Origin of the sequence: Proteus hauseri (assembly GCF_040139125.1) — a bacterium.
GTDB lineage: Bacteria > Pseudomonadota > Gammaproteobacteria > Enterobacterales > Enterobacteriaceae > Proteus > Proteus hauseri_B.
This window is the reverse complement of record NZ_JBEEUB010000002.1, coordinates 403,701-519,043: the sequence shown is the minus strand read 5'-3', so window position 1 is coordinate 519,043 and position 115,343 is coordinate 403,701. Positions and strand designations below refer to the sequence as shown.

At 37.7% G+C, this 115,343-nt stretch carries 101 protein-coding genes, 1 tRNA gene and 1 pseudogene (2 of these 103 cut by a window edge); 55 read left to right on the top strand and 48 right to left on the bottom strand.

Features of this window, described 5'->3' with window-relative positions; translation table 11 throughout:
* The 6 genes from ABN099_RS05330 to ABN099_RS05305 form a co-directional block, all read left to right on the top strand.
* Positions 1-60, top strand: the 3' end of a protein-coding gene (locus ABN099_RS05330) for a nucleoside permease (RefSeq protein WP_349462640.1). 1,176 nt of this gene lie to the left of the window's left edge; the window shows 60 of its 1,236 coding nt (coding positions 1,177-1,236); the start codon falls outside the window, past its left edge; the stop codon is at positions 58-60.
* Between the two features lie 251 nt (positions 61-311).
* Complete coding sequence (locus tag ABN099_RS05325) at positions 312-1,922, top strand: M10 family metallopeptidase C-terminal domain-containing protein (protein WP_349462639.1); 1,611 nt, start codon at positions 312-314, stop codon at positions 1,920-1,922.
* Positions 1,923-2,286: 364 nt separating this feature from the next.
* Positions 2,287-3,708, top strand: a complete 1,422-nt coding sequence (locus tag ABN099_RS05320; RefSeq protein WP_349462638.1) for a serralysin family metalloprotease — start codon at positions 2,287-2,289, stop codon at positions 3,706-3,708.
* Positions 3,709-3,889: 181 nt separating this feature from the next.
* Positions 3,890-5,629 (top strand): type I secretion system permease/ATPase, encoded by a 1,740-nt coding sequence (locus tag ABN099_RS05315; protein ID WP_349462637.1) that lies wholly within the window; start codon positions 3,890-3,892, stop codon positions 5,627-5,629.
* A gap of 17 nt (positions 5,630-5,646) precedes the next feature.
* The gene (locus tag ABN099_RS05310) at positions 5,647-6,972 is read left to right on the top strand and encodes an HlyD family type I secretion periplasmic adaptor subunit (RefSeq protein WP_349462636.1); all 1,326 of its coding nucleotides are present in this window, start codon (positions 5,647-5,649) and stop codon (positions 6,970-6,972) included.
* Positions 6,972-8,327, top strand: coding sequence for a TolC family outer membrane protein (locus tag ABN099_RS05305; protein WP_349462635.1), 1,356 nt, complete (start codon positions 6,972-6,974; stop codon positions 8,325-8,327). The genes ABN099_RS05310 and ABN099_RS05305 overlap by 1 nt, the downstream gene beginning before the upstream one ends.
* Positions 8,328-8,805: 478 nt before the next feature.
* Here the strand turns inward: ABN099_RS05305 and arnT are convergent, their stop codons facing one another.
* Together arnT and ABN099_RS05295 are read right to left on the bottom strand one after the other, a co-directional pair.
* Positions 8,806-10,452, bottom strand: a complete 1,647-nt coding sequence (gene arnT / locus ABN099_RS05300) for a lipid IV(A) 4-amino-4-deoxy-L-arabinosyltransferase (protein WP_349462634.1) — start codon at positions 10,450-10,452, stop codon at positions 8,806-8,808.
* Positions 10,453-10,801: 349 nt separating this feature from the next.
* Positions 10,802-11,140, bottom strand: a complete 339-nt coding sequence (locus tag ABN099_RS05295) for a carboxymuconolactone decarboxylase family protein (RefSeq protein ID WP_349462633.1) — start codon at positions 11,138-11,140, stop codon at positions 10,802-10,804.
* Between the two features lie 105 nt (positions 11,141-11,245).
* Between ABN099_RS05295 and ABN099_RS05290 the strand changes: the two genes are divergently transcribed.
* On the top strand, positions 11,246-11,620 hold the full coding sequence (locus ABN099_RS05290) for a DUF1992 domain-containing protein (RefSeq protein WP_349462632.1): 375 nt from the start codon (positions 11,246-11,248) through the stop codon (positions 11,618-11,620).
* 80 nt (positions 11,621-11,700) lie between these two features.
* Here ABN099_RS05290 and ABN099_RS05285 read toward each other — a convergent pair whose 3' ends face one another.
* The 10 genes from ABN099_RS05285 to ABN099_RS05240 form a co-directional block, all read right to left on the bottom strand.
* Entirely contained in the window at positions 11,701-13,275 is a 1,575-nt protein-coding gene (locus ABN099_RS05285) for an AbgT family transporter (RefSeq protein WP_349462631.1), read from the bottom strand.
* Positions 13,276-13,892: 617 nt separating this feature from the next.
* Complete coding sequence (locus ABN099_RS05280; protein ID WP_349462630.1) at positions 13,893-14,216, bottom strand: helix-turn-helix domain-containing protein; 324 nt, start codon at positions 14,214-14,216, stop codon at positions 13,893-13,895.
* Positions 14,217-14,236: 20 nt separating this feature from the next.
* Positions 14,237-15,064: an MrpH family fimbial adhesin gene (locus ABN099_RS05275; protein ID WP_349462629.1), complete on the bottom strand. Its 828-nt coding sequence runs from the start codon at positions 15,062-15,064 to the stop codon at positions 14,237-14,239.
* A 21-nt stretch (positions 15,065-15,085) separates the two neighbouring features.
* The gene (locus ABN099_RS05270) at positions 15,086-15,634 is read right to left on the bottom strand and encodes a fimbrial protein (protein WP_349462628.1); all 549 of its coding nucleotides are present in this window, start codon (positions 15,632-15,634) and stop codon (positions 15,086-15,088) included.
* A gap of 10 nt (positions 15,635-15,644) precedes the next feature.
* Entirely contained in the window at positions 15,645-16,115 is a 471-nt protein-coding gene (locus ABN099_RS05265) for a fimbrial protein (RefSeq protein WP_432807484.1), read from the bottom strand.
* A gap of 33 nt (positions 16,116-16,148) precedes the next feature.
* On the bottom strand, positions 16,149-16,697 hold the full coding sequence (locus ABN099_RS05260) for a fimbrial protein (RefSeq protein WP_349462626.1): 549 nt from the start codon (positions 16,695-16,697) through the stop codon (positions 16,149-16,151).
* 13 nt (positions 16,698-16,710) lie between these two features.
* Positions 16,711-17,469, bottom strand: a complete 759-nt coding sequence (locus ABN099_RS05255) for a fimbria/pilus periplasmic chaperone (RefSeq protein ID WP_349462625.1) — start codon at positions 17,467-17,469, stop codon at positions 16,711-16,713.
* 41 nt (positions 17,470-17,510) lie between these two features.
* A complete protein-coding gene (locus ABN099_RS05250; RefSeq protein WP_349462624.1) occupies positions 17,511-20,129 on the bottom strand; it encodes an outer membrane usher protein in 2,619 nt (872 codons plus the stop codon).
* 21 nt (positions 20,130-20,150) lie between these two features.
* Positions 20,151-20,696, bottom strand: a complete 546-nt coding sequence (locus tag ABN099_RS05245; RefSeq protein WP_349462725.1) for a fimbrial protein — start codon at positions 20,694-20,696, stop codon at positions 20,151-20,153.
* Between the two features lie 94 nt (positions 20,697-20,790).
* Positions 20,791-21,330: a fimbrial protein gene (locus ABN099_RS05240; RefSeq protein WP_349462623.1), complete on the bottom strand. Its 540-nt coding sequence runs from the start codon at positions 21,328-21,330 to the stop codon at positions 20,791-20,793.
* Positions 21,331-22,007: 677 nt separating this feature from the next.
* On the opposite strand from ABN099_RS05240, the gene mrpI reads away from it, so the two are divergent.
* Complete coding sequence (mrpI, locus tag ABN099_RS05235; protein WP_349462622.1) at positions 22,008-22,568, top strand: phase variation DNA invertase MrpI; 561 nt, start codon at positions 22,008-22,010, stop codon at positions 22,566-22,568.
* 435 nt (positions 22,569-23,003) lie between these two features.
* On the opposite strand, the gene ABN099_RS05230 is transcribed toward mrpI, so the two are convergent.
* Positions 23,004-24,227 carry an RtcB family protein gene (locus tag ABN099_RS05230; RefSeq protein ID WP_349462621.1) on the bottom strand — a complete coding sequence of 408 codons (1,224 nt, stop codon included), beginning with the start codon at positions 24,225-24,227 and terminating at the stop codon, positions 23,004-23,006.
* Entirely contained in the window at positions 24,224-25,363 is a 1,140-nt protein-coding gene (locus tag ABN099_RS05225) for a slipin family protein (RefSeq protein WP_349462724.1), read from the bottom strand. Before ABN099_RS05225 ends, ABN099_RS05230 begins: the two co-directional genes overlap by 4 nt.
* Before the next feature lie 539 nt (positions 25,364-25,902).
* On the opposite strand from ABN099_RS05225, the gene rtcR reads away from it, so the two are divergent.
* Both rtcR and rnz read left to right on the top strand, forming a co-directional pair.
* Positions 25,903-27,498: an RNA repair transcriptional activator RtcR gene (rtcR, locus tag ABN099_RS05220; protein WP_349462620.1), complete on the top strand. Its 1,596-nt coding sequence runs from the start codon at positions 25,903-25,905 to the stop codon at positions 27,496-27,498.
* A 9-nt stretch (positions 27,499-27,507) separates the two neighbouring features.
* Complete coding sequence (rnz, locus tag ABN099_RS05215) at positions 27,508-28,425, top strand: ribonuclease Z (RefSeq protein WP_349462619.1); 918 nt, start codon at positions 27,508-27,510, stop codon at positions 28,423-28,425.
* Between the two features lie 77 nt (positions 28,426-28,502).
* On the opposite strand, the gene ABN099_RS05210 is transcribed toward rnz, so the two are convergent.
* On the bottom strand, positions 28,503-29,183 hold the full coding sequence (locus ABN099_RS05210; RefSeq protein WP_349462618.1) for a DUF421 domain-containing protein: 681 nt from the start codon (positions 29,181-29,183) through the stop codon (positions 28,503-28,505).
* A 271-nt stretch (positions 29,184-29,454) separates the two neighbouring features.
* On the opposite strand from ABN099_RS05210, the gene ABN099_RS05205 reads away from it, so the two are divergent.
* Entirely contained in the window at positions 29,455-30,090 is a 636-nt protein-coding gene (locus tag ABN099_RS05205; RefSeq protein ID WP_349462617.1) for a hypothetical protein, read from the top strand.
* Between the two features lie 370 nt (positions 30,091-30,460).
* Positions 30,461-32,464: a BCCT family transporter gene (locus ABN099_RS05200; RefSeq protein ID WP_349462616.1), complete on the top strand. Its 2,004-nt coding sequence runs from the start codon at positions 30,461-30,463 to the stop codon at positions 32,462-32,464.
* 234 nt (positions 32,465-32,698) lie between these two features.
* Here the strand turns inward: ABN099_RS05200 and hpaR are convergent, their stop codons facing one another.
* Positions 32,699-33,136 carry a homoprotocatechuate degradation operon regulator HpaR gene (hpaR, locus tag ABN099_RS05195; RefSeq protein WP_349462615.1) on the bottom strand — a complete coding sequence of 146 codons (438 nt, stop codon included), beginning with the start codon at positions 33,134-33,136 and terminating at the stop codon, positions 32,699-32,701.
* Between the two features lie 582 nt (positions 33,137-33,718).
* On the opposite strand from hpaR, the gene hpaC reads away from it, so the two are divergent.
* The 3 genes from hpaC (at position 33,719) to ABN099_RS05180 (ending at position 36,898) form a co-directional block, all read left to right on the top strand.
* Complete coding sequence (hpaC, locus tag ABN099_RS05190) at positions 33,719-34,237, top strand: 4-hydroxyphenylacetate 3-monooxygenase, reductase component (RefSeq protein WP_349462614.1); 519 nt, start codon at positions 33,719-33,721, stop codon at positions 34,235-34,237.
* A 605-nt stretch (positions 34,238-34,842) separates the two neighbouring features.
* Positions 34,843-36,321, top strand: coding sequence for a dipeptide/tripeptide permease DtpB (dtpB, locus tag ABN099_RS05185; RefSeq protein ID WP_349462613.1), 1,479 nt, complete (start codon positions 34,843-34,845; stop codon positions 36,319-36,321).
* Between the two features lie 364 nt (positions 36,322-36,685).
* Positions 36,686-36,898: a TM2 domain-containing protein gene (locus ABN099_RS05180; protein ID WP_349462612.1), complete on the top strand. Its 213-nt coding sequence runs from the start codon at positions 36,686-36,688 to the stop codon at positions 36,896-36,898.
* 79 nt (positions 36,899-36,977) lie between these two features.
* Here the strand turns inward: ABN099_RS05180 and fbaA are convergent, their stop codons facing one another.
* The 9 genes from fbaA to dnaQ all read right to left on the bottom strand — a co-directional run bounded on the left by fbaA (position 36,978) and on the right by dnaQ (position 45,633).
* Positions 36,978-38,057 (bottom strand): class II fructose-bisphosphate aldolase, encoded by a 1,080-nt coding sequence (gene fbaA / locus ABN099_RS05175; protein WP_349462611.1) that lies wholly within the window; start codon positions 38,055-38,057, stop codon positions 36,978-36,980.
* Between the two features lie 66 nt (positions 38,058-38,123).
* Positions 38,124-39,287, bottom strand: a complete 1,164-nt coding sequence (pgk, locus tag ABN099_RS05170) for a phosphoglycerate kinase (protein WP_349462610.1) — start codon at positions 39,285-39,287, stop codon at positions 38,124-38,126.
* A gap of 117 nt (positions 39,288-39,404) precedes the next feature.
* Complete coding sequence (gene epd, locus ABN099_RS05165) at positions 39,405-40,424, bottom strand: erythrose-4-phosphate dehydrogenase (RefSeq protein ID WP_349462609.1); 1,020 nt, start codon at positions 40,422-40,424, stop codon at positions 39,405-39,407.
* A 258-nt stretch (positions 40,425-40,682) separates the two neighbouring features.
* Positions 40,683-42,677, bottom strand: coding sequence for a transketolase (gene tkt, locus ABN099_RS05160; RefSeq protein WP_349462608.1), 1,995 nt, complete (start codon positions 42,675-42,677; stop codon positions 40,683-40,685).
* Positions 42,678-43,256: 579 nt separating this feature from the next.
* Positions 43,257-43,712 carry a hypothetical protein gene (locus ABN099_RS05155; RefSeq protein WP_349462607.1) on the bottom strand — a complete coding sequence of 152 codons (456 nt, stop codon included), beginning with the start codon at positions 43,710-43,712 and terminating at the stop codon, positions 43,257-43,259.
* Positions 43,713-43,783: 71 nt separating this feature from the next.
* Positions 43,784-44,113 (bottom strand): hypothetical protein, encoded by a 330-nt coding sequence (locus tag ABN099_RS05150; RefSeq protein ID WP_349462606.1) that lies wholly within the window; start codon positions 44,111-44,113, stop codon positions 43,784-43,786.
* A gap of 3 nt (positions 44,114-44,116) precedes the next feature.
* Positions 44,117-44,503: an immunity 22 family protein gene (locus ABN099_RS05145; protein WP_349462605.1), complete on the bottom strand. Its 387-nt coding sequence runs from the start codon at positions 44,501-44,503 to the stop codon at positions 44,117-44,119.
* A 177-nt stretch (positions 44,504-44,680) separates the two neighbouring features.
* Positions 44,681-44,757, bottom strand: a tRNA-Asp gene (locus tag ABN099_RS05140).
* Positions 44,758-44,880: 123 nt separating this feature from the next.
* Positions 44,881-45,633 carry a DNA polymerase III subunit epsilon gene (gene dnaQ / locus ABN099_RS05135; protein WP_349462604.1) on the bottom strand — a complete coding sequence of 251 codons (753 nt, stop codon included), beginning with the start codon at positions 45,631-45,633 and terminating at the stop codon, positions 44,881-44,883.
* A 64-nt stretch (positions 45,634-45,697) separates the two neighbouring features.
* Between dnaQ and rnhA the strand changes: the two genes are divergently transcribed.
* Complete coding sequence (gene rnhA / locus ABN099_RS05130; protein WP_349462603.1) at positions 45,698-46,183, top strand: ribonuclease HI; 486 nt, start codon at positions 45,698-45,700, stop codon at positions 46,181-46,183.
* A gap of 17 nt (positions 46,184-46,200) precedes the next feature.
* On the opposite strand, the gene ABN099_RS05125 is transcribed toward rnhA, so the two are convergent.
* On the bottom strand, positions 46,201-46,914 hold the full coding sequence (locus tag ABN099_RS05125) for a class I SAM-dependent methyltransferase (RefSeq protein WP_349462602.1): 714 nt from the start codon (positions 46,912-46,914) through the stop codon (positions 46,201-46,203).
* Between the two features lie 37 nt (positions 46,915-46,951).
* Between ABN099_RS05125 and gloB the strand changes: the two genes are divergently transcribed.
* Together gloB and mltD are read left to right on the top strand one after the other, a co-directional pair.
* Positions 46,952-47,707, top strand: coding sequence for a hydroxyacylglutathione hydrolase (gene gloB / locus ABN099_RS05120; RefSeq protein WP_349462601.1), 756 nt, complete (start codon positions 46,952-46,954; stop codon positions 47,705-47,707).
* Between the two features lie 74 nt (positions 47,708-47,781).
* Complete coding sequence (mltD, locus tag ABN099_RS05115) at positions 47,782-49,113, top strand: murein transglycosylase D (RefSeq protein WP_349462600.1); 1,332 nt, start codon at positions 47,782-47,784, stop codon at positions 49,111-49,113.
* Positions 49,114-49,358: 245 nt separating this feature from the next.
* Here the strand turns inward: mltD and ABN099_RS05110 are convergent, their stop codons facing one another.
* The 7 genes from ABN099_RS05110 to dgt all read right to left on the bottom strand — a co-directional run bounded on the left by ABN099_RS05110 (position 49,359) and on the right by dgt (position 61,002).
* A complete protein-coding gene (locus tag ABN099_RS05110) occupies positions 49,359-50,741 on the bottom strand; it encodes an SLC13 family permease (RefSeq protein ID WP_349462599.1) in 1,383 nt (460 codons plus the stop codon).
* A gap of 331 nt (positions 50,742-51,072) precedes the next feature.
* On the bottom strand, positions 51,073-52,374 hold the full coding sequence (gene eno, locus ABN099_RS05105; protein WP_349462598.1) for a phosphopyruvate hydratase: 1,302 nt from the start codon (positions 52,372-52,374) through the stop codon (positions 51,073-51,075).
* 62 nt (positions 52,375-52,436) lie between these two features.
* On the bottom strand, positions 52,437-54,074 hold the full coding sequence (gene pyrG / locus ABN099_RS05100) for a glutamine hydrolyzing CTP synthase (protein ID WP_349462597.1): 1,638 nt from the start codon (positions 54,072-54,074) through the stop codon (positions 52,437-52,439).
* Between the two features lie 511 nt (positions 54,075-54,585).
* On the bottom strand, positions 54,586-55,371 hold the full coding sequence (gene mazG, locus ABN099_RS05095; RefSeq protein ID WP_349462723.1) for a nucleoside triphosphate pyrophosphohydrolase: 786 nt from the start codon (positions 55,369-55,371) through the stop codon (positions 54,586-54,588).
* A gap of 102 nt (positions 55,372-55,473) precedes the next feature.
* Entirely contained in the window at positions 55,474-57,711 is a 2,238-nt protein-coding gene (gene relA, locus ABN099_RS05090; protein WP_349462596.1) for a GTP diphosphokinase, read from the bottom strand.
* 55 nt (positions 57,712-57,766) lie between these two features.
* A complete protein-coding gene (gene rlmD / locus ABN099_RS05085) occupies positions 57,767-59,092 on the bottom strand; it encodes a 23S rRNA (uracil(1939)-C(5))-methyltransferase RlmD (protein ID WP_349462595.1) in 1,326 nt (441 codons plus the stop codon).
* A gap of 401 nt (positions 59,093-59,493) precedes the next feature.
* A complete protein-coding gene (dgt, locus tag ABN099_RS05080) occupies positions 59,494-61,002 on the bottom strand; it encodes a dGTPase (RefSeq protein WP_349462594.1) in 1,509 nt (502 codons plus the stop codon).
* A 116-nt stretch (positions 61,003-61,118) separates the two neighbouring features.
* Between dgt and mtnN the strand changes: the two genes are divergently transcribed.
* Positions 61,119-61,814 (top strand): 5'-methylthioadenosine/S-adenosylhomocysteine nucleosidase, encoded by a 696-nt coding sequence (gene mtnN / locus ABN099_RS05075; RefSeq protein ID WP_349462593.1) that lies wholly within the window; start codon positions 61,119-61,121, stop codon positions 61,812-61,814.
* A 113-nt stretch (positions 61,815-61,927) separates the two neighbouring features.
* The gene (btuF, locus tag ABN099_RS05070; protein ID WP_349462592.1) at positions 61,928-62,752 is read left to right on the top strand and encodes a vitamin B12 ABC transporter substrate-binding protein BtuF; all 825 of its coding nucleotides are present in this window, start codon (positions 61,928-61,930) and stop codon (positions 62,750-62,752) included.
* A 228-nt stretch (positions 62,753-62,980) separates the two neighbouring features.
* Here btuF and erpA read toward each other — a convergent pair whose 3' ends face one another.
* Positions 62,981-63,325, bottom strand: coding sequence for an iron-sulfur cluster insertion protein ErpA (gene erpA / locus ABN099_RS05065; protein ID WP_006534944.1), 345 nt, complete (start codon positions 63,323-63,325; stop codon positions 62,981-62,983).
* A 273-nt stretch (positions 63,326-63,598) separates the two neighbouring features.
* Here erpA and hemL point away from each other — a divergent pair, with 273 nt between their 5' ends.
* The 3 genes from hemL to ABN099_RS05050 all read left to right on the top strand — a co-directional run bounded on the left by hemL (position 63,599) and on the right by ABN099_RS05050 (position 65,878).
* Complete coding sequence (hemL, locus tag ABN099_RS05060; RefSeq protein WP_349462591.1) at positions 63,599-64,885, top strand: glutamate-1-semialdehyde 2,1-aminomutase; 1,287 nt, start codon at positions 63,599-63,601, stop codon at positions 64,883-64,885.
* 250 nt (positions 64,886-65,135) lie between these two features.
* A complete protein-coding gene (locus ABN099_RS05055) occupies positions 65,136-65,480 on the top strand; it encodes an XRE family transcriptional regulator (RefSeq protein WP_349462590.1) in 345 nt (114 codons plus the stop codon).
* Between the two features lie 32 nt (positions 65,481-65,512).
* On the top strand, positions 65,513-65,878 hold the full coding sequence (locus ABN099_RS05050; RefSeq protein WP_349462589.1) for a HipA N-terminal domain-containing protein: 366 nt from the start codon (positions 65,513-65,515) through the stop codon (positions 65,876-65,878).
* Positions 65,879-65,948: 70 nt separating this feature from the next.
* Here ABN099_RS05050 and mrcB read toward each other — a convergent pair.
* Positions 65,949-68,243 (bottom strand): annotated as a pseudogene (gene mrcB, locus ABN099_RS05045) (bifunctional glycosyl transferase/transpeptidase); the annotation flags it as partial.
* Between the two features lie 140 nt (positions 68,244-68,383).
* Positions 68,384-70,813 (bottom strand): ATP-dependent helicase HrpB, encoded by a 2,430-nt coding sequence (hrpB, locus tag ABN099_RS05040; RefSeq protein WP_349462722.1) that lies wholly within the window; start codon positions 70,811-70,813, stop codon positions 68,384-68,386.
* Positions 70,814-70,898: 85 nt separating this feature from the next.
* On the opposite strand from hrpB, the gene sfsA reads away from it, so the two are divergent.
* The 14 genes from sfsA (at position 70,899) to fbpC (ending at position 85,948) form a co-directional block, all read left to right on the top strand.
* Positions 70,899-71,609 carry a DNA/RNA nuclease SfsA gene (gene sfsA / locus ABN099_RS05035; protein ID WP_349462587.1) on the top strand — a complete coding sequence of 237 codons (711 nt, stop codon included), beginning with the start codon at positions 70,899-70,901 and terminating at the stop codon, positions 71,607-71,609.
* 207 nt (positions 71,610-71,816) lie between these two features.
* Complete coding sequence (gene dksA / locus ABN099_RS05030) at positions 71,817-72,272, top strand: RNA polymerase-binding protein DksA (protein ID WP_023580786.1); 456 nt, start codon at positions 71,817-71,819, stop codon at positions 72,270-72,272.
* A 57-nt stretch (positions 72,273-72,329) separates the two neighbouring features.
* Positions 72,330-73,244 (top strand): tRNA glutamyl-Q(34) synthetase GluQRS, encoded by a 915-nt coding sequence (gene gluQRS, locus ABN099_RS05025; protein ID WP_349462586.1) that lies wholly within the window; start codon positions 72,330-72,332, stop codon positions 73,242-73,244.
* A 91-nt stretch (positions 73,245-73,335) separates the two neighbouring features.
* Positions 73,336-74,895 (top strand): polynucleotide adenylyltransferase PcnB, encoded by a 1,560-nt coding sequence (gene pcnB / locus ABN099_RS05020; protein WP_432807483.1) that lies wholly within the window; start codon positions 73,336-73,338, stop codon positions 74,893-74,895.
* Positions 74,888-75,382, top strand: a complete 495-nt coding sequence (gene folK, locus ABN099_RS05015) for a 2-amino-4-hydroxy-6-hydroxymethyldihydropteridine diphosphokinase (RefSeq protein ID WP_349462584.1) — start codon at positions 74,888-74,890, stop codon at positions 75,380-75,382. Before pcnB ends, folK begins: the two co-directional genes overlap by 8 nt.
* Positions 75,383-75,760: 378 nt before the next feature.
* The gene (gene panB, locus ABN099_RS05010; protein WP_349462583.1) at positions 75,761-76,552 is read left to right on the top strand and encodes a 3-methyl-2-oxobutanoate hydroxymethyltransferase; all 792 of its coding nucleotides are present in this window, start codon (positions 75,761-75,763) and stop codon (positions 76,550-76,552) included.
* Between the two features lie 43 nt (positions 76,553-76,595).
* The gene (panC, locus tag ABN099_RS05005; RefSeq protein ID WP_349462582.1) at positions 76,596-77,447 is read left to right on the top strand and encodes a pantoate--beta-alanine ligase; all 852 of its coding nucleotides are present in this window, start codon (positions 76,596-76,598) and stop codon (positions 77,445-77,447) included.
* A gap of 42 nt (positions 77,448-77,489) precedes the next feature.
* Positions 77,490-77,870, top strand: coding sequence for an aspartate 1-decarboxylase (gene panD / locus ABN099_RS05000; RefSeq protein ID WP_349462581.1), 381 nt, complete (start codon positions 77,490-77,492; stop codon positions 77,868-77,870).
* A gap of 235 nt (positions 77,871-78,105) precedes the next feature.
* A complete protein-coding gene (locus ABN099_RS04995; protein WP_349462580.1) occupies positions 78,106-78,738 on the top strand; it encodes a response regulator transcription factor in 633 nt (210 codons plus the stop codon).
* A gap of 1 nt (position 78,739) precedes the next feature.
* Positions 78,740-80,287: an MASE1 domain-containing sensor histidine kinase gene (locus ABN099_RS04990; RefSeq protein WP_349462579.1), complete on the top strand. Its 1,548-nt coding sequence runs from the start codon at positions 78,740-78,742 to the stop codon at positions 80,285-80,287.
* Positions 80,288-80,354: 67 nt separating this feature from the next.
* Complete coding sequence (gene uhpC, locus ABN099_RS04985; RefSeq protein WP_349462721.1) at positions 80,355-81,707, top strand: MFS transporter family glucose-6-phosphate receptor UhpC; 1,353 nt, start codon at positions 80,355-80,357, stop codon at positions 81,705-81,707.
* A 2-nt stretch (positions 81,708-81,709) separates the two neighbouring features.
* Positions 81,710-82,741: an ABC transporter substrate-binding protein gene (locus tag ABN099_RS04980; protein ID WP_349462578.1), complete on the top strand. Its 1,032-nt coding sequence runs from the start codon at positions 81,710-81,712 to the stop codon at positions 82,739-82,741.
* A 72-nt stretch (positions 82,742-82,813) separates the two neighbouring features.
* Positions 82,814-84,892 (top strand): ABC transporter permease, encoded by a 2,079-nt coding sequence (locus ABN099_RS04975; protein WP_349462577.1) that lies wholly within the window; start codon positions 82,814-82,816, stop codon positions 84,890-84,892.
* Between the two features lie 15 nt (positions 84,893-84,907).
* Positions 84,908-85,948, top strand: coding sequence for a ferric ABC transporter ATP-binding protein (fbpC, locus tag ABN099_RS04970; RefSeq protein ID WP_349462576.1), 1,041 nt, complete (start codon positions 84,908-84,910; stop codon positions 85,946-85,948).
* Between the two features lie 270 nt (positions 85,949-86,218).
* On the opposite strand, the gene dsdA is transcribed toward fbpC, so the two are convergent.
* Both dsdA and dsdX read right to left on the bottom strand, forming a co-directional pair.
* Entirely contained in the window at positions 86,219-87,547 is a 1,329-nt protein-coding gene (gene dsdA, locus ABN099_RS04965) for a D-serine ammonia-lyase (protein ID WP_349462575.1), read from the bottom strand.
* Positions 87,548-87,559: 12 nt separating this feature from the next.
* Positions 87,560-88,897, bottom strand: a complete 1,338-nt coding sequence (dsdX, locus tag ABN099_RS04960) for a D-serine transporter DsdX (RefSeq protein WP_349462574.1) — start codon at positions 88,895-88,897, stop codon at positions 87,560-87,562.
* Between the two features lie 223 nt (positions 88,898-89,120).
* Between dsdX and dsdC the strand changes: the two genes are divergently transcribed.
* Both dsdC and ABN099_RS04950 read left to right on the top strand, forming a co-directional pair.
* Entirely contained in the window at positions 89,121-90,065 is a 945-nt protein-coding gene (gene dsdC / locus ABN099_RS04955) for a DNA-binding transcriptional regulator DsdC (protein ID WP_349462573.1), read from the top strand.
* 180 nt (positions 90,066-90,245) lie between these two features.
* A complete protein-coding gene (locus ABN099_RS04950; RefSeq protein WP_349462572.1) occupies positions 90,246-90,587 on the top strand; it encodes a hypothetical protein in 342 nt (113 codons plus the stop codon).
* Between the two features lie 74 nt (positions 90,588-90,661).
* On the opposite strand, the gene gss is transcribed toward ABN099_RS04950, so the two are convergent.
* Positions 90,662-92,539 carry a bifunctional glutathionylspermidine amidase/synthase gene (gss, locus tag ABN099_RS04945; RefSeq protein ID WP_349462571.1) on the bottom strand — a complete coding sequence of 626 codons (1,878 nt, stop codon included), beginning with the start codon at positions 92,537-92,539 and terminating at the stop codon, positions 90,662-90,664.
* Between the two features lie 599 nt (positions 92,540-93,138).
* Here gss and ABN099_RS04940 point away from each other — a divergent pair.
* The 6 genes from ABN099_RS04940 to efeB all read left to right on the top strand — a co-directional run bounded on the left by ABN099_RS04940 (position 93,139) and on the right by efeB (position 97,714).
* On the top strand, positions 93,139-93,426 hold the full coding sequence (locus tag ABN099_RS04940; RefSeq protein WP_349462570.1) for a helix-turn-helix domain-containing protein: 288 nt from the start codon (positions 93,139-93,141) through the stop codon (positions 93,424-93,426).
* Between the two features lie 319 nt (positions 93,427-93,745).
* Positions 93,746-94,303: an iron transporter gene (locus ABN099_RS04935; protein ID WP_349462569.1), complete on the top strand. Its 558-nt coding sequence runs from the start codon at positions 93,746-93,748 to the stop codon at positions 94,301-94,303.
* A gap of 68 nt (positions 94,304-94,371) precedes the next feature.
* Positions 94,372-94,719, top strand: coding sequence for a cupredoxin domain-containing protein (locus tag ABN099_RS04930; protein WP_349462568.1), 348 nt, complete (start codon positions 94,372-94,374; stop codon positions 94,717-94,719).
* A 2-nt stretch (positions 94,720-94,721) separates the two neighbouring features.
* Positions 94,722-95,558: an FTR1 family iron permease gene (locus ABN099_RS04925; RefSeq protein ID WP_349462567.1), complete on the top strand. Its 837-nt coding sequence runs from the start codon at positions 94,722-94,724 to the stop codon at positions 95,556-95,558.
* Positions 95,548-96,465: an EfeM/EfeO family lipoprotein gene (locus ABN099_RS04920; protein WP_349462566.1), complete on the top strand. Its 918-nt coding sequence runs from the start codon at positions 95,548-95,550 to the stop codon at positions 96,463-96,465. The genes ABN099_RS04925 and ABN099_RS04920 overlap by 11 nt, the downstream gene beginning before the upstream one ends.
* Positions 96,455-97,714 (top strand): iron uptake transporter deferrochelatase/peroxidase subunit, encoded by a 1,260-nt coding sequence (gene efeB, locus ABN099_RS04915; RefSeq protein WP_349462565.1) that lies wholly within the window; start codon positions 96,455-96,457, stop codon positions 97,712-97,714. The genes ABN099_RS04920 and efeB overlap by 11 nt, the downstream gene beginning before the upstream one ends.
* 70 nt (positions 97,715-97,784) lie before the next feature.
* Here efeB and ABN099_RS04910 read toward each other — a convergent pair whose 3' ends face one another.
* On the bottom strand, positions 97,785-98,474 hold the full coding sequence (locus ABN099_RS04910) for a helix-turn-helix domain-containing protein (RefSeq protein WP_349462564.1): 690 nt from the start codon (positions 98,472-98,474) through the stop codon (positions 97,785-97,787).
* A 229-nt stretch (positions 98,475-98,703) separates the two neighbouring features.
* Between ABN099_RS04910 and ABN099_RS04905 the strand changes: the two genes are divergently transcribed.
* The 5 genes from ABN099_RS04905 to htpX all read left to right on the top strand — a co-directional run bounded on the left by ABN099_RS04905 (position 98,704) and on the right by htpX (position 104,316).
* Positions 98,704-101,040 carry a molybdopterin-containing oxidoreductase family protein gene (locus ABN099_RS04905; RefSeq protein WP_349462563.1) on the top strand — a complete coding sequence of 779 codons (2,337 nt, stop codon included), beginning with the start codon at positions 98,704-98,706 and terminating at the stop codon, positions 101,038-101,040.
* Between the two features lie 2 nt (positions 101,041-101,042).
* Positions 101,043-101,594, top strand: a complete 552-nt coding sequence (locus tag ABN099_RS04900; RefSeq protein ID WP_349462562.1) for a 4Fe-4S dicluster domain-containing protein — start codon at positions 101,043-101,045, stop codon at positions 101,592-101,594.
* 3 nt (positions 101,595-101,597) lie between these two features.
* The gene (locus tag ABN099_RS04895) at positions 101,598-102,416 is read left to right on the top strand and encodes a dimethyl sulfoxide reductase anchor subunit family protein (RefSeq protein ID WP_349462561.1); all 819 of its coding nucleotides are present in this window, start codon (positions 101,598-101,600) and stop codon (positions 102,414-102,416) included.
* A gap of 299 nt (positions 102,417-102,715) precedes the next feature.
* Positions 102,716-103,276 carry a LemA family protein gene (locus tag ABN099_RS04890; RefSeq protein WP_349462560.1) on the top strand — a complete coding sequence of 187 codons (561 nt, stop codon included), beginning with the start codon at positions 102,716-102,718 and terminating at the stop codon, positions 103,274-103,276.
* Positions 103,277-103,353: 77 nt separating this feature from the next.
* Positions 103,354-104,316, top strand: a complete 963-nt coding sequence (htpX, locus tag ABN099_RS04885; RefSeq protein WP_349462559.1) for a zinc metalloprotease HtpX — start codon at positions 103,354-103,356, stop codon at positions 104,314-104,316.
* A gap of 91 nt (positions 104,317-104,407) precedes the next feature.
* Here the strand turns inward: htpX and ABN099_RS04880 are convergent, their stop codons facing one another.
* From ABN099_RS04880 to ABN099_RS04865, 4 genes are all read right to left on the bottom strand, one after another.
* Positions 104,408-104,590, bottom strand: a complete 183-nt coding sequence (locus ABN099_RS04880) for a DUF2526 family protein (protein ID WP_349462558.1) — start codon at positions 104,588-104,590, stop codon at positions 104,408-104,410.
* An 89-nt stretch (positions 104,591-104,679) separates the two neighbouring features.
* Entirely contained in the window at positions 104,680-105,912 is a 1,233-nt protein-coding gene (locus ABN099_RS04875) for an MFS transporter (protein ID WP_349462557.1), read from the bottom strand.
* A gap of 197 nt (positions 105,913-106,109) precedes the next feature.
* A complete protein-coding gene (locus ABN099_RS04870) occupies positions 106,110-106,880 on the bottom strand; it encodes an ABC transporter permease (protein ID WP_349462556.1) in 771 nt (256 codons plus the stop codon).
* On the bottom strand, positions 106,877-107,812 hold the full coding sequence (locus ABN099_RS04865; protein WP_349462555.1) for an ABC transporter ATP-binding protein: 936 nt from the start codon (positions 107,810-107,812) through the stop codon (positions 106,877-106,879). The genes ABN099_RS04870 and ABN099_RS04865 overlap by 4 nt, the downstream gene beginning before the upstream one ends.
* Positions 107,813-108,646: 834 nt before the next feature.
* Between ABN099_RS04865 and can the strand changes: the two genes are divergently transcribed.
* From can to ABN099_RS04850, 3 genes are all read left to right on the top strand, one after another.
* Positions 108,647-109,300: a carbonate dehydratase gene (gene can, locus ABN099_RS04860; protein ID WP_349462554.1), complete on the top strand. Its 654-nt coding sequence runs from the start codon at positions 108,647-108,649 to the stop codon at positions 109,298-109,300.
* A 186-nt stretch (positions 109,301-109,486) separates the two neighbouring features.
* On the top strand, positions 109,487-109,798 hold the full coding sequence (locus tag ABN099_RS04855; RefSeq protein ID WP_349462553.1) for a type II toxin-antitoxin system HigB family toxin: 312 nt from the start codon (positions 109,487-109,489) through the stop codon (positions 109,796-109,798).
* Positions 109,795-110,211 (top strand): helix-turn-helix domain-containing protein, encoded by a 417-nt coding sequence (locus tag ABN099_RS04850; protein WP_349462552.1) that lies wholly within the window; start codon positions 109,795-109,797, stop codon positions 110,209-110,211. The genes ABN099_RS04855 and ABN099_RS04850 overlap by 4 nt, the downstream gene beginning before the upstream one ends.
* Positions 110,212-110,298: 87 nt before the next feature.
* On the opposite strand, the gene hpt is transcribed toward ABN099_RS04850, so the two are convergent.
* Together hpt and cueO are read right to left on the bottom strand one after the other, a co-directional pair.
* Complete coding sequence (gene hpt / locus ABN099_RS04845; protein WP_349462551.1) at positions 110,299-110,841, bottom strand: hypoxanthine phosphoribosyltransferase; 543 nt, start codon at positions 110,839-110,841, stop codon at positions 110,299-110,301.
* Between the two features lie 159 nt (positions 110,842-111,000).
* Entirely contained in the window at positions 111,001-112,590 is a 1,590-nt protein-coding gene (gene cueO / locus ABN099_RS04840; RefSeq protein WP_349462550.1) for a multicopper oxidase CueO, read from the bottom strand.
* Between the two features lie 214 nt (positions 112,591-112,804).
* Between cueO and ABN099_RS04835 the strand changes: the two genes are divergently transcribed.
* Positions 112,805-113,155 (top strand): YacC family pilotin-like protein, encoded by a 351-nt coding sequence (locus ABN099_RS04835; RefSeq protein WP_349462549.1) that lies wholly within the window; start codon positions 112,805-112,807, stop codon positions 113,153-113,155.
* A 153-nt stretch (positions 113,156-113,308) separates the two neighbouring features.
* Here the strand turns inward: ABN099_RS04835 and ABN099_RS04830 are convergent, their stop codons facing one another.
* The gene (locus ABN099_RS04830; protein WP_349462548.1) at positions 113,309-114,358 is read right to left on the bottom strand and encodes an AbrB family transcriptional regulator; all 1,050 of its coding nucleotides are present in this window, start codon (positions 114,356-114,358) and stop codon (positions 113,309-113,311) included.
* 115 nt (positions 114,359-114,473) lie between these two features.
* On the opposite strand from ABN099_RS04830, the gene ABN099_RS04825 reads away from it, so the two are divergent.
* Positions 114,474-114,884 carry a GNAT family N-acetyltransferase gene (locus tag ABN099_RS04825; protein ID WP_349462547.1) on the top strand — a complete coding sequence of 137 codons (411 nt, stop codon included), beginning with the start codon at positions 114,474-114,476 and terminating at the stop codon, positions 114,882-114,884.
* On the opposite strand, the gene ABN099_RS04820 is transcribed toward ABN099_RS04825, so the two are convergent.
* Positions 114,885-115,343: the 3' portion of a hypothetical protein gene (locus tag ABN099_RS04820; RefSeq protein ID WP_349462546.1), read on the bottom strand. Its footprint extends 2,295 nt past the window's final position; the window shows 459 of its 2,754 coding nt (coding positions 2,296-2,754); its start codon lies beyond the right edge, outside the window — the gene reads right to left on this strand; it ends in the stop codon at positions 114,885-114,887.

The window sequence follows — 115,343 nt, the reverse complement described above, 5'->3', positions numbered from 1 at the left end:
ATACTAGCAATCATCTTTATATTTGCATTTAAAGAGAAAGAAAATAAATCCTATATATAATGACATGTAAAAATATATAAATTTATGTGGCAATAAGATTTAATCAAATTAATTTATAATGATAATAGACTAATCAAAGGTCTATTATCATTTTTTATATCTATAAAAATAAAAAATACCTGATTATATTCATTTTAAATTGATTAAGAAAAAAGCCAAAATATTTCTTTATTACTATGTTATTTTTTGCAAGATAAATATTTTTGTAACTATATAATATTAATTCAACTTTAAAAATGAGTTTATAAGATATGGATTTCTATAATAAATCATTTGGCTTTAAAGCAATTATTAATTTAACAAATAAATCTAACTTAATCACAAAGTGGAATAAAAATGATTCTAACGAAATATTTACAGAGGTCTCATTTAGCTTTCCAGATTGGAGTAATTTAAGAGGGGATAAATATAAAACACTCACTAGCTTAAATAACTCTCAGCAAGAGCTGGCAAAAAAAAATTTACAGCAATGGGCTGACATTGCAAATATTAAATTTATCGAAAAAAACAATGAATATGACACGGATATAAAATTTGGACTTTTCAACAATGTAAATGAGTTAATAAATAGCTCATATTATAAACTTGCTGGCATTGCCCAATTTCCAGGAAACGAAACAAATCCAAATAAAAAAATAGAGAAAGTAGAAGATTACAGCCAAAATGGGCAAATATGGATTAACATATCAGAAACAAACTTATTTAGATGGAGAAAAATATCAGAACTCACCGAGATCCAGAAAGTTAGAGTGGGTAATTTTAAAGAAAAATCTGATAATATATCGACTTACTTTGAAGAAAAGAATGGTTATATCAGTTTATATAAGAATAAAAATGGCACTGCTCATATTGAAAATAAACTATCTGCTCCTGAAAAAGGAACATTTAAAGAACATATTTATCGACATGAAATAGGACATTCCCTTGGACTAATACATACATTTAGTAATAATGTTCACGAACCTGATATTGAAGAAAATAGTCTTAAATACTCCATTATGTCATACCGATATCCAAAATCAGAAGATGCCGATTTTAATAATAATTACCCTATGAGCCCACTGTTAATAGATATATATATTATTCAACAATTTTATGGCGCAAATATGTTCACGAGAACAGATGATACGGTTTATGGATTTTACTCTAATAGCCAAAGAGAGCACTACAGTTTAAATTCCCCAGAAGATAATATTATCGCTTGTATTTGGGATGCTGGCGGGATTGATACTCTAGATTTTTCTCAATATAGAGATGATCAGAAATTAGACCTTAATCAAGGGAATTTTTCTGATGTAGGAGGATTACGAAGTAATGTATCCATTGCCTACGGGACTATCATTGAGAATGCGATAAGTGGAAGTGGCAATGATACGATTACTGGAAATGATATAGATAATTATCTTTATGGTAATGAGGGTAATGATATTCTCTTTGGTCATAAAGGCAGTGATACTCTTTATGGCGGAGAAGGTAGTGATGCGCTTTATGGTGATGAAGATAATGACTTTCTTTATGGTAACAGTGGTAACGATATACTTTGCGGTGGTAATGGCATTAATGAACTGACGGGAGGAGAAGGCAGAGATATATTTATATTTAGATTTTATAATGAAAGTAATAGCTATGACAAAATTAAAGACTTTAACAGGAATGATGATTTTATTGCATTTATTAATGAAAGTGGCGTTAATTTAAATATCAGAAATTTGATATCAACGAGAGAAGTGACTATTTCATTAAGTTATCAAGAAAAAGATAACACAACAAAACTAATATTAAGCAAACAAGAAGGATTAACTACACCCACCTTAAAAATAGATATTTTAGGTGAGCTAAGCTATGAAGATCTGTTTTTCTAATTATTATTAATAAATACCTTGTGAAAAAATAAAGTAAATAGACTATAACATAAACCAATTTAAAATAATCATGAGGATTCTATTTGACTTAAATGGCGATTAATCTAAATATATGTTTTTATATCATTAATAAATAATAACATAAAAAAAGATCTCTTACGTTAAGGTAACATTCAATGTTATTTACTTGATTAAACTATTAGTATTTAAAACACACTTTACTTCACAATTATTTAAAATCATATTTTTTACCTCTGGATTTAAATAGATAAATGTCTATCTTTATTAATTCTGATCCCATCAGAAATAAAGCTATTTTCAATATGAAAATAATCTAAGCAAAACTTGATATCCGGAGGATATTATGAGTTCTTCTTTATTAAAAAAAGCAGTTGGATTATCTAATATATCTGACTTATTAGACAAAAATGGAATTTTCTATAATTATTCTGCAAAAACATTACCATCTTTTGATTATGATACCGCAGGAAAACATATCGCCCGTGAAGATTCCACATGGAATGGTAAATATGTTATTGGTCAAAGTGCGGAAGTAACTTATTCATTTCCTACTTGGTCAGGTAAAAAGTTTAATGATTTTGGTGATAAAAATCCCTATCAATTTAATGCTGCTCAAAAAGAACATGCTAAATTATCTTTAGATGCATGGGCTGATGTTGCTAATATTAAATTTATTGAAGTGGGTCCTAATGTTAAATCAGACCTTTCCTTTGGAAACATTACTGACCCATATGGTAAATTCCAAGCCTATGCCACTTTACCTAATACTTATTCCTATGGGCGTGATGTTTCTGGTCAAGCATGGTTTAGTGATAGCTATTATGCCGGAAATACAACGCCTGAATTAGGTAATTATGGTCGCCTAACATTGATCCATGAAATTGGTCACACACTTGGTTTAATGCATCCTGGTGATTATAATGCGGGACAAAATGTTCCAGGATATCTGAAATCTGATTACGCTGAAGATAGCCGCCAATATACTGTTATGAGCTATTGGGAAGAGTATGAAACAGGTGCTCATTTCCAAGGTGCTTATGCCGGGGCGCCTTTACTTCATGATATTTCAGCCATCCAATATCTCTATGGTGCAAATACTGAAACCAGAACTGGTGATGATGTTTATGGTTTTAACTCAAATACAGGTATTGATTATTACACTGCAACTAATAGTAATGACAAATTAATATTCTCTGTTTGGGATAGCGGTGGCAATGATACCTTTGATTTCTCAGGGTTTCATCAGAATCAAATTATTGATTTACGTGATGGTCATTTCTCTGACATCGGTGGATTACAGAAAAACGTATCTATCGCAAAAGATGTAATAATAGAAAATGCCATTGGTGGTTCTGGTGATGATATTATCTATGGTAATGATGCAGATAATATTCTTATCGGTGGTGGCGGTAATGACATTCTTTATGGCGGAGCTGGACAAGATATTTTATGGGGCGGCACTGGCAGTAATACTTTTGTCTATAAAGAAGCATCTGACTCTTATTCATACTCACCAGATAAAATAATGGATTTTGAAACTGGTATAGATAAAATCGACTTATCCGAATTAATTGAAAATAGTTTTGGTCAGAAGTTTATTAATTTTGTTGATAAACTGACAGGTAGAGCTGGCGAAGCTACGGTTAACTATGATCAATCTACAAATTCTAGTGAACTTCTAATCAATATTTATAATGGATACAATCCTGAATTTAAAATTGATATTGTTGGTGTTGTAAATTACGAAACTGATTTTATTGTTTAATCAATAGCTAATAGGAGGAGATATCTCCTCCTATTTTTAATTAAAATTTATTGAAATTTTTCATGTCTCTCTTTACTAGAAAAACAAATAAAACATCTTATTAGAATAATAATAATTTATATTTAAGCATTATAAACATAGTGAGTGAATAGTAAAAAACGTAATAAATCAGGATAATGCCATGCCAAAAAACAAACATAATAATGAAATAACAAATCTCATAAAAGAGAGAAAAAAAGTCTTTCTTTCTATTGGAATATTTACTGCTTTAATCAATATACTGATGTTAGTTCCTTCGATTTATATGCTACAGGTTTATGACCGAGTCTTACCTTCAGGCAATGAGATGACATTATTAATGCTTTCACTAATTATGTTGGCTCTTTTTCTTTTTATGGGTGGACTAGAGTATTTAAGAAGCATTGTTGTTATTCGCATGAGTAATAAACTTGATTTATCACTTAATTCTCGTGTTTATACCGCCGCATATAAAGCAAAGCTTAATAAAATGCCTGATATTAATCCATCTTTAGCATTAAATGATTTAATAACAGTACGCCAATTTATAACCAGCCATGCCCTATTCGCCTTTTTTGATCTTCCATGGTTTCCTATTTATCTTTTAGTTATTGCTCTATTTAATCCTTGGCTAGGATTATTTGCATTATGTGGTGCTATCGTTTTATTTATTCTTGCCTTTGTTAATGAGTATCTATCTAAAATACCATTGAAAAAAGCGAATGAATTTGCTAACCAGTCCCAAATAGCACAAGGTCATCATTTTGAGCATACTCAACCCATTGAAGCAATGGGAATGCTAAATCAATTACGTAAGCAGTGGCAATCGTCTCATTTTCAGTATTTACAAGCACAAACACATGCTAGTGATAATGCGGCAGGAATTAACGCCATCACCAAAGTAACACGTATGGCATTACAATCGTTGATGTTAGGTTTAGGTGGATGGTTAGCTATCGATAATATTATTAGCCCCGGAATGATGATTGCAGGTTCAATATTATTAGGCAGAGCGCTTGCGCCTATCGAACAAGTTATTGGAGCATGGAAAAACTGGGATAGTAGTAAAGCAGCATATAACAGATTAACGTTATTATTAAATAACTATCCTGAAGAAAATAAGAAAATGTCATTACCCACTCCTATTGGTAAATTATCCGTTAATATTCATCAGGCACAATATCCACACAGCGAAAAAACATTATTAAATGATATTCATTTTTCACTTAATTCTGGCGATGTATTAGGTATTATTGGTCCAAGTGCCTCAGGAAAATCCTCTTTGGCAAAATTCATTGTCGGTATATGGCAAGTTAAAAAAGGGGCTGTTCGATTAGATAACGCAGATATATATCAATGGGATAAAAATGAAGTTGGACCATATATTGGCTATTTACCACAAGAAATAGCACTATTTCCGGGTACTATTGCTGAAAATATAGCACGTTTTTCGCAAGTTGATCCCCAAAAAGTTATTCAAGCAGCAACTATGGCTCATGTTCATGAAATGATCTTACGCTTTCCTCAAGGTTATGAAACTTTAATTGGAGCACATGGAGAAGGTCTTTCTGGTGGGCAACGCCAAAGAATTGCATTAGCAAGAGCCTTATATGGCAATCCTGCTCTTATTGTTTTAGATGAACCTAATTCAAATTTAGATGACATGGGAATTAAGGCATTAGTACATGCTATTCAAACACTAAAACAGAATAAAAAAACAGTCATTCTAATCACACATCAAAAGCAGTTGCTTTCTGTTACTAACAAACTTTTAGTTTTAGTTGATGGAAATACTAAATTATTTGGCTCTACCACTGCAGTAATTAACGAGTTAAATAAATCATCTGCAACACCGAATACTCAGACTCCGGTTGCAACACCTGTTGCAGGTAATAACGTATAATATCTTGGAAAATAATCATGACTAAAGATAAAAACACCATCGATTTATCAGAAAAAATATCAGATGATCCTAAACCTTATTTAATTATTGGGTGGTTAGTCATTTTATTTGGTCTCTCTATTTTTATTTTTTGGGCAGCTTTTGCCCCTCTTGATAAAGGCGTTGCCGCAACAGGTAACGTTTCCATTTCAGGAAATAAAAAGAGCGTTCAATCGCATACAGAAGGTGTTATTACTGAAATATTAGTCAATAATGGCGATAAAATTAATGCGGGGCAAATTCTTGTTAAGCTAAGCCCAATACAATCTGAAGCATTAGTTAAATCACTAGCAGAACAATATGATAATTTAGTTGTCACTCAACAAAGATTAAATGCAGAGCTAACTTCTGCTACAGAATTTATATTAGATCCTCATGAAAATTATTATTCTTCTGTTGATAATATAAAAAAAATAACGCTGTTACAGAATCAGTTACTTAATGAAAAACATACTGAGTTAAATAGTGAAATAAATGGCTACCATGCTGTTATTGATGGTATATCAAGCCGTTTAATTCATCTTAAAAAATCGATACTGAATAAAAAAGCACAAATTAATAGCTTACAATCGCAAATAAAAGACTTACAAATATTAGCTAACGAGGGCTATATACCGCGTCATCGTTATCAAGAAGTTGAACGTGAATTAGCTGAAAATGATCATCAATTAAATGAAACTTTAGGGCAAATAAGTACGTTAGAAAAGCAAAAATTAGAATATGAGCAACGCATATTACAACGTAATGCACGTTTTTTTCAGGAAACTCGCACTGAGCTTAATCAAGTTCAGTTACAACTTAGTGACACTGAAAAACAACTCATTATTGAGAAAGATAAACTGACTAAAATGCAAGTTATTGCCCCTATTTCTGGCACTATAATGGATTTATCTGTATTCACTCAAGGTGGAGTTGTCAGAACAGGGCAAACATTAATGGAAATTGTACCTAATGATCACCAATTAGTGATTGAAGCGCGTTTAGCGCCACATCTCATTGATAAAGTAACGCTTGGTCTTCCTGTTGATTTAATGTTCAGTGCTTTTAATCAAAATACGACTCCAAAAATTCCTGGTGAAGTTGCTTTAATTTCTGCTGATAGATTAATCGATGAAAGAACTTCTGAACCTTATTATCAAGTATTTGTTAATGTTACTGACACCTCTTTATTAACAGTGAATAAAAATATTTTAAAAGCAGGCATGCCTGTTGATGTTTTTATTAATACAGGTGATCGATCTTTATTAAATTATTTATTTAAGCCTGTATTGGATAGGATCCATACTTCATTGACGGAAGAATAATGATGCTAATAAAAAAACTCTCAGCCATCATATTTATTTGGATACTTTGCACTACAACAGTATTTGCAATTACACTTTCAGATCTCTATTTTTTAGCAGTTAAAAACGATCCAACTTTTAATGCAGCAATAAAAGAGCAAACCGCAGGAAAAGAGTTTGAAAATATTGGTTTATCTCAACTATTACCGAGTGTTCATGTTAATTATCAAAACTCACCAAGAAATTGGCAACGAAAAGTCTATCCAGTTACCCATTATCAAGGTGAAACGCAGAGAACTGAATATCAGAACTATCAAAGCCATTCTGTAAATATTATTGTAAGCCAACCACTATTTGATTATGCTGCATTTAGTGAATATAAATCATCAATTATTGAGACTCTATTATCTGATAGTCGCTATCAAGCAAAATTCTCAGAGCTAGTTATTCGATTAATAGATAACTATATACAACTTGCCTATGCACAAGATAAGTTACAATTAAACATTTCACAACAAGATATTTATAGTAAACAATTGGTTTCTAGCCAACGTTTATTCGAATTAGGTGAGGGAACAAAAACCGATATATCAGAAATTGAAACTCGTTTATATTTAACGCAATCACAATACACTGATATACTACTAGAATTAGAGAATGCAAAAAATAAATTGAGTTCAATGATTGGTGTACAACTTCCTTATGATAAACAGATAGCCCAACTCAGAAATAATGAATTTATTTTGCAGACGATCATTCCCAATAATTATGATGCATGGGAAAAAAATGCGATTCAAGATAACTTAAATATACAGACTTCTCGTTATGAAATGGCAATAGCAAAACAAGAAATTGAAAAACAGCGCGCTGAATTTTTTCCTACAGTGCAACTTTATGCCTCTTATTCAAATAGTGATTCAGACAGCAATAATACTGTAAATCAGCAATATCAGGCAGCAAATATTGGTTTCTATGTGAGCTTACCACTCTTTAATGGTGGAAAAACAACGGCATCAATGCGTCAATCTACCGCGTTATATCAAATGAGTGCATTTGAAAGAGATGCTGTTATTCAGACAATCATGCAAGAATTGCGTCATCAATATCAAATTTGTACTACTAGTAATATTAAGCTAAAAGCCTATGAGCAATCACTCTCTTCTGCTCAATTACAATTACAAGCAACACAACAGAGTTATCTTGGCGGGCAAAGAACTATGGTTGATGTATTGAATGCTGAAGAGTTACTTTACCGAGCCCAACAAGATTTAATAAAAGCTAAATATGATTATCTTCAAGCGTGGACATTATTACATCAATATACTAATAGATTAGATATTGAAAAAATAAAAATAATAGAGAGCTATTTTCAATAACACTAGCAGTAACGAATAAAAAGCATTTATATAATTAAGCCCTGTTAATGTAATATTAGCAAGGCTTAATTGAATCAATATTGATTACAATACTTTTTTAGCAAGCTCTTCATATCACTTCTTTTTACCGTACAGCATTAATACACGGTGAGTAAGAGCAATTGATGCCAGACCTATAAAACATTCAACTAAGAAAACTAGCATAAATCACCCCCATTCATAAGTACATTTTGTGTGGGCGGGGGTTCTGATAAAGTAAAGTGACTTGTCATATAGCGCTTAACTAACTCCGATTTAATGGACACAATTTAAACCTACCATTAAAAAGAAAAAGAGCAAAATAAATTTATTCACAAAACCTATTTTTTAATCGAGATCACATAAAAACAACACAAAAAATCAAATCTCTATCTTAAAAAATGCTGAAACTATTTTATATCACTCTTTATCATTGAAGTTAAAATACAATAACAATCAGCTAATTGAAGAAAATAAACGTTAAATCACCCTGTTTTTCAACCATTGGTTTGATTTTTAAGTTCTGCAATAATGACAATATCTCTTTTCTTTCAGGTCTCACCAAAACTATCGCTATCCCCTGGTATTGATTGTGTTCAATCAGCGAAATTAGCTGTGTAAGACTGTAATATTTATTTTTAACATCAGGGTAGTTTAATCCATAAGCCAACTCCCCTTTTGTTTCTGTTAAGCGAATATCTGTACGTTTTAGCATCCATGCAAGTGACGTTCCTATCCCCACTTCATCAGTCAATATATAGGGTTTATTTTTTAGTTGTTCAGTGTAGTGATTTAATACATTCTCTGGTGTACTTTTGCTTTCTACTTTATTAGGGATTGCAAAGCCTATAATTAAACTTAATCCAACCGAACAAAACATAGTTAGAAATTTATTTTTTGTAAAAAATGAGCTAATACCAACAATGCACCAAAATGAAAATCCCATAAATGCCAAAATGATTTTTACATTTTCGTCCGCTTGATACAGTGCCAGTTTATGAGAATAAAGTGAATAAATAAGAGCTAAGATACCAATTAATCCAAAACCAGTATTAATAAGTGCATTAATTTTATAAACCCTTTCATTATTACGAACGCTGAGTTCTTCCATATAGTGTGCAATTAATAGTGATAAAGGTACAAAACAAGGAAACATGTACGTCAGTAATTTTCCTTTAGATGCCGAAAAAAAACTAAAAAAGATAGCGAACCAAAAAAGAAAATAGATCGTTCCCTTTTTTAAAGAGAGTGCCGATTTTAAAGCGCCAAAGAGAAATCCTAACCACGGAATCAACCCAACGATAATGATAGGTAGATAAAACCACATTGGTTGCGATCTTGCTGAGTCTTTAGCGATAAAACGCTGAACATGTTCTACCCAGAAAAAGTAGTTCCAGTAGTCTGGTGCTTGTGTTGCAACAGAAAACACCCAAGGACCTGCAACAGCGACCATTGCTAACAGCGTAATAGGTGCATGATATAACGCTTCTTTAAAACGGGATTTGCTAATGGCTGTAACCAAGAAGACTAAAACGGGCAGAACAACAGCAATAAACCCTTTCGTTAAGAAACCCAAAGCACAGAAAACCCCCACAAAAATATAAGCTTTAATTCTCAACTTATTATTATTTGCAGATAATGCTAATAGGAAATAGTACATTGCGGCTGTAACAAAGAATGTAACGATAGGATCTAAAATATTGTAAGTGCCAATAGCAAAAACCAGAAAAGTTGAAAGAAACACCATCGATGCATTAAATGCAATATTACGGTTATTCCAAACAAGTATTGCAGCACGATAAATAAATAGACTCGTTAGTAAAGTCGAACTAACGACAACAATACGAACCGCAAAATGCCCATCACCAAAAATCCATTGAGCAATGCTATTTAACCAATAACCTAAAACAGGCTTTTCAAAATAGCGAATATCAAGTAAATAAGGTACAGACCAGTTTCCTGACACTAACATTTCTCGACTAACTTCAGCATAGCGTATTTCATCAGGTTGCCATAACAATCTAGATTCTAAGGGAATAAAATAAGTTAATAACACAAAAAGAAAAAGTAATAACCATTTGTATCTTTCTGTTACTTCAGCGTTCATAAATTTCCCAAGTTTAAAATAATGCTTAATCGCACCAATTAGAGAATTTATTTTATAAAAGATTCAATTATTATTTTTTAATTTATTCTTAATTGATAATTATTATCATTTTATATCTCAATAAAATAAAAAACAGCGATGAAAATTAAAAATAGCCAATAAATCATAGTGATTAGCATTTATTAAGAATAAATTAATGATTGCTTAAGTCAGTAGATTAACTTTATTATCGTTGTCGAAAAAAATATAAAATTTAAATAAGAAAAACTTTAGGTAATAATGAAACAAAAAAAGCCAAAGTAATAAGCTCCGGCTTTTATCATTAAAAAACTATTTTTATTAAAATTAATTATTTATTAAATTCTTTAAAAGCACCCATGGTGTTGGCAGCATACATAACTGAAGGACCACCTCCCATATAGATAGCAACACCTAGCGCTTCTGCTAGCTCTTGTTCTGTAGTCCCTAATTCAACTAATGTCTTAGTATGAAAACCAATACATCCATCACAACGATTTGCCACAGCAATAGAAATAGCAATCAACTCTTTAGTTTTAGCGTCAAGAGCACCTTCTTTTGAACCTGCTTTAGTCGTACTCATAAATGACTTCATTACTTCAGGGATATTCTGAGATAACGCCCCCATATTACCTGCGATATCTGCTACTATTTCTTGGTACTTGCTCATGATATTTTCCTTATATTATATTTTTTAATATAATATCAAATTATATAACTTGATCAAGTATAATTACGACTAAAAAAATTTCATATGAATTAGTAAGGATTTGAAATGTCGATTCTTGATGAATGGGCTGAACGCCATATTGAAAAAGCACTAAAAGAAGGCGAGCTTTCATCTTTAAAAGGAGAAGGTAAACCTTTAATACTTGATGATAATAGCCATGTTCCTGAAGCACTTAAAGCGAGTTATCATTTACTTAAAAATGCTGGATTTTTACCACCAGAGATGCAATATAGAAAAGAAGCATTATCTTTAGCTGAAATCTTAAGTTCATTATCTAAAACAGGTATTAAAGATGAACAGCTACAAAAACGTCTAAATTTACTTGAATTAAAGCTACAACAAGCGGGTATAGATACCCAATTTTTACATACGGATTATTCTACTCAGTTGGCTGAGAAATTAGCAAAACATCAAAAATAAAATAGCACTAAAATCATACAAGAATTTAAACGAATAAAGCCCATACATTGTTGTATGAGCTTGGATTACAACGAGATAATTTATCCTGCTGTTGGAGAGTAATAAATTGGAGAACCCGGACCAACAGGTAACTGAAATACGAAGACCCAAAAATAGAAAAGAAGTGACCAACCAATTAAGAAAATAATAGAGTATGGCAACATCATTGAGATCATTGTTCCTATACCTGTATCTTTCTTATATTTGGTAGCAACCGCTAATATCAATCCAAAGTAGCTCATCATCGGTGTAATAATATTTGTTACAGAATCTCCGATACGGTAAGCCGCTTGAATTGTCTCTGGTGCATAACCAGCAAGCATTAACATTGGTACAAAAATAGGTGCAGTTACAGCCCATTGCGCAGATGCTGAGCCAATCATTAAGTTAATAAAAGCACAAATTAGTATAAAGACGAAAAATAACACGCCACCATGCATATCAATGCTATTTAATAATGCCGCTCCTTTAACTGCAATCACTTGTCCAATATTGGTCCAACCAAAGAAAGCAACAAATTGTGCAGCAAAGAAAATAATAACCAAATAGAGCCCCAGCGTACTCATTGAGTTTGCCATGGCATCGACAATATCTTTATCTGTACGCATCGTTTTTGCCACCCAACCATACACAATGCCAGGGATAGCAAAAAATAGGAAAATAAAGACCACTATCGATTTTAAGAACGGAGAATTACCAATTAACCCTGTCTCTTGGTTTCTTAGCATGCCATTTTCGGGAATAACGGTTAGCGCTAAAATAGTAGCCATAACAGCGAAAGTTGCTGTTGCAGCCCATAGTGCTTTTCGTTCAAGTGCCGTTACTTGTGCCGCATTCTTTAAATCATTCTCTTCATCATCTAGACTATCACTGTTGTAAGGACCTAATTGTGGCTCTACAATTTTTTCAGTGATGATGTAGCCTAAGAAGGTAATCAAGAAAGTACTCACAAACATAAAGTACCAGTTTGCTTCAGCACCTACGATATAAGTTGGATCAATAATTCGCGCGGCTTGCTGAGTAATACCCGATAATAGCGGATCGATTGTTCCAAGTAATAAGTTGGCTGAGTAGCCACCAGATACCCCCGCAAACGCGGCTGCAAGCCCTGCTAATGGATGCCGACCTAACGAGTGGAAAATGATTGCTGATAGTGGGATTAACACCACATAGCCTAATTCAGCCGCAGTGTTAGACATAATACCAGCAAAAACAATTGCCAAGGTGGTCATTTTACGTGGCGCTTTCATAACGACTAAGCGCATTACCGCAGATAGCAACCCTGCTCGCTCTGCAATACCTACACCTAATAATGCCACCAGCACCGTACCTAAAGGTGCAAAACCAGTAAAGTTAGTAACAATGTTTGCCAAAATACGGCGAATGCCATCAGCATCTAATAGACTGATGATATGAATATAGCCATCTTCTGCTCGCCCTTTTGCACCTTCTGGACGCGGATCTTGAACAGTAACACCGAAGTATTCACCAATAGCTGAAGAGACAAGTAATATAGCAATTAAAATAATAAATAATATAACGGGATGTGGTAGTGCATTACCTAGCCATTCTACAGTACGTAGAAAGCGACTTCCTCCCTGCTTTTTTGTTTGCATAATTTATCCTTTTTATAAAAAAACAGAAAATGCACATTACACAACCAAATTTGTTTTTACTATCTGTAAATACCACAACTCTTTACGTTATTTTAACCAAACAAGATCAAAATAATAAATTTAATTATATTTTTATGCTTGTTTATCAAAACATTATAAATGAATATTTTAATTATAACCAACTTACATTAAAATTAATTTATAATATCTAAAATCGAAAAATGTGCATAAGTTAACATTTTTTAACATTTTATTGCCTTATTTTTAACCTATACCAGATTAAAACACTCTTTGAAAACCCAAGTAAGATTACTGAATACTCTGCAAAACCTGATAATCACAGATGAAATTACTATTTATGTGCAAAAAGTAAGAAATAAAAAAGTTATACAGGCATTTTTCATTACATGATCGCTTAAAAGGAGATGAAATATTTGAAGTTAATGGGGATAAAAAAGTGGCTGAATCAAGAAATGACCAAAGATAATAAAAGCTAAAATGTAATAAAAATAGAATAAAAAAAAGGCAAAGTCTCCTTTGCCCTACCAATAAGGTAATCAATCAAAAAAAGTATTTAATTCATATTAAAAGTTAGAGTTCGGTATTCATTGCATTTACTAGTATGAAAATATATCGGGTGTTGCATCTGCAATAACACGATTACATTTATCAAGACGCTTATTTTCTGAAGAAACCCTAGGAATAAAACAATCTTCAAAGAACCAATAAATTGGCGTATTTAAATGAACAGCTAAAGTGACCAAGTAGCTTAAATCAATTTTATTCATACCTCGTTCATAACGAGAGAATTGCTGTTGGCTAACACCTATTTTTTCAGCAATTTGCATACCGGTATAACCCAATTCTTTGCGCTTTTTCTGGATCCGTTTACCGACTAACGCATTAACATCAATATTATCTATAAAATCGTAATTCATCATAATATTCACCATTATCATGATTAAGGCATTGTTAAAATAATTGAACCCGAACCAGAAAAATGCCCTGGGGCTACACGACCATTTGTATGTAGAACTGATTTAACCTCTACAGGTATAGTGCCATTCTTAGGAACATTTATTACTGAGCCTGTTTCACCTGGGTAGCCATCAAGAAATAAATCGGCGTATAAGCTATTATCTGTTCGCAAAGGTACTCGCCCACTATCTGAGCCAGACGCAATAACCAGAACTTTCATTGCTAAATTACAAGTAATATTGATATTTTGAGCACGCGCTGCATTTTCTAAACTGACTTCATCAATATCACCATAATTAAGGTTTACTGCGCCTTCTGTTATTTTGCAGGCACCAACAGGTGGCGGTGCAATACCACATAATGATCCTGGTAATAAGCGACCATTAGGTGACCATCCCCCTTCGTTAGATTCATAAAATAATCCTACACACTCTTGGTTAGAGCTAAGGGGATCACCATCGTGTCGTGCCGTACCCTGAATGGGAAAACTTTCAGCGTTCATCACCGCTTCACGTACACCCGCTAAATAACGCTCTTTTTCAACACGAACAATACTTCTTACTGCCGAACCGGGAGAACCATTAGCATCATGCTTATGGTTGATTGTTATCCAACATTGGCTCCATCCATAACAAGGATTTGGCGTATTAGCAGGTTCAGGATCCCAGCGTTGAATAACATAGGTATAAGTTGCGTGAGCCGGTTCACCTTCAGAGTGCGTAATATAAGAAAAGATAGACGCCATTGCTGGCGCGGAAAATAGCAAGCCTATCGTGATAAATAGAGCCGGGAATCGTTTCAATATGAACATGTAAAACCTCAATTCTAATAATCAGTCATAATTCAAATGGAATGTCGCTATTGCACTAAACGGCCCTCGTTTAATCGCCTGATTGGCAATAGCATCTGGCTCTCCTTGAATAAAGGCATAGAAATGCAAAATAGTGTCACCCGAGTTCAATGAAAGTTTGTCTGTTTCTTTATTAACAGGCAGTGCATTGCCATTTTCAGATTCCAATCCAACAGCAATACCTGACGCTTGGCTTGCAGGGCTGATTGCTAAAAACCCTTGTCCTGCCATCGCCTGATTTTCATCACCTTTAAAGGTGATCCTGACATTTTTACCAATAGTGAGATCGCACTCTGATAAACGTATTTGAAATGGCTTACTCGGTGTTCTTTGATAGGCATAGAGGTTCTTATCAGGAATATTACCGAAATCGAGCTCTACCGTTTCATCCCCTGGTTTAATCGTGCAAGGTTCATCGACTAATATTCCGTGGAAATGCATATTGTCTTTCGCATTAAGCGCTGTCGCACTTAATCCAGCAAAAGTAGCTAACCCCAAAATAAAAGGAAGCGATACGCTTTTTATGTTCATTAATGCGCTCCTATTGGTACTCAGCTAACAACGTGGCAGACACCTCAAACGCACCTTCCGGCAGAGTACTACCCGGTCTTTTTACAGGTACAGCTTGAATTACAGGTGGATTTTCGGGTGATATCGCAATTCGTTTATTTAAAATAAACGGCTGTCCATTTTGCGTAAGATGAATACCCAAATCGGTAATATTGGTTTGTAATGCAGCTTCATCGAATTGAGTTTTAGGTCCAATAATCGATAGTCCTAAATCCCACCCTTTTACGTTGGGATCGCACACCAATTTATAATTCACCGCTTCGGTGTAATTAATGCCATCAACTTTATGGATCCCCACGTTATGACCAAAATAGACATCGATCATACCGTCATCACTGATAACACAAGGTGGTGGAACTAATAAGGTGCCAAATAATTTCATATTCGGATCATCTGCATTTGCAGCAAAAAAAGATCCACCGAGTAACGTAATCAGACATATTTTGGTTAATTTAATAAACACGGTGTTAGCTCCTTATTGGTATTCCACTCTAAGAGTGGCATTAGCGACAAAATCGCCTCCCACCAGTGTTTCTGCCTGATCTCGTACCGGAATTGCCTCTAACACAGGAAAATTAGGATAAGTAAAATCGACAGTTTTACCTAAGTTGAGTAATTTCCCTTGATAAAGAATACGAACACCTAATCCAGTGATATTGGTCAGCAAGGCATTATTATCAAACCCCGTTGCATTGCCGGTGATTGATACTTTCATGGCATTTGTTGGCATTTTTTCGCAAGTTGCACTGTATTGGATTGGCTTTTTATAACTCACCCCATCAATGCGCGTACTCATAACTTCACCAAAATCCACTTCAATCATCTTTCCACCGTTAATCACACACGGTGGTGGTGCAATAACATTTCCAGTAATATTGATATAGACAATGCCAGGAATAAGATCCTTTGCAGCCGCCCTTGCTGGCTGGCTCGCAACAGCAGTAGAACTCAGGCCACCAGTAAATGTTGCCAGAATAAAAATCAACACTGCTTTGCTTGTGTTAAACCGCTGTTCTATAAGCATAAAATAGACCTATTTAGTTTCCTGCTGATGTTTCTGTAACCTTACATTCATTGCCATTACAGCTAAATTTCAGTTGAGGGCGACCACCATAGTCATTGATGTAACTAAGCACGGGTGAAGCACCAAAAACAGCCGCATTTAAATTTAGTGTGCCAGTACTTTTTGGTGCGACCATAAGAGGCTGAAATCCATCAAGGCTTTTTCCTTTTAACGCAGTTAATCCATCAACCACAGTGACGTAATAAGGGGTCGGATTATTGACTTCATAACGATCGCCTTTTTTAGTTAAGGTGATTTTTTCCTGCCATGGATTCGTTAAATCTGTTTGGGTTGCGTAAATAGATGCTGGGCGATAAAACAGTTTAATGCGTGTTTGCAATGCAATTTGCAAAACATTGGGCTTATCACTACGAGGTGGAATTTCTCGTAAGTTAAAATAGAACACGCTTTCTCTATCTTGAGGAAGTTGAGCAATAGCCGGTAACGATTGTACTTTTACTTGGCTTTTATCTCCTGGTTCAATACGTTGAATCGGTGGCAGCACGATTAATGGGCTTTCAATACGTTCACCATTTTCGTTTTCCATCCAGCCTTGAGCCAAATAAGGTAATTCTTTATTTTGATTACTCACATTTAAGCTGACAGATTTATCTGCACCATTAAAAATAACGCGAGTTCTATCTAGTGCAATTGCGGCAATTGCCTGACTAGTAAATGCCATTCCAGCCAATAATGTGGTTGCTACAATCAATGAGCGCTTTGATAACATCATCTTTAATTACTCTTTTTGTCTGAAGTTGTTTTAATCTTGTGTTACTTATTCTCAATCGCCGTTAATTGGGGTTGAGATAATAATGGTTCTGCTTTTTTATCTACCGTGCCTGACGACGCGGTGCCATCACCGCAAGTAAGCAACAGCGATGTCATAAATTGCCCTTCAACTAAGGTAGGTATTATTATTTGACACTGTTCTTGACCATTCCAGCGAACAAGTAAGCGTTCATCTGTATTAATACCGCTGAGATAAACATTTCCACCGTCATTCACAATGCCTAACTCACGCCCTTTTTCCGTGGTAACCGAGGCACCAAATGGTGGGTAAGTTCCATCTTTTAGGCGAATAACTGCCATCGCTTTTTGACCAGTAACAACATCAAAGCGGCGATAACCTATCGAGCCTTCAGTAAGGGTTAATTGTTGAATTGAACGCAGTGCCTCAACGTTTTCTGGCAATTGTTCAAGATCGATACTGGCACTACTGCGATAGTAGTCATTGATATCGGGTAGTACTGCTTTACCAAAATAGTTACTGCGCGAAATAGCCCCAATGCTTTTAACGGGTACATCAGCAATACCATCAGTATCGACTAATAAACGCGTACTTCCGGTTCTATTGATGCGGTGTAAAGCGCCACCTTGAGGTGTTAACGTTGCACCACCTTGTAGCGACAAGGCTGCCGACGTGTGTTCGCCATCAATATAACTGGCACTTGCCGTAACTAATGCAGAATCGGCATAGTGTAAATAATAACCATCCGCTGACGCTTTACCGTTACTACTAATACCGGTGCCTAAACGATAACTATTATTTTCATCAAGACGGTCGTAATAACTGACGTTATGAGAATTACCGTGTCTATTAATTACCGTGTTATAGCTGATTGTTGCGCGATCGCTCCAAGGCATACTGACATTCATATATAAGCCGTTGTCATTTGTGCCGTTAAATTTGTTACGAAAAGCAGACATGCTGATATTGATATTTTTATAGCGACCAATATCCATGGTTTTTGCTAACGACAAGTTATAACTGTCGTTATTTGGCTTATTCCAATAAGTTTGATGACTATAGTTTAAGTATGCGCTAAGTCCCCATTCAGGAAACTGCTTACTAAACATAATGGTATACAGCTCTTTATTGTGATCTTCTGTACCATCGCGATAGCGGCGATCTAAGTACTGATTCATACTCATAAAGTCACGTTCAGAGAAGCGATAACCCGCGAACGTTACCTGTCCATTAATCGCTTCAAAACGTTTAGAGTAACTAAGTCGATATGAACCACCGTGATAATTTTTATCATCACTAGGAATTCTTGCCCATGAGTGTGTGGCATCAAAAGAGATAGCACCTAACGCCATAAGATCTCGACCAATACCAATAGCTGCCGAGTTATAGTCGCCAGAAACTAACGAACCACCATAAAGCGACCAACCGTTACTTATCCCCCATGAGAATTCACCCATACCAAAAACGGGACCTTCAGTATTATGATCAATATCAGACGGTTTACCGGCTGAGATCTTATATTGCACTCTGCCCGGGCGTGTTAAATACGGAATGCTCGCAGTATCCATTTGGAACTCTTGAACCGAGCCATCTTGCTCTTCAATACGAACATCAAGCTTACCGCTAACAGCATCGTTAATATCTTGAATACGAAAAGGACCCGGGGCTACTTGAGTTTCATAAATAACGCGACCTTGCTGGCTAATCGTTACTTTGGCATTCGTTTTAGCGACACCCGTTACTTCTGGCGCATAACCTCGTAAGTTAGGGGGTAACATATTGTCGTCAGTTGCCAAGTTAACCCCCGTGAAACGGAAGTTATCGAAAATATCAGAGCGAGAGAACGTCTCTCCCATAACCAAACGGGCACCCCATTCAGTTATTGCTCTATAAAGATAATATTGGCTCCATTTCCAATTATTCTCTGTGCTATCAGGAATACCTGTCGTATGGCGGTAACTTCCCTGCCAATCAGCACGAAAACGCCACACACCAAGGTTAGCGCCCATAGTTCCCATACCCGTAAGCTGTTGTTGTTGCTTACCTTGAGAAGGGTTAGTCACATTGGCGTTAACGTTATAGTCAAAAATAAGTCCAGAGATACCGTTATCCCAGCGAGAAGGTGGATCCCAATTCGGTGCTGAATATTCAAGATAAGCTTGTGGAATGGTAAGTAATAAGTTGCCACTACCCAAACTTGCACTGATGGTCATTCCTGGTAATGATGAAATATCAAGACAAGTGCCATCATCTTTGAATCTTACTTTTTCAGCCCATTCAGGATTTAAACCTAATTGATGGACTAAATCAGAAGGAAGGCAAGGTTCGCTGGCTTTAGGATCGTTTTCTGGCACGACATATTCGATGTTATAGATATCAGCCAGTTCATTGTTATTAACTCGAACAATAAATTCATATTTGCCCGGCATAATATAGCCAGCACGAGAGAAATCCGATAAATCAATATTTTGTTTGTCTTTAAGATCCAAAATATCGGCATTAAATTCAATGTCGCTATTTGCTAAAGCTGAACTTGAAATACCAGAAATAATTAAATAGATCAGTACAGCAACAGGCCGAATAGCATGTTGTTTTTTCTTTTTTTCCGTCCCTAAACAAACGGTTTTGAATGATTTAGCCATAAATAATCCAACCCGATCCATTTAATAATATTCCAGCTTAAAGCGCAGCGTCGTTTGGTAGTTTCCTGCTTTTGGTATGTCGTTATTTTTTACTATTCGCGCCTGATAAAGTAATGCCATTGATTTAGAATCTATACCCACTGCAGGTAAAGGCTGTCCTGGAATTGCTTGCCGACCATATCGGTCTGCTATCGCTAATGAAGCACCTTTCGCTTCACCGAAAAGTTGAAAATTGCCACTTTGAGAAGGTCCCTCAAAGGTTGCAATAAAACGAGGGTTATCTGCTTCTTTGCCTTTTTGCTCGACAAGTGTGCATTCGGTTAATCTGATAGAAAAATAATCAATGGGTCCACTTCCTTGAGTCACTAAAGTAGGAATAGACACCGTAGTAAGAGGGATCACTTGATAACGACTTCCTGCCGATATAGCACATGATGGTTCTAAAATGGTCCCCTGAAGATTAAGTGTCCCAAATCGCTGATGCATTTTCTTATCTTGTTTTACATCACTTGCTATCACTTGCTCAGTGAATAAACTGACGGCAAGACATAGCAACAGTGGTGTCATCTTGCGATTCATATTTTTCTCCGTAAGAAAAAATCGTTAAAAAATAGACACAGGAAATAAAGCTCTGTATATCCTTATACAGAGCTGCTTTTTCTTACTGATAAGTCAGTGCGAAAGTTGCGATAGCAGTGAAGTCACCTGGAACAGCTGCTTCTGCTGTAGAACCTTGTAAGTAAGCAGCGAAGTTCAGGTCGTTGTTACCATCACGTAAAGTTTGAGCAGCACTTGGTGTGCCTAATTTGATTTGTTGACCACCCGCATCGGTGATAACAACAGCAGCATTTTTAGCGATACCTTCAATGCCTAAAGAACCCGCTAAAATGTCAGCAGCTTCAGAACCAGTGAAAGTTGTTTGAACTGATTTATAAGTTTCAGTTGTACAGTTAGTTAAAGAAATTTTAAAATCACGAGAGTTACTACGACCACCATCTTTTAATGCAGAAGTAGCAACTTGTCCTAATGGTACAGTTTGATTTTCTGTATCAGGCGTAATTGAACATGGAGCGTCAATAATAGAACCAACAAATTTAACTGTACCATGACCTTGGTCTTTTACTGGATCAGCAGCGAAAGCAGAGCCAGCAGCAACAGATAAACCTAAACCTAGAACTAATGCTAATTTATTTAATTTCATCTTTTTGTTTCCTGAAATATAAAGGACGAAGACATTAAAAATAATAAATTTGTTAGAAATGAATTATTCCTAACAAGGTGACTCACTTATTGAGTTTTTTAATTTTGGTATACCTAAGCCCGTCCTAATCGAAATTAAATATCGTTAGAAACAAAACAAAATACACCAAATTGTTTTGTTAAAAATATTCCACTCGACCAGATTCATTTTTAGATAATCATTCTTTAAATTTCAGAAAAAGAGCATATAGCTCTAGGTGTAACTACTACACTTTGTGAAAAAAGTAAAAAAAATTATTTCAAGACTTTAAACAAAGTAACCAATAGTTTATGTATGTAAAAATAATGATATATATCAATATGTTAAATATATTAAGGATGTGGGGAATATTAAATTTGACTTAAGTGAGAAGCCAGAGAATAATAGTAAACAATTTGGTGTATTCTGTTTATTTCTCTAAATACGAGTAATCTTTCCTACATATCTTCTCTTCATAAGTCTAACCAGACACTCCTCTTTTCTAAAAACAAATAAACTTTCAATAAACTTGTTTAAAATTAGCAAGTAAAATGACAAGTATAAAAAAAACACAACACTTTATTGATGCATATTAATTGCTATAGTGATGCATCAAATGACTCTTACTCACTATTATCTCATTGAAAAGGTTACGAAAAATGAAGCAGCGCAAATTTCTTACTCGTTTTGAGATCAATTCAATTTTGAAGCAAGCCAAAGAAGGTAGGTATCCAGAAAGAGATTACTGCATGTTTTTAATGTGTTTTTTGCATGGTTTTCGTGTTAGTGAGTTGTGCCGATTAACCTTAAGTGATATTGATTTAGAAAGTAGAATTATCTATGTCAGGCGCTTAAAAGGTGGATTGTCGACAACTCAACCGATTATTGAAGAAGAGTATGAAGCGTTAGTTAACTGGTTGAAAAAAAGAGAAACCTGGAGAGAAGCAGACTCAGAATGGGTTTTTTTATCCCAAAAAACAGGCGCTATTTCTCGCCAGCAAGTCTATGGTTTACTTAGACGTTTAGGTAAAGAAGCTAATGTATCCGTCATTCCCCATCCCCACATGCTACGCCATGCCTGCGGCTATGCACTCGCTGATTTAGGTAGAGATACCCGTCTAATCCAAGACTATTTAGGTCACCGCAATATTTCACATACCGTTATCTATACTGCAAGTAATTCAAAACGTTTTTTTAATATCTGGGAAACAAGAACTTAACAACTGGAATTTGATTAATATATTCTTGAACAATTAATATAGAAAATATAATAGCCTGTTATTTTACAATAAGAATAAAGGTAATTTTGCAATAATTAAGTAAATTAGGAATTGTTTTATAAAAAAATAAATAGTGAGTATTCTAGGTATTAATAATTTATTAATGATAATTTCGGAATAAAGATATTAATTAATTAAGTGCTCTTTTTTGGATTATCATTATTAAATAGATTCAAATTGATATTAAGAGATTACTCATTAAAAACATTTACTATTTAATGTTTAAATTTCAACCAATCAAGAAGGGTATGTAAGGCAATAATTTACTAGTCATTTCACTTTTATCATTTGTTTCTTATGCACACGCTATCATATGACACTATCCCCTACGTTATCGTTTGGGGATAGTTATGAATCATCTATGTAATCAACAAACTACCCTTTCACACAGACCACTTGGCGTAATGTATGAACAATCTCGACTAATGATGACTGCGCCTTCATTACTGCATCAATATCTTTATATGCCATCGGGATTTCATCAATCACATCTTCATCTTTACGGCACTCCACATGCGCTGTTGCCCTAATTTGATCTTCAATACTAAAGGCTTTTTTAGCCGCGGTTCTGCTCATCACTCGCCCTGCGCCGTGGCTACAAGAGCAGAAGCTTTCAGCATTTCCTTTTCCTCGAACAATAAAACTTTTAGCCCCCATAGAGCCAGGAATGATCCCCCACTCCCCTTTTTGAGCTGAAACAGCACCTTTTCGGGTAACGAGAACTTCTTCACCAAAGTGCATCTCTTTTTGCACATAGTTATGGTGACAGTTTACCGCCTGCTGTTGTGTGGAAAATGGCTTACTAATTTGTGATGATAATGCTGCAAGTACACGTTCCATCATAATTTCACGGTTATGACGAGCAAAATCCTGAGCCCACTCAACCGCTTCTATATAGTCATCATAAAAAAGAGTTCCCTCTTTTAGATAAGCAAGGTTTCTGTCTGGCAAATTAGCCAGATGTTCACGCATATCCTCTTGTGCCATTTGGATAAATAGTGTTCCGATAGCGTTACCAACACCACGAGATCCGCTATGTAGCATTACCCAAACGTTATCTGCTTCATCAAGACATAACTCAATAAAGTGATTTCCGGTTCCTAACGTACCAAGATGATGATAGTTATTTGTTTTCAATAACCGTGGGTATTTATCCGTTAAGACTTTAAAACGTCCTTCAAGTTGTTGCCAGTGTTGAGCAACAATTTCAGGTGGTTGATACCAAGCACCACGGTCATTTCCTGAACGGGTACTTGTTCTTCCATGAGGAACCGCCTTTTCTATCGCGGTTCTAATCGCAAACAAATTATCTGGCAAATCATTTGCGTGTAACGATGTACGTACTGCAATCATTCCACAGCCAATATCGACGCCAACCGCAGCGGGAATAATCGCACCTTTAGTTGGAATAACACTTCCTATTGTTGAGCCTTTTCCTAAGTGAACATCGGGCATAACCGCCATATGTTTAAAAATAAAAGGCATTTTAGCGGTATTGATAAGCTGGTTTAGCGCATCTTTTTCAACAGGAACACCATTGGTCCACATCTTAATATCTGAAGTTCCCACCGCTTGTACTAATTGGTAATCCTGTTTCATTCTTGTGCTCCTTTGATTTGCACTAATCCATTTAATACCTGGTCTAAACCACCATAAACGGAAATTCTATCAATTCTTTCGGCAATACGTTCTACGGTTTCCAACTCTTTAAGTCGTAATGCTACAGGGTTGTTTTCCATTACTTTTGCCGTATTCAATAATGAACGTGTTGCTGATGTCTCTTCTCGGCGGCGAATAACATTTGCTTGTGCAGATTTTTCTGCTTCGACAACCTGCGCTAAAATTGTTTTCATTTCTCCGGGTAAAACAATGTCTTTTACCCCTAAAGACGCAACTTCAATACCATATCCAGCGGTAACTTGGTCTATCTTTTCACTCACTAAGCTATCGATAAGTGATTTATTCTCTAGTAATTCATCAAGTGTTCGTGTTCCTACTGCTTCACGCAAAGCAAACTGCAACTCTTTATATAAGAACTCAAGAGGCGAACTCAGTTGTTGATAAGCAAGCAATACATCGCTATAACGCCAGTTGGCGGATAAGTTGATACGCAACGTTACTTTATCTTTGGTTAAAATTTCCTGCCCACTTACATCCAAAGATTGCAATCGCATATCGACCACTTCAACATCAATTTTGTGTTGATAACGCCAATACCCTTTTAACCCTGAAGTTAACAATGATTGTATTTCACCATCAATACGAATGATGCCGGCATGCCATGCAGGAATATCCACATTCAATAGCCCATCGCTTCCTTTTACTATTTGATTGCGTAATTTTGGCTGTTGTAATTTTTTTAGTAACACTGCTGGCACTTCTAGCTCTGTTGCTGGCAAGATCTCAAGAGCGCGCTCTGCATAACGCCAATATAAACGACGCGTTCCGGGTGCTAAAATCTCTTTGAGAATACCATTCTCATATAAAAGCCCTATTTGCTCATCCGATAGCACAATGTCAAAACCATACTCTTCAATCCACTGAGGATAGTATTGACGTAAAAATTCTGCTTTTTCACTCTCTAATGCTGCGCCATTTAAGGCGAACACATCCGCACTTAGCGCACGCTTAAAATCAATAAATTTATGTTCGCCTGCGGTTAACACTTTTATGTATTCATCTTTTTTCTTTAAAAGCGCTAACTGACCTTGTTTCACGATTATTGTTGTTTTTATCATTTTTGTTTTCTCTTCTTCTATATGTTCGTTTTTATTGCTTATATTGTGGGCTTACTTTTCCACGAGCCTTCTTTGCGAAACCGAAGGGAAAAGAAAAAAGGAACGATACTCTGTTTGTTTCTTCTTCTGCCAACAATCCAGCTCAGATGCTGGTGGATAAGTAAGGTGGCTATACATCCGCCACAACAATTTATTATTTACATTTGGAGGTGTAATTGGTTTTAGTGTCAGGAATCGAACCTAAAAATAACCGGCTTCACTAATCAGCGTCTTATTTTTAAAGGAACACATGCAGATAACACCTTTCGCTGTTCTTTATGTGCCTACCAGATCCAGAATCTGTTTTCAGACGATAAGAATATTGCCAATATCGTGCCAACTTTTTAAAACAAGAAAAAAATATTTTTAATGCATTGATTAATAATCAAAAAATAAATAATCGCAAAATAACAGCCATCAATAGAACTAAAAAATAACCATAGAAGCTTATCTTTTTATCTAGTAGATTATAAATATAGATAAATAGAATGGATGATATGATGAAACGCAAAGTGGTGATTGGTATTTTAGGGACAACATTAGATAAAAGAGGGAAAAGCCAGAAAAGATGGAATTTATGGCGACCCACTGTTGCAATTTGTCAGCAAGCGGCATTTCCAGTGAGTAAATTGGTGATGATCCACCAACCAAATGATTCAACACTTGCCTGTCGCATAACGGAAGATATTAGTGTTATCTCTCCTCACATACAGGTTTTGCCTTATGAAATTGATATCGGTGATCCTTGGGATTTAGAAGAGGTTTATAGCCACTTCCTTGATTTTGCTGTTAACTACCCTTTTGATACTGAAAATGAAGAATATTATGTGCATATCACAACAGGTACACATATTGCTCAGATCTGTTGGTTCTTGTTAACTGAAGCTCATTACTTACCTGCAAAATTATTGCAAACCTCACCATCAACAAAAATTGAAGATGAAAATGATGAGCAAAAAAGCCAATCAGCTATCGGTAGCTATGCTGTTATCGACCTTGATTTAAACCAATATGCCAAATTAACCAGCCGATTTGAGCACTATCATACTGAGTCGTTATCTTTTTTAAAATCGGGTATTGCAACACGTAATGAACGCTTTAATAGATTGATAGAACAAATCGAACGCGTTGCTTTACGCTCTTTTGCACCTATTTTGCTCACAGGTCCTACTGGTGCAGGTAAATCATTCCTTGCACAACGAATTTATCAATTACGTCAATCTCGCCACTTTGTAAAAGGACGTTTTATCGCCGTTAACTGTGCAACTTTACGTGGTGATAATGCAATGTCCACACTATTTGGTCATGTAAAAGGTGCTTTTACAGGGGCATTACAAGCTCGCCAAGGACTGCTAAGAGAGGCTGATCAGGGAATTTTATTTCTTGATGAAATTGCGGAACTTGGTTTAGATGAACAGGCAATGCTACTTAAGGCAATAGAAGAGAAATCTTTCTACCCTTATGGATCAGATACTGAAGTCCAAAGTGATTTTCAACTTATTGCTGGTACACACCGCAATATGGATAAGCAAATTGAGCAAGGGCTTTTTCGTGAAGATCTCTATGCTCGAATAAATATGTGGTCTTTTCATTTACCCAGTCTTGCACAACGAAAAGAAGATATCGAACCCAATATCGAATATGAACTACAAAATTTTGCTCAACTCTATCAAAAATCTATTCGTTTTAATCGGGATGCAAAATTACACTACATTCAATTTGCAACTTCAGAACATGCCATATGGCGCGGCAATTTTAGAGAACTGAGTGCCAGTATAACCAGAATGGCGACACTAGCCGAGAATGGTCGCATTACACAAACCTTGGTTGATGAAGAGATCTCTCGCTTAAAACAGAATTGGGGAATTTCTTCGCCTCCTTTATTCGATCAATCAGATCTTGATCTTTTCGATCTGAGTCAGCTTAATACGGTTATTAATACTTGCCAACGATCTTCGACGCTTTCTGAAGCAGGTCGAAAACTTTTTGCAGTATCTAGACAAAATAAAAAACAACCCAACGATGCCGATCGTTTACGCAAATATCTGGCTAAATTTGATTTAAGTTGGGATCAAATTCAAAACGGAGAATAATATCTAAATATGGAGCTAACTTTTCTTGGCACCAATGCCGGCGTTCCTTCAAAAGAACGCAATGTCACCAGTATGGTGCTTGATTTACAAAATAAACAAAAAAGTATGTGGATGTTTGATTGTGGTGAAGCTACCCAACATCAAATTTTGCATACGCGCGTAAAAGTACCGCGTTTAAATAAAATTTTTATTACCCATTTACATGGTGATCATATTTTTGGTTTACCGGGATTACTCTGTAGTCGTTCAATGGGGGGAACCGAAACACTATTAACTGTTTATGGTCCTACTGGGATTAAAGCATTTATAGAGACATCACTGAATTTAAGTCACTCTTATCTGACATACCCGATAAATATTGTTGAAATAGACCAAGCGGGTTTTCTGTTTGAGGAAGAAGGCATCAAAGTGAGTTGTGAAGCACTGTCTCACCCAGTACCTTGTTTTGGTTTTCGTTTAGAAGAAGAAAATAGTTTAGGTAAATTAGATGCCGAAAAACTAAAAGCTGAAAATATTCCATCAGGTCCTTGGCTTCAAGATTTAAAACAAGGGAAAATAGTCACATTACCCGATGGCAGAAAAGTCGATGGAAAAAATTACATTGGTCCTGAAATCAAAGGTCGTTGTATTGCGATATTTGGTGATACTCAACCCACACCATCAGCATTAACGCTGGCAAATAATACTGATGTTATGGTACATGAAGCCACCTTTAAACATGAAATGGCAGAGCAAGCAAATAGTCGAGGTCATTCAACCACAGTACAAGCGGCAGAATTAGCAAAAGCGGCTAATAGCAAAAAGCTTATTATTACGCATATCAGTAGCCGTTATTTACCTGAAGACACACCTGAACTGTTAGCAGAATGTCACCAAGTGTTTGAAAATACCGAGCTTGCTTCTGACTTTGCTATTTTTAAATTGTAGCGCCCTCTTTCTTCTATATTGAAGCAACCTAAAACCATATAGAAGAAAGAAATTAAAATAAGCGATCTATATGGTAACTACTTCTCTTCTAAAGAAGTCATTTTGGTTCGCTTTATCTTGCCATCTTGTAAAATAAAATTCACTTTTCCATCCCAAAATTCAGCTAAAAAGACATCTTCTGGTTTTTGAATATTTTGTCTTGTCATCTCTTCTTTTAACCAGGCTTCATCTTTATCTATTTGCTCTAATTCTGAAGCCCGGATCACACCATCTTTCATCACAATTAAAGATGGCATTTGTGCACCATCGCACACTACGGTTATTTGCCCATCAGGTTCAATTTGTGCATAGTTAACTTCTTGAAAAGAATGAATTCCTTGTGCATGAAGTCGAGAAGTAATATTAAGAATATCAATTTTATTCTTCTTCTCGGTGATATTTTCCATAATAAACTCTCCTTTCTTAATAATCGGAATAGGATTACCTATTGCCACTGCTCGGAAAAAATTAAATGTTTTACTAATATAATTTAGAAAGGAGATAAAACAGACACCAATAAGAAAAACGGTTACATATTGATATAGCGGAATAGCATCAGTGTAGATAACCCCTCCCATAATCCCACCCAAGACAAAATTACCAATGAAATCAATAGGTGTTAGCTGTGAAAGCTGCGTTTTTCCTGATAAATTCATATGAGCTAATATAATTGTAAACCCGATAATAAACTTAATAATGACAAGAAAATAATACTCCATTAGATGCTCACTTTTTAAAAATTGCTATTTATGATTATAAAACAAAAAATATTTACTGATGAAAATCCCAGAAAAATCATTATGTTCTTTATTAGATTTGACTAAGAATAAACACTTAATATACTTAGCCTTGTTGATTTTAAGAGTATAGCTATACTTATTATTATCACTTTAAGATAGTCTCTTAATATCAACTTATGGATTCTCGTATTTTTCTTACGTTAAACGAGATATTACCTAATTGTTTTGGATACATACTCTGGAGATAAAAATGAATAAAAAACTATTGGCTTCTTTAATTCTAGCAGGTCTTGTTACCATTACAGCAGGTTGTGATGATTCTTCTAAAAAAGTAGATGAGAGTATCGATAAAGCAAAAGAAACAGCCACCCAAGTTAGCGAAACAGCGCAAGATAAAGCGAATGAGCTAACTGAACAAGCAAAAGAAAAGGCTGCTGACTTAAAAGAAGATGCCTCAGCTAAAGCAGATGAATTAACAGAACAAGCTCAAGAGCTTAAAGATAAAGCTCAGCAAAAAGCTGACGAGTTAAAATCTCAGACTGATGAAAAAACAGATGCATTAAAAGAGAGTGTCTCTCAAAAAGCAGATGAATTAAAAGATTCAGCTTCAGCAAAAGCGGATGAAATAAAACAAAGCTTAGATGCTGAAAGTAATAAATTATCTGAAAAAGCAGCTGATTTAAAACAAGATGCAACGACCACCGCTGAAAACTTATCACAAGATGCAGATAAAAAAGTAGACCAACTAAAAGAAGACGCAGCAAAAACAAGTGACGAGCTAAAACAACAAGCTCAAGATGCAGAAAAGAAAGCATTAGATAAAGCTGACGAACTAACCGATCAAGCAAAACAAAAAATTGCTGATTTGAAAGCTGAAAATAAATAATCTAATTTCAGAAATTTTGATGTTACAAAAGCCAGTTACTTTAAACTGGCTTTTTTTGTGCAAAAAAACAGCTGGGGTTGATCGATTAAGCAAAAAATGTAACCATGTTCTCCTTTTTTCAACAGGAGAAACCTATTAAATTGTCGAAAGACTTGCCATCACAAATAATTAACACATTGATTTAATTGCAATATTCTTCATCTTGCGGAAAAAGTAATTTATATCCGTCCTTTTATAAAACTTCAATCTTATCTGATGTTTTATTCAAATTTTCTTATGAACTTTTCTTTTTCTGGTGCTTGATACAAAAAATCAGAAAAGAGATAGCGAAAAGTCTCTTTCTAAGAAAAATAACAAAAATAGGTTAGTTATGAGTCAACAAAACGATGTAATACCGACAAAAGTTAGGATGAAAATTAATCCTCCTGTTTTTTACACATCAGCAATATTAATTCTACTTGTTGTTGGATTCTCAGCACTCTTCCCTGATTTAGCAAATGATAAGCTAAGTCATCTTCAGGAAAATCTCTTCACTAATGCAAGTTGGTTTTATATTCTTGCCGTTGCATTGATTTTGCTGAGTGTGACTTATTTGGGGCTTTCCCGTTTTGGTGAAATAAAGCTAGGACCTGACCATGCTCGCCCTCATTTTAGTTACTTTGCTTGGTTTGCCATGCTGTTTTCTGCGGGTATGGGCATTGGCTTAATGTTTTTTGGTGTTGCAGAACCGGTAATGCATTATTTAATGCCTCCTACTGGAGAAGCTCAAACCATAGAAGCGGCAAAAGAAGCCATGCGATTAACCTTTTTCCACTGGGGACTACACGCTTGGGCAATTTACGCCATTGTTGCGTTAATTTTAGCTTTCTTCTCTTATCGTCATGGTTTGCCATTAACACTACGTTCAGCACTTTATCCTATTATTGGTGATCGTATACATGGTCCTATTGGTCATGCCGTGGATATTTTTGCTGTTATGGGAACGGTATTTGGCGTAGCAACATCTCTAGGTTTTGGTGTTTTACAAGTTAATGCGGGTTTAAATCACCTTTTTGATGTTCCTATTAATCCAACCGTTCAAGTCATTCTAATTGTTGTAATAACCGGTCTTGCAACTATTTCTGTTGTTTCTGGATTAGAAAAAGGGATCCGCTTTTTATCCGAACTCAACTTAGGTTTAGCCGTTATTCTTCTTTTATTAGTGATTATCCTCGGTCCAACTGTATTGATATTAAAATCTTTTGTTGAAAATACCGGGGGATATTTATCTGAGATTGTGAGTAAAACCTTTAATCTTTATGCTTATGAACCGAAATCTAGCGATTGGTTAGGAGGATGGACACTGCTTTATTGGGGGTGGTGGCTTTCATGGTCTCCTTTTGTTGGTATGTTTATCGCTCGAATATCTCGTGGTCGAACTATCCGTGAATTTGTTGTCGGTGTCCTGTTTGTTCCCGCTGGCTTTACTTTACTTTGGATGACAGTATTTGGTAATACCGCAATCCATTTAATAAAAGATAAAGGTGCCGAGGCTCTCGCCAATATTGTGCAACAAGATGTCTCCTTAGCCTTATTTGAATTCTTAAACTATTTTCCATTCTCATCTGTTTTATCCTTTTTTGCCATGCTGATGGTCATTGTGTTTTTTGTTACCTCTGCTGACTCGGGAGCTATGGTTGTGGATACCTTAGCCTCTGGTGGAGACAGCGAAACACCGGTATGGCAACGTATTTTTTGGGCAGCATTAATGGGTATTTCAGCAATCACTTTATTGTTAGCGGGGGGATTAAGCTCACTACAAACTGTCACAATTGCCAGTGCATTGCCTTTTTCTATCGTTCTGCTTGCTTCTATTTATGGATTAATAAAAGCATTACGTATTGATGTACATAAACGTGACAGCCAACAACTTGCGACAATTGCACCACAAGCAAGCCGTAATCCTATTCCTTGGCAGCGCCGTTTAAGAAATATCGCCTATTTTCCAAAACGTTCCCATGTAAAACGTTTTGTGGATGAAGTCGTTCACCCTTCAATGGAAATGGTCTCTGCCGAATTAAGCAAACAAGGTATTCAATGTCATATTGAAAATAGCGATGAAAGTCGTATTGGGTTTGAAGTCGATTTAGGTGATGACTTGAACTTTTTCTATGAAGTACGCTTACGATTTTATACTCAACCCGCATTTGCTTTAACCGGTTTAAGCGATGAAGAAAAAGATGAAGAGCATAAATATTATCGTGCGGAAATTCATTTAAAAGAAGGTGGGCAAGATTATGATGTGATGGGCTGGACAAAAGAGCAGATCATTCATGATATTCTTGACCAATATGAAAAACACATTCACTTCTTGCATGTGTTAGGTAAGCAATAAAAGTACCGATTAAGATTAATTGAGCCGAAATGACATAACCCGCATTTCGGCTCTGAAAAATTGTCATCACATTTGTTGCAACCACTGTACTTTCTTTCTCTCTCTCGTCCTTGAATATTGCGTTCAGACACTCTTTTATCCTTGAATTATCACCTTCAAGTCAAATACTTTGATGTTCACCAAATAAAAATAGCGGTCAGTCATTGCTGATGTTATTGCCAGTTTTAACTAGAACTATTTTTCTGGGGTATCCATATTTTCTGTATTCAGCGCAATTAACTCTTTTAATAACCCAGATAAGCACTGTAACTTTTCAGTTGAGAATTTTTGTTCTAATAATTGGTAGCCTTCATCAATTTTAGGCTGAATTTTATCGTATAAGTTTTGACCATTGACGGAGAGGGAAACAAACAACTTACGTTGGTCACTCACTGGTTTTAATCGGCAAATAAGCTCATCCCTTTCCATTCGGATCAGAATTCCAGTAAGGCTAGGTCGCAAAATACAGGCTTTTTGCGCTAATTCATGAAAATCGATAGAACGCTTATCTGCAAGTACTCGAATAATCCGCCACTGCTGTTCTGTCAAATTATGCGCTTTAAGAACGGGGCGAAAAAAACCCATCGCTGATTCCCGAGCTTGTAATAGCGCGATAGTTAATGATTCATGCATAATCAAGAATCTCTTTATAAGTGTTATAGGTGAAATGATGAAAAATCGCTTAATATAGACAGTGAAAAAGTACCGCTATTTATGATTTACAAAATGAACTATATTCTAAGAATAAACTATTTTTTACAATTATTCATATTAACAAATAAATAAACTTGACTCAATTTTTGCAATTTTTCATTTATCTTGCAATTGATGACTCTTATCATTTAATCGCTAATTCCCCTAATCCCACGGCATTACGCCTTAATCAAAGCTTGGCAATTCGTGTTATTTTTCTTATCGATATCTAAATTTAGCTATTCCTAGCGCAATAAATTATGAATAATCAGCACTAGCGATAAGGTTGTCTCACCGCTTTTTGAGATAAAGTTAACAAGTTGTAACAAAGAAAGATTGCTATCTTGGTTCATGCGCGGTAGCGTTACGGCTTTAAACTGACGCAACAAAGAAACCATCATAATTTGTGCAACTTTGTTTAGCGTTCGTAATTAGATAACTTGCCCTTGGTCTGTTACCTAATTAGTGATTATTTTAAGTGAAGACGCCCACAGACGAGAAGTCTGGTAGTAGGAGTAAAAAATGTCTGAGGAAAAACAGGCTAACCCACTTTTTCGCGATGCGATGGCAAGCTTAGGCGCAGCTGTCAATATCGTTGCAACAAATGGCGATGCAGGATGCTGTGGTTTAACCGCCACTGCGGTATGTTCAGTAACTGATAACCCACCTACTGTTATGGTTTGCATCAACAGTAAAAGTCAAATGAACACCGTATTTCAAGAAAATGGCAAATTAAGCATCAATATCTTAAATCACGAACAAGAAGAGATGGCTTGTCATTTTGCCGGAATGACAGGGCTTACAATGGCAGATCGTTTTACTCAACCAGGATGGCAAAATGGGCAATTACAGCAGCCCATTTTAGAAAATGCACTCGCCACTCTTGAGGGAGATATTTATGATGTGCGACAAGTCGGCACTCATTTTGTTTATATGGCAGAAATTAAACATATCTCAGTTCGCGAAGATGGTAATGGCCTTATCTATTTCAAGCGTCGTTTCCATTCTGTTAAAAATGAACTAGCTCCTATCACAGTTTAATTTTCTTCCACTCTTTTCTTGAGACAAAAAAACGCACTTTATTAAGCGCGTTTTTTTGTTATTTACTCATGGTATATTCCCAAATAATTAAATACTTATTTAAAATAAATGAATAATTATATTATGAGTGTTAAAGATACAATATTGGGGTGCCTATTAAATAATTATTAACATCTGTTTGTTATAAGAGTATATATTCTTATTATAACGAAAATTTTCTTTCTATAATCAATGAGTCATATTACAAGAAAGTTTTTATTATACTTTTTATTGTTTATTCTTATTTAGTTTCACACGATTAAAATATAAGCAACAAACTATCTTAATGGCGATGATTTATACTAAATATCAAATAAATCCGATTAATTGAAAATAAACTAATGAATATTTTTTTCAATCTGGTATTAATCTTACCCACAGTGTGATCAACCTTTGAGAAGTCATTCTATCAATATATTAGTCTACTCGACTTGCTGATTACCTTCTTAAATTTGCAAACATCACTCTCTATACGGTAGATAATGTTACCGACGTGTAACATTTGCCGTAAATTCGAGTCAATAACATCGTTGTGAAGATAAATAATAATTAGGGGCATTACAAACATGGATAAACCCGCTCAAGTCGGTTTATTACAACAGCCTAAACCATTCTTTATGATTTTCTTTGTGGAATTATGGGAACGTTTTGGTTACTACGGCGTACAAGGTATTCTCGCTGTCTATTTTGTTAATAAACTTGGGTTCTCTCAAGAACAAGCTTTTATTACTTTTGGTGCGTTCTCTGCACTGGTTTATGGGTTAATTTCAATTGGTGGTTATGTTGGTGACCACTTATTAGGAACAAAACGTACCATTGTTTTAGGGGCTATTGTTCTTGCTATCGGTTATTTTATGACCGGTATGTCAATAATGTATCCTAACCTTATTTTTTATGCGTTAGGGACTATCGCTGTAGGTAACGGCTTATTTAAAGCAAACCCTGCAAGTTTACTAGCTAAATGCTATCCACCAAAGGATCCTCGTCTTGATGGTGCATTTACTTTATTCTACATGTCAATCAACGTAGGTTCTCTGATCTCGTTATCTATCGCACCTGTACTAGCAGAGCGTTATGGATATGCACTGACCTATAATATCTGTGGTGTTGGTTTAATCATTGCCCTGTTGGTCTATATTTTCTGCCGCAAGATGGTGAAAGATATCGGTTCAGAGCCAGATAGCCGACCACTTAATTTCAAAAACCTCCTTTTAGTACTTATTGGTAGTGTAGCAATGGTGTTTGTTTGTGCATGGTTAATGCACAACGTGATGATTGCGAATATCGTTTTAGTCAGTCTGTCTATTATTGTTGTCTTTATTTATTTCCGTGAAGCATTTAAACAAAAAGATAGAGTTGCTCGTAATAAAATGTATGTTGCATTTGTTCTGATGCTCGAAGCAGTTGTTTTCTATATTCTGTATGCTCAAATGCCAACGTCACTAAACTTCTTTGCTATCCATAATGTTCACCATACATTATTGGGCTTTGATATTAACCCTGTTAGCTTCCAAGCATTGAATCCATTCTGGATTATTGTTGCCAGCCCTATTTTAGCTATCGCATATAGCCGCTTAGGCGCAAAAGGCAAAGACTTCTCAATGCCAGCGAAGTTTACCGCAGGTATGCTGTTATGTTCGTTAGGATTCCTTACAGCGGCAGCTTCAGGCATGTGGTTTGCTGATGCTAGCGGCTTAACTTCACCTTGGTTTATTGTTCTGGTTTATCTATTCCAGAGCCTAGGTGAGCTAATGATTAGTGCATTAGGTTTAGCAATGGTTGCAGCGTTTGTTCCACAATACATGATGGGCTTTATTCTCGGTATGTGGTTCTTAACTCAGGCAACAGCGTATTTACTGGGTGGTTATGTTGCCACTTTCACTGCTGCGCCAGAAGGTATTACTGATCCATTGCAAACATTGCCTATTTATACCGACGTATTTGGTAAGATTGGTATAGCAACCTTGATTGTCGGTTTAATTATGTGGGCAACAGTACCTCTATTAAACCGGATGATGAAAGAAGATACAAAAGTTACTGGTTAATACTTTAATACGGTAATCAGTCTGCATAATAAAAGCGCTTTAAAAAGCGCTTTTATTTTATCTATTGATTTACTTCACTTTAGTACAGCTTTTAAAATCTAGTTTTTAAAATCTAGTTTCTTAAGCCCCGTTTTTAAATATGGCTTAGCTGTTATTTGTTATTCATTTTGTCTCAAAAAATATTTTATCGCGCCCATATTGAGATGCGTATTTATCTCAATTTGCTTTTTATCGTATTCTTTTACTTTTATCTTCTTTTATTCTGTTCTATAAGTACTATCCTTAATGTAACTATTCAATTTTTATGGTTTATAAAAATAATAACCATCTACGTTAAATAAAATTTCAGATAGGAGAAGTTCTGATGAATGATAAAAATAAGCTATCAGCAGCATTATTAGCTATTTTTCTCGGTGGATTAGGAATACATAAATTCTATCTTCGCAAAGTAGGAATGGGAATTTTATATCTCTTATTTTGTTGGACTGGTATTCCCGCAATAATTGGTTTTATTGAAGGTATTTATTACCTCTGTATTTCAGATCAAACCTTTAATGAGAAATACAACCGCTATTAAGTTATGTAAAAATAGACTGTATATATAAAAAAACCCGCCTAATCAGCGGGTTTTTATTTCATCATAAAGAATGAATCAATTACAGTACATCAATTGAGTTCAGTTCTTTAAATGCTTGTTCTAAACGAACAACCATTGAAGTTTGTGCCTGACGTAACCAGTTACGTGGGTCGTAATATTTCTTGTTAGGTTTATCAGCACCTTCTGGGTTACCTAACTGACCTTGTAGATAGCCTTCGTTCTTTTTATAGAACTGTAAGATACCATCCCAAGTTGCCCACTGAGTATCTGTATCGATATTCATTTTAATAACACCATAGCCTACAGCTTCTTTGATTTCTTCTGCTGAAGAACCGGAGCCGCCGTGGAAAACGAAATCTAAGCTATTGTGTGGCAGGTTGAATTTCTCAGAAACATAGTCTTGTGAATTACGCAGAATTTTTGGCGTTAATTGTACGTTACCTGGTTTATAAACACCGTGAACGTTACCAAATGATGCCGCGATAGTGAAGCGTGGGCTAACGGCATTCAGTTTTTCGTATGCGTAAGCAACATCTTCTGGCTGAGTATATAGCGCAGAGCTATCCATACCCGTATTATCAACACCGTCTTCTTCACCACCAGTACAGCCTAATTCGATTTCTAAAGTCATATCGATTTTAGCCATACGCGCTAAATATTTAGCACAGATTTCAATGTTTTCTTCTAAAGACTCTTCTGACAAGTCAATCATATGAGAAGAGAACAGTGGTTTACCTGTTTTAGCGTAGTGTTTTTCACCTGCATCTAACAGACCATCAATCCATGGTAATAATTTTTTCGCACAGTGGTCAGTATGCAGAATAACGGGTACACCGTAATATTCAGCCATTTGGTGAACATGATGAGCGCCAGAAATTGCACCTAAGATTGCAGCTTGCTGAGGTACATCAGATTTAAGACCTTTACCTGCGATAAATGCAGCACCACCGTTAGAGAACTGTACAATAACAGGAGAACGAACTTTCGCAGCAGCTTCTAACACAGCATTGATTGAATCAGTACCAACGCAGTTAACCGCTGGCAGAGCAAATTTATTTTCTTTTGCTACTGCAAACACTTTTTGTACATCATCACCAGTGATGACACCCGGTTTTACGAAATCAAAAACTTTAGACATGTAATAAGATCCTATAATTGGAACAGGCAGAAAAAAGTCTTTCTACCTGTATGAGCAATGACTTAATTACTGTTTAGCGCGTTCTTCCAGCATTGCAACAGCAGGGAGTTTTTTGCCTTCTACGAATTCTAAGAAAGCACCACCACCAGTTGAAATGTAAGAGATTTTGTCTGCAATATCAAATAAATCAATCGCCGCTAGAGTATCACCACCACCGGCAATAGAGAATGCTTCACTATTTGCAATTGCGTTAGCAATAATTTCTGTACCTTTACGGAAATTAGGGAATTCAAATACACCTACTGGACCATTCCATAGAATGGTTTTCGCGTTTTTCAGGATTTCAGCTAAACGTTCAGCAGTAACATCACCGATATCCAGCACTTGTTCATCATCTTTGATGTCACTTGCTGATTTCAGTACTGCATCCGCAGTTTCAGAGAATTCAGTGGCAACACGAACATCCGTTGGTACTGGAATATCACATTTTTCCATCAGTTTTTTCGCATCATCAACCAGATCCGCTTCATAGAGAGAGCGACCTACTGGGTGACCTTCTGCTGCGATAAAGGTATTAGCAATACCACCACCAACGATGAGTTGGTCAGCAATTTTAGATAAGGAATCTAATACAGTCAGTTTAGTTGATACTTTAGAACCACCAACGATAGCAACCATTGGACGAGCTGGTTTGTCTAATGCTTTACCTAATGCTTCTAGTTCTCCTGATAGCAGAGGACCAGCACAAGCAACTTGTGCAAACTTAGCTACGCCGTGAGTAGATGCCTGAGCACGGTGAGCGGTACCGAATGCATCCATTACAAATACATCACACAGTGCAGCGTATTGTTTAGATAAGGTTTCGTCGTCTTTCTTTTCGCCTTTATTGAAGCGAACGTTTTCTAATACAACTAATTCACCAGTATTTACTTCAACGCCATTTAAATAATCTTTTGCTAGGCTAACTGGTGCAGTCAATTTGTCTTTCAGATAGTCAACAACTGGTTTTAAAGAGAACTCTTCGTTGTACTCACCTTCAGTAGGACGTCCTAAGTGAGAAGTTACCATTACTTTAGCGCCTTGTTTTAAAGCCGCTTCAATGGTTGGTAATGATGCACGAATACGTGCGTCGGAAGTCACTTTACCATCTTTAACTGGAACGTTCAGGTCAGCACGGATAAGAACTCGTTTACCGGCCAGGTCTAAATCGGTCATCTTAATTACAGACATGATGAATCCTCTCATTGATTCTCTAAAATTTAGTAATCTTCTGTTCAATACCTTGTATTTCAACGAAAAAGTATCATGACTTTCTCGTTTTTACGCGGCACCGTTATTAATACATGATTATTTAAAACCAGTAGCAGCCATTGCTAGCGTTGTATCAAGCATTCTGTTAGCAAAGCCCCATTCATTATCACACCAGACTAACGTTTTAATCAGATGTTGCCCACTAACCCTTGTTTGTGTGCCATCAACAATAGCACTGTGAGGGTCGTGGTTAAAATCAGTTGAGACTAATGGCAATTCTGTGTAATCCACTATACCACGAAATGCGTCTATTGCTGATTTTTGAATTAACCGATTGACATCTAACACATTTACGGCAGTTTTTACTGTGACACTTAAATCAATTGCGGTCACATTAATTGTAGGAACTCGTACAGAAATTGCCTCAAAATGATCTTTAAATTTTGGGAAAATTCGCGTGATCCCTGCTGCCAACTTTGTATCAACAGGAACGATTGATTGTCCTGCTGCTCGTGTTCGGCGTAAATCTTTATGGTATGCATCAATAACGGGTTGATCGTTCATTGCTGCATGTATTGTTGTTACTGTTCCTGATTCTATATCAAATGCATCATCCATCATTTTAATAATCGGTATAATGCAATTGGTGGTGCAAGAAGCATTTGAGACGATTCGGTGCTCTTTTTTTAGTTCATGTTGGTTGACACCAAATACAACCGTTGCATCTAAATCAACCGTACCCGGATGAGAAAAAAGTACTTTTTTTGCACCTTGTGCGATATGGGCATCACCATCAGCGCGCGAGCCATATACCCCACTGCAATCTAATACTACATCAATACCTAACTCACCCCAGGGTAATTCAGTAATTTCTGCATGATGAAATAATCGAATAGTATCATCACCCACTTGCAGTAAATCGTTATTGATGCGTACATCCCAAGCAAAACGACCATGGCTAGAGTCATATTTGAGTAAGTGCCCAATTCCTTGAGCATCCGCCAGTTCGTTTATCGCAACAACCGTAATCTCAGCACGTTTACCTGATTCATAAAGCGCTCTTAATACGTTACGTCCAATGCGACCAAATCCGTTAATAGCAACTCTGATAGCCATGTGACTCCCTTGATAACTTGTGATTATGCAACCGCCTAGAATAATAGAGCAAGATACTAATCAGCAGTGATAAATCAAGTAAATCTAAAATTTGTGGAGTCACCGACATTTTGGCTTCAACTGAAACGGTTCAGCTTATGGATAATCAGATTACGAGAAATGCGAGAAGATCGCAATAGTAAACAAAGATGGAAGGATAAAAAAAGAGCACATCTGAGAAATTCTTCCTCAAAATGTGCTCTTGTTAACACTTATTGATTATTTAAGTAAAGATTTTGCCTGTGTAACCACATTTTCCACAGTAAAACCAAACTCAACAAACAGTTCGTTTGCAGGCGCTGATTCACCGAAACTACGCATTCCAATAATTGCACCATCAAGACCAACATATTTGAACCAGTAGTCAGCAATACCTGCTTCAATAGCAACACGAGCTTTAACTGCCGCTGGTAATACTGCTTCACGGTAATCTGCATCTTGTTTATCAAATGCATCTGTTGCAGGCATAGAAACCACACGAACTTTACGACCTTCAGCGGTCAGTTGTTCATAAGCACTAACTGCCAATTCCACTTCAGAACCCGTTGCAATAAAGATTAATTCTGGTGTACCAGCGCAATCTTTCAGGATGTAACCACCCTTCTCGATATTTGCCAATTGTTCAGCAGTACGTGGTTGTTGTGCTAAGTTTTGACGAGAGAAAATCAGCGCAGTAGGACCATCTTTACGATCAATTGCATATTTCCATGCAACCGCAGATTCAACTTGGTCACATGGACGCCATGTGCTTACGTTTGGTGTTACACGCAGACTTGCCATTTGCTCAACAGGTTGGTGAGTTGGACCATCTTCACCCAGACCAATAGAGTCATGAGTATAAACAAAGATACTACGGATTTTCATCAGTGCAGCCATACGCACTGCGTTACGTGCATATTCCATAAACATCAGGAAAGTTGCGCCGTAAGGAACAAAACCGCCATGTAATGCGATACCGTTCATGATTGCTGACATTCCGAATTCACGAACACCATAATGAATATAGTTACCCGCTTTATCTTCGTTCAGTGCTTTAGAACCAGACCACATAGTCAGGTTACTTGGCGCTAAGTCCGCAGAGCCGCCCATAAATTCTGGCAATACTTTACCGAAGGCTTCTAATGCATTTTGAGACGCTTTACGGCTTGCAATGCTTGATGGATTCTGTTGCAGATTTTCAATAAATGCTTTGGATTCTGTTTCCCAATTTGCTGGTAATTCGCCAGAAACGCGACGTTTGAACTCAGCAGCTAATTCAGGGAATTTAGCAGCGTAAGCGGAGAATTTAACATCCCACTCAGCTTCTTTTGCTTGACCTGCTTGTTTAGCATCCCACTCTTTGTAAATTTCTTGTGGAATTTCGAAAGCACCGTATTCCCAACCTAATGCTTTACGAGTTTCTGCGATTTCTGCATCACCCAGTGGTGAACCATGAGAATCCGCAGTACCTGCTTTATGAGGAGAACCAAAACCAATAGTGGTTTTGCAGATCAGCAGTGAAGGTTTATCTGTGATCTGTTTTGCAGTTTCGATAGCTGCTTTGATGCTTGCAGCATCATGACCATCGATACCACTAATAACATGCCAGCCATAAGCTTCAAAACGCTCTGCGGTATTATCAGTAAACCAACCATGCACTTGACCATCAATGGAGATGCCATTGTCATCATAAAATGTAATTAGTTTACCCAGTTGTAATGTTCCAGCTAAAGAACATACTTCGTGAGAGATACCTTCCATCATACAACCATCCCCCATAAAGGCGTAGGTGTAGTGGTCTACGATATCATGACCAGGACGGTTAAATTGAGCCGCTAATGTACGTTCTGCTATCGCAAAACCCACTGCGTTTGCAATACCCTGACCTAAAGGACCCGTTGTGGTTTCAACACCTGGGGTATAACCATATTCTGGGTGACCGGGTGTTTTAGAGTGTAATTGACGGAAGTTTTTCAGATCATCTAACGAAACCTGATAACCAGACAGATGTAATAAGCTGTAGATCAGCATTGATGCATGGCCATTAGATAAAACAAAACGGTCACGATCAGCCCAGTTAGGGTTAGATGGGTTATGATTTAAAAAGTCACGCCATAATACTTCTGCAATATCAGCCATGCCCATAGGCGCACCAGGGTGTCCTGATTTAGCTTTTTGCACTGCATCCATACTTAAAAAACGGATCGCATTAGCAAGGGTTTTACGAGTGGTCATTTTCTACTCCAAGTCGGATAAAAAGCATCTAGATAGCTGATTCTCTCAATGCGGGCAATAAACCGCAATATAAAAAATCCACAAAGGTGGCTATCGTAATCAGCTAAAATCAATAATTCTTTGATTTACACAGCATTTTTCACGATTAAAACGGAAAATAACATTACACCACCGCACTGTTGCGCAACAAAGGTAGAAAAAAGACAATTATTTGCGCAATTGAGAAGCGTGCTATTAAACCTTAGCTTGATATCACTAATCAAGATAAAATTTCATTGCGCTTTTTTCCATCAAATCAAATAAATATCTTATTTGTTGCAATTATAGACTGATAGATCACTGTGCTTGTTATCGAATGGTAGAATAATCAGAAAGAAAAAGCGGAAAAAGCCAGTTTTGCTGTAGTTATTAAGCGAGTAACTTAATAAAAATTATCTGATTACTATGGGTGTGAAAAATAAAATGCTGTAGTAACAAGGTAGTAGCAGCAATGTTATTAATCATCGCTAGAAATAGGGACAATAAAATTGCCATCGCTAAAAATTAAAAATAGAAAATAGAAATAAAAAGAGAAGCTATTTAAATCACAACTCGCTTTTCTTGTGAAACACCAACAACCCAATGCCCTTTATAATAGAGCTCAACAATTTCTTTCCACTGCTCTCCAAGGTTAAAATAATCTTCCGTTAAATACTGCCTAAAGGCATAACATATCGCATTTTTGGCGGCTAAGTTAAAATCATGTGCTTTATATTTAAACATTTCAGCAGGCATGACTTTAATTTGCTGTGTAATTGTTTGCGTGATTATCAATCGCTGTTCTATCAATGTGTTAGGATTAATTTGCTTTTTATAAAAAGGATCTTCTTGAGTCGGAGAGGTTGGCAACCAGATAAAATCTAATGAAGAAAGAAGTAAGCTTTCAAGGCTTTCAATTTGGATCAGATTATTATCATCTAAATCTTTTTTTCCCATATTAGAGAAAAAAAACGTATTCTGTATCTTCTGTTGAATATCTTCAAAAAGAGTCATCATTAATCAGCTCAATAAACGCTACATTTATTCTAAATAGAGAATTGATAAAACATCCTCATTTTTCTTTAACATCAGAGCCAGCGCCCCATGGGAGAGTTCTCTTTCAAATTTTTATCAATCAATTCTGGCGTAATGATGTTTTGTTCAATAACAGGGAGCATAATTTCAGCTAAAATTTCGCCATCAATAAAACACCCCGTGTTACGAAATAAGAGAGTTAGCGCATCATTGATCAGCAATAATTCATTAAGCGCTTTCATTTCAATAATAAATTGAACAATATTCTGTTTTATTTCTTTGTTTTTTCTATATTCATCTTCTTCAGTAACAAAATCCTGATAATAAAAATCTTCTAATGCTTTTGATAGCTGATTTAAACGCGCACAATATTTCGTATTCACTAATCAATCACCATTAAATAAACCAATATATTTCAGTTCGTTATAACTTTTACTTCTATTTATTGATAACTCAGGATCTTGATACCAAAATATCGCATTAGCACTTTCAATACCCAATTTCTTACATATTGCTTTCACTACAGGGATTTCATTTTCATCAATTGCCGCTTCTAGTAATATTTCATCAAGTGTAATATTGCTTTTATAACGAGGTATAACGCCAATAAAATCATGATCGTACCAAGTTATACCAAGATCCTGACAAAACTCACAGACTTTATAGTTGGGATCATCAATGCCTGCCTCTAAATAATCTAATTCAAAATAAGCCTGATATTCAGCATCAGAAGAGAAGTTACTCCCCATCCATAAATGTACTCTGTTTTCCATATTTGATTACTCTGTAAATACAAGTGAGTGTAGTGTTTATTATTAGCTATCGAGAATAAAATAGTGATAACACATATTGAATGCAATAAATGTTTTTTCAAGAAAAAGAGAGAGAAGATCTATTTGGCAAGGTGAGAAAAACAAAAACCCCAGCATAAATGCTGGGGTTTGAAATGTTGGCGGAACGGACGGGACTCGAACCCGCGACCCCCTGCGTGACAGGCAGGTATTCTAACCAACTGAACTACCGCTCCGCGTATCCTTTCGGACGAGGTGAATATTACGAATCTCTTACCTTGTCGTCAACTGTTTTTCTAGCAAAATGATGCATTTGGACAGTTTTTAACCTCAAGTACTCTTTTATGCTTTTTTTATGCTCAAACGTTGTCATCGTTAGGGGTTGGACGCCATAAACAGTGTCCCCCTTTTTTTACCACTAAGTCTAAGCGAGACTCGTGTTCAACCAACTCTTCTGCCGTGGCTTTAATCACTCTTAGACCTGATTCTGGGCGAACGATACGTTGTATCTCATTGCGCTCTTGCTCATCGTGCGATTCACCTTCCATAGAGAAAGTTAACGCCGTCTGACCCCCTGTCATTGCTAGATAAACATCAGAGAGTATCTCAGCATCCAATAACGCGCCATGAAGTGTACGCTTGGAGTTATCAATTAAATATCGATCACATAAAGCATCAAGATTATTTCGCTTACCGGGAAATAATTTTCTTGCAAGCACAAGGCTGTCTGTGATTTGGCAAAAGGTTTCCGTTGGTGGAATATCACGATTGAGTTTTCTAAATTCGTAGTCCATAAAACCGATATCAAACGATGCGTTATGAATAATCAGTTCTGCGCCACGAATATATTCTAAAAATTCATCAGCAATATCCGCAAATGAGGGCATATCTTCAAGAAATTCATCACTAATACCATGAACTTCAAATGCTTCAGGATCAACTAGTCTTTCAGGCTTAACATAAACGTGGAAATTTCGCCCTGTTAATCGGCGATTGATTACCTCTACGGCACCAATTTCGATGATATTATGGCCTTCATAATGAACGCCCAGCTTGTTCATACCCGTTGTTTCGGTATCAAGTACAATTTGTCGTGTGATTGGAGTGCTCATAATCCGTTTTTATGTCAGACTTAGGGTTAGTTTTCGCAATAATTTAAAAGGATAAGTCGCCTTTATGCATAAGCAGGTAGAAATATTCACCGATGGTTCATGTTTAGGCAACCCAGGTCCCGGTGGTTATGGTGCTATTTTACGTTACCAACAACATGAAAAAACCCTAAGTGAAGGTTTTTTTATGACCACCAACAACCGAATGGAACTTCTTGCTGCTATCGTAGCATTAGAAGCATTAAAATTCCCTTGTAAAATTACACTGACAACAGACAGCCAGTATGTAAGACAAGGTATCACCCAGTGGATCCATAGTTGGAAAAAACGCCAATGGCGTAAAGCAGATAAAAGCCCAGTATTAAATGTCGACTTATGGAAACGGCTTGATAAAGCTATCACTCCCCATGAAATAGAATGGCATTGGGTTAAAGGCCATGCGGGTCATGACGAAAATGAGCGCTGTGATGTCTTAGCCAAAGAGGCGGCATCAACACCGACTAAAGAAGACACTGGCTATATCGCAAGCCAACAAGATAAAACAACTGAGTAATACGACGAGTAATTATATTATTCAGGTCGATTACGTGTTGCACCCAAGACTCTTCCTTTTACACTCAAGCGTGGCAATGCAAATTTCATTGCAGTGGGTGTTAAAGGAAAGGTTCTTTTACGCGCAATAATTAAATTTAAACATCCACCTGTATGATAGCGGCTACCATCACGTTTTATTGGTCGTGAAAATGGCATAATTTGAAAATTCTGCTGAGTCATCACTTCATAATTGAGAAGACTAAGCCAGTCAATTTGACGTCGGAGCGAAAACATCCGACAAAAATAAGGCTGCTTTTGCCTTAAAAAAGGCGTGCATTTACCTAATCCAAGTAGGCTAATGGGATTAAAGCTGGTTAGGACTATCCAACCATCATCAACTAAAACACGATCAGCTTCTCGCAGTAACCAATGTGGATCTGCACTGTAATCTAAAACATGAGCCATAAGACAAACATCGATAGATTTGTTCTCAAATGGTAAATAATTTAGTGATGCAATAACATCCGTATTTGTGGCATTAGTACTAACATTAACTTGATGTGAGACTGGACTTAACGTGGTATCAATTTCAGCACTAAGCTGACCTAGTTTTAGCATATGAAAACCATACATTTTCGGCCACAAATGCTGTAAACGTAGTTCTATTGCCATACGGTAGTATTCACCCCAAGGAATGTTACGCCAAGAATCAGGCATGACCATTGGTTTTACCGAACGTGCTGCTTTCATCGTTGAACCCTTTATATTTATAAGTAAGGTAACTTATATGGAGCTTATCAGAATTCCTGCTTTATCCGATAACTACATTTGGCTATTAAGTAATGAAAATAGTGAATGTGTGATTGTTGATCCCTCACAAGCAGAGCCCGTTATTGGAATGCTCTCTCAACGTTCACTTACACCTGTCGCTATTTTATTAACACATCATCATGATGATCATGTAGGTGGTGTGGCTGATTTGGTAAAGAAATACCCTAGCATTCCTGTTTTTGGTCCAAAAGAGACACAAGATAAAGGCGCAACAAGCATTATCCATGATCAAGAAAAAATTATTGCTGGTTCCTTTTTATTTCATGTCATTGGTACACCCGGTCATACTCTAGGTCATGTTTCTTATTATTCTGAGCCCTATTTATTCTGTGGAGATACGCTTTTTTCTGGTGGTTGTGGTCGTTTATTTGAAGGTACTGCACAACAGATGTTTAGCTCTTTACAAAGACTCAGCGCCTTACCTGATAACACCTTAATTTGTTGTGCCCATGAATACACCCTTTCTAACATGACCTTTGCACATCATATCATGCCAGAAAATGCACTTATCACCGATTATTTAAGCCAAGTTAGTGAAATGCGTAATAATTCACAACCAACTGTGCCAATAACGCTAAAAAATGAAAAGAATATTAATCTTTTTTTGAAATCTGACGATATTGATTTACAAAGGATTTTAGGTATAACCACTAATACTTATGCTCCAATTAAGACATTTACAAAATTAAGAGAATTAAAAGACAACTTTTAATTGCTAAGTGTTGTTTTATTTTGGTGCACTCAGTATTATCTGGTTCAAAAAACATACAGGATGAATTTTCTATTATGAAGACAAAAGCGATTTTGTTCTCCATATTGCTATTAGCAGGCTGTCAGCAATCTGAGAACATTAAACCCAATTTGTCTGCGATAACGCCCCCACCGAAAGGATCTTCAACTTCCTATCAACCACAAATTGATGTTAAAACCAATTTGTGGGGTTATGTAGTAAGTGAATTAAAAATGGATATCCCTGAAAATGAAAGGATCTCGCAGCAAGAAGTTTATTTTTTAAATAACCCAAAACATATACAGACTGTTGCTTCTCGTGCAGAGCCTTATATGTATTGGATTATTGAGGAAATAAAAAAACGTGATTTACCGATGGAGTTGGCTCTCGTTCCCGTTGTAGAAAGTGCGTTTAATCCTCATGTTACCTCTTCCGCTAAAGCTGCTGGTCTATGGCAATTTGTTCCTATTACAGGAAACTACTATGGATTAGCTCAAAATCAATGGTATGACGGTCGCCGAGATGTTGCCGCATCAACCAATGCAGCACTTGATTTGCTTGAAAGACTTTATGTTATGTTTGATAACGATTGGGCACTTGCTTTAGCCGCTTATAATGCAGGTGAAGGTCGTGTTATGCAGGCAATAAAAGCCAATGAGAGCAAAGAATTGCCCACAGATTACTGGTCGCTTTCTTTACCCAAAGAGACCATGAATTACGTCCCTAAAATTCTGGCATTAAGCAAAGTTATTCGTGAAAACGAAGAAAATATTACCTTCCCCAAAAGTAACTATCGCGATAGAGCTTTAGGCAGTATTGATGTTGGTGAGCAAATTACGCTTAGCAAAGTTGCTGAACTTAGCCAATTACCTATCAATACCGTAAAAGATTACAACCCGGGCTATAAACGTGGGATCACTGCACCTAATGGTCCACACGTGATTATGTTGCCAAGAAATAAGCTTGATCAATTTCGTAATGCCTTTGAAGATGAAGCTGTGCTTGAGACAATTCGTTTAGCCGTTGCTAAAGCTAATCAATCTATTAAGCAAGAAGGGGTTTATAAAGTTCGTTCTGGTGACTCTTTTTATGCCATTGCGAGTCGCTATAATATGAGCGTAAAAGAGTTACAACGTATTAATGGATTAGGCGCCAAAAGCACACTGTTAGTTGGTCAGACACTAAAAATTCATAATGCGAATAGCACCAGCAATACCACTGTCACCAAACCGAATAAACCATCACCAAGTTACTATAAAGTACGTCAAGGTGACTCTTATTACAGTATTGCTCGCCGTCATGGTATTAACCTTAAGCAGTTAATGGGTTGGAACGCTGACATTAAAATGTTGAAACCAGGCACTCAGTTAACGCTGTATATTAAATAACTAAAACCACGGTCATCGTTAAACCATTTTAAAAGCCATCTATCTGTTGAATACCTTAGCGGTTAAAACAGAGATGGCTTTTTTATTGCTCTATATAATTAATTGGGTTTATGTTTAATACCTAAGTTAACGCTGTTTTAAGACTTTTAACTTCTCTGTACTTTGCATCAAAAAACCAATAAAAAGCGCCTGATATTACTATCAAGCGCTCTTTTTACTCTTTCATTTTGGTTACATCGATAATCTTATAACCAGAAGAACCACGCAAACAGAGAGATAACTAAAATACAGACAAGGTTAAGCACCCCACCTACACGCACCATCTCTTTTTGCTTGATATAACCAGAACCAAAGACTATTGCATTTGGTGGTGTAGCAACTGGTAACATAAAGGCACAAGAAGCACCGATACCAATAATCATGGTTAATGCCATTACAGGCATACCTAATGCTTGAGCAACGGTTGCAAAGATAGGAACTAATAGCGCAGCACTGGCGGTATTACTGGTAAACTCAGTTAATACAATGATAAAGGTTGTTACTGCCAGAATAATCACAAACCAGTGGCTATTACCAAAGGTATTTTTCATAAAGTCGGCCATAACAAGGCTAGCACCTGACGTTTGTAAGATTGCGCTTAGTGTTAAACCACCACCAAACAGCATCAGTACGCCCCACTCGGTGTTTTCTTGGATTTGAGTCCAGCTTGCAACACCCGTTACGCCAATCACAATAGCAGCACTTACCGCAATCACAGTATCAAGATCTTTTACACCACCAAGAGCACTGCTGATGAAAGAGCTGAAGATCCAGCAAAATACAGTGACTAAGAAGATAATCATGGTGATAACACGTTTGTTATTCCACTCTAATACTTCTAATTTCAGATCAAATTTATGTTTTAAATTAGGACGCAACATCAAGTACATCACAATAAACATGATAGGCAATAACACCACCATGATTGGAATACCGTACTTCATCCATGTAATGAAATCTAAATTCAACTGAGCCGCTGCTATCGCATTTGGTGGGCTACCTACAAGTGTTCCTAAACCACCGATACTGGCACTATAAGCCACACCCAGTAGAACAAACACAAAGGTGTTACGTTCTGAGCGAATATCCAAGTTAGATAAAATACCTAATACTAATGGCAACATCATTGCGGCGGTTGCTGTATTACTGATCCACATTGATAACAGTGCAGTGACACCAAATAACAGTAATACGGCAATAGATAACTTACCTTTTGCAATCATCAGTAAGCGATTAGCAATTAAGCGATCAAGCCCCTGAATATGCAAGGCAGTTGCTAATGCAAAACCACCAAAGAATAAGAAAATAATAGGATTTGCAAATGATTTTAATGATTCATTAGTGTTCATCAACCCTAATACAACAGCCATAATAGGGATGAATAATGCAGTAATAGTTACGTGAATAGCTTCTGTCAGCCATAGCACACCAACAAACACCATTAATGCCAAACCGGCATTAGCCTTAGGGTCATAAGGTAAAAACTCTAGCAAAAGTAATAATAAAATTACATCAATTACCAGAATAATTAACCCTCGTTTGTTTATCGGGCTTGATTTCGCCGATGGGGCTAAATTGGACGCGTCCATGATTAATACTCCACATTAGCTGATATGAACATTGGGTTCAGTAAGCCATAATTGTTAACGAAATAGGTTATATGTGAAATATAAAAACATTTCACTCCATTGAAAATGTGCAAAATCAATAATTGGGATCTCATCCACGACAATTAATCAATTTATTAATAAAAGAGTACAAATTGAACACTATTTTCACTTACTCATCACACTTTTCAGCGCAAGATAATAAAAAATATTTCTTTTTTTTTCATTCAATAAGCAAAAAATGGGCAAAAAAATGGGTGAACACAAGGTTCACCCATTTACAATTAATTAGATAAATTAATCAAAGTAGCAATTATGCTTGGCCTTTAACTTCTTTCAGACCGTTGAAAGGTGCTTTGCTACCTAACGCTTCTTCAATGCGGATCAGTTGGTTGTACTTAGCAACACGGTCAGAACGGCTCATAGAACCCGTTTTGATTTGACCTGCTGCTGTACCTACTGCTAAATCAGCAATAGTTGCATCTTCTGTTTCGCCTGAACGGTGAGAGATAACAGCAGTATAACCTGCATCTTTCGCCATTTTGATCGCTGCCAGAGTTTCTGTCAGTGAACCGATTTGGTTGAATTTGATCAGGATTGAGTTAGCAATGCCTTTATCAATACCTTCTTTCAGGATCTTGGTGTTAGTTACAAACAGGTCGTCACCAACCAGTTGGATTTTGTCGCCAAGAACTTTAGTTTGGTAAGCAAAGCCATCCCAGTCTGATTCGTTTAAACCATCTTCGATAGAAACGATTGGGTACTGTTTAGTCAGTTCTTCTAAGTAATGAGTGAACTCTTGTGAAGTGAAGGTTTTGCCTTCGCCTTTCAGTTCGTAGTTACCGGTTTCATTGTTGTAGAACTCAGAAGCTGCACAGTCCATAGCCAGAGTAACGTCTTTACCTAAAACGTAACCTGCTTTTTCAACTGCTTCTTTGATAGCAGCTAATGCAGCAGCGTTAGATTCTAAGTTAGGTGCATAACCACCTTCATCACCAACTGCAGTGCTCATACCTTTAGATTTCAGAACTTTCGCTAAATGATGGAAAATTTCTGAACCCATACGAACGGCTTCTTTCAGAGAAGGAGCGCCTACTGGTTGGATCATGAATTCTTGGATATCAACGTTGTTATCTGCGTGCTCACCACCGTTGATGATGTTCATCATTGGCAGAGGCATAGAGTATTGACCGTGAGTACCATTCAGATCAGAAATGTGCTCGTACAAAGGCATACCTTTCGCTGCTGCCGCTGCTTTTGCGCTTGCTAAAGAAACCGCTAGGATTGCGTTTGCACCAAAGTTTGATTTGTTTTCAGTACCATCTAAATCGATCATGATTTTATCGATATTAGCTTGGTCTTTAGCATCCTGACCCAAAATAGCTTTAGCAATAGGACCATTAACAGCAGAAACTGCTTTCAGAACACCTTTACCTAAAAAGCGAGATTTGTCGCCATCACGTAATTCTAAAGCTTCACGAGAACCTGTTGATGCGCCTGATGGAGCAGCCGCCATACCAACGAAACCACCTTCTAAGTGAACTTCCGCTTCAACTGTTGGGTTGCCACGAGAATCGATAATTTCACGACCAAGTACTTTAACGATTTTGGACATTCGGTTTTCCTCTGTACAAGTTAAATTTCCGAGAAGAGATACCCTATCTCTTCTCATATATCCTATTTTAGCAAGCCTCTTTGGTTATCAAAGGCTGCTTTCACAAAGCCAGCAAATAACGGATGGCCGTCACGTGGCGTTGAGGTAAACTCAGGGTGGAATTGACAAGCAACAAACCAAGGATGATTTGGATTCTCAATAATTTCCACCAGTTTGTTATCTACTGAACGACCCGCGATACGTAAACCCGCATCTTCGATACGTTTTAACAGCAGATTGTTCACTTCATAACGATGACGATGACGCTCTGTAATGGTGTTTCTGCCATATAGGGTACGCACTAAGCTGTCACCACTTAAATGGCAAGGTTGAGCACCAAGGCGCATCGTACCGCCTAAATCACTTGAATCTGTACGAACTTCCAGATTACCATTTTCATCACGCCATTCAGTGATAAGCGCAATAACAGGATATTTGCAGTCTGGTGCAAATTCTGTTGAGTTCGCATCTTCCATATTTGCAACATTACGCGCAAATTCAATCATAGCGACCTGCATACCCAAGCAAATGCCTAAGTAAGGGACTTTATTTTCGCGAGCATATTGAGCAGCAATAATTTTGCCTTCAACACCACGTTCGCCAAAACCACCAGGTACTAAGATTGCATCTAACCCTTTAAGCATTTCAATGCCGCGGGTTTCAACATCTTGCGCATCAATTAGTTTGATGTTTACAGTTACACGACTTTTGAATCCGCCATGTTTTAGCGCTTCAATCACTGATTTATAGGCGTCTGGTAATTCAACATATTTACCCACCATACCAATGGTGACTTCGCCTTCAGGATTCGCTTCTTCAAAAATAACTTGTTCCCATTCTGCAAGATTTGCGACTGGGCAATCCAAGCTGAATCGTTTACAGATATAATCATCTAATCCCTGAGATTTCAAGAGTGCAGGAATTTTATAAATGGAATCGACATCTTTTAACGAGATAACCGCTTTCTCTGGAACATTACAAAACAGTGCAATTTTCGCACGTTCATTAGCTGGAATAACGCGGTCTGAACGACAGATCAACGCATCAGGCTGAATACCGATAGAGAGCAGTTCTTTTACTGAGTGCTGTGTAGGTTTAGTTTTTACTTCACCCGAAGCGGCTAAATAAGGCACCAAGGTTAAATGTAGGTAGAACGTATGTTCACGACCCACTTCTGCTGCCATTTGGCGAATAGCTTCTAAGAATGGTAAAGATTCGATATCACCGACTGTTCCGCCAATTTCAACTAAAACCACATCATGGCCTTCACCGCCACGGATGATGCGTTCTTTAATTTCATTAGTGATATGAGGGATAACTTGAATTGTTGCACCAAGGTAGTCACCGCGACGCTCTTTGCGTAATACTTCAGAGTACACGCGACCTGCCGTAAAGTTATTACGACGCGTCATTTTGGTGCGAATAAAGCGCTCATAGTGCCCTAAGTCGAGATCCGTTTCAGCTCCATCGTCAGTGACGAAGACTTCCCCGTGCTGAATTGGGCTCATAGTACCTGGATCGACGTTAATGTACGGATCCAACTTCATCATGGTGACATTGAGTCCACGGGCTTCGAGTATAGCCGCCAAAGAGGCTGCGGCAATGCCTTTACCCAGAGAGGATACGACCCCGCCGGTCACAAAAATATAATTCGTTTTCATGCTGAACCTGAAAGTTTAGGTGTATTAGGATGATGGATATAACTGGACGGGAACACAGTATACCCGAACCTTATTTTCGCTACAAACATTCTTAGTAGTATAAAGTTCTTTTTCATCACGCCACTTATCCGTTTAAACACGAAAAAACAGTAAAAATTCAATAAACTAAACCCGTGAAAATATTTCTCAACCATTTTAGCTTAATCCTTTCAGCTAAGATATCACTTTTACTGAATAGATGCTTTATTTTTTTCACGGTATTAAGTGTAGCAGGTTTATAGAGAGATCTTTTGTTTAGGATCATGTGTTTAATTTTTTTGATGCAAATCACAAATTTTATGTAAACTAATGCAATTAAAAATTTTACTTTATATAAAAACAAAAAAACGAAATTACATTTTATAATTTCGCCTTTTCTAATTTTTTATAAATAGGGTCTAAAAAAAGTTTTTTTTTCGCACAATTTTTACCGCATTTAATGTCACATCAGAATAAATTTGCGTGTCACAACTCACTCAATTTGTTGTTTTTTAGCTTGCTGCCAACTGAGCTCCATCTCTTCCAATGTCGCATTTTCTATGCCTTTACCTTGTTCTGTTAAATTTTTTTCAACGAAACGAAAACGTTGTTCGAACTTACGACATGCTCGATGTAGTGCTTGCTCTGGTTTTTGTTTTAAATGGCGGGATAAATTCACCACGGAAAACAATAAGTCACCGAGCTCATCTTCAATTCGTGAATTATCTTTAGGCTCTCTTTTTACCTCAGCAAGAACTTCATCAATTTCTTCGTAAACCTTGCCTAAAACAGGCTCTAACTCACGCCAATCAAAACCTACTGTGGCACAACGCTTTTGAATTTTTTCAGCTTTCATTAATGCGGGCAGTGCGGCAGGAATATCATCAAGTAATGAGTATTGTGCTTTTGCTTCACGTTCTTGAGATTTTAATTTTTCCCAACTGGGTTTAGTTTGCTCAGTTTCATTAGCAAAAATATGAGGATGTCGACGCTCTAATTTATTGCTTATCGCTTTACACACATCATCAAAATCAAATAAATTTTGCTCTTGTGCCATACGTGAATAAAAAACCACTTGGTAAAGTAAATCACCTAACTCTTCTTTTAGGTCAGAAAAATCTTTACGTGTAATCGCGTCTAAAACTTCATAAGTCTCTTCTAAGGTATAAGGTGCGATAGTGTCAAAAGTCTGCACTTTATCCCATTCACACCCTGTTTCAGGATCACGCAGCTGCGCCATAATTTCTAATAAACGAAAGATTTCACGATTTTCTGACATCATATTGCCTTTTAAATAAGAGTGAACTTTATCCTGTTTAACCCATTTTTAGATAAAAAAATGCCGAGAACAGTTGTCTCGGCATCTTATCATTTTAATGTTTTAGTGAGAAAAACGTTTTGCTTCTATCACATCAGGTAGCTGATTTAACTTAGCAAGAATACGACCTAATACTTGGAGATTATAAATCTCAATATTCATATCGATAGTTGCAAGTTGTTGTTTCACATCACTACGGCTACTTACACCAAGTACGTTCACTTTCTCATTTGCCAAAATTGTCGTGATATCACGTAATAACCCACTACGATCATTGGCAATAACACGAACAACAAGTGAATAACCACTAGAGTAATTCTCACCCCAAACAGCATCAACAATGCGCTCAGGTGCATGAGAAAGCAGTTCGGCTAGCTGTTCACAGTCTGAACGGTGAATAGAAATACCACGACCTTTAGTAATAAAGCCGACAATATTATCGCCAGGAATAGGCTGGCAACAACGTGCAATGTGGTGCATTAAATTACCCACACCTTCAACCACAATACTGCCACCAGAGCCGGTTGTTCTTGGCGCTGGAACTTTATTTTCTAACGAGCGAAGTGCTTCTTTATCTTCATCTTCTGCTGTGGCTTTATTCAATCTACTTTGAATAAAATTCACAAGCTGATTAATTCTGATATCACCTATACCAATACCCGCTAACACTTCATCGACACTATGAACGTTATAACGTGCAATTAGCAGCTTCTCAGCATCTTTCATATTGATATCTAGATGCGCCAATTCGTTATCGAGGATTTGGCGACCCGCAAGAATATTTTTATCTCTATCTTGTTTACGGAACCAGTTATGAATTTTTGCACGACCACGACTAGTTGTGACATAACCCAAGTTTGGATTTAACCAATCTCGACTTGGATTAGGGTGTTTTTGTGTAATAACTTCGATCTGATCGCCCATTTGTAACTGGTAGCTAAAGGGAACAATTCGTCCACCAATTTTGGCACCAATACAACGATGTCCGACATCACTATGAATATGATAAGCAAAATCAAGCGGTGTTGAACCCGCAGGTAAATCGATAACATCACCTTTTGGCGTAAACACATACACTCGGTCATCAAACACCTGACTACGAACTTCATCCAGCATTTCGCCAGAATCTGCCATCTCTTCTTGCCATGCAATCAGTTTACGTAACCAAGCAATGCGGTTTTCATAGCTTCCTGTACCGCCTTTCGTCGCAGCGCCCGTTGCACCTTCTTTATATTTCCAGTGTGCAGCAACACCTAATTCAGCATCTTCATGCATTTGGCGAGTACGTATTTGAATTTCTAAGGTTTTACCTTCAGGACCTAATACCACCGTATGAATTGATTGATAGCCATTAGGCTTAGGGTTAGCAACATAGTCATCAAACTCATCCGGTAAATGGCGATAATGCGTATGCACAATACCTAATGCAGCATAACAATCTTGTAGGCGTTCAACCACGATACGCACCGCTCGTACATCAAATAGCTCATCAAATGCCAGCGATTTTTTCTTCATTTTACGCCAGATACTATAGATGTGTTTGGGACGTCCATAGATATCAACTTCAATGTTCTCTTGTTTCATATAACCACGGACAGTATTAACAAAATTATCAATATACTGCTCACGATCAATACGACGTTCATGAAGTAATTTAGCTATTTTTTTGTATTCATCAGGATGAAGATAACGGAAGCAAAAATCTTCTAATTCCCATTTTAATTGCCCAATACCCAATCGATTGGCTAATGGCGCATAAATATTAAAACACTCTTTAGCGGCAAGAACACGTTCGTCTTCAGTGGCATCTTTTACTTCACGTAAATGAGCAATACGTTCTGATAATTTGATAACCACACAGCGGAAATCTTCCACCATCGATAACAACATACGACGCACATTATCAACTTGTACCGAACTCATCTCATTGGTATGAGTCGCTTTTAATTGCCGTATTGCGTCCATTTCCATAACGCCACGGACTAAACTCCAAATAGCATCACCAAAATGTTCAGTAATAATTTCCTGATCAATAAGATTTATATCGGCAAGAGGGAAAAGAAGTGCTGCCCTCATGCTGTCTTTATCCATGCTCAGTGTTGAAAGAAGCTCAACCATTTCAACACCACGCCATAGCAGCAATTCGGCATCTTCATGCCCTTGAACCGTGCGATGACAATATTCCCAGGTTTGCATGATTTCACTACCTGCGTTGGCATGGGTTAAATTCAAACTATTTACCCATTTATCAACAGCAAACTCTCCTGCAGGAGTTAAGTGAGCACTTCTAACTGCAACCATATTCTCTCCCTACCCGATATAAATCTTATTGGCGACTTATTTACTGACGAGGCGTCTATTTACGACAAAACAGCGCCATAGATTCTAGATGCCCCGTTTGTGGAAACATATCCAACATTTTTAAACACGTTAGCTGGTATCCTGAATCTAATAATACCTTACTATCTCTCGCTAACGTGGTCGGATTACAGGAGACATAAACTATTTTTTCTGCGGATAACCTCACAATATGAGACATTACCTGCGCAGCTCCTGCCCTTGCGGGATCTAACAGTACTTTGTTAAATCCTTCTTTTGCCCACGGCATCATCGAAAAATCAGCCGACAAGTCGGCATGCCAAAAATGAACATTATTTAATTGGTTACGTTCTGCATTTTTTTTCGCCATTGCAACTAATGCAGGAACGCCTTCAATACCAACCGCTTCACTAACTTCTTTTGCGATAGGTAAGGTGAAATTTCCCATTCCACAAAACAGATCAAGTACACGATCTGTTGGCGATAAATCTAACCATTCAATAGCTTGCGCCACCATTTTAGGATTAATTTCATCATTAACTTGAATAAAATCCGTTGGAGCAAACTGCAGATTTAGACTCTCTATCTGATAAAAGGGTTCCCACTGCGTTGATGTTAATCGTGCTATCTTGTCGTTTTCTCCTGCAAGGTAAACAGTTACTTGATTATGATGAGAAAACTCACGCAAATTTTGTTGATCATTTTCAGACAGTGGCGATAAATGGCGTAAAATTACCAGTGGTCCATTATCAGCAAGGACCATTTCTACATGCCCTAAATCACGAACAGCGGATAACTGTTTAAGACAATCCCATAGCGGAGATAGCAATGCATTTAATTGTGGTTTTAATACTGGGCACTCTTTTATCATCACTAGATCATTAGAGCGCTCTTGGCGAAATCCCATCACTAAACCGCTTTCAGGGTGATAACGCAAACCGAGTCTTGCTCTGCGTCGATAACCATACTCTTCACCAGCAATTACTGGCTCTGCACTAATCACCACATTGGTTTCGCGTTTAATGAGATGAGATAAAACACTCGCTTTTGTCGCGCGTTGCAGCGCAATAGGTACATGCTGTTGTTGGCAACCACCACAACGTTCATAGTAACGACAGTGAGGAGTTATTCGCAGTGAGCTTGTGGTTAAGCGTTTGATCACTTCACCTTTAGCAAACTGACGCTTTTCTTCAGTTAAGCGAATCCGGGCAGTTTCATCGGGTAATAATCCCTTAACGAAAATTGTTTTGCCTTCAGCATGAGCAATACCTTGACCATTAGCATCCAATGCGCTGGCGGTCACTTCCAGAGTGGTAGCCTGTTTCTTAGCAGACCGTTTTTTCGGGGAATAAAACTGCACCATAGTATTAACGTTACGTAGTAATTGCGGGTTAATAGCGAAATGACATAGTTTGAGAATACACTGTACTTTTACGACTTGTTTACAGGCATAACATGAATGACTATGCATTTCAGAATAAGATATGGGGAGAGTATAACATCGAACAAGTTATTTACTTAACTGATATAAGCAATATTTTTGTTAAATTTAAAAATCCTTTAATGATAACAAGCTGTGTCACTCGTTTTATGGATTTTATATTGTTCTATAACTAACAAATATTATATATAACTTTTATCTTTAATATATTTACAATTAATAACATATATTTTCTGTTATTTTAATAACATATTATTATTTCTAAGAAAAATTTAAAATTTATCGTTAATCAATAAGATAGCGATTTCTTTATTGATTACATATTAATCACAAACCATTAATTTTCTATATTCTTCATAGGCATAATGATCAGTCATTCCACTGATATAATCTTGTATTAATCTTGTTCGATAATAAAACTCTAAAATTTTTCCTTTTTCAGAATTTATATCATCCAGCTTATCAAGCGCTTCGTTATAAGCGAGTTTATGCTTAACAGATAGTTTGTGATATAAACGCGTCTCAATAACATATTGAGGATGTTCATTATATTTATGCAGTCTTAAGAAGTCATCCGTCGATAATAAAAGCAATGGTTTATAAATATCCAACAATCCACTGATAACTCGATACCCTTTCATTTCAAGCTCTTCAACTTCAGCGTGGCTAAAAACCCACTTCTGAGCAACTCGCTTTAAGGTCGCTAATAATCGATGCTCTGCACTATCGCCTTCAAGTAACGCATAATTAAAGCTGCCTTCGTAGACTTGAGGTAAATTTTTGATAAATCGATAAGCAGTATAAGGGACTAATTTTCCAGTAATATATACTCGTAAATACATAAAAAACTGATCTTGCATACTGCGTCTAGCTTCATTTTGATCCACTTTTTTATAAGCTCGATTAACGGTGATATCAAATAGGTCACCTTCTGCAACCTCACCATTTTCACACCAAGCATCTCTTAATAGTTGCACTAACCGATTTATATCAAAAATACCTTTTTCTACAGCATCATCTAAATCAGCTATGCAGTAAGAGATATCATCTGCGGCTTCCATAATATAAGTAAGAGGAAAGCGACAAAACTCACCCATATTGAGTTTTTGCCTCATTTCATTGACGAACTCCATTTCAGACCAATAATAGCCCGGTTTTTTCATCAAATAATTATATTCTGTAGGCACCTCACCTTGCCAATGAGCAGGACGAGTGTATTTTAAAACACAGCCGATTTGTGCATAAGTTAGGTTCAGTTTAAGCAGATGATGCGCCATTCTGATCGCTTGGGCATTGCCCTCAAAATGGCATAAGTCTTGGCGTAATGTCTGTCTTAATTTATCAAGTTCAGCTTTTGCACAATATCGCATTGGTAGGAAAGGACAATTATCAAATTCAGCTGTCGCCTCTGGTGAAAGTACATTGCGAAACCAATGTTTAATTGCTGCTTCACCAAAATGACCAAAAGGTGGATTGCCAATATCATGCATCAAACACGCCATTTCAATTAGGCTTTCGACGCTATCTATTCTCTCACTAAGCCCATACTCTTCTAACTTATTGTGCTTTTTTAGTTCACTCATAATCTGCTTAGAGATATAGCGACCAATTTGCTGGACTTCTAAAGAGTGAGTAAGGCGACTGCGAACAGCTGAATTCTGTTCCAAAGGAAAAACTTGTGTCTTTTGTTGTAACCGACGAATAGCCGCGGAGTTAATAATACGTCCACGATCACTTTCAAACTGGCGAGAAACCTGTAATTCATCATTAATATCAATATCGCTACTATTATATTTGCGTTGATAATTTAGCTTCAGTTTAAAATCGATCATTTCTATCCTCTCGCCGTTACGATGAAACGAACTCGTGTTATATCCCGTTTTTCCGATAGATGCTAAACTCTATATAAAATACTATTTATGATTAATCTACAAGGGAGTATGACACAATGAGAGTTGGCGTAATAGGTGCTATGGAACAAGAAGTCACACTTCTGCGTGAACAAATTGAAAACTGCGAAACATTATCTCGTGGTGGTTGTGAGATTTACACCGGCAAAATTAATGGTGTTGATGTAGCACTATTAAAATCAGGTATTGGTAAAGTTGCCGCAGCAATTGGTACTACACTGTTACTCGAACATTTTCATCCTGATGTAGTAATAAACACCGGTTCAGCAGGTGGTTTAGACTCTAAATTAAACGTGGGTGATATCGTTATTTCAACAGAAGTGCGTTACCACGATGCTGATGTCACCGCGTTTGGTTATGAACCTGGTCAAATGGCACAATGCCCTCCTGCTTTTATTGCCGACCCAAAACTCGTGCAAATTGCACAAGAATGCATTGAATCACTAAAATTAAATGCTGTTCGTGGATTAATTTGTAGTGGCGATGCATTTATTAATGGTGCAGAACCTTTAGCACGTATTCGCCATACCTTTCCTGATGTTGCTGCAGTTGAAATGGAATCTACGGCTATTGGTCATGTTTGCCATCAGTTTGATATCCCATTTGTAGTGGTTCGCGCTATTTCTGATGTTGCAGATAAAGAATCACACTTAAGCTTTGATGAGTTTTTGGCTGTTGCCGCGCGTCAATCAAGTTTAATGGTGACAACAATGCTTGAGAAATTAAAAGACTAATTAAGCTTATAAAATCTAAACCTTAGTTTTATGTGTAATAACCCGTCTTTATTTTTTGCTTATCATAAGATAAAAAATAGACGGGTATTTTTTAATCTAAAATGAGAAAAATAATGCGTCTACTCACTACTTTTTGGCTGTTGCTAAGTAGCCTTTTTACTGTGGCAAACGCTTTTGCTACGGAGCCAGCAAAACGTATTATTACGCTTTCACCTTCAGCGACAGAAATGGCTTATGCCTCAGGTATGGGCGAGAATATAGTGGGTGTTAGTGCTTACTCTGATTACCCAGAAGAAGCAAAAAAGATTGAACAAGTTGCCAACTGGCAAGGGATTAATGTTGAGCGAATTCTGCTATTAAAACCTGATTTAGTGATTGCATGGCAAGGCGGTAATCCACAGCGTCCATTAGATCAGTTAAAAGCGTTAGGTATTTCTATTATTTATTCTGATCCACAAACTATTGAAGAAATCGCTAACGATCTGACTAAATTAGCAGCTTATAGCCATCGCCCTGAGATTGCTTTAAACAATGCCAATCAATTGCGTCAGCAATATCAAGCATTACAACAAAAATACCAATCAAACATCCCAAATCAGCCAAAGAAAAAAGTGTTTATTCAATTTGGTATGCAGCCACTATTTACAACATCGAATCACACATTACAAAGTCACATTACTGAGCTTTGCGGTGGTGAAAATATCTTTGCCAATAGTTCTGTTCCTTGGCCTCAAGTTAGCCGTGAGCAAGTACTTACAAAGAAACCTGATCTGATTATTTTTAGTGGCAAACCTAGCCAAATTTCAGCAATTCAACAATTTTGGCAACCTCAGCTTAATATTCCTGTGATTGCCATAGATGAAGATAGTTTTAGCCGACCAGCACCACGAATAATCAATGCCGCACAGCAGATTTGTGAAGCGATTGCGAAGAGTTAAATTACGTTTTATTGAAAAACGAGAAAGGATTTAAAAATAGGAAATTGAAAGTTTAAGGTGTTGTTCTTAGGTTTTTATCTTTAAAAAATCCCACCGACAAAAGTCGTGAGCGAGCAAGCAGTGCCACAAGGCAGACAGCGCACAGTAAGCGGAGCATACATTAGTATGTGAGCATTACGAGCACTGCCCTAACGCCGTGGCATTACTGCACAGCCACGACGCCAAAAACTAAATACTAAACGATGAGCCGCAGCCACACGTACTCTTAGCATTAGGATTCGTCACGATAAAACGCGAACCCTCTAACCCTTCGGTATAATCCACACAACCGCCCACTAAATACTGCAAGCTCATTGGATCAACCACTAAGGCTACGCCCTGTTTTTCTATGGTCATATCGCCTTCATTCATGGCATCATCAAACGTAAAACCATACTGGAATCCGCTACAACCGCCACCTGTAATATAAACGCGTAAACGCAGATTTGGGTTTTCTTCATCAGCGATCAAATCTTTTACTTTATTTGCAGCCGCGTCAGTAAATTGTAACGGCAGAGCCATGTCATCACTCATTGTTCACTCCAGACTGGGGATCCCAGTAAAAAAACAGCCAGCAAAATTTTTCTTTCTGCTGATATAATGTGATGATTATCTAATACCTGCTCATAACCTTCAAGTTTGTTGTGGACAAAATACACTTTTTGCTACCTATCACTTTTTATGGTTAATCTCGCGAAAACAATAATAGTGATAAATCAAAATCTTGCTGTCGTCTATTTGGCTTCATCTGCGGTCTGCTTTAGAATACGCCTTAATCTTACGCTCACCCATCATTAGGAGTTTGACATGAGCAAGTCTGAAACGCTTTATAACCTCGCACAACAAGTGATCCCCGGTGGAGTTAACTCACCAGTTCGCGCATTTAACGGTGTAGGTGGAACACCTTTGTTTATCGAACGTGCTGATGGTGCGTATATTTATGATGCCGATGGACAGGCTTACCTCGACTATGTCGGCTCATGGGGTCCTATGGTTTTGGGCCACAATCACCCCGCTATTCGTGATGCAGTAACAGAAGCGATACAAAAAGGCTTAAGCTTTGGTGCACCAACTGCTGCTGAAGTTGAAATGGCAAATTTAGTCACTGAGCTAGTTCCTTCAATGGATATGGTGCGTATGGTGAACTCTGGTACTGAAGCGACCATGAGTGCGATTCGCCTTGCTCGTGGTTACACTGGTCGTGATAAAATTATTAAATTCGAAGGTTGCTACCATGGTCATGCTGACTGTTTATTAGTTAAAGCGGGTTCTGGCGCGTTAACGATGGGACAACCTAACTCACCGGGTGTTCCCGCTGATTTTGTTAAGCACACACTCACTTGTACTTATAACGACCTTAACTCTGTACGCCAAGCCTTTGAAAATTACCCTGAAGAAGTGGCTTGTATCATTGTTGAACCTGTTGCCGGTAACATGAACTGCGTACCACCAAAAGCTGACTTTTTGCCGGGTTTACGTGCGCTATGTGACGAATTTGGTGCGCTACTGATTATTGATGAAGTGATGACAGGCTTTCGTGTTGCATTAGGTGGCGCACAAGCTTATTACGACGTTGATCCAGATTTAACCTGCTTAGGTAAAATTATCGGTGGCGGCATGCCTGTAGGTGCATTTGGTGGACATTTAGAAGTAATGTCGAAACTAGCACCAATTGGTCCTGTTTATCAAGCGGGCACCTTATCAGGTAACCCAATTGCAATGGCTGCAGGTCTCGCTTGTTTAAATGAAGTTTCGCAACCAGGTGTTCATGAAACGTTAGATGAACTCACCACAATGTTGGCTGAAGGCTTAGTTGAAAAAGCGCAACAAGCGGGTATTTCAATGGTCGTAAACCATGTTGGTGGTATGTTTGGCTTATTCTTTACGGATGCCAAAGAAGTGACTTGCTACCAAGATGTAATGAGCTGCGATGTTGAACGCTTTAAGCAGTTCTTCCATTTAATGTTAGAGCAAAAAGTGTATCTCGCCCCTTCTGCTTTTGAAGCTGGCTTTATGTCTATTGCTCATACCAAAGAAGATATTCAACGCACCATCGATGCCGCTGAATATGCCTTTGGAAAAATGAAAGGCTAGTTGGTCGTTTTATAAAAAAACATCTCAAAATAAAAGCCAGTCTATTATTAATAACTGGCTTTTATTATTTCTTTTTCTTCTATCCAACGGCAAATAAAAGTATCATATTTGATACTTTTTGTGTTAAATTAAACCAATTACGATCAAAAATACGTTAAGACATAACTAAAAGAATCATATTTGATACTTTTATTGTTTTTAAGAGAAAATATATGCTCTCATCTCAATTAAATAGGAAAAAGTATCAAAAATGAGCCTTAATAAAGTTTTGAAGATTGTAGATGACTTATCTGATGAAGAAAAAAACATTTTACTGTCAAAGTTAAATACCAACCAAAATTTAAATAATAATTTCAATATAATACAGCATCACGAAAAATCACTTAATCTATTTATTCTAAAAGAGAATGAACTTAAAAAACTAATTACTTTCGAGCTAAAAAAGCAAGGTATTACATATGAAGAGATGGCTATGCAAATTGATGTCTCTATAGCCACTTTTAAAAGAATAATTGCCAATCCACTAATGGCAAAAACGATTAATCTCCATTCCTTACTAAAAGAACTTGGGTTTAAGTTATGTCTCGAAAAATAGAAGTTTGGCTTTACGAAAAATGAGTCGGTATTTTGAGTGAAGAAGAAAAAGGATTCACTTTTCACTATTATGCTAATTACAAAGGCATAGCAATATCTTTAAGTATGCCAGTCAGAACAGAGCCTTATTGGTGTGAAGAATTACATCCTTTTTTCAAAGGATTAGCACCTGGTTTAAATTCAAAGTATGGCGAATATGTTGGTTTTGACTTTATCCTTTTGGCTGAAAATATTGGAATTAGCTTTAAACTAGCTCAAAAATTACTAAATGATGTGGTAAACAGCCACCAGACAATTATTGATACATACAATGAAAGCCATATGCCTGAAGAGCAAAGAAATGTAGTCTTAGCGTATGTGGAGAGAAGAATAAATTTACTCAAAATAACGACGCTATAGCAATAAAAGGCCACAAAAAACGGCACTTAACACAGTGCCGTTTTTTATTTTAAATCACCTAAACCATGACTTACTCAGAAAACAGATCTTGCAGCCATTTCGGCGCGCCATCTTCATTGGTTTCTTGATTGACTGAAGGGCATAATCCATCTGGATTAGCTGTCCACACTGGTAAAGTACGCACACCACCACCTAAACAGGTAAAAGTCCCTTCCGCATTAATTGATATCTCTGAAATATCATCAGGTACTGGCGGGTTTAGTTTTAATGGCGCTTGGTTATCCAGATAATTGCGATAAAGCAATAACGCACCGGTTGCCCCCGTTAGGTTGGTTGGTCCGTTATTATCACGTCCCATCCACGCTATCGTTACTTCTTTACCATCAATACCCGCAAACCAGCTGTCACGAAGATCATTCGTCGTTCCTGTTTTCCCTGCAAGATTATAGTTACCAAATTTTGGCTTCAAGGTACGTTGCGCTGTCCCTGAATTAACCACTTGCTGCATACCAAACAGCGTCATATAAGCGGCTTGCGGTGAAACAGTGGTTTCTGCCTGAGGATAGCTTTGATACAACACAGTACCATCTTGTTTTATCACTGAACGTAGCGACGACAATTTAGCGCGGTTACCCAAGCTACCAATAGTTTGGAACGTTTGAGCCACTTCCATTGGTGTTAAGTTTAAAGCCCCCAATAACATCGCAGGTACTTTTTCAAGATTTTCAGCAGGCGCACCTAAGTTAATCCATGTTTTAATCACTTGGTCTAAGCCAAGTTCTAAACCTAAATTAACGGTTGGTATATTACGAGACGTGGCTAACGCATCTACCAGCATTAATCGACCTTTATAACCACGATCATAGTTACGCGGCTGCCAAGGTTTTCCACCGGGGATTGGCACTGAAATAGGTTCATCAGCAAGCCATGTATTTAAACGAAAACGCTCAGGCTCGCTTAATGCCGTAAGATAAGTTGCAGGCTTTGCCAATGAACCAATAGAACGACGCGCTGAAAGTGCGCGGTTAAAGCCAGCAAATTGAGGCTGAGAACCACCAACAAGTGCTCTAACTTCACCACTTAAGCGGTCTACTACCACCATTGCACCTTCAAGATCATCAATCTTGCGTGTTTTACGAATATCAGCAACACCTACTTCCACCGCCTTTTCTGCCGCATCTTGCGAAACAGGATCTAAGGTGGTAAAAATTTTGGTTCCTGATAAATCTTTAACTTTATCGCCTAAATTAGTTTGTAACTCTTGGCGAACTAACTGCATAAATGCAGGTTGTGGTGTCAGTGCTTCACTACGTGATTTAACCCCTAAAGGACGCGCACTTAACACATCATAAAGCTCTTGGTCGATAATCTCTTGTGTCAGTAATAGTTTCAACACCACATTACGGCGTTCTAATGCGGCTTTAGGATTACGCCACGGATTATAAGCAGAAGCACCTTTTACCATTCCCACTAATAACGCTTGTTGATCAAGACTTAGCTCATCAACTGGGCGACCAAAATAGTAGAGGCTCGCTAAAGGGAAACCGCGAATTTGCTCATCACCACTTTGACCTAAGAAAACCTCGTTAAGGTACAGCTCTAAAATGCGATCTTTGCTATAACTCGCATCCATAATAATTGCCATATAGGCTTCATTAAGCTTTCTTTTTAAGGTTCTTTCATTGGTTAAAAATAGGTTTTTTACCAACTGCTGCGTTAAAGTACTACCACCTTGCACTGCTTTACCCGCAGTAAAGTTAGCGAAAACGGCACGACCAATAGAGTAGAAACTAATGCCATCATGTTCATAGAAACGACGGTCTTCAGTGGCGATTAACGTATCAACCAATAACTGAGGAAATTTATCTCTACCTAAAAATAAGCGTTGTTCTCCATTTGCCGACTGCATCATGGTAATCAGTTTAGGATCAAGACGGAAAAAGCCGAATTGACGCTGGTTACTCATATTAGTAATGCTAGCTAATGAATTTTGTTCAAAGGTGAGTTTTGCTAAAATTTGCTCTTCACGACCATCAGGAAAATCAAAAGGTCGACGTAACATCTCTATCGTATTATTTCTTACGATAAATTCACCAGGGCGCGTAATTTTATTGACATGACGATATTGCATACCTTCAAGCAAGCGCACCATTTCGCTCTGACTATAATTCATGCCAGGTTCTAAATTTACAGTTCGCCCATAAACGGCGGCGGGTAACTCCCACACATTGCCATCTAAACGCTCTTTAATTTGCGAATGTAGATAAACGCCATAAATGCCCATTAAAACTGCAATTACGATGGCAATTTTAACTAATAACCAAAACCAAGAACGACCTCTTCTTGATTGCTTAACTGGCTTTTTATTTCTACTCATGCACTGTATCTCTCATTGAAATCCCTTTATCGCACCCTAGGATAAAGAAGCCTAACATTGTCGCTATTTTTCAAAGCAATCCAACTGGAAAGCTCTCAAAATGACGCTATTCTACTCATAAATTGGCGTTAACTAAATTTTTTTACTCGTCGAGTTGGTGCTGTATTTTCTGGCGAATCTGGCCACAAATGCTTGGGATAACGCCCTTTCATCTCTTTTTGTACTTCTTTATAACTACCAGCCCAAAACGTTGCTAAATCCTGTGTTTTTTGAATAGGTCGATGAGCAGGAGAAAGTAACTCCATCACTACGGCTAATTGACCATTGGCAACAATAGGGCTTTGCTTTTCGCCATAAACTTCTTGAATACGAATAGCAATAACTGGTGGTAATTCTAAATCATATTTGATTGCTACTTTTGTCTGCGTTGGCGCTACATAATGTGTTGGGAATAAGCGCTGTAGTAACTGATTTTCCTGCCATGTTAACTGCTCTTTTACCAGCTGATTGATATCAAACTGCTGTAAGGCTTTTAAAGAGCAAATATTTCCTAATTCGGGCAATAGCCATTGCTCTAATGTTTCTAATAGTACTGTCTCATTTAATTCTGGCAACAATACATCAGGACACCATTTTTTCGCTAATGCAAGACGAATAAAAAATTGTTGAGTCGCTTCACTTAATGCCAATGCATTTAAACCGTTATCTCTTAACCAATTTAACAGTGCTTGCTGCATTTGCTGCTTATCGGGCTTTTCTAACTGAGACTGACTGATAGTGAGTCGTCCTAATTGGCGCTGTTGCCACGCTATTAATGCGCCTCGCTTTTCGTCCCACTCAATAGTGGTATTATCTTTAATCAATTCAGGAAAGGTAGTTGATATTTCATCAATATCAATAGGTAATGCCAATAAAATACGCACATCAGCATAATGTGTATTTTGTAGCAGTAAAGGCGCTAATATCCACGGTGCATTACTCATTGTTTGAGTTTCATCCATCATCGCACCTTGCCCATTAGCCAAGCGAAAACGCCCTTTATTATCACGATTTTTGGCTACTCTGTCGGAAAACCCGACGACGAGTAAGATCGCTAATAACTCAGGACAAAAATTCCCTTTTCTATTTTGCGAAAGCTGTTTTTCTCTGTGAGCCCAAAATGGATTATTTTGTTGGGCTATCCACTCTAGATTAATTTCACGCCCTCTGGGTGGCTCTTCTACCATCGCACATAAGCGTGCAGCAGTAACATAGTGGTCGTTACTCTGCTGTTGTGCATAATCTAATATCGCGGCAAAACGAGGTTCGATTCCCCATTGCGCCATACGTAAACCACGAGGCGTCAATCCACCGAGTGTATCTATTGCACCTAAACGTTGTAACAGCGTTTTTGCTGCATTTAAGGCGGGTGTTGTTGGTGTATCTAGCCATATTAATTGGTTGATATCTCGACATCCCCATTGCAATATCGCAAGCCAAAGAGAAGATAAATCACTGCTTAATATTTCAGGAATCTGATGTGTTGCTGCTCGTTGTGCTTGTTCTTGACTCATTAAATGCCAACAAATACCCGCTTCAAGTCGCCCCGCACGCCCCGCTCGCTGAATTTGTGAAGATTGGCTAATTCGCTGGCGTAGTAAGCTCGTAACGCCGTTTTTCAAATCAAATTGCGCTCGTTTTTCAATACCACTATCTAAAACTAAACGAATACCTTCTATCGTAAGACTGGTTTCAGCAATATTGGTGGCTAATACAATTTTACGATAACCTTTTTCTGCCGGTTCAATCGCTTGCTGTTGTTGAGCTAATGAAAGTGCGCCATAAAGTGGAAATATCAGCACATTGCTATCGACTTTCTCTTTTAGCATTTCAGCAGTACGTACTATTTCAGCGCTACCGGGTAAAAAGATAAGCATAGAGCCGCTCTCTTGTGCCAGTAAACGCAGTGCCATTGTTGCAACTTCTTGCTCAAAAGGCTGATGCTGATTAATGGGGTAATAACAGCGATCGACGGGATAACTTCGCCCTTGGGAGTTCACCATTGGTGCATCTGGCAAAAGTAAGGTTAATTTTTGATTATCTAAGGTTGCCGACATAATCAATATACGCAAATCATCACGTAAACCCGCTTGAACATCTAACAGTAACGCCAGTGCTAAATCTGCTTGTAAGCTGCGCTCATGAAACTCATCTAAAATCACCAAACTAACGCCCGTTAGTTCGGGATCTTGCTGTAACATTCGAGTCAGCACACCTTCAGTAACCACCTCAAGACGAGTCTGTTTGCTGATTTTACTTTCCGCTCTCATTCGATAACCAATGGTTGCACCAACAGGTTCATTTAGCTGACTTGCTAAGCGATAAGCAATACTTTTAGCGGCAATACGTCTTGGCTCTAATAAAATTATTTTGCCATCAAATTGCCCGTTCTCAAGCAAATAGAGGGGAAGCGCCGTTGACTTACCCGCACCCGTTGGGGCATGAAGTAATACCTGGGGGGATTGTTTTAACGCAGCAACAATATTTTCGGTTACATCAAAGATGGGCAGCAAATGCACACAAACTCCATTACTCATTAACTTTCTCTGCCGCGCATTGTAGCATTAGCGCTCTCTTAAAGGACGTATTTTCACCGGAGTCGTCATGAAATTTGAACAACCGCTACAATCCGCCACTTTACTAAAACGATATAAGCGTTTTTTAGCAGACGCCATTGCCCCCAATGGGGAAGAATTCACGCTTCATTGTGCTAACACTGGCGCAATGACGGGATGCGCAACCCCGGGCGATACAATTTGGTACTCAACGTCATTGAATGCAAAAAGAAAATACCCTAATAGTTGGGAATTAACACAAACCCAAGTTGGTGACTGGATCTGCGTTAATACCTTAAGAGCAAACGGTATTATTGCTGATGCGATAGCCGCAGGAGATATTCCAGAATTATCTGAGTATGACGAGATAAAGCGCGAAGTGAAGTACGGTAGTGAAAACAGCCGTATTGACATTTTACTTAAATCAAATCATAAAGTTGACTGCTACATTGAAGTGAAGTCAGTAACGCTGTTAGAGGCGGGTAGAGGCTATTTTCCTGATGCTCGAACAGTACGTGGTCAGAAACACCTAAGAGAGTTGACCGCTATCGCAAAATCGGGCTTAAGGGCTGTCTTATTCTACGCAGTTCCCCATACTGGCATTACGGAAGTTGCTGTTGCTAAAGAGATTGACCCCAACTATGCTTCATTGCTTGAACAAGCTCGTGATGCTGGGGTTGAAATTTTATGTTATCGCATCAATATTAGTGAGTACGATTTAACAATTGGGATGCAATTACCTTTTATTTCAAATGGTTAATTGGTTTTCATAAGATTTGTAATGGTATATGTTAAGTAAATTTTAACTAAATAGGCATATTTACTTGCGTGCCTTCACACCATGAGAAAACTTATTAAAGGAATAATTGCTATCCTCTCGGGCATCTGCTATTTATAGCGCCCTATTTTTTCTCCTTCCTATTTTTGGTGGGAGATTATTCAGATATGCGTATGTAGGAGAAGCATTATGCAAGAAGGGCAAAAGCGTAAAACATCGTCCATGAGCATTCTCGCTATTGCTGGCGTTGAGCCATATCAAGAAAAAGCGGGCGAAGAGTACATGAACGAAGCCCAATTAGCGCATTTTAAGCTAATACTTGAATCTTGGCGCAATCAGCTCAGGGATGAAGTCAACCGCACCGTTACTCATATGCAAGATGAGGCGGCAAACTTCCCAGATCCCGTTGACCGTGCTGCACAAGAAGAAGAATTCAGTCTTGAGCTGCGTAACCGTGATCGTGAACGTAAACTCATTAAGAAAATCGAGAAAACACTAAAAAAAGTTGAAGACGATGACTTTGGCTTTTGTGAATCTTGTGGGGTTGAAATCGGTATTCGCCGTTTAGAAGCTCGCCCGACAGCAGATTTATGTATCGATTGTAAAACATTAGCTGAAATCCGTGAAAAGCAGATGGCTGGCTAATCGTTGAGTCAACGCCTCAGTGCAAATTTGTGCTGAGGCGCTTATCTGAATCTTTAAATGAAAGAGATTACAGACTATATTGGGCGCTTTGCGCCATCACCAACGGGCAATCTTCATTTTGGCTCATTGGTTACTGCACTTGGCAGTTATCTTCAAGCTCGCGCACATCATGGACGCTGGCTTCTGCGTATCGACGATATAGACCCTCAACGAGAACCTCCCGGCGCTACCTCTGCGATTATCCATACCTTAGAGCACTTTGGGCTATGGTGGGATGATGACATCCTATTTCAATCGCAACGCCATGATGCCTATCGTGATGTTTTATCCATGTTATGGCAACAAGGGGGTTGTTATCATTGTCACTGTAACCGTCACCGGTTACATGATTTAGGGCGTATTTATGATAATCATTGCCGCCATCGATATAATTTAACAGATAACTCTCACGGCGGTTTTGATATAAATAGAACATGGCGATTAATTCAACAACATCCTATTTATCATTTCGAGGATGAAGTTCAGGGAACTTATTACCTTAAAGATCCCTTACTCGCTTTAGAAGATATGATTATTCACAGAAAAGATAACTTATTTGCGTATAATCTAGTGACGGTAATTGATGATCATTATCAAGGTGTAACAGAAGTAGTAAGAGGTGCCGATTTACTTGACCCCACGTTGCGACAGATTAGCTTACATAAACAGCTTAATTTACCTGTTCCTCGTTATGCTCACTTACCCTTAGCAATTAATCATGTTGGAAATAAATTATCGAAGCAAAATCATGCTCAAGCATTACCCAACACTGATCCAAAAGCGGTAATTATTGATGCATTACATTTTTTAAATCAACCAGTTATAATAGGTTGGCAAGATTATTCATTATCAACATTATTAGAGATTGCGAGCGCCCAATGGTTACTTTCTGAGGTAACTCAGCAAGGTAATCAACAACAAGGGTATGAATAAACTACACAAAGCATTCTCAAAAAATGTTCAGTAGGCTATGATTAGCCGCTTAATTTTTTTAATTATCAGAATTTATTATTCGAGGTGTCATATTTTTAACCGAGTAGCGCATTTCTGCCGCAATCTGCTAGGGCGACAAACTAAGTCGTCAGACTCACAACAACCGGTAGCAAGTGAAAGGCGAGTCACTATATCTGACCAACCTAAACAAGAAACACATAAACCTGTGCGTCGGCGTCCTGCCCTATCCGCAGACCGTCCCCGTAAAAAAAGTACAAATAAAGAAAAGGCGAACGGGAGTGATTTGCCAATGACTGTGATCCCAAGAGATCAACACCCTATATCGCGTAAAGATATCAGTGACAATGCACTGAAAGTTCTTTATCGCCTGAATAACTCAGGTTTCCAAGCCTATTTAGTCGGTGGTGGAGTACGCGATTTATTACTGGGAAAAAAACCAAAAGATTTTGACATTGCCACCAATGCCACACCTGAAGAAGTCCGTCGATTATTCCGTAATAGTCGTTTAGTCGGTCGTCGCTTTCGCTTAGCGCATATTATGTTTGGTCCTGAAGTGATCGAAGTGGCGACATTCCGTGGCTCTCATGAAGACCATGTCATCTCCGATAACAACCAATCTCAACAAGCACAAAGTGGTATGTTGCTGCGCGATAATATTTTCGGCTCTATTGAAGAAGATGCTATTCGTCGTGACTTTACCCTAAATAGTCTCTATTACGGTGTTGATGATTTTGCAGTACGTGATTATGTGGGTGGTTTAGCCGATCTTAAAGCAGGCATTATCCGCTTAATTGGCTCGCCCGAGACACGTTACCGTGAAGATCCAGTTAGAATGTTAAGAGCCATTCGTTTTGCCAGTAAACTGGATATGCGCATTGAACCAGAAACAGCAGATCCTATTAGTCAGTTAGCGCCATTACTGAAAAATATTCCTTCTGCGCGCTTATTTGAAGAGTCATTAAAGCTGCTGCAAACAGGGCAAGGCTATAAAACCTATAAACTGATGCGCCACTTTAAGTTACTTGAGCCACTGTTCCCACAAATTGCCTCAAGAATAACAGAGCAACAAGATACACCAATGGAGAGAATGTTAGAGCAAGTTCTCAAAAATACCGATTATCGTTTAAGTAAGGATATGCGAGTTAACCCTGCATTCTTATTTGCGGCAATGTTGTGGTATCCATTGATAGAACATGCAGAAAAACTCACACAAGAAAGTGGGCTTTCTTACTACGATGCTTTTGCAATGGCAATGAATGATGTTTTAGATGAGCAGTGTCGTACTATTGCCCTTCCTAAACGTATCACAACCATGATGCGTGATATCTGGCAACTACAACAACGTCTGCCTAAACGCCAAGGTCGCCGTGCCAATAAATTGCTTGAACACCCTAAATTCCGCGCTGCATTTGATTTACTTGAACTGCGTGCAAATGTACAAAGAAACCCAGAACTTGAAGCGCTGGCAACATGGTGGGCTGATTTTCAGGCATCAAACAATACCCAGCAACGCTCAATGGTTTCTGAATTAGGTCAAGCACCAATACGTCGACGCCCACGCCAACATAAGCGCCCTCGTCATCCAAGTGCAAAAAATACCATAGCGAGACAAGAAAACAGCAATGAGTAAACAGAAACAACGCGTTTATATTATTCTTGGTAGTAATTTAAATTCGCCTGAAGAACAGGTTAAATCAGCGATTAAAGCGATTAGTGAGATCCCTCAAACGGAACTTATTGCTCAATCGTCATGGTATCGCACGCGCCCTATGGGTCCGCAAGATCAACCTGATTACTTAAATGTTGCTGTTGCTATTGATACTGATTTAGCCCCTGAAATCTTACTTGATAACACTCAAGCCATCGAGTTAGCACATGGTCGAGTAAGAAAAGAAGGTAATCGCTGGGGACCAAGAACGTTAGATCTCGATATTATGTTGTTTGGTAATGAAGTGATACAAACTGAGCGTTTAACCGTTCCTCATTACGGGCTAAAAGTCCGTGAATTTATGCTCTATCCATTAGCAGAATTAGCACCTAACCTGCGTTTTCCTGATGGTGAACTATTAACAGACAGATTAGCGCTTGTACCTGAAAATGGTATGGAAAAGTGGTAATTTCACTTTAATGCCTAGCTGATGTTTAAGGTTGGTACTGTTGAAAATTAACGCAGTATCAACCCACTTCACCACTAACTGTTTATTTTATCTCTTCTTCCTTATCTCGCCATCTCGCTATTATTTTTTTCTCTTCTTTTTATAAATAATTAACAACTAATTGTTATTTTTAATTAATTGAAAAACATAAAAATATTTTATTGTTTTATATTTTTCATTACTCACCCAATTACTTTTTCTTCGTTTTTACGGCTTAGATGCTACAATCTGAAATTGCCATATATTATTTATGTCATATTTTCTTTAATAAACAAATAATTAAGTGAATCACATAATTTCACTCACACGCAAAAAACACACATCTCGGAGTTTGTTACAATGAAACCAACTACGCTTTCAACGCTCAATCGCTATAAGCAAGAAAAGAAAAAGTTTGCCACTATCACCGCTTATGATGCGAGTTTTGCCCGTCTGTTTGCACAAGAAGGTATCCAAGCGATGCTAATTGGTGATTCATTAGGGATGACACTACAAGGTCATAACAGCACACTGCCTGTAACCATAGAGCAAATTGCTTATCATACTCGTTGCGTAAGAGCGGGTGCACCTAACGCCTTTCTTATTGCTGATATGCCCTTTATGTCTTACTCAACACCAGAACAAGCTTGCCTTAATGCCGCTATTTTGATGCAGGCTGGTGCCAATATGGTTAAAATTGAAGGTGGTAGCTGGTTAATACCGACAGTAAAAATGCTCACCGAGCGTGCTGTTCCGGTCTGTATTCATTTAGGGTTAACACCGCAATCCGTTAATGTTTTTGGTGGTTATAAAGTTCAAGGCAGAGAACTAGCAGCAGCAGAACAACTAAAACAAGATGCAATGTCACTCGAAAATGCAGGTGCTCAACTGGCTGTTTTAGAGTGTGTACCCGTTTCGTTAGCGAAAGCAGTCACTGACGTGCTGACTATGCCTGTAATTGGCATTGGTGCTGGAAATGTTACTGATGGTCAAATTCTCGTTATGCATGATTTATTAGGGTTAACACCACAACCCCCCAAATTTTCTAAAGATTTCTTGCAAGAAGCTGGCTCTTTACAAGGTGCGGTTAGCCTTTATGTTCAGCAAGTTGAACAGGGATTATTCCCACAAGAGCAGCATACATTTAACTAATTTATTATCTGAATATACTGACATCGTTTAAAGGAGTCACGCCGTGCTAATTATTGAAACTACGCTTATCTTACGCAGAGAAATCAAGCGATTGAAGCAAGAAGGTAAACGCATCGCACTGGTTCCAACAATGGGTAATCTTCATGAAGGTCACCTGAAATTGATTGAAGAGGCTCGTATTCACGCTGATGTGGTTATCGCCTCTGTTTTTGTAAATCCGCTGCAATTTGATAGAGAAGCCGATTTAGTCAGCTACCCACGCACATTACAAGAAGATTGCGAATTATTGCGTGATAAAAACGTCGATATTATCTTTGCACCTTCAGCAAAAGAGATGTACCCAAATGGCATGGAAAATCAAACAACCGTCGATGTACCTGTACTTTCAGCTATTTTAGAAGGGGCGAGCCGCCCGGGTCATTTTCGTGGAGTGACCACCGTTGTTAGCAAGCTATTTAATTTAATTCAGCCTGATGTCGCGATGTTTGGTGAGAAAGATTATCAGCAACTGCTCGTTATCAAAAAAATGGTGCTCGATTTATGTATGGATATCAGCATTATTCCTGTTCCTATTGTGCGTGATAAAAAGGGGCTTGCACTGAGCTCTCGTAATCGTCTGTTAACTGATAATGAAAAGCAGCAAGCTCCTGTGCTTTATCAAGTAATGCAACAAATTGCTGAGCAGTTAAAATCAGGCAATCACGACGTCAATCAGCTATTACTCACAGCAAAAAGTACCCTTGAGCAACAAGGTTTTCGTGCTGATGAGTGTTTTATTTGTGATGCTGATTCTCTTACACCATTAAATGAAGAGAGCCGACGTGCTGTTATTTTAATGGCGGCATGGTTAGGCAATACCCGTTTAATTGATAATCAACAAGTGAATCTTGTGTAATTAATCTGGCGTATTAATCATTAGAAAATAGGAAACACAACAATGCTACGCACAATGTTACAAGGCAAGTTACACCGAGTTAAGGTAACACAAGCCGATCTTCACTACGAAGGCTCTTGCGCTATTGATCAAAACTTTATGGACGCAGCCGGAATACTAGAAAATGAAGCTATCGATATTTATAACGTCGATAATGGCGAACGTTTTTCAACCTATGCGATTTGTGCTGAAAGAGGGTCACGTATTATTTCTGTTAATGGCGCAGCGGCTCGTCGTGCCGCAGTAGGTGATCGCCTCATTATTTGCTCTTATGTGCAAATTCCTGACAGCGATGCCCGTAGCCATAAACCTAACATTGCCTATTTTGAAGATAACAATGAAATGAAACGCATTGCAAAAGCAGTGCCTGTTCAAGTCGCTTAATAAGCCACTTTATTATTTAATTCTATTACCCATCAGTGGATGTTCCCCACTTGTGGGTAATTATTTTTAGTCACAAATCACTTTAGGTTATTACTCACCTGTCTCGATTCACCTAATTTAAAATGAGATATAACATTCAAAACCGTGTTTCTTCTCCCTTTTTACTCGCATATCTGCTTGTAGCTTGTTATAAATCGGATAAGTATTATCTAACTACTCTTTACTAATAAAAATTATGATAAAAGTTGCTTTAGTTGATGATCACATCGTTGTGCGATCAGGGTTTGCACAGCTGCTAATGTTAGAACCAGATATTCATATCGTTGGTGAATACGCTAATGGACAAGAAGCATGGCATTATCTCGTTAACGATGATATTGATGTCGCGGTTATGGATCTCTCTATGCCAGGGGAAAGCGGGCTTCAGCTACAGAGCCGCTTAAAACAAAAACGCCCTGATTTTCGTACTATTATTTTAAGTATTTATGATACGCCCGCCTTTGTTCAGAGCGCGTTAGATTCTGGCGCGCGTGGCTATTTAACTAAACGCTGTGGACCTGAAGAGTTAGTGCAAGCAGTACGAGCGGTCTATCAAGGGGGATGTTATCTCTGCACTGATGCCATGAAAGCACTGCGTCATACACCTGAAAAAGAAGAGGCTTTACACGGCTTAACGCCTCGAGAAAGAGAAGTGTTCAATCTTTTGGTGCAAGGTATCAACGTTAAAACGATTGCACTACAGCTTAATCTTAGCCATAAAACGGTGCATGTTCACCGCGCTAATGTGTTAGGTAAACTGGCATGTGAAACGACAATTGATTTAGTCCACTTTGCATTAAAAAACCAATTAATTACTGGAACACTTTAATATGAAAAGAGGAATGCGCTTTCTTTTGCAATCCATCTTTTTATTACTCACCTACTCTTTACTTTGGCTTTCGCTGTGGGTTATTGGCTTTTATCTAAGTAAAAATGGTCAACAAGCAGCTCTCTTTTTACCGCAGGGTTTGCGCCTTGCATTGGTTATTTTGCTCTGGCGACGATTTTGGCTTCCCCTATTTTTAGCCGAATCCGGGCTCTATTATTGGCTAGCTCAAGAGCAGCTTATTACGCACTCTGTTATCTATTTATCCCCTTTAATTAGCTTACTTATCGCCTTAGAGATCCAGCGCATTTGGTGGCGTTATCCGCTTTATTGGCAAAGGCTGACACTATTAATTGGTGGTGTTGGTTTTAATAGCTTGCTCCAAGCCTTTATTCTTGGCTTTTTTCTTAACACAACCACCAGCCAAATATTTCTAACCTCAGTTACCGGTGGAATATTAATCACTCCTTTTGTCTTTTTAATTTATGAATATCTGCGTGAATTGCAGAATCGAACACTTATCGCTGATGGTATACCCGATCCCCCTTTACGTACCTCACTACTTATGTGGGGATTTCTTTTTTGTGTGATTGGGCTAAGTGCGCAGTTTTTTTTCACTCCAGAAATTGAACGCTTATTGGTTATTCTCGTGTTTATTCCCAATGTTTTTATGGCTTACCGCTATGGTTGGCAAGGTGGCGTATTATCTGCACTTTTGGGTAGTTTAATTATTACCTTTGCTCGCCAAATTAACGGAGCATTTAGCGATTTACGTGAACTTGAGATGTTCTTAACGACTCAAGCGATTATTGGCATTGGTTTAGGTATTGCCATTAGCCGGCAGCAACAGTTAGCCCATAATTTACGCCATTATCGCCATCGATTAGAACAAGAGTTACAAGCAAGACGCGTATTAATGGAAAAACTCGTCCATACCGAAGAAGATGTCAAAAAAGCGATTGCCAGAGAGCTGCATGATGAAATTGGTCAGAATATTACCGCGATTCAAATTCAATCAATGTTAATGAAAAAAACAGCCACCAACGATAAAACACGCCAAACCGGTGAGCAAATCGAACGATTAGCACAGCAAATTCACCAATCCACTCGCCAACTTTTACGTCAATTAAGACCCCCTGTTTTAGAAGAGATGTCGCTAGAAAAAGCACTCCATCACTTAATTAATGAGTTTTCATTTGCTGAGAACAATATTACCTGTAATTTCAATTACTCCCTTGATAAAGAGCCTGAAAACGAAACCGTTATTTTTACGCTTTATCGTTTAGTGCAAGAGCTGCTTAATAATATTAGTAAGCATGCTAATGCGACTCATATCCAGGTTTCATTAACCCAAAATCAAAATCAGTTACGATTAGTGATTAGCGATAACGGCATTGGTATGTTGCCAACACAACAAAATAGCGGATTTGGATTACGAGGTATTGAAGAACGTATTCGTGCTTTAGGCGGAGATTGGAGCGTGACTAGTTATAACGGCACAAAAATAATTGTTAACTTACCCACAAATTCAGAAGAAAACAGTGAAAACTAAGACTTTGTCTTAGTCATCTACAACCTTCTCTCACTCTTTTTCGCGACATTTTTTTTACATTTGCAACATCAGAGAGGATGTTATGGCAGGTAAAAACTCGGCATCAATAAATAAGACCTATGATTTTTGGCGCAAAAATTTAATGCTGTCGATGATCATTGGCTATGCCACCTTCTACCTCACACGTAAAAGCGTCAATTTTGTGATGCCCGTTATGCAGATTGAATTAAATCTGGATAAAGGAGATATCGGCTGGATAGCTAGCCTATTTTATCTTACTTACGGCTTATCAAAATTCTTCTCTGGTATTTTCCATGATCAGACGGGATACCGCTGGTTTATGGGCGCAGGTTTAGTCATGACAGGGGTGATGAATATTATTTTCGCCTACTGTTTATCTTTTCCTGCACTACTTTTGGTTTGGGCACTTAATGGTTTCTTTCAAGGATGGGGATGGCCACCTTGTGCAAGGTTGTTAACTCACTGGTATTCACGTAATGAACGTGGTTTTTGGTGGGGATTGTGGAATATCTCAATCAACCTTGGTGGTATGAGTCTCCCCATTTTAGCCGCATGGTTAGCAACACACTATAGCTGGCAAATTGCACTGCTTATTCCCGGTATTATTGGCATTGTGATGGGCTTTTGGCTCTGTGTACGATTAAAAGGAACCCCTGTTGAAGAGGGGCTTCCAACAGTGGGTGTTTGGCGACGCGATATATTAGAACTACGTCAAGAGCAAGCCTCCCCCCCTAAACCGATGCTAACTATTTTGAAAGAGAGCATTTTATTTAACCGAATGATTTGGTTACTAGGTTTCTCTTATATTTTAGTTTATCTCATACGGATGGCGATAAATGATTGGGGAAACATCTGGTTATCAGAAACACATGGCGCAAACTTATTAAGTGCTAATGCCATCCTCTCTTTGTTTGAAGTTGGGGGGTTATTAGGCGCACTGTGTTCAGGCTGGGGCTCGGATTTACTATTCCGAGGTCAACGAGCACCGATGATATTGCTGTTTTCACTGGGACTTTTTAGCGCAGTAACCGCACTTTGGTTAATCCCAATACATCATTATGCTTTGCTCGCTGCCTGTTTTTTCAGTATCGGTTTTTTTGTGTTTGGACCTCAGATGTTAATCGGACTTGCTGCTACAGAATATTGCCATAAAAACGCAGCAGGCACGGTAACAGGCTACTTGGGATTGTACGCCTATTTAGGGGCGGCAATGGCAGGTTGGCCATTAAGTCAGGTCATGGCGCATTATGGTTGGACTGGGATGTTTGCATTATTAACCAGCGCTGCGGCCTTAATGGGACTACTACTAATGCCGTTACTGATTGCTGATGTCAGTAAACGAGAACATTCCGTAGGCCCACTTTCATTTTCCGATGACGACACATTTAAAAGGTTCTGAACATGAAATTGAAAACCCTCTCTACGCTCGTTGCAGCAGGACTTGCACTTTCTGCTGTCAGTTTATCAACTCACGCTGCGGGTCGCTTAGTGGTCTATTGTAGTGCGACTAACGCTATGTGTGAGGCTGAAACGAAAGCCTTTGCTGATAAGTATGATGTTAAAACCACCTTTGTTCGTAATGGTTCTGGCAGCACGCTGGCTAAAATCGAAGCGGAAAAACGTAATCCTCAAGCTGACGTTTGGTATGGCGGTACAATGGATCCTCACTCACAAGCCGGTGAAATGGATCTTCTAGAACCTTATGTCTCTCCTAATCTCGATCAAATCATGCCACAATTTCGTGATCCCGCTAAACGCAAAGGTAATTACTCCTCTGCAGTTTATGTCGGTATTTTAGGTTTTGGTGTCAATAAAGATCGCTTAAAAGAGAAAGGTATTGCGGTTCCAACCTGTTGGAAAGATTTAATCAAACCTGAATATAAAGGTGAGATTCAAATTGCTGACCCACAAAGTTCAGGTACCGCTTATACCGCACTCGCAACTTTCGACCAATTATGGGGAAGAGAGCAGGCATTTGATTATCTGAAAAAATTAAATACCAATATCTCTCAATATACTAAATCAGGTATTGCTCCAGCACGAAATGCCGCTCGCGGTGAAGCCGCAATTGGTATTGGTTTCTTACACGATTACTCATTAGAAGTTGAAAATGGCGCACCACTTGAACTGATTTCACCTTGTGAAGGTACAGGTTATGAAATCGGTGGCGTAAGTATCATCAAAAATGCCCGTAATATGGATAACGCGAAGTTATTTGTAGATTGGACACTCTCAAAAGAAGCCCAAGAGATTAGTTGGAAAGAGGGTAAATCTTACCAAATTCTAACCAATACCAGTGCTGAATCTTCACCAATGGCACTGAAATTAGCTGACTTAAAACTGATTAACTACGACATGGATAAATATGGCGATAGTGATGTACGTAAAGAGCTAATTAATAAATGGGTTACCGAAGTAAAAATGGGTAAATAGCCATTATGAGGGCGAGATAATCTCTCGCTCTCTTTTCTCATAATAATAAAGATATTTGCTATCGGGGGATTTATGTCTCACACGCTCGCTATACCTGAAAAAAAGAGGCGGGATCCCATATTTTTATGGATCCTGATTGCATGGGCCGCTTTTGCACTGCTGCCATCATGGAGCCTAGATTATGGTCTTTTTGATTCTACACCAGATGAACTTCTTACCGCTTATGGCTGGAGTAATCTAAACATCAGTTTACTCTGGTTTTTATTACCCAGTCTGCTGCTATTTCGTCCCGTTACACCATCAAAACGAGAAAATCGTTCTCGCCACTATTTTGATGCGGGATTTGCACTATTTTGTGCATTTATCACCATTGTAAGTGCCACGATTGAAGGAAAAGGGCTCGGTTATTCAGCCATCGTGTTATTTATCTCACTTGGCATGATAGCAAAACACGCTTTAACACGCTTAGAGTGGTTAGGCGGTGATAGCTTTGTTATTGGCTCACTAATCACGGTTGTCGCACTGATTGGCGCGTTTATTATCTTCCCTAGCATCGCTATTTTTATTCCGATGTTTAAAGATAGCGCAGGTAATTTTGCACCTTTTGAGTTTATCGCCATCCTTAGCCAAGCTCATATTGTGCAAGTTATGCTTAACTCAATAATGCTCTCTATTGCCGTGGGGATAGGGTGTACTTTCTTTGGGCTTATTCTGGCAATTTATACCTCGCGTATTGCTGTGCGCTCAGCGATTATTGGTCGTATTTTCTCTATTTTACCTATCGTTACGCCACCTTTTGTTGTTGGCTTAGGTGTTACGTTAATGATGGGGCGTTCAGGTTATATCACCGAATTCCTCGCCACTTATGCCGGACTTGAAAACACTAACTGGCTATATGGTTTTACCGGAATTTGGCTTGCTCAAGTATTAGCGTTTACGCCAATGTCTTTTATGATTTTAGATGGTGCAATTAAAACCATTCACCCATCATTAGAAGAGGCATCTTATACCCTAAGAGCAAATCGTTATCAGACCTTCTTTAACGTCTTTATGCCATTACTAAAACCAGCGCTTGCTAATGCATTCTTAATTGTGATTGTGCAATCACTCGCTGACTTTAGTAACCCACTCGTGTTAGGTGGCAACTTTGACGTTATCGCAACACAAATCTATTTTTACATCACCGGTTCTCAGCTCGATTATCAATCAGCCAGTACATTGGGTGCATCACTATTAGTCTTCTCACTATTAGTATTCTGTATACAGTATATGTGGATTGGTAAGCGCTCTTATGTCACCGTTTCAGGTAAATCCTATCGTGGAGATGTTCAACCATTACCTTCGTCACTCATTGCTTTCGTCACTAGCGTACTTGGTATCTGGGTTGTCTTTAATATCTTACTTTATGGCAGCATTTTCTACGGTAGCTTTACCGTTAACTGGGGTGTGGATTACACCTTAACCTTCGATAATTTCATTAAATTATTTGGTCAGGGAATGAGTGACGGTGCATGGCCTTCGTTGTTAGATACCTTGTTATATGCGGGTATTGCTGCACCGATTACCGCTATTCTCGGACTCTTAATTGCCTATATCGTGGTGCGCCAAGACTTTAAAGGTAAGAAAAGCATCGAGTTCACAACAATGCTTTGTTTCGCCGTACCGGGAACCGTCGCAGGGGTCTCTTATATTCTTGCGTTTAACGACTCGCCTTTCTATTTAACAGGTACAGCGGCAATTGTGATTATCTCAATGACTATGCGTAACGTGCCAGTGGGTATTCGTGCGGGTATTGCGGGATTAGGACAAATTGATAAATCTCTTGATGAAGCGTCTTTAAGTTTAAGAGCGAACTCCATGAGAACCATTTTCTATGTGCTATTACCGTTATTGCGCCCTGCAATTTTATCCGCACTGATCTATAGCTTTGTACGTGCCATTACCACCGTCAGTGCCATCGTCTTCCTTGTAACACCGGATACACGGGTTGCTACTGCCTATATTTTAAACCGTGTTGAAGATGGCGAATACGGTGTCGCAATTGCCTATGGTTCCATCTTAATAGTGGTGATGTTGGCAATTATCTTCTTATTTGACTATTTGATTGGCGAAGCCCGTGTTTCACGCTCTAAAGCCAAAAATGCACAGTAATACGGAGTATAAATCATGACACAACAACATTTCGTTGAACTGAAAAATGTCGTTAAGCGTTTTGGCACTAATACGGTGATTGAAGATTTAAGCCTTTCAATTCCACAAGGTCAGATGGTTTCATTGTTAGGGCCTTCTGGTTGTGGTAAAACCACGGTATTACGCTTAGTGGCGGGTTTAGAAAAACCAACAGAAGGCAAGATCTTTATCGATGGTGAAGATGTTACTGACAGATCAATTCAACAACGCGATATTTGCATGGTATTTCAGTCCTATGCCCTATTTCCACACATGTCTTTAGGTGAAAATATTGGCTATGGTTTAAAAATGTTAGGTCGCCCTAAAGCTGAAATTAAACAACGCGTTTCTGAAGCCTTAGAGCTGGTGGATTTGGCTGGTTTTGAAGACCGTTTTGTTGACCAAATTTCTGGTGGTCAGCAACAACGCGTAGCATTAGCACGAGCATTAATTTTAAAGCCTAAAGTACTACTATTTGATGAGCCATTAAGTAACCTTGATGCAAACTTACGTCGTAGTATGAGAGAGAAAATTCGTGAATTACAACAACAGTTTAATATCACTTCTCTCTATGTTACTCATGACCAAAGTGAAGCCTTTGCGGTATCTGATATGGTGTTAGTAATGAACAAAGGCAAGATAATGCAGTTAGGGTCACCACAAAACCTTTATCGTCAACCTGCATCTGAATTTATGGCAAGTTTTATGGGGGATGCCAACTTATTCCCTGCAATACTAGGTTCAGATTATGTTGAGATATTCCAATATCGTTTACCTCGCCCAGAGACTTTCAATACAAGTAAAACTGAGGTAAGAGTGGGCGTTAGACCTGAAGCGATTACCTTATCGGCACAAGGTGAACTTTGTCAGCAGTGCCAAATTGTGCATGTTGCTTATATGGGACCACAATATGAAGTTACAGTGCAATGGCAAGGGCAAACGCTGTTACTTCAAGTCAATGCCACACAACTACAACCTGATGTTGGTGATACCTATTACTTACAAATTCACCCTTATGGGATGTTTATTTTGGAATAGTAATAATTTTCACTTTACCAAATAGTCGAGGCACCCAGTGGGTGCCTCTTTTTTAGTTATAATACACAACATTGTTTCCCTGGTGTGTGGCATCCTGGTGTTAAAATTGATGCGACACACAGTGTTTTACTGCATTACTCTATTATTATTTTATAAAACTTATTTGTTTGGATACTTAGTACTACTTATATTGTTACTTTGTATTGTTGTTTTATTTTCTTGCTTTATTTTGGCGTTATACAGAGATGTCATATAACGCCATCTCCTGCTCTATTTCCCTTGAGCGAGATATTTTTGCATTTCATCTGCTGGCACCATACCGCCGCCAGTTGCCCACACTAAATGCGTCGTATTTTGTAATTTTTGACTATCTAGTGAGAAGCGTTGCAGATATTCCTTAGCTTGAGTGACATGAATAGCACCTGTCATTCCTGCTAATGCAGAGGGTTCTAACTTAATGCCTTCTTCTTTATTTAACAGGCTTAATAAGTTATATAACTCTTGATCGTCAATAGTGTAATAACCATCAATTAAGCGTTCCATTGCACGACCAACAAAACCAGAAGCGCGACCTACCGCTAAACCATCAGCCGCAGTAATATTGTCGATACCAATTTCTTGCACTGAAATACCATCATGTAATCCAGTGTAAACACCTAATAACATACAAGGTGAATGAGTTGGCTCTGCAAATAAACAGTGTACTGCATCACCAAATGCCAGTTTCAGCCCAAAAGCAACACCACCAGGACCACCACCGACACCGCAAGGTAAATAAACAAATAGTGGATGCTCACTATCAACACGAACACCTTGTGCTTCAAATTGTGCTTTTAAGCGCAAACCAGCAACTGCATAGCCCAGAAATAAGGTCGTTGAATTTTCATCATCAATAAAAAAGCAGTTAGGATCTTTTTCTGCTTCTTTACGTCCCTCTTCTACTGCAATGCTGTAATCTTGTTCATATTCAACAACATTCACACCATGAGAGCGCAGCTTATCTTTCTTCCACTGGCGAGCATCAGCAGACATATGCACACTCACACTAAAGCCCAGCTTTGCACTCATAATGCCAATAGACATTCCTAAGTTACCTGTTGAGCCTACAGCGATACTATATTGAGCAAAAAAGTCGCGGAATTTATCAGAATATAATTTCTCATAATTATCTTCTGTCGTTAGAAGTCCTGCCTCAATAGCTAATTTTTCAGCATGGGCAAGTACTTCATAAATACCACCACGCGCTTTAATTGAACCTGAAATAGGCAGATGACTGTCTTTTTTCAAGCGCAATTGTCCAGCAATTGGCGTGTGATAACGCTGTTCTAGTGCTAATTTCATTTTAGGAATATCGATAACGTCTGATTCGATAATTCCTTGCGTTACTGCTGTTTCTGGAAATGCTTTGACTAAATAAGGCGCAAAACGTTGTAGTCGAGCCTGAGCATCAATAACATCATCTTGCGTTAATCCTACGCGAGAAAGTCCCTGGGTTGTCGTTGTAACGGCGGTGTTAAACCACACCACCTCTTTTAAGTCCACCAAATCACGAACCAGTGGAAAGTTATCTGCTAATTTATTTATATCAATATTAGTCATAGTTGTTCTCTTCTACATGACAAAAGAAAGCATAAATGTGCCGCCTAGAGCCACAAATGAGGCAATAAAAGTTGCGATGCTATAAAAACGGAAGGTTTCACTTAACGTGGCATTACAGTACTGTTTTACTAACCAAAACAGTGAGTCTGTCACGATAGTACAACCGATCGCACCTGAACCAATTGCCAGGGTAATAATTTCAGGGCTAATATCTGGATACATAGGCATTAATGGTGCAACAATTGCCGTCGCCCCCATCATTGCTACCGTTGCCGAACCTACTGCCGCATGAAGAATAATTGCTACTAACCAAGCCAATAGAATTGGGTGCATATCGAGGTTAGAGAGAATTAAAGCTAAAGCATCACTTAAACCACTGCCTTTTAAAATTCCATTAAATGCACCACCAGCACCAATAATCAGTAAAATATTAGCTATTGAACTAAAGCTGTCTTCTGTTTTAGCTAACAAGGTGCTCATACCCATATTGCGGCGAATACCTAAAACGTAATAAGCCACAAATGCTGCAATAAACATGGCTGTAATTGGGTTACCAATAAATTGCAACGCAGTATAAATTGATGTGCCTTTTTCCATATTTAGCTCTGCTGCTGTTTTTATCAGCATCAGCGCGATTGGCAATAATACCGTAAAGAGTGTGGCACCAAGTGATGGCAAATCTTTCTCTTCACGCACTTCCATATCTGAAAATTCTTCAGGAACCGTTTTAAAGGGTAAACGGTCGCCTAATACTTTTAAAAATAGTGGACCACCGACTAACGATGCCGCTAAGCCAACAGTAAGACCTGCAACAATCACAGTCCCCATATCTGCGCCTAATTCATTAGTTACAAACAGAGCTGCTGGATGAGGGGGAACAATACAGTGCACTGCCATTAACGCAGTACATAAAGGAATAGCTAATTTTAATAATGATGTATTGGTTTTTTTAGCGATAGAGAATGCTAAAGGAATAAGTAATACCACACCGACTTCGACGAAAAGTGTAATACCACAAATTAAGCCAACAAGAACCATAATAACATCGGGTGATAACCAACGGCATTTTTGTAGTGTGATCCCAATACGTTCAGCCGCACCAGAAATCTCCATCATCTTACCGAGAATAGTCCCTAAACCAATAATTGCTGCTAAAAAGCCTAAAGTACCGCCAATACCACCTTCAATGGCATTCACCATTTCTAGTGGGTTCATCTGCATTGCTGTCCCCACAAAGAAGCTAGCTAAAAGTAAAGCCAGAAAGGGGTGAAACTTAAGTTTTACTATAGTAAAAACAATGAGCAAAATACTAATAATAAGAGTACTTAGTACCCATAGAGTCGAAGCCATATATCCATCCCAAATGTTTTATTTATTGTTAATCATATTGAATATTAATCATTCTATACTTACAAATGATGAAAATTTACACTAAGATGAACTCAATTAACTCAAATACGTGATCAACTCCGCAAAACATCACAATGCGATGATCAGTGTCACAGTATTTCATCTTAATATTAGCTTGATTGTTAACCTGCGTTACTATTTGGATAACAGGGAGAAAAATAGAATGTTTGAGTCATCTGGCGTTATTTTGCGTAATAAACGATTATCGAGTTATCAATTAGCGCGACTTCACACTTTTGAAGCAACAGGTCGCCATTTATCCTTTGCTTTAGCAGCAGAAGAGCTCTCATTAACACCCAGTGCCATTAGTCATCGCATTAACACACTTGAAGAAGAGTTGGGAATTAAGCTTTTTGATCGTTATCACCGCCGCATTGAACTTACAGAAGAAGGCGAGCGTATTTATTGGGCATTGAAAAAAACGCTTGAAGATATCAATCAAGAAATTTTAGATATTCATAACCAAGAAGTCTCTGGCATATTAACGGTTTATTCACGCCCTTCTATTGCACAATGCTGGTTAGTTCCTCGTATTGCTGATTTTACCCAACGTTATCCTTCAATTGAGTTAAATCTACTAACAGGCAATGATGATATTAACTTCCGTGGCTATGGTGTTGACCTTGCAATCTATTTTGACGATAAACATCTGCAAAACCTTTATTGTGAAGATTTGATCTCTGAATCGATTATTCCTGTTTGTAGCCCAGAATATGCAAAACGATTTGAATTAGTTGGTAATCTTCATCACCTTGCCAATTGCACTCTATTACATGATAGACAAGCTTGGAGTAATAACTCTGACTTTGATGAATGGCGCGCATGGAGTGAACATATGGGGATCGCTTTATTTCCTAACCGCAGTAATATCTGCTTTGATCGCTCAGACTTAGCGGTAATTGCAGCAGTCAATCACTCGGGTATTGCAATGGGAAGAAAACGCTTAGTAAAAAATAGGCTGGCAAGTAAAGAGTTAATCGCTCCTTTTGCTAATAGCGAACTTTTTTGTGAACAGCGCTATTACCTTGTCACGCGTAATGAAAAGAACAATGCTAAAGTACAACTGTTTATCCAGTGGCTAAAAAAACAGATTAAAGAGGGAATGTAGTTTTCTAGTTTTTTTATATTTAATAATATAATTATCCAAATAAGTATTTAAATTTTATAAATAAAAACGTTCATTCAATACATTAATTGTTAAATAATCTTATTAGCTTTATTTTGCCATTTTAAATTGATTTTTTTTCATAAACACTAATAATGATGTTAGATGATGAAGGAGGGCTATATGTCTATTGCAGAAAAAGAAATTAATAATTTCATTAACTCAGACACTGATTTTTTTCATATGATGTCAATTGTGATAAAAAACGACATTATTCATGCAGGGAAAGTGAAACCAAGTTGGATTAGTGAGGATATGAGTAATAGTGAAATATTTAATAACTTTGATAATGTATGGTTAAGTATAGAGTCAGTTTATTTGGGAGATTTCCAAACTATGATTACTCGCCATGAAAAAAGCCCTAATAAAGATGAAATAAAAAGCACTTTCAAAATAATTAAAAATAGAATGTCAGACTATTCATCTTCTTCACAACATATTATGTGCTATAAAGAATACCTTTGAATATAATTTTTATGATAAAATAAAAGCCATATAAATATATGGCTTTTATTTATAAACTACAATATTTAAACCATTTACTTAGTTATAAAGTGCTTATCTTCTACCACTATTAATGGCTCAATATCACTCTCTTTTTTAATCACTAAGGTTGGATCTGAACGTAAACAGCAGCCGCCATAGTGTCCACCAACAGTAAAGGTACAAACCTGAATATAGCGATTAGCCACTTTTGGTAAACACCACAATTCTTGATAAATATTCTCTTGGTGAGCAAATTGACCGTAGGTTTCATCTAATACATTTTCTTTATGATCCACTAATCCAATATTATTACCACAACGCCCTGCAATTGGTTTAATGGCATAACCACGCTGGGTTAAATGTGGTGTAATTTCAAAATCAGTATCGAGCAAATATGGATGATTTGGGAAAAGCTGCCATAAAACAGGTAAAATTGCCTTATTACTTGGAATTAATGTCCAAAGTGGTTCAAATACAGTGACTTCGGGACGTAATAATACATCAACTAAACGGACTTCATTCTCAAATGCCCCAGTACGAATTGGGATAAGCGCTTGTTGCTCACTCTCTTCTCTTAGCTGATCTAACGCGGTTTCCCATGCCCACGTTTTCCATACGCATTCTACATTACGATTATCAGCATCGATAAGTTGCCCTTGGTTATTCCAATGAAGCTCACCTAATCCCCGTAAAATTTTGCTTTCATAACCCGCCGTTGTTAGCGCTTGCTGCATAAAGAGTGCATGGTAATCTTCTTCACAATCATCATCTTGAAGAATATGTACAAAAGGCTTAACGTCGCTATGTTTCCAAGCGTCAGCAAGTGCATCTAATAAACGCTCGCCTGGGTTAAAACCCTGAGTAATACCAGCCTGTTTTGCCCATTTTTCAATAACTAAACCCGCTTCAGTATGACAAGATGCCGAGTCAGCATTATATTCATAAACTTTTAGACCTCGTTCATCCATACAAAAATCTAATCTTCCCGTGATCATTTGGTGCCGTCGATGTTGCCATGACAGACGAATACGAGGCCAAAGGACTTCAGGAATATCAAATAAGCGCAGTAACTTATCATCCTTAAGCACTTTTTCAGTCGCATGCAAATACATCAAATGTAATTCATTACTTGCACGAATTAACTCTTGCTCTGCACTTTCTGAAATCGTGAAATATTCATAACTATTTTGATTAATAATATGACCGTGCTGCGCTAATACATAAGCCTTTTCGAGTTCACTGTTTTCATCTAACCATTTACCAGCAAATTGACCTTTATTTTCAATCAGCTCTGCATGAATAGCTAAATATTCAGGAACCACTTTTTGTTGAGGCAAACTATAAGCATTAGGCTCAGTTTGGATCATCCAACCTAAGAGTGTGGTGTTATCAAAGGTATCCTGAATAAAATAACCCTCTTCATTGACTTGAAGAGGTAGCTCTCGTGTCCACTGTTGCCCTACTGGTAATCGTGTATGAATCACATTTTGTTCTGCAATACGCACTTTATCTTCTAAAACTTCTGTAATAACAGCGACATGCCCCGTAACTTTAAATTCACCACCCTCTTGCCAAATAAGCAAGGCACCAACAGTAGGTGCTTGTTTGCTGCCATTAGCAAAAGCCTGTAAAGGTAAAATATCGTCATCAATGGTTTTGCGTAAAAAACGCAATGAGAAGATCTCATAAGCCATACCGACATCAGTAAAAACAGTACCGTAATGTAAATAGAGAAAACGCCTTGCAAACTCAACGCATTGCCATTTATGCCCCATATATTCATTACCAATATAACTACGAAATGAATCATTGGCTGCGTAGTCTTCTTTATCAATACTGCTGTAATCCGAGGAGTAAATTGCAACACCACCAGGGGCATAACCTAGCAATGTTCCAAATGGCTCATGACGAATGATCTCTTTTACATTCATAATCTCGACCTTGACGATAAATAAATTATTACCCTGCAATACTTACTAAGATAAGTATTGCCTATAACAATATTAACGCCATAAACAATGAGAAGTGAATGCTATTTTAACAATTTCAATAAAGTAAAAAATTTCGGCATCAATAAAGACAAAATGGGGGAATATTGAAAAAAAAAAGTAAAAAAAAGCTCAAAAATAGCCAGTTATAAAAAGAATATAAAAGGTATTTTTAAGCGGAATCAGTCAAAGAGGGTTTTATTATTGTTTTTGTACAATAACTATTTACTCTTTATCAATCATAAATGCGAGCTAAAATAATCATAAAATAGGATATTTGGCAATATATCGCACTGTTAATCAAAAAATTATCGATTATCGTGCTGATAATTACTCTGCTTGTAAAATAGTAAATAAGAAAAATAGTATTGCATCACAATCAAGTGACTATAAATAATTCAAGTAATTAACCGATAACACAAGAGTATGGATTTTACTCATTCAAGCAGGAAAGCTTGTCTACACTAAAATTCCATCTCTGAAGCATTGATATTCAGCTAGCTGAATATTATTAGGGGTTGATAGAAAGGATGAGGTCACTAATGTCAAAGATTTATCCCATTTCTCAAATTATCGGGCAGAAAATTCGTAAACAACGCCAACAATTACGTTTGTCAGCGAAAGCTGTCGCAGAACGTGTCGGTATCAGCCAACAACAATTTTCACGTTATGAGAATGGGCTATGCAAAATTGACGTTGATATGCTGTTTCATATTGCTCAAGAATTAAAAGTAACGCCAGCATTCTTTCTTCCTCCTAATGATGAACAAGTTTCTGTTTCTGCCCTGACTCAATCTAAGCAGTTTTGGAGCGCTCAAAGCCAGATTTAATGCATCTTAATATGGAAATCCGTTTATTCGTAATCCGCAAATTGGATTTCCATCTACAATTACATTTAACGAGTATTATTCAATAATTTCACTATTACGCTTTATTTAATATGCGCACCGCCTCTCATCTTTTAACTCTTTTTATTTAATATGAACAAATTTTTTTTCATTAAAAAATAGTTACTTATAAATACTAACTGTCATTTACTCTACTACCTAAGCGATATTTTTCTTAACTATTACCTCTTCTTAGTAATAGAAAATGTGTTAATCTTAGCGAGAATAATAACAATTATCATTCGAGTTATAAGGATCAAACATGAAATATCGCTATGCTCTTCCACTCACTGCATTAACTTTTTTATCAACATCCGCATTGGCTTTAGAGTACCCAGTAGGTCAACCTATTCTTAAAAATGGGATGGAAATTCAAGGTGTTTATCTGCAACCTATCACTATGGATACCGAAGAAGGTCATCACGCAATGAACCATCTGCCAGCAGATAAAGCAGATATTCATTTAGAAGCCGATATTCATGCTACTGAAGATAATCCAAATGGATTTGCTGAAGGTGATTGGATCCCTTACCTCACCGTAGAATATACCGTCACCAAAACAGATACCCCAGAGAAAAAACAGCAAGGCACATTTATGGCAATGGTTGCCAACGATGGCGCGCATTATGGAGAAAACCTTAAATTAGATGGCAACGGAAAATATAACGTTACCTATAAAATTTATCCGCCTTCATATAATAAAGATATTGCATTTGGTCGCCATATCGACAAAGAAACCGGTGTTGCTCCTTGGTTTGAACCGTTTGAAGTTTCGTGGGATTTCACTTACAGCGGAACAGGTCGTAAAGGTAGCTACTAATAAAATAGTGATGGATAAGCTCATTGTGCTGAGTTTATCCTATTTATCTCTCTTTCAGCGAAACACTTATGATAAGACATCTCTCTAAGTATCTGTTATTGCCACTACTCATTGTCAGTAGCTCTTTATTTGCTGCAGAAAAATACACGGTTGAATTAGAAATGAGAGATGGTGAGCTCATTCCACAATCACTTGAAGTTCCTGCAAAAACGCCCATTAGAATAAAAATTCGTAACACGGGCACTAGCCCTGTTGAATTTGAAAGTACGCAATTACGTAAAGAGAAAGTTTTAGCACCAGGTGCAAATTCAGTTGTGGTTATTGCTCCCTTAAAACCTGGGCGTTATACCTTCTTTGATGACTTCCATCTTTCTCACCCCCAAGGTGAAATTATTGCTATCGAGAAGGATGAATAAAAATGGGACAAGTTTTATTTGTTGTTTGGCGAGAAAGCTTTGAAGCACTATTAGTTATCGGCATTATTTATTCGTGGATAAAGCGCTCTCCGGCTCCCAAGCAAGGTATGAAATATCTTTGGGGTGGCGTCGGGTTTGGTCTACTGCTTGCTTGTCTTCTCGCCTTAAGTATCTATGGCGTATTTAGCTCTCTAGAAGATATTTGGCAATCGCTATTTATGATTGTGATGGAGCTACTTGCCTGTATCTTAATCGTTCAAATGGTTTATTGGATGAATGCGCAGGGTAAATCATTAAAAGCGAATATTGAAAACGAACTCACACAAAAAACAGAGCAGCAAAGCGCATGGGGCATTTTGCTAATTATCGCTATTGCTATTGCCCGTGAAGGCAGTGAAGTGGTGGTCTTTCTCTCTAGCCATATTATGGCGCTTAACGCCCAGAGCGCGCTTCCCTTCTTTATTGAAGTTGCCGTTGGATTACTTGTCGCAGCATTAACACTCTGGTTATTTTTATTGACGTCAAAAGTCATTTCATGGCGCTATTTCTTTACTATTACCGGTTTCTTATTACTATTTCTTGCCGTTTCACTGCTATTAAAAGCAGTAGAAGAAATTGCAAATCTGCTTATTGAATTTGATTTCGATTTACCTGATTTCTTTATTTATCCACTGTGGGATATTAGCCATATTCTTGATGACTCAAGTGTATTTGGTAACTTCTTGGTCTCTTTCTTCGCTTATCGATCTCAGCCAATTGGTTTAAGTGTAATAACGTTTGTGGTTTATTGGATTATTGTTGCACTGCTATTTAAGCGAGGCAATCGCAATGAGCAATAGCTATCATTATAAAAAACATACTCTTTTTTTACTGATACTCTTATTCGCGTTCCCGGTTTCGGCAAAGAAAATCATTCAAGGTAGTGTGCAAGAAGGAGACAATATAATTGTCTCTAAAGGGGATATTCCAACACCTGAAAAATTTAGCACTAATATTCTAAATTATCGGCAGGCAGCCGTTGAACAATTAGCAAAAACCGAAGCAGCACTTAATAAACTGATTGTTTATAGTGAAAAAAAACAGCTGATTAATGCCCAAAATGCCTATCAACAAGCACATTATCATTATGAAGTCATTCGCCCAATTATCTCGCTATTTGGTAGTAGTGAACGCCAACTCAATAATCGAGCAAGTTTTTTTCTTGAAAAAGAGAATGCCCCTCGTTTTTCAGGCTTTCATTTAGTGGAATATCAATTATTTGCACTAAACGATCTACAACAATCAGCTATTTCAGCAACAGCTCTCGTTAAAAATATTAGCGACCTTAAAAAACGTTTAGCGATAGAAGATATTCCTATTCCTAAATTAGTTCAGGCGGCTGGCGATGGATTAGAGCTTATTTTAACTGATAAACTGGCGGGTATTGAAAATCAATATTCACATACTGATCTCACTGATAGTTATGCCAATTTACAAGGATCACGCTTAATTATAGAGATCTTATCTGAACATATTCCTTCTGATGAATACCATTCACTTATACAACAGTATGAAAAAATAGCCTCAGTTTTATTAAAATACCAACTTGATGAAGGTCTATTTCAACCTTTAGATAAACTACCTGAAATTGAAAAGAGTTGGCTTTTTTCTCAAATAACTCAATTAGCAGAGCAAGTTGCCACTTTGCGCGCCACGCTCAACATTGATGTTTACTATCACTATAAAGAAGAAAGTGATGAAAAATAAACGCCTATTAAAACCGCAAACCCCCATTAACCTAAATAAACGTAATACGTTAAAATGGTTAGGTGGCAGCTTATTACTTGCCAGTGTTGGTGTAAAAGCACAACAAAATAGTGACTGTTCATCGGCACTACGTTATCAGCGGGCTATCCCATATTTAGGAAAACACCAGGCGGGTGTTATTACCCCTGAGCAAAAGCATGCCTCTTTTATTGCATTAAATCTTACTGTATCTAGCGCTATAGAAGTTAAGCAAGTACTTACAATATTAACGCAGCGCATTGCTTTTTTGACTCAACCTCGTCATTTAGCTCAGAGAGAGAATCCACATCTTCCACCTGCGGAGTCAGGTATTTTAGGCACTCAATTACAGCCTGATGAATTAACAATTACCGTTTCTTTAGGGGACTCTTTCTTTGATAGCCGCTTTGGTTTTGAAGCCCAAAAACCTAAACGGTTAGAGCCAATGAAGCCTTTCCCTAATGATCGACTAGACGATAAATGGTGTCGTGGTGATCTGTTATTACAGCTGTGTGCAAATAGCCAAGAAAGTGTTATTTACGCACTACGGGATATTTTAAAATATCTATCAGGTCAGTTACATCCAGTATGGAAAATTGATGGTTTTTTACCCGCTCGTGATATTGATAAAAAACAGACTCCTATCAACTTATTCGGCTTTAAAGACGGTACAGGTAACGCCCCTTCAACAGATAATGCATTAATGGAAGATATGGTTTGGATAACAGACAAAGAAAAAGAGCCCCAATGGTGTATTGGTGGTAGTTATCAAGCTATTCGTCTTATTCGTTTTGCATTGGAGTTTTGGGATAGAACGCCACTTGAAGATCAAGAAAATAATTTTGGACGACATCGTACAACGGGCGCACCAATTGGCATGAAACACGAAATGGATGATCCTGAGTTTAAACTAGATCCTCATGGTGACAGAGTCTTATTTGATTCTCATATGAGACGAGCCGAACCTAGAAACACAGAACGTTATAGTGCTAAGTTACGTCGCCGTAGTTACAGTTACTCCCTTGGATTAACACTATCAGGGCAATTGGATATGGGGCTTATTTTTATCTCGTATCAAAATAATCTTAAAAAAGGCTTTATCGATACTCAAAAACGTCTAAATGGTGAGCCATTAGAACGTTATATCAAACCTTTTGGTGGTGGTTACTACTTCACATTACCCGGTGTTCAAAAAGAGGACGAGATTCTCGCTCAAGCGCTTTTTTCCTAAAATTGAATTTTTATTACTGTTGGTGCTTTGCAATCAAGAGCAAAGCGCCAAAAAATAGTAGCGAAGATAATTAACGTGCTAATTGTGTCATCTTCTCTTTTAACGCGATGCCTAGCGGGATCTGCTTTTGTGGATCAATAAATCCCATTGTTAATGCAGCAGCCACCATTTCCCCTTTTTGATTAAAGATTGGGCATGAAATAGATTGCGCACCTGGAATACCTTCTGCTGGCTCATGGCGAATAGAAAAACCTTGTTGGCGAATACTCTCTTTCTGTTTTTCTGTTAAACCAGAATTAATTGCTAAATGACTAAATACGGCATAAATAGCACCTGCTGCGCTCACTTTATGAGGAACTTCAGTATTGGGTAAAAAATCGATATCAACATGTTTAAAACTACGATTATAGCGAGTAAGAAGCAGTTGACTTCCTTGTGATATCACAAGTCCCGTAGACATATTATGTTCATCTCTAAACTCACATAATAGCCGGTTAATTTCATCAACTAATGAAAGCGGTGCTTGAGTTGCTGACGCAAGCGTTAATATTTTACAACCCAAGCAATATCGACTTCCTTCACTCTCTTGATACAACATTTCGGATCGACAAAGCGAAACTAAATACTTATGTAACCGGCTTTTTGACAGTGAACACGCTTTTGCAATATCCGACGAACGAGCGCTACCACCATTAGCTGCAATAAACTCTAAAATAGTAATTGCGATATCAACTGAGTTAACCCCTTGAGAATTCTGCATTTATTTTCCTATACCCACTCGTTATTTATTCTGTTTTATTACGATATCCACTTATTCTTTGTTTATCTTTATTTGTAGTTTTATTCACCAAAAACCTTTTTAAAAGTAAGGGTAATAATCATTTTCTGTCGATTGTTTTTATTGTCTATTTTTTGATGATCTAACTCAAGTTAACTAAAGATGAACCGGGTTTATATATAGTTAACTTTATTGTGCGTGAGAATGTCCTATGTATAAAGATAAACAGTGGGAATTAGATAGAAGAACGTTGCTAAAAGGAATGGGAGCCATTGGTGTTGCCGCCCTTTCTCCTAACGCATTCAGTCTTGCTAATGAAAACAATCCCCTATTTAACCAGAAACCACGGATAAAATTATCCGAATATCAAACCTTTCGTTCAACCTGTGCAATGGAATGTCTGCATTGTAACCTAACAGCTTTCACTCATAAGGGAAAACTTATCAAAATTGAAGCCACAGAAGGCTTTAATGTGAAATGTTGCTTACGAGGAATAAGCCGTACTAAATGGGTATACCATAAAGAGAGATTAACTACGCCTTTATTGCGTGTTGGCGAAAAAGGCAAAGCTGAATTCAAACCCATTAGCTGGAATGAAGCACTTGATTTAATAGAAAAAAATATTAGAGAAACCATTGATAAATATGGCAATGAAGGGCTATTTATCTCTACCCATGCTGGAAATATGGATTCCATCAAAAATGATATGGGTAAAGCCTTCTTTGACTATCTTGGCGGTTCAACAAAACAAGCAGGATCACTGTGTTGCTCTGCGGTAACGGCGGCGATGATCCCAATGGTTGGATTACGTTATGCCGATACTCGCGATACCGTAAAAGATAGCCGCTATATTTTATGCTGGGGTAATAACCCTGCCGTGACTATGCATGCCTATTTTAAGAATTATAATCAAGCTCGTCGTAATGGCGCAAGAATGGTGGTGATTGATCCTCGCTTTAATGAAACAGCCGCTAAAGCCGATGAGTGGATCCCCATTGTTCCCGGTACAGATACGGCACTCGCACTGGGGATGATAAAGCTAATTATTGAAGAAAATCTGACTGATAACGCCTTTTTACGCGCTCATACTGGTGCGGTTTATTTAGTTAATCAGCAGCAACAGCTGTTACGCCAATCGTCTGATGATAAAGATAGTTATTTAGTATTTGATACCCTAAGCCAGCAACTTGTTCGTCACGATACAGCAAATATTGTCCCTGCGTTAACTCATAGTGAACTTCCTAGTGATGCCGATTATGTCACTGTTTTCGAGCAAATCTATCAGCAAGCTAAACCTTGGACGATTGAGAAAACTAGCGAAGAAACGGATATCCCTAAAGAGACGATTATTCGTTTAGCTCGTGATTACGCCACCACAAAACCAGCAATGATTGTGCAAAATATGTCAGGTGCACAACGCACTGAATTTGGTGCTTATGTCGCGGCAAGCCAGTTTTACCTTGCACTATTAACCGGCAATATTGGTAAAAAAGGAGCTGGTATTTGCGATGCGGGTGGTGTTCGTCAAATGGCGAAATTTAACCCAATTATTCCACCAGCACCCAATGCCAAAGCGATTAAGCCTATTCCCGTGGCTAAAGTGGGTGAATGGATTGTCAATGAAAGACCTCACCCCATTAATTTTTGGTGGATCATGACAATGGGGGTAATGACGCAATTACCTAACACCAATATGGTGCGTAAAGCCCTGCAAAAAGTACCGTTTGTGGTTGTTGCTGACAACTTAATGTCATCAACCGCACTTTATGCGGACTTAGTTCTCCCTATTACCACTATTTTTGAAGATACCAGCTTAATGGCAGGTGTTCGTAGTCAATATGTACAGTTAATGGAAAAAGCCGTTGAACCACCAGGAGAAGCAAAACCAGATTATTGGATCTTTGCTCGTCTTGCTGAACGCTTTGGCTTTGGTGAAGTGTTTAATCAACCTATTGAACACTATATTGATACTTGCCTTGCAGGCTCAGGCATTACTCGTCAAATGCTAGAAAAAGGCCCTGTACGCCCCGTTGAAGGTGATTGGATCCCATTTAAAGAGGGTATTTTCCGCACATCGACTAAGAAGGCACACTTCTTTATTGAAGAGTGGCAGAAGAAAAATTACTCCCCTGTAGTGACTTATTATCCTGTTAAAGAGTCAGTGAAAGGCTCTCCTGAGCTTGCCAAAAAATATCCTCTTATGGCGGTACAACGTAAGTTAGCCCGTAGTGTTCACTCTAGCCACGGCATGAATGAGTGGATTTTAGAAGTACAACGTAATCAACCTAATGTACTTATTCACCCCAACGATGCCTTAGAGCGTGGCATTAAAAATGGTGAATGGGCTGTTGCTTATAACCATCGGGGCGAACATAGAGCAATTGCAATAGTGACTACACATATTAAACAAGGGGTTGTCTCTCTTGATAATGGCTGGTGGGAACAACAAGGTGGCAGTAGTAGCCATGTCACTAACGATCATGCAGAACCTTTAGGTGATGGGCATTGCTGTAACAGCACCTTAGTTAACGTAAGACGGGAGGCATAATCATGGCGAAGAAACAGTATGGCTTTCTGGTGAACATGAAAGATTGCTATGGTTGTCGCACCTGTTCAATGGCATGTAAATCAGAAAATGTCACACCACCGGGTGTGTTATGGCGTCGAGTACGCGATTTCGATGAAGATCAACCCAATGCTCAAGCTTTTATTACCATGTCTTGTAACCATTGTGATGATCCACAGTGCTTAAAAGTTTGCCCTGCCGATACTTACACTAAACGTGAAGACGGTATTGTCGTGCAAGATCACGAGAAATGTATTGGTTGTCAGATGTGCATTATGGCATGTCCTTATAATGCGCCTGTTTATGATCCCGCTGAAGGTAAAACCAGTAAATGCAATATGTGTGCAGATAGACTTGATGAGGGATTAAAACCGCGTTGTGTTGAGTCTTGTCCTGCTGGTGCCATCGAATTTGGCGAAATCAGTGAATTACGCAGTAAACACACAACCAATTGGGCGTTATTAGAAAAACGCTATGGCGTGCCTGATCACACCATTAGTGGTCCCAATATTGTCATTATTGGCATGGAGGATTAACCAATGCATGAATACCAACTGCCTTTAGTCCTATTTACGGTAATGAGCCAATGGGGAATTGGTGCAGTATTAGCACTTTCTCTCTATCAATGGCAAAGCCAAAAGCAGAGTAGCGCAATGTTAAGTGCCAAAGCACTGCGTACTACTATTGCTGCAATTTGGCTTATTGAGGTAATAGGTTCTTCCATGTCGATGGGGCACTTAGGAGATCCTCTTGGTGCTTATCGTTCTGTACTAGGCATTACACATTCATGGTTAAGCCGTGAAGCAATAGCCTTTGTATTGCTTAATGGGCTTATCTCTTTATGGGCATTAGCGAGTTGGCTACAACCTCACGCTATTCGTCGTAACAGTTTATTAGGTCTCTTCTGTGGTGTAATAGGATTACCAATAATTTTAGTTACTGCGCAAATCTATTATCAAATGCAAGCGCATCCACTTTGGCACACACCAGCAACACAAATTAGCTTTATTGGCACCGCGCTGTTGTTAGGCTTTGCTACATTGATCCCTTGGTTGCGTTTACAAGGCAAAACAGCCACTAACTCACTAAAACTGGGTGCAGTTATTGGTGCACTATTTGTATTAGCGGGATTAGTGATGAGAGCTCAAGTGGCGGGCGCTGATGTCGCAAGTTTGCTGTTATGGTGGCAAGTTATCGCCAGCCTCATTTTAGCTGCAATCGTGATAACTTTAGCGCACTCGGCTTTATTCAATAAAACGGCACTCTCTATTATTGCGATTTTGATGCTTTTTAGCGGTGAAATTGCCGGAAGAATGCTGTTTTATGGCAATGTAATGGCTAATGCACCTTGGTTTTAATCTGTATTAACTCAGTCTAAATTAAAAATTTAGTTTAGCGCTGAACATCATGATCACTTGGATATTTATTTTGCCCTAGCATTACCTTGATTATTTGCCCTGAATTATTTCAGGGCTTTTTTGTTTGCATAATAATGAATAAAACAAAAAACAGAGTAAAAATGCCTACTTATCTTATTTTTATCTCCCTTACTTTATGCTGAAATAATCGTCTGGCTATATTGATAAATAGTAGGCAAAATTAGCCCTTATGGATCAACGGATTTTCCTGTTTACTATTAAAAAGAGAGCGTTTCACCATGACTGGATTAATAATTACCATCGCTGTATTGGGTCTGATTTTTTATTACTACAACCGAATTATCACTATGCGTGAAGCGGTTATCTCTAGTGAAACAGAAATTTCTGTACAACTTGATCGCCGTGGCAAAGTCTTTGATAGCTTATTAGCGACTGTAAAAAAATATCTTAGCCATGAGTCTGAAGTATTTACTCAAATTACCCAATTACGTACACAAGCACAAAGCGCAAATAGCCAAGAAGCAAAAGCGGCAGAAAATGAATTATCAAAAATAGTTTCTAGTGGTGCTATTAATGTGGCGGTTGAGAATTACCCAGAATTAAAATCCGATACCATTATGGCAAATCTACAAGAAGAGATTGTTTCAACAGAAAATAAGCTCTCTTTTGCTAAACGTGGCTATAACCGTACCTTAGAGCAATATCGTGCATTTATTGCTTCTATTCCTGCGCTATTTATCGTCAAGATTTTCCCAAGTCTAGTGATTAATAAAGAGTATTGGCGTCTTGATGAAGCAACAATTAAATCTGAAGAAGATCGCCGTATTAATTTCGATTAATCCAGCTATCAAGGTAATACACGTTTACAAATAGATTGATAAAAACAGCACTTAACGGTGCTGTTTGGAGTCTCTAAATGGATTTCAGAAATGTTCTGCGTAAAAACGCAATTCGTACTCGTTTTGTTATCGCGACTTATTTATTACTGATGTTAATTATCGGTCTGTTAGTCGACACAGCTATCGGCGCTGATCCACGCTTAGATTTAGTCGATAATATGCTGGCATTTCTGACATTCCAATCAACACCTATTGCCTCATTTATTATTTTAGCTATCTCGATAGTGTTATTAATCATCATTCATTTTAAAGGGCATAAAATCATGCTAACGGGAATGAATGCCCGTTTAATTAGCCCTGATGAAACGCATAATGCACAAGAGCGTCAGCTACTTAATATTGTTGAAGAACTTAGCTTAAGTGCCACATTAGGCTATATTCCTAAGCTCTATATTATTGATACACCTGAAGCTAATGCCTTTGCGGCTGGTTGGTCTGAGAAAAATGCCATTATTGGTGTAACAACAGGTCTATTAACTCGTCTAAATCGACAAGAAATACAAGCCGTATTAGCCCATGAAACAGGGCATATCATTCATGGTGATTCACGATTAACGTTATATGTAGGTATTTTAGCTAACGTTATTCTTACAGTAACCAATATCTTTGGTAGCCGCTTTTATATCGCCTCTGGTAGTAGAGGTAAGAGCAACGATGCGGCAAGCAAAGCACGAATGATACTAATTATCCTAAATCTAGTATTACCCATTATTACTCAAGTGCTCTATTTTTATTTATCACGCACACGCGAATATATGGCAGATGCTGCCGCCGTTGATTTAACCCAAGATAATCAAGCAATGATTAATGCACTAAAGAAAATTTCAGCACAACATGAAACTGAAAATTTTGAAGATGGTTCAACGGGGCGGGCTTATCGCAAAGCGGCGTTTATTTTTAATAAAGGGGATTCTCTATTTTCCACTCACCCTTCCATTGAAAATAGAATTGCGGCACTTGAGGGTAGAAAAACCTTTTAAATCGATTGTGTTAACTTGATGAGAAATCCCCACAAAAAAGCGTTTGCAAACGATAAGCAAACGCTTTTTTTAATCAGCTTAACACGCACTATTAACGCTGTTTTTCACCATGATGAAAAATAGCATTGCGTAAACGTTCTTGTTGCTCATAGCGTTGTGGAAATTCAATCGTATTATCTTTACCCAACTCAACTAGAAGCTCATTCATTGTTTGAATACTGGTTGTGGCAATGGCTTCATCAACTTGTTTAACCACATCATTGTAATGAGACATTTGGATCCTCTTTTCTCATAAAAATCTTAAGTACTATCATATTACAAGAGCAGTAGTTATGTATTTTTTAGTATCAAAAAAAAGCGTGATTAAATCGTATTGAGTGGCTGATTTTTTGTCTCTTTACCTAATAGCATGACGGCAAATATTCCTATTACTATCGAAATACTAAAAATGAGGAAGATTGAGCTTATTTCAACTTGGTATTGCACTAAATATCCCACCAACAAGGGACCTAAAATCCCCCCTATTCTGCCTATTGCAGTTGCTGTCCCTGCACCTGTTGCACGAATGCCATCAGGATATTGCTCTGGTGTATAAGCGTATAAAGCCCCCCAAGCGCCTAAATTAAAAAACGAAAGCAACATGCCAAAAACCAGCAATGTGGTGGTGGAGTCTGCACAACTAAAATAGTAAGCACTAACAGCAGTGCCAGCAAGATAGCTAACTAAAACAAACTTTCTGCCATAGCGTTCAATTAACCATGCAGCAGTGAAATAACCCGGTAATTGTGCCAGTGTCATTATCAATACATATTGAAAACTTTTAATTAAACTAAAGCCTTTTAGCATTGCCACACTTGGCAGCCAAAGAAAAATACCATAATAAGAGAACACCACACAAAACCATAAAATCCACAACATTAAGGTTGAACGACGATATTGAGGAGACCAAATCAGCGCCATGGATTGACGAATGGATAAACGCGTTTTCTTTTGTGATACATGCGTTGATACAGGCTCGGGTAATTTAGCTCGCAGATAGAGAGCATAAACTGCGGGCAATGCGCTTAGCAACATAGCCATACGCCAACCATAATCAGGAATAATAAAGTAAGCAATCAGTGCGGCAATTAACCAACCGACAGCCCAGAAGCTTTCTAGTAATACGACGATCCGTCCACGCTCATGAGTTTCAACACTTTCACTCACTAAGGTTGAAGCCACTGGCAATTCCCCACCTAATCCCATACCAATAAAAAAGCGCAAAATCAGTACAATCATCAGTGAACTTGCCAATGCGGTTAAGCCACATCCCAAACTAAATAGCAGTAACGTGAAGATAAATACAGGCTTTCTACCTTTTCTATCCGCCATAATGCCAAAAACAAAAGCACCTACAGCCATTCCTATTGAGTTTACACTGCCAATCCACCCCAATTGAGAAGCGGTTAATCCCCAATCTTCTTTTAATGCGGTTAATAAAAACGCTAATAATCCCACATCCATTGCATCAAAAGTCCAGCCCATACCAGCAATACACAGAAGTTTATTACGTGAAATGGTTGCAGGCACTTTTTCTGTTTGGCTTGCCGTTGTCATTTAATTTTCCCACTCTACCCTGTCAAAGTGTTTAGTATACTAAACAACAAAAATGATTTTGTTAATAGCAAAAAGACAATTTAAAGAAAAATTAACATCAAGATGGAAAAATAGGTCAAAAAAAATCGATATCTGAATAAAAGATACCGATTTTATATTTTTTAGCTTTTTTATAAGCAATTAACTAAATAGCTTGATTAGCTTCTTAAACCACGACCTTTTTCAATTAAATACCAAGCAATGGCATAAAACACCGCAATAAACAGGCATAAAACACCAATAGTAACGGTTAAAGAGACATCGGTAATTCCCAAGAATCCATAACGGAAACCACTAATCATATAAACAATTGGGTTTAACTTAGATACGCCCTGCCAAAATTCAGGAAGTAGTGTAAGAGAATAAAACACCCCCCCTAAATAAGTTAACGGTGTTAATACGAAAGTAGGAATAATGCTAATATCATCAAAGGTTTTAGCAAAAATCGCATTTAATAGCCCAGCAAGAGAGAACACGATGGATGTCATTAGTAATGTCACTACCACCATTGTCCAAGAGTGTATTTCTAAGGGGACAAAAAAGAGTGAAATTAGAGTAACTAATATGCCAACACAAACACCACGAGCAACACCGCCCCCCACAAAACCAGCAATAACCACATGAGTAGGTACAGGTGATACTAATAATTCCTCAATACTACGCTGGAATTTGGCACCAAAAAATGAAGAAGAGACGTTAGCATATGAGTTTGTTATTACCGCCATCATAATCAGGCCAGGAACAATAAACTGCATGTAATCCACCCCCCCCATATCACCAATGCGTTTACCAATTAAGTTACCGAAAATAACGAAATAAAGTGACATCGTAATAACAGGTGGAATTAACGTTTGTACCCAAATACGACCAAAACGGGTAACTTCTTTTATCCAAATAGTTTTGAGGGCTACCCAATAGAGCTGAATCATTCCCCCGCTCCTTCTTGTGTATGATCTTCATTAACTAAATGCACAAACAACTCTTCAAGACGATTCGCTTTATTTCGCATACTTAATACTTGAATACCTTGTGTATTTAATTGAGCAAAAACACTGCTTAACCCCTGCTCTCTCTTTACATCAACTTCTAATGTTGAAGTATCCACTAAACGATATTGATAGTTTTGTAATTCAGGCAGTGGGCTTTTTGGTGCTAAATCTAAAATAAAGGTTTCAGACTCTAACTTGCTTAATAACCCTTTCATGCTGGTATTTTCAACCAGTTCACCACGTTGAATGATACCAATATTCCGACAAAGCATTTCTGCTTCTTCAAGATAGTGAGTAGTTAAAATAATCGTGGTGCCTTCATCATTAAGCTGTTTTAAGAAGGTCCACATAGAGCGACGCAGTTCAATATCAACACCCGCTGTTGGCTCATCTAAAATTAGTAATCTAGGTTGATGCATAAGTGCACGGGCAATCATTAAACGGCGCTTCATTCCTCCTGATAAAAAACGGGCTCTGTCATCTTTTTTCTCCCATAGATCAAGTTGGGTTAAATAGATTTCGGCACGTTCTAAAGCAAGTTTACGAGGCACACCATAATAACCAGCTTGATTGATAACAATTTGCAAAACGGTTTCAAAAGGATTGAAATTAAATTCTTGTGGCACTAAGCCAAGTTGTCGTTTGGCATTAACCATATCGGTATCTGTATCGTAACCAAATACCTTTACCTTACCGCTGCTTTTATTTACCAACGAACTAATAATACCAATTGTGGTTGATTTACCCGCACCATTAGGCCCTAACAGGGCATAAAAATCCCCTGCTTCAACGGTAAGATTAATACCTTTTAGTGCTTTTACACCATTGTGGTAGGTTTTCGTTAACTCAGTTAACTCCAATGCATAAGTCATAAGTGGAAATTACCTTTTATCAACTGCATTATTCAGCATTTACTGAGCTGAAATCAGAAAATAGCTATTCAACTAAGCATTCCTAACATATTTCAATTTAGAAAATAGGCTTAGTTCAATAGGATCAAAATGGAATAAGTTATTCTAGATAAAAAACAGCGGCAAATAAACCGTTTTGAAGTTTATGACACAAATGAATAAATAAGCAAACATTAACAATTATCGCCAAAACACAGATAATAAAAAACAACCGATTATCATCTTGATTGTCTTGTTCCACTGCTATTTTTTACTGTTATTCCTAACTTTAAAAGCAACAGTTTCATCTCGTTATCATTGAGTTTATTTGATATCAATAAAATTATTGCCTTTATTAGTCACTCTTACTGAAAGATATTCTCTCAATATGGACCAAGCTAATTTCAGCACAATATGAAATTATTTTAAAACAAACTTTATTATTGATCCTCAAAAAATAATTTCATAGATAAGAATTATTTATAAAAATAAAGCTATCACTATGATATAAATGGCTTAATGATAGAATTAACAATTAGTTATCTTTTCACGAATTTGATTTACATCAAATAATGTATTGATAATTTAATTAAACAAATGCTATAAAAAGATCTATCTTATTTGAATGCAAAAAAACATTGATAGTTATCTGTCATTAGGTGCTAAAAAAGCCCTCTGATTAATTCAAAAGTAATGGTATAAAAATACCCTTTCATTGCGGATATTTCACATCCGAACATAACACAAAAGCTGTTTCGTGTTGGCGTACTGTCAGCGCAAATGGTTAAAAACCGAATTTACAGGCAGTCATACGTCATGATGAGAAAAATTGAAGAGCTGTTATCTAATAACAAGCAATGGTCAGAATCTGTCACTGAAGAAAATCCTCAGTTTTTTAAAGATCTCTGTAAAGGCCAAAAACCACACTTTTTATGGATTGGTTGCTCTGACAGCCGAGTTCCCGCTGAAAAATTAATTAACGCCGCCCCAGGCGACTTATTTGTTCACCGTAACGTTGCCAATCTGGTTATCCACACTGATTTAAACTGCCTTTCAGTTATTCAATATGCGGTTGATGTACTGCAAGTGGAACATATTATTGTCTGTGGTCACTATGGTTGCGGTGGTATTGAAGCGGCAATTGAAGGCACTGAACTGGGTCTTATCAATAATTGGTTACTGCATATTCGTGATATTTGGTATAAACACAGCTCAATGTTAGGTGAACTTGCACCACAAGATAGATTAAACCTACTTTGCGAACTTAACGTTATTGAACAAGTTTATAATCTTGGTCACTCAACCATTATGCAAGCGGCATGGAAACGTGGACAAAAAGTGATGATCCACGGTTGGGTTTATGGCTTAAATAACGGTGAGCTACACGACTTAGATGTGACTTCAGATAGCCGCGAAAAATTAGAGCTCTCTTATCGCCAAGCAATGGCAAAATTGAGTCATCCGCGTTAATTCTAGCTTATCAGCATTGTGAATATAGGCTCTAAACGTGGAGTTCTCTCCTTTAGAGCCTAGCTTCTTCTTCGCTTTATTCCTCTCCTGTCCTTTTCTTTCATAAAACAACCCTATTTTGTTGTCTATTTGGCAACAAATTAAAAGGATGCTATTCTGTTGCCAAATAGGAAACAAGGACATGGAATGCACGTAATATCACGAGAACTTTTTAATTTGGCATCTATACGTTTCCCTAATTGTCCCCTAGCACTTTCTGATACTTATAAAACATTAAAACGTGATGCCTATCAAACACCAGCAGAGTTAAAAAAAGTGTTCCCAAGTTTAGATAGGATGAAATATAGAGAAAAATGGTGGGTTATTGATATTGGAGGAAATACATTAAGGATCATATTCTTTGCTGATTTTGAAAGAAGCAAAATATTTGTAAAACACATTTCTACACATGCTGAATATGATAAATTTGTGGACCACTATCGGAGAACAAAAGAATGATAATTATTGATGCTATTCAGGCTGCAAATAGCCTAGTGAATATAGTTCCTATTCTCGGTGGTAGCCATTCTCGTAAAGATTATGAAGATGGTGTCAAATTAGTTGAATACTTAGTTGAACACAGCCCTGATAACCCTTTAATTGATATGCTTTGTACTAAAATTGATGAATATGAAAACAGCGCACCGGAGTTTCAAGCCTTCAACGAAAAACTGAATAAATGTGATGATGCTATTGCTGTTTTACGCACATTAATGGATCAATACAATCTTAATACAACTGATTTTGAAGATGAGCTAGGTTCTCGCTCTTATGTCAGCCGCATTTTAAATGGTGAGCGTAATTTAACACTTGAACACATCAAAAAACTGGCATTTCGGTTTAACTTACCTGCATCTCTATTTATTAAATAATAGCATTATCAATAACACGCTAATTATTCAGACAAAAAACCCGCTTTTTTTCAGCGGGTTTTTTCACTTCTATTTTAAGTAAATGAATTACTCATCTAGTAGCGTTACATGCCCAATATAAGGCAGGTGGCGATAACGTTGCGCGTAATCGATTCCGTAACCGATAACAAATTTATCTTCTATAGAGTAACCAATCCACTCAACAGGCACTTCAACTTCACGACGAGAAGGCTTATCAAGTAAAGTACAAATAGAGATAGAAGCGGGCTCACGTAAGCTTAAAATCTCACGAACGCGATTTAAGGTATTACCTGAGTCAATAATATCTTCAACAATCAGAACATCTTTACCACGAATATCTTCATCTAGATCTTTAATGATTTTAACGTCACGGGTTGACGTCATACCATTACCATAACTTGAGACTGTCATAAAATCGACTTCATGAGGCGTCTCAATTTCACGGCATAAATCAGCCATAAAAATAAAAGAACCTTTTAGTAAACCGATTAAGACAAGATCATGTTTCTCTTGACGAGGAGTGTAATGTTCGGTGATTTCACGACCTAATTCAGCAATACGCTGTTTGATCTCTTCTTCAGAGATCATGACATCAACAATATGTTTCATGATTTATTTCGATTGGGTTAACGTGGAAAGCAACCGATTGTACCAGAACTTACTTCATCATGCGATGATCTGATTTAATGAAAGTAAGGGCATAAAATATCAATTTTACACCCTTCTTTGATTTATCTTACTGATATTATTTATTATTACAGTGAATTACTACTTACTTACGGTAAAACCTAACATCATGCCAGTATCTTCATGCTCTAATAAGTGACAGTGCGCCATAAATGGATGTGCTTGCGTCGCTAAATGGTCGAATTTAACTAAGATTTCGCTAATTTGTCCCTCTACTTTCACGATATCTTTCCAACCTTGGCGGTGTTTTTCTGGTGCTCGACCATTCTCCGTTAAAATACGAAATTGCGTACCATGAACATGGAATGGGTGCAGCATCATATCGCCACGACCTGAAACAACCCAACGCTCATAAACACCTTGTTTTACATCAAAAGCAGGTTCTGTCATTGAGAAAGGAATACCATTAATACTGTTTGCATTATGGAAATCGATGTCACCATTAGAATGACCACATCCTCCATTCATCATTCCACCGCCCATCATGCCATTACCATTACCTTGGCGCATATGACTCATGCCATGATGCAACCCCGCTAATGCTTTATCACCATAACGTTCTGTTAATGCCATCATCCCTTGCATATCTAAGCGCATATCCATACGTAAATGTAATGGACGAGTTGCCAAATTAGTTAATGATGGCAATGCAGAAATAAGTGCAAGTTGATCAGGCAATACGCCTTGTGCTTTTTCTGCTGAAGGTAATAGACGTAATACAGGTAATACATTATCAAATGGCGCTAATACCATTCCCATTTGACGTACTGGTAAAGTCACGATATCGAAATCACGCCCATCAGACGTATCAACTAATACTTCAAAACGCTCACCCATTAAGATAGGTAATTCAGTCACTTTTACCGGCTCAGCTAATAACCCACCATCACTGGCAATAACATACATTGGTCTGCCATCACTGGTTGCCAAATTAAGACTACGTGCATTACAACCATTTAAGAAACGTAATCTAATCCAACCTTTTGGTACGATATGTTGTGGTTGAATGGCGCCGTTGGTTAACATCATATCGCCAAACCAACCAATTGCCGCGCTCATAACATCAAGTTGATAATCAATCTGTCCATTACTGTCTAAGCGTTTATCTTGCAAAATAACAGGTAAATCATCAACGCCCCAGCGTTTAGGTAATTTATGATTTGGCGTTTCATCATCTTCAATAATCACTAAACCGCCTAATCCCATCGCCACTTGTTGCCCTGTAATACCGTGAGTATGAGGGTGGAACCAGCAGGTTGATTCTGCTTGGTTTGGCGTAAAAGTGACTGTGCGAGATTGTCCTGGTGCAATAGTCGCTTGTGGACCACCGTCTTGTTCACCACTAATTTCAAGACCATGCCAATGAACCGTTGTGGTTTCTGGTAATTGGTTATGAATATCAATAGTGACCGGTTGACCACGCTTAAGTTTTAACGCAGGACCTAATAAATTACCGTTATATCCCCACGTTGTTGTGCTTGCAGAAGGGATAAATTGAGAAACACCTTGTTGAATATTCAGAACAATCTTTTGTTGTGCATCAGGGCTAATTTGGGGTGGAATAGCCAATGAAGCCGTGTTACTTTGAGCGAATGCAAGACGACTCCAGCTTGGTAATAGTGTTACTGCACTTAATGTGGCGCCTAATTTTAAAAATTCGCGACGTTGCATGATGTATTCCTTTGAATTAAAACAAGCTACTCTGGTTTTGTCGTAATAAGACCAATAAAGCAGTTCTGTAAACTAATTACGAATGCTAAAGTTTCCCCTTACTGGAAGGTCAATTTAAAACCAGATAAAACAGAGGGTCTTTGCAAAACTTTTAACTAAATTAAGTGAAATAACAAAACTTACGAAATCATCACACTGAGGAATGTCGTAACCAATGAAGAAAATGTTCGCCTTGCTCTGTACTGTTACGCTCTCTTTCACCACACTTTTCTCTTCTAGTGCAACAGCGTTAACCGATTCTCAAGCAGAAGACTTGGCAGATTTAACGGCTATCTACCTATTTTTAAATAAAGATTGTGGTTATGAGCAGGTATCAAAACAGAAAATAGAAAGAGCTATTTTTATCTTTTCCCGCTCTCAACAATGGGATGTCAGTAACTATTCTTCTTTACCAATGAGTAAATTAAATGAAGATAGTTATCTTGATTTGAAGGGAATTAAAGTACCACATAATAAGAAATGTCAATTATTAGCCAATAAGTCAATGAGTTTATTAGACTATTAATCGGTTGTTGGGCATAAATAAAATAAAAACAGCTTAAAATAACCTCCTATTTTTAGATATATTATGGAGGTTATCATAAATTCCATTTACCACACGCGCTAATACCCACCGCTATTATTGACCGCATTTCTCACTTTCTAACGGTATTGTATTTTACCCTTTATCACTGTTTTTTCTCTTTTGTTTGCGCTCATTCCAAAACAGCGCCACAGAAGGAATACTTTGAATAATCAACATTCTAAAAATATGGTTAGACATAACAAAAGCAGCATCGACATTCATAGTAATGGCAGCAAAAGTCATTGCCTCCATACTTCCCGGTGCCCAAGCTAAAACTAAAGTCGCCCAAGGAACGCCGGTTAAAGAAGCAGCACTAAAGGCGACAATAACCGTCAAAATCACGTTAATTATCACGACTTGAACAGAAGAAAATGCATTTTTAATCAGGGATGAAAGCGGAAAAACCACAAAGTGAGCACCAATATTCATACCAATTAATACCATGCTCAATTCATTAAGTAACATAGGAAAAGCAATGGGTTCACTAATAAAAGATTGAACCAAAACAGCACTACCTAATGAGGTCAACATAAAAGGCGCTGGAAATCGGATTTTCTGTAATAAAAGTCCAAAAACTAATCCTAAAGCAACAATCAATAATAACCACAACAGTGAATTAATCGTCATTTCGGGTATAGCAAATTCAGGCATATTGGCTTTATCAGCGCCCACAATAAAACCCGCCATAATAATCAACACCATTAAACGAATGGTATGAGAAATTACTATTTTTTGAGGAGGGGTTTTAGTGTGATCCGTTAAAGCAAGAATTGCCGCCATTGCGCCCGGAACTGCACCTAACATCGACTCTTCTTTCGTCCAGCCAATATGACGATGAAACCAAAAATAGCTGACAAAAAACTGAATAGCTAAACAAATCACTAACGTCAGCAATAAAATCACCAGATTATCTGCACTGCCTAAATGTACTTGATTAAACATTAAGCCAACAGACGTCCCCAGCGTAAGCTGAATAAACGTTAGCGTATGTTTAGGCACTGAAAGTTCAAAACCAAACCGATAAGCAATAATCACCACAACAATAGGACCAAACATTAACGCCATAGGTAAACCAGAAAGCGTTAATCCAGTACCAACTAAAGCGCAAAAAAGAATACCCGGTAAGGTTTTTAAGAACGACATGTTGTGTTATCCAATTTTTTTATTTATTGTTTTTTATCCTAGCATTAGTGAGTTCAATTAATAACTAAATAGTTATAATAAAAACATCGCTTTTTCTTAATATTAAGAGCTAATTATGTCATTAAAAGTTACCACAAATCCAACTGCTAATGAGATCAACGAAATCTATGAGGGGTTACTGACACATAACCTTCAATTTATTAGTTTTGATCAATACACGCCACTTGCGGTATTTAAAGAGGAAAAAGGCAAAAAGATTGGTGGGATAAGCGGTGATATTTTAGGAAACTGGTTACGCATTCGTTACTTATGGGTAGATAAAGCCTATCGTGGACAAAACATAGGTACAGAATTGCTACAAACCATGGAAAATAGCGCAAAAGAGAAAGGTGCCAAATATGCAGAAGTGGATACCTTTAGCTTCCAAGCCCTGCCTTTTTATCAAAAGCAGGGATTTGAAATATTTGGCACACTAGAGAACTATCCAGTGAGTGATAAGAAATATTATTTAAGAAAAATGTTATAATTATTTTTTTATTTTTTTATCACTCTGATTACTCTTATTACTTAGATCCTCATCAATTGCAGTGACGATGCTATTTATTGCCAACTTAAAGTCACTGTCTATTTCTTTGTCAGCTGGGCTTTTAATTGGTTCTTCACTTTGGTTTTTAATTGCATTACTTTCCATTTTTTTATTAATAAATTCATTTATACTTTTTTCAATCCCACTATTTATATAATCTTTAATTAAAGATTTATTACTTTTTATTTTTTTATTTATTAAATACAAAACACTTCCATTAGTATAGTTAAACTTAATTTTATCGTTATTCTTTTCATCTTTATTAAACTCAAAAACTACAAAAGGGCTTTCTATTTTATAATGTTTCATTTCTTTATATTTATCAAATAAGATGTCATATAGTTCACCTTCGAAAACAAAATTAGATTGAAAACCTTTTCTATTATCAATATCAGCTTT

What these genes read in the sequence shown, in the direction of transcription:
- tkt (WP_349462608.1), bottom strand. Translation starts at nt 42,677, where the DNA reads ATGACCACTCGTAAAACCCTTGCTAATGCGATCCGTTTTTTAAGTATG.
- efeB (WP_349462565.1), top strand. Translation starts at nt 96,455, where the DNA reads ATGAAAAATAAACGCCTATTAAAACCGCAAACCCCCATTAACCTAAAT.
- ABN099_RS04940 (WP_349462570.1), top strand. Translation starts at nt 93,139, where the DNA reads ATGTCAAAGATTTATCCCATTTCTCAAATTATCGGGCAGAAAATTCGT.
- pgk (WP_349462610.1), bottom strand. Translation starts at nt 39,287, where the DNA reads ATGTCTGTAATTAAGATGACCGATTTAGACCTGGCCGGTAAACGAGTT.
- gss (WP_349462571.1), bottom strand. Translation starts at nt 92,539, where the DNA reads ATGAATGTAAAAGAGATCATTCGTCATGAGCCATTTGGAACATTGCTA.
- ABN099_RS04980 (WP_349462578.1), top strand. Translation starts at nt 81,710, where the DNA reads ATGAAATTGAAAACCCTCTCTACGCTCGTTGCAGCAGGACTTGCACTT.
- dksA (WP_023580786.1), top strand. Translation starts at nt 71,817, where the DNA reads ATGCAAGAAGGGCAAAAGCGTAAAACATCGTCCATGAGCATTCTCGCT.
- arnT (WP_349462634.1), bottom strand. Translation starts at nt 10,452, where the DNA reads ATGAACGCTGAAGTAACAGAAAGATACAAATGGTTATTACTTTTTCTT.
- ABN099_RS04865 (WP_349462555.1), bottom strand. Translation starts at nt 107,812, where the DNA reads ATGACTTATGCATTGGAGTTAACTGAGTTAACGAAAACCTACCACAAT.
- ABN099_RS04855 (WP_349462553.1), top strand. Translation starts at nt 109,487, where the DNA reads ATGCACGTAATATCACGAGAACTTTTTAATTTGGCATCTATACGTTTC.
- ABN099_RS04890 (WP_349462560.1), top strand. Translation starts at nt 102,716, where the DNA reads ATGACTGGATTAATAATTACCATCGCTGTATTGGGTCTGATTTTTTAT.
- rnhA (WP_349462603.1), top strand. Translation starts at nt 45,698, where the DNA reads ATGCATAAGCAGGTAGAAATATTCACCGATGGTTCATGTTTAGGCAAC.
- cueO (WP_349462550.1), bottom strand. Translation starts at nt 112,590, where the DNA reads ATGCAACGTCGCGAATTTTTAAAATTAGGCGCCACATTAAGTGCAGTA.
- ABN099_RS04895 (WP_349462561.1), top strand. Translation starts at nt 101,598, where the DNA reads ATGCATGAATACCAACTGCCTTTAGTCCTATTTACGGTAATGAGCCAA.
- ABN099_RS04920 (WP_349462566.1), top strand. Translation starts at nt 95,548, where the DNA reads ATGAGCAATAGCTATCATTATAAAAAACATACTCTTTTTTTACTGATA.
- dsdX (WP_349462574.1), bottom strand. Translation starts at nt 88,897, where the DNA reads ATGGCTTCGACTCTATGGGTACTAAGTACTCTTATTATTAGTATTTTG.
- btuF (WP_349462592.1), top strand. Translation starts at nt 61,928, where the DNA reads ATGCGTCTACTCACTACTTTTTGGCTGTTGCTAAGTAGCCTTTTTACT.
- hpt (WP_349462551.1), bottom strand. Translation starts at nt 110,841, where the DNA reads ATGAAACATATTGTTGATGTCATGATCTCTGAAGAAGAGATCAAACAG.
- ABN099_RS05255 (WP_349462625.1), bottom strand. Translation starts at nt 17,469, where the DNA reads ATGATGTTATCAAAGCGCTCATTGATTGTAGCAACCACATTATTGGCT.
- fbpC (WP_349462576.1), top strand. Translation starts at nt 84,908, where the DNA reads ATGACACAACAACATTTCGTTGAACTGAAAAATGTCGTTAAGCGTTTT.
- ABN099_RS04995 (WP_349462580.1), top strand. Translation starts at nt 78,106, where the DNA reads ATGATAAAAGTTGCTTTAGTTGATGATCACATCGTTGTGCGATCAGGG.
- ABN099_RS04905 (WP_349462563.1), top strand. Translation starts at nt 98,704, where the DNA reads ATGTATAAAGATAAACAGTGGGAATTAGATAGAAGAACGTTGCTAAAA.
- dgt (WP_349462594.1), bottom strand. Translation starts at nt 61,002, where the DNA reads ATGATCGATTTTAAACTGAAGCTAAATTATCAACGCAAATATAATAGT.
- gluQRS (WP_349462586.1), top strand. Translation starts at nt 72,330, where the DNA reads ATGAAAGAGATTACAGACTATATTGGGCGCTTTGCGCCATCACCAACG.
- ABN099_RS05280 (WP_349462630.1), bottom strand. Translation starts at nt 14,216, where the DNA reads ATGATGAATTACGATTTTATAGATAATATTGATGTTAATGCGTTAGTC.
- panB (WP_349462583.1), top strand. Translation starts at nt 75,761, where the DNA reads ATGAAACCAACTACGCTTTCAACGCTCAATCGCTATAAGCAAGAAAAG.
- ABN099_RS04880 (WP_349462558.1), bottom strand. Translation starts at nt 104,590, where the DNA reads ATGTCTCATTACAATGATGTGGTTAAACAAGTTGATGAAGCCATTGCC.
- dtpB (WP_349462613.1), top strand. Translation starts at nt 34,843, where the DNA reads ATGGATAAACCCGCTCAAGTCGGTTTATTACAACAGCCTAAACCATTC.
- gloB (WP_349462601.1), top strand. Translation starts at nt 46,952, where the DNA reads ATGGAGCTTATCAGAATTCCTGCTTTATCCGATAACTACATTTGGCTA.
- ABN099_RS05320 (WP_349462638.1), top strand. Translation starts at nt 2,287, where the DNA reads ATGAGTTCTTCTTTATTAAAAAAAGCAGTTGGATTATCTAATATATCT.
- ABN099_RS05110 (WP_349462599.1), bottom strand. Translation starts at nt 50,741, where the DNA reads ATGGACGCGTCCAATTTAGCCCCATCGGCGAAATCAAGCCCGATAAAC.
- rlmD (WP_349462595.1), bottom strand. Translation starts at nt 59,092, where the DNA reads ATGGTGCAGTTTTATTCCCCGAAAAAACGGTCTGCTAAGAAACAGGCT.
- ABN099_RS05240 (WP_349462623.1), bottom strand. Translation starts at nt 21,330, where the DNA reads ATGAAATTAAATAAATTAGCATTAGTTCTAGGTTTAGGTTTATCTGTT.
- ABN099_RS04870 (WP_349462556.1), bottom strand. Translation starts at nt 106,880, where the DNA reads ATGATTCAGCTCTATTGGGTAGCCCTCAAAACTATTTGGATAAAAGAA.
- ABN099_RS05055 (WP_349462590.1), top strand. Translation starts at nt 65,136, where the DNA reads ATGAGCCTTAATAAAGTTTTGAAGATTGTAGATGACTTATCTGATGAA.
- ABN099_RS04925 (WP_349462567.1), top strand. Translation starts at nt 94,722, where the DNA reads ATGGGACAAGTTTTATTTGTTGTTTGGCGAGAAAGCTTTGAAGCACTA.
- hpaC (WP_349462614.1), top strand. Translation starts at nt 33,719, where the DNA reads ATGTCTGAGGAAAAACAGGCTAACCCACTTTTTCGCGATGCGATGGCA.
- dsdC (WP_349462573.1), top strand. Translation starts at nt 89,121, where the DNA reads ATGTTTGAGTCATCTGGCGTTATTTTGCGTAATAAACGATTATCGAGT.
- ABN099_RS05285 (WP_349462631.1), bottom strand. Translation starts at nt 13,275, where the DNA reads ATGCAAACAAAAAAGCAGGGAGGAAGTCGCTTTCTACGTACTGTAGAA.
- ABN099_RS04835 (WP_349462549.1), top strand. Translation starts at nt 112,805, where the DNA reads ATGAAGAAAATGTTCGCCTTGCTCTGTACTGTTACGCTCTCTTTCACC.
- ABN099_RS04900 (WP_349462562.1), top strand. Translation starts at nt 101,043, where the DNA reads ATGGCGAAGAAACAGTATGGCTTTCTGGTGAACATGAAAGATTGCTAT.
- ABN099_RS04930 (WP_349462568.1), top strand. Translation starts at nt 94,372, where the DNA reads ATGATAAGACATCTCTCTAAGTATCTGTTATTGCCACTACTCATTGTC.
- ABN099_RS05310 (WP_349462636.1), top strand. Translation starts at nt 5,647, where the DNA reads ATGACTAAAGATAAAAACACCATCGATTTATCAGAAAAAATATCAGAT.
- rnz (WP_349462619.1), top strand. Translation starts at nt 27,508, where the DNA reads ATGGAGCTAACTTTTCTTGGCACCAATGCCGGCGTTCCTTCAAAAGAA.
- ABN099_RS04975 (WP_349462577.1), top strand. Translation starts at nt 82,814, where the DNA reads ATGTCTCACACGCTCGCTATACCTGAAAAAAAGAGGCGGGATCCCATA.
- fbaA (WP_349462611.1), bottom strand. Translation starts at nt 38,057, where the DNA reads ATGTCTAAAGTTTTTGATTTCGTAAAACCGGGTGTCATCACTGGTGAT.
- ABN099_RS05230 (WP_349462621.1), bottom strand. Translation starts at nt 24,227, where the DNA reads ATGAAACAGGATTACCAATTAGTACAAGCGGTGGGAACTTCAGATATT.
- panD (WP_349462581.1), top strand. Translation starts at nt 77,490, where the DNA reads ATGCTACGCACAATGTTACAAGGCAAGTTACACCGAGTTAAGGTAACA.
- ABN099_RS05325 (WP_349462639.1), top strand. Translation starts at nt 312, where the DNA reads ATGGATTTCTATAATAAATCATTTGGCTTTAAAGCAATTATTAATTTA.
- ABN099_RS05260 (WP_349462626.1), bottom strand. Translation starts at nt 16,697, where the DNA reads ATGCTTATAGAACAGCGGTTTAACACAAGCAAAGCAGTGTTGATTTTT.
- ABN099_RS04875 (WP_349462557.1), bottom strand. Translation starts at nt 105,912, where the DNA reads ATGACAACGGCAAGCCAAACAGAAAAAGTGCCTGCAACCATTTCACGT.
- ABN099_RS04935 (WP_349462569.1), top strand. Translation starts at nt 93,746, where the DNA reads ATGAAATATCGCTATGCTCTTCCACTCACTGCATTAACTTTTTTATCA.
- sfsA (WP_349462587.1), top strand. Translation starts at nt 70,899, where the DNA reads ATGAAATTTGAACAACCGCTACAATCCGCCACTTTACTAAAACGATAT.
- ABN099_RS04825 (WP_349462547.1), top strand. Translation starts at nt 114,474, where the DNA reads ATGTCATTAAAAGTTACCACAAATCCAACTGCTAATGAGATCAACGAA.
- hpaR (WP_349462615.1), bottom strand. Translation starts at nt 33,136, where the DNA reads ATGCATGAATCATTAACTATCGCGCTATTACAAGCTCGGGAATCAGCG.
- ABN099_RS05275 (WP_349462629.1), bottom strand. Translation starts at nt 15,064, where the DNA reads ATGTTCATATTGAAACGATTCCCGGCTCTATTTATCACGATAGGCTTG.
- htpX (WP_349462559.1), top strand. Translation starts at nt 103,354, where the DNA reads ATGGATTTCAGAAATGTTCTGCGTAAAAACGCAATTCGTACTCGTTTT.
- rtcR (WP_349462620.1), top strand. Translation starts at nt 25,903, where the DNA reads ATGATGAAACGCAAAGTGGTGATTGGTATTTTAGGGACAACATTAGAT.
- ABN099_RS05290 (WP_349462632.1), top strand. Translation starts at nt 11,246, where the DNA reads ATGTCGATTCTTGATGAATGGGCTGAACGCCATATTGAAAAAGCACTA.
- ABN099_RS05245 (WP_349462725.1), bottom strand. Translation starts at nt 20,696, where the DNA reads ATGACACCACTGTTGCTATGTCTTGCCGTCAGTTTATTCACTGAGCAA.
- can (WP_349462554.1), top strand. Translation starts at nt 108,647, where the DNA reads ATGATGAGAAAAATTGAAGAGCTGTTATCTAATAACAAGCAATGGTCA.
- ABN099_RS05295 (WP_349462633.1), bottom strand. Translation starts at nt 11,140, where the DNA reads ATGAGCAAGTACCAAGAAATAGTAGCAGATATCGCAGGTAATATGGGG.
- ABN099_RS05250 (WP_349462624.1), bottom strand. Translation starts at nt 20,129, where the DNA reads ATGGCTAAATCATTCAAAACCGTTTGTTTAGGGACGGAAAAAAAGAAA.
- ABN099_RS04830 (WP_349462548.1), bottom strand. Translation starts at nt 114,358, where the DNA reads ATGTCGTTCTTAAAAACCTTACCGGGTATTCTTTTTTGCGCTTTAGTT.
- ABN099_RS04850 (WP_349462552.1), top strand. Translation starts at nt 109,795, where the DNA reads ATGATAATTATTGATGCTATTCAGGCTGCAAATAGCCTAGTGAATATA.
- ABN099_RS05145 (WP_349462605.1), bottom strand. Translation starts at nt 44,503, where the DNA reads ATGGAAAACAGAGTACATTTATGGATGGGGAGTAACTTCTCTTCTGAT.
- dsdA (WP_349462575.1), bottom strand. Translation starts at nt 87,547, where the DNA reads ATGACTAATATTGATATAAATAAATTAGCAGATAACTTTCCACTGGTT.
- epd (WP_349462609.1), bottom strand. Translation starts at nt 40,424, where the DNA reads ATGGCTATCAGAGTTGCTATTAACGGATTTGGTCGCATTGGACGTAAC.
- mazG (WP_349462723.1), bottom strand. Translation starts at nt 55,371, where the DNA reads ATGTCAGAAAATCGTGAAATCTTTCGTTTATTAGAAATTATGGCGCAG.
- mltD (WP_349462600.1), top strand. Translation starts at nt 47,782, where the DNA reads ATGAAGACAAAAGCGATTTTGTTCTCCATATTGCTATTAGCAGGCTGT.
- ABN099_RS05315 (WP_349462637.1), top strand. Translation starts at nt 3,890, where the DNA reads ATGCCAAAAAACAAACATAATAATGAAATAACAAATCTCATAAAAGAG.
- ABN099_RS05210 (WP_349462618.1), bottom strand. Translation starts at nt 29,183, where the DNA reads ATGGAGTATTATTTTCTTGTCATTATTAAGTTTATTATCGGGTTTACA.
- erpA (WP_006534944.1), bottom strand. Translation starts at nt 63,325, where the DNA reads ATGAGTGATGACATGGCTCTGCCGTTACAATTTACTGACGCGGCTGCA.
- eno (WP_349462598.1), bottom strand. Translation starts at nt 52,374, where the DNA reads ATGTCCAAAATCGTTAAAGTACTTGGTCGTGAAATTATCGATTCTCGT.
- pyrG (WP_349462597.1), bottom strand. Translation starts at nt 54,074, where the DNA reads ATGAAAACGAATTATATTTTTGTGACCGGCGGGGTCGTATCCTCTCTG.
- folK (WP_349462584.1), top strand. Translation starts at nt 74,888, where the DNA reads ATGAGTAAACAGAAACAACGCGTTTATATTATTCTTGGTAGTAATTTA.
- ABN099_RS05205 (WP_349462617.1), top strand. Translation starts at nt 29,455, where the DNA reads ATGAATAAAAAACTATTGGCTTCTTTAATTCTAGCAGGTCTTGTTACC.
- ABN099_RS05200 (WP_349462616.1), top strand. Translation starts at nt 30,461, where the DNA reads ATGAGTCAACAAAACGATGTAATACCGACAAAAGTTAGGATGAAAATT.
- ABN099_RS04950 (WP_349462572.1), top strand. Translation starts at nt 90,246, where the DNA reads ATGTCTATTGCAGAAAAAGAAATTAATAATTTCATTAACTCAGACACT.
- ABN099_RS05305 (WP_349462635.1), top strand. Translation starts at nt 6,972, where the DNA reads ATGATGCTAATAAAAAAACTCTCAGCCATCATATTTATTTGGATACTT.
- relA (WP_349462596.1), bottom strand. Translation starts at nt 57,711, where the DNA reads ATGGTTGCAGTTAGAAGTGCTCACTTAACTCCTGCAGGAGAGTTTGCT.
- ABN099_RS04910 (WP_349462564.1), bottom strand. Translation starts at nt 98,474, where the DNA reads ATGCAGAATTCTCAAGGGGTTAACTCAGTTGATATCGCAATTACTATT.
- ABN099_RS05270 (WP_349462628.1), bottom strand. Translation starts at nt 15,634, where the DNA reads ATGAACATAAAAAGCGTATCGCTTCCTTTTATTTTGGGGTTAGCTACT.
- ABN099_RS04990 (WP_349462579.1), top strand. Translation starts at nt 78,740, where the DNA reads ATGAAAAGAGGAATGCGCTTTCTTTTGCAATCCATCTTTTTATTACTC.
- ABN099_RS05125 (WP_349462602.1), bottom strand. Translation starts at nt 46,914, where the DNA reads ATGAAAGCAGCACGTTCGGTAAAACCAATGGTCATGCCTGATTCTTGG.
- mtnN (WP_349462593.1), top strand. Translation starts at nt 61,119, where the DNA reads ATGAGAGTTGGCGTAATAGGTGCTATGGAACAAGAAGTCACACTTCTG.
- mrpI (WP_349462622.1), top strand. Translation starts at nt 22,008, where the DNA reads ATGAAGCAGCGCAAATTTCTTACTCGTTTTGAGATCAATTCAATTTTG.
- ABN099_RS05155 (WP_349462607.1), bottom strand. Translation starts at nt 43,712, where the DNA reads ATGATGACTCTTTTTGAAGATATTCAACAGAAGATACAGAATACGTTT.
- ABN099_RS05180 (WP_349462612.1), top strand. Translation starts at nt 36,686, where the DNA reads ATGAATGATAAAAATAAGCTATCAGCAGCATTATTAGCTATTTTTCTC.
- dnaQ (WP_349462604.1), bottom strand. Translation starts at nt 45,633, where the DNA reads ATGAGCACTCCAATCACACGACAAATTGTACTTGATACCGAAACAACG.
- hemL (WP_349462591.1), top strand. Translation starts at nt 63,599, where the DNA reads ATGAGCAAGTCTGAAACGCTTTATAACCTCGCACAACAAGTGATCCCC.